Source organism: Streptomyces sp. ISL-43, assembly GCF_018614195.1.
In the GTDB taxonomy this organism is placed as follows: Bacteria; Actinomycetota; Actinomycetes; order Streptomycetales; family Streptomycetaceae; genus Streptomyces.
The window spans coordinates 57,672-173,014 of sequence record NZ_JAGGOT010000071.1; the positions used below are offsets into that span (position 1 = coordinate 57,672).

The 115,343-nt window shown below is 71.5% G+C and carries 96 protein-coding genes, 1 tRNA gene and 3 pseudogenes (2 of these 100 cut by a window edge); 56 read left to right on the forward strand and 44 right to left on the reverse strand.

Translation table 11 applies throughout. The annotated features are described in order from the left end of the window. Window positions 1–336, forward strand: partial view of a GntR family transcriptional regulator gene (locus J7F03_RS34140; RefSeq protein ID WP_214956446.1) — the 3' end only. 375 nt of this gene lie to the left of the window's left edge; only the last 336 of its 711 coding nucleotides appear in the window; the start codon falls outside the window, past its left edge; it ends in the stop codon at window positions 334–336. 23 nt (window positions 337–359) lie between these two features. Here J7F03_RS34140 and J7F03_RS34145 read toward each other — a convergent pair whose 3' ends face one another. Continuing rightward, window positions 360–524, reverse strand: coding sequence for an ATP-binding protein (locus J7F03_RS34145; RefSeq protein ID WP_214956448.1), 165 nt, complete (start codon window positions 522–524; stop codon window positions 360–362). A 374-nt stretch (window positions 525–898) separates the two neighbouring features. On the opposite strand from J7F03_RS34145, the gene J7F03_RS34150 reads away from it, so the two are divergent. Genes J7F03_RS34150 through J7F03_RS34170 form a run of 5 tightly spaced genes read left to right on the forward strand, consistent with a single transcriptional unit; the run spans window position 899 to window position 6,698 of the window. Next, entirely contained in the window at window positions 899–2,641 is a 1,743-nt protein-coding gene (locus tag J7F03_RS34150) for an ABC transporter substrate-binding protein (RefSeq protein WP_214956450.1), read from the forward strand. Between the two features lie 22 nt (window positions 2,642–2,663). Continuing rightward, window positions 2,664–3,647, forward strand: a complete 984-nt coding sequence (locus tag J7F03_RS34155) for an ABC transporter permease (protein ID WP_214956452.1) — start codon at window positions 2,664–2,666, stop codon at window positions 3,645–3,647. Beyond that, a complete protein-coding gene (locus J7F03_RS34160) occupies window positions 3,644–4,630 on the forward strand; it encodes an ABC transporter permease (RefSeq protein ID WP_214956454.1) in 987 nt (328 codons plus the stop codon). Before J7F03_RS34155 ends, J7F03_RS34160 begins: the two co-directional genes overlap by 4 nt. After that, complete coding sequence (locus J7F03_RS34165) at window positions 4,630–5,676, forward strand: ABC transporter ATP-binding protein (RefSeq protein WP_251072914.1); 1,047 nt, start codon at window positions 4,630–4,632, stop codon at window positions 5,674–5,676. Before J7F03_RS34160 ends, J7F03_RS34165 begins: the two co-directional genes overlap by 1 nt. Continuing rightward, window positions 5,673–6,698, forward strand: a complete 1,026-nt coding sequence (locus J7F03_RS34170) for an ABC transporter ATP-binding protein (protein WP_285440533.1) — start codon at window positions 5,673–5,675, stop codon at window positions 6,696–6,698. The genes J7F03_RS34165 and J7F03_RS34170 overlap by 4 nt, the downstream gene beginning before the upstream one ends. Before the next feature lie 97 nt (window positions 6,699–6,795). Here J7F03_RS34170 and J7F03_RS34175 read toward each other — a convergent pair whose 3' ends face one another. Beyond that, window positions 6,796–8,883 (reverse strand): prolyl oligopeptidase family serine peptidase, encoded by a 2,088-nt coding sequence (locus J7F03_RS34175; protein WP_214956458.1) that lies wholly within the window; start codon window positions 8,881–8,883, stop codon window positions 6,796–6,798. 97 nt (window positions 8,884–8,980) lie between these two features. On the opposite strand from J7F03_RS34175, the gene J7F03_RS34180 reads away from it, so the two are divergent. Continuing rightward, the gene (locus J7F03_RS34180; protein ID WP_308380077.1) at window positions 8,981–10,540 is read left to right on the forward strand and encodes an MFS transporter; all 1,560 of its coding nucleotides are present in this window, start codon (window positions 8,981–8,983) and stop codon (window positions 10,538–10,540) included. Between the two features lie 73 nt (window positions 10,541–10,613). Here J7F03_RS34180 and J7F03_RS34185 read toward each other — a convergent pair whose 3' ends face one another. Both J7F03_RS34185 and J7F03_RS34190 read right to left on the reverse strand, forming a co-directional pair. After that, a complete protein-coding gene (locus tag J7F03_RS34185) occupies window positions 10,614–12,008 on the reverse strand; it encodes a cytochrome P450 (RefSeq protein WP_214956460.1) in 1,395 nt (464 codons plus the stop codon). 110 nt (window positions 12,009–12,118) lie between these two features. Then, window positions 12,119–12,748 carry an excalibur calcium-binding domain-containing protein gene (locus J7F03_RS34190; protein ID WP_251072915.1) on the reverse strand — a complete coding sequence of 210 codons (630 nt, stop codon included), beginning with the start codon at window positions 12,746–12,748 and terminating at the stop codon, window positions 12,119–12,121. A 241-nt stretch (window positions 12,749–12,989) separates the two neighbouring features. Between J7F03_RS34190 and J7F03_RS34195 the strand changes: the two genes are divergently transcribed. Both J7F03_RS34195 and J7F03_RS34200 read left to right on the forward strand, forming a co-directional pair. Continuing rightward, a complete protein-coding gene (locus J7F03_RS34195) occupies window positions 12,990–13,622 on the forward strand; it encodes an ADP-ribosyltransferase (RefSeq protein WP_214956462.1) in 633 nt (210 codons plus the stop codon). Between the two features lie 62 nt (window positions 13,623–13,684). Further along, complete coding sequence (locus J7F03_RS34200; protein ID WP_214956464.1) at window positions 13,685–14,005, forward strand: hypothetical protein; 321 nt, start codon at window positions 13,685–13,687, stop codon at window positions 14,003–14,005. A gap of 96 nt (window positions 14,006–14,101) precedes the next feature. Here the strand turns inward: J7F03_RS34200 and J7F03_RS34205 are convergent, their stop codons facing one another. After that, entirely contained in the window at window positions 14,102–14,395 is a 294-nt protein-coding gene (locus J7F03_RS34205; protein ID WP_251072916.1) for a DUF6087 family protein, read from the reverse strand. On the opposite strand from J7F03_RS34205, the gene J7F03_RS34210 reads away from it, so the two are divergent. Then, window positions 14,394–14,798, forward strand: a complete 405-nt coding sequence (locus tag J7F03_RS34210) for a hypothetical protein (protein WP_214956468.1) — start codon at window positions 14,394–14,396, stop codon at window positions 14,796–14,798. The two genes, J7F03_RS34205 and J7F03_RS34210, sit on opposite strands and share 2 nt — an antisense overlap. 161 nt (window positions 14,799–14,959) lie before the next feature. On the opposite strand, the gene J7F03_RS34215 is transcribed toward J7F03_RS34210, so the two are convergent. Next, entirely contained in the window at window positions 14,960–15,643 is a 684-nt protein-coding gene (locus tag J7F03_RS34215; RefSeq protein ID WP_214956470.1) for a DUF4352 domain-containing protein, read from the reverse strand. Window positions 15,644–15,789: 146 nt separating this feature from the next. Between J7F03_RS34215 and J7F03_RS34220 the strand changes: the two genes are divergently transcribed. Both J7F03_RS34220 and J7F03_RS34225 read left to right on the forward strand, forming a co-directional pair. Further along, the gene (locus tag J7F03_RS34220) at window positions 15,790–15,951 is read left to right on the forward strand and encodes a hypothetical protein (RefSeq protein WP_214956472.1); all 162 of its coding nucleotides are present in this window, start codon (window positions 15,790–15,792) and stop codon (window positions 15,949–15,951) included. A gap of 281 nt (window positions 15,952–16,232) precedes the next feature. Continuing rightward, the gene (locus J7F03_RS34225; protein ID WP_214956474.1) at window positions 16,233–16,379 is read left to right on the forward strand and encodes a hypothetical protein; all 147 of its coding nucleotides are present in this window, start codon (window positions 16,233–16,235) and stop codon (window positions 16,377–16,379) included. Between the two features lie 205 nt (window positions 16,380–16,584). Here J7F03_RS34225 and J7F03_RS34230 read toward each other — a convergent pair whose 3' ends face one another. Further along, a complete protein-coding gene (locus J7F03_RS34230) occupies window positions 16,585–18,114 on the reverse strand; it encodes a UDP-N-acetylglucosamine 1-carboxyvinyltransferase (RefSeq protein ID WP_112447347.1) in 1,530 nt (509 codons plus the stop codon). Between the two features lie 367 nt (window positions 18,115–18,481). Beyond that, window positions 18,482–20,404, reverse strand: coding sequence for an amidohydrolase (locus J7F03_RS34235; RefSeq protein WP_214956476.1), 1,923 nt, complete (start codon window positions 20,402–20,404; stop codon window positions 18,482–18,484). 92 nt (window positions 20,405–20,496) lie between these two features. Here J7F03_RS34235 and J7F03_RS34240 point away from each other — a divergent pair, with 92 nt between their 5' ends. The 5 genes from J7F03_RS34240 to J7F03_RS34260 all read left to right on the forward strand — a co-directional run bounded on the left by J7F03_RS34240 (window position 20,497) and on the right by J7F03_RS34260 (window position 28,148). Beyond that, window positions 20,497–21,591, forward strand: a complete 1,095-nt coding sequence (locus J7F03_RS34240; RefSeq protein ID WP_308380078.1) for a LacI family DNA-binding transcriptional regulator — start codon at window positions 20,497–20,499, stop codon at window positions 21,589–21,591. A 139-nt stretch (window positions 21,592–21,730) separates the two neighbouring features. After that, entirely contained in the window at window positions 21,731–24,460 is a 2,730-nt protein-coding gene (gene acnA / locus J7F03_RS34245; RefSeq protein ID WP_214956478.1) for an aconitate hydratase AcnA, read from the forward strand. A 305-nt stretch (window positions 24,461–24,765) separates the two neighbouring features. Next, window positions 24,766–26,217, forward strand: a complete 1,452-nt coding sequence (gene ngcE, locus J7F03_RS34250) for an N-acetylglucosamine/diacetylchitobiose ABC transporter substrate-binding protein (protein ID WP_214956480.1) — start codon at window positions 24,766–24,768, stop codon at window positions 26,215–26,217. 44 nt (window positions 26,218–26,261) lie between these two features. After that, entirely contained in the window at window positions 26,262–27,206 is a 945-nt protein-coding gene (locus J7F03_RS34255; RefSeq protein ID WP_214956481.1) for a carbohydrate ABC transporter permease, read from the forward strand. A gap of 12 nt (window positions 27,207–27,218) precedes the next feature. Continuing rightward, on the forward strand, window positions 27,219–28,148 hold the full coding sequence (locus J7F03_RS34260) for a carbohydrate ABC transporter permease (protein WP_214956482.1): 930 nt from the start codon (window positions 27,219–27,221) through the stop codon (window positions 28,146–28,148). Between the two features lie 2 nt (window positions 28,149–28,150). Here J7F03_RS34260 and J7F03_RS34265 read toward each other — a convergent pair whose 3' ends face one another. Together J7F03_RS34265 and mgtA are read right to left on the reverse strand one after the other, a co-directional pair. Then, window positions 28,151–28,873 carry an MgtC/SapB family protein gene (locus J7F03_RS34265; RefSeq protein WP_214956483.1) on the reverse strand — a complete coding sequence of 241 codons (723 nt, stop codon included), beginning with the start codon at window positions 28,871–28,873 and terminating at the stop codon, window positions 28,151–28,153. 34 nt (window positions 28,874–28,907) lie between these two features. Beyond that, window positions 28,908–31,631, reverse strand: a complete 2,724-nt coding sequence (gene mgtA / locus J7F03_RS34270; RefSeq protein ID WP_214956484.1) for a magnesium-translocating P-type ATPase — start codon at window positions 31,629–31,631, stop codon at window positions 28,908–28,910. Window positions 31,632–32,210: 579 nt separating this feature from the next. Here mgtA and J7F03_RS34275 point away from each other — a divergent pair. The 6 genes from J7F03_RS34275 (at window position 32,211) to J7F03_RS34300 (ending at window position 40,726) form a co-directional block, all read left to right on the forward strand. Next, window positions 32,211–33,425, forward strand: a complete 1,215-nt coding sequence (locus tag J7F03_RS34275) for an ROK family transcriptional regulator (protein WP_214956485.1) — start codon at window positions 32,211–32,213, stop codon at window positions 33,423–33,425. A gap of 118 nt (window positions 33,426–33,543) precedes the next feature. After that, entirely contained in the window at window positions 33,544–34,656 is a 1,113-nt protein-coding gene (locus J7F03_RS34280; RefSeq protein ID WP_214956487.1) for a sugar ABC transporter substrate-binding protein, read from the forward strand. 162 nt (window positions 34,657–34,818) lie between these two features. Continuing rightward, complete coding sequence (locus J7F03_RS34285) at window positions 34,819–35,607, forward strand: ATP-binding cassette domain-containing protein (protein WP_112447331.1); 789 nt, start codon at window positions 34,819–34,821, stop codon at window positions 35,605–35,607. A gap of 26 nt (window positions 35,608–35,633) precedes the next feature. Next, a complete protein-coding gene (locus J7F03_RS34290; protein ID WP_214956614.1) occupies window positions 35,634–36,923 on the forward strand; it encodes a sugar ABC transporter permease in 1,290 nt (429 codons plus the stop codon). Window positions 36,924–37,173: 250 nt separating this feature from the next. Beyond that, a complete protein-coding gene (gene dxs, locus J7F03_RS34295) occupies window positions 37,174–39,090 on the forward strand; it encodes a 1-deoxy-D-xylulose-5-phosphate synthase (RefSeq protein WP_214956489.1) in 1,917 nt (638 codons plus the stop codon). Between the two features lie 121 nt (window positions 39,091–39,211). Continuing rightward, entirely contained in the window at window positions 39,212–40,726 is a 1,515-nt protein-coding gene (locus tag J7F03_RS34300; protein WP_214956491.1) for an amino acid permease, read from the forward strand. Window positions 40,727–40,808: 82 nt separating this feature from the next. Here the strand turns inward: J7F03_RS34300 and J7F03_RS34305 are convergent, their stop codons facing one another. Beyond that, window positions 40,809–41,882 (reverse strand): LCP family protein, encoded by a 1,074-nt coding sequence (locus J7F03_RS34305; RefSeq protein ID WP_214956493.1) that lies wholly within the window; start codon window positions 41,880–41,882, stop codon window positions 40,809–40,811. 243 nt (window positions 41,883–42,125) lie between these two features. On the opposite strand from J7F03_RS34305, the gene J7F03_RS34310 reads away from it, so the two are divergent. From J7F03_RS34310 to J7F03_RS34335, 6 genes are all read left to right on the forward strand, one after another. After that, entirely contained in the window at window positions 42,126–43,685 is a 1,560-nt protein-coding gene (locus J7F03_RS34310; protein ID WP_214956495.1) for a hypothetical protein, read from the forward strand. Between the two features lie 213 nt (window positions 43,686–43,898). Further along, window positions 43,899–46,019 carry a hypothetical protein gene (locus J7F03_RS34315; RefSeq protein ID WP_214956497.1) on the forward strand — a complete coding sequence of 707 codons (2,121 nt, stop codon included), beginning with the start codon at window positions 43,899–43,901 and terminating at the stop codon, window positions 46,017–46,019. An 83-nt stretch (window positions 46,020–46,102) separates the two neighbouring features. After that, a complete protein-coding gene (locus J7F03_RS34320; RefSeq protein WP_214956498.1) occupies window positions 46,103–47,587 on the forward strand; it encodes a bifunctional cytidylyltransferase/SDR family oxidoreductase in 1,485 nt (494 codons plus the stop codon). Between the two features lie 14 nt (window positions 47,588–47,601). Continuing rightward, window positions 47,602–48,417, forward strand: a complete 816-nt coding sequence (locus J7F03_RS34325) for a rhamnogalacturonan acetylesterase (protein ID WP_214956499.1) — start codon at window positions 47,602–47,604, stop codon at window positions 48,415–48,417. After that, complete coding sequence (locus J7F03_RS34330; protein ID WP_214956500.1) at window positions 48,414–49,235, forward strand: hypothetical protein; 822 nt, start codon at window positions 48,414–48,416, stop codon at window positions 49,233–49,235. The genes J7F03_RS34325 and J7F03_RS34330 overlap by 4 nt, the downstream gene beginning before the upstream one ends. A 40-nt stretch (window positions 49,236–49,275) precedes the next feature. Beyond that, window positions 49,276–50,907, forward strand: a complete 1,632-nt coding sequence (locus tag J7F03_RS34335; protein ID WP_214956501.1) for a glycosyltransferase family 2 protein — start codon at window positions 49,276–49,278, stop codon at window positions 50,905–50,907. Between the two features lie 71 nt (window positions 50,908–50,978). On the opposite strand, the gene J7F03_RS34340 is transcribed toward J7F03_RS34335, so the two are convergent. From J7F03_RS34340 to J7F03_RS34370, 7 genes are all read right to left on the reverse strand, one after another. Next, window positions 50,979–52,037, reverse strand: a complete 1,059-nt coding sequence (locus tag J7F03_RS34340; RefSeq protein ID WP_214956502.1) for a signaling protein — start codon at window positions 52,035–52,037, stop codon at window positions 50,979–50,981. A gap of 149 nt (window positions 52,038–52,186) precedes the next feature. Then, on the reverse strand, window positions 52,187–54,316 hold the full coding sequence (locus tag J7F03_RS34345) for a 3-hydroxyacyl-CoA dehydrogenase NAD-binding domain-containing protein (protein WP_214956503.1): 2,130 nt from the start codon (window positions 54,314–54,316) through the stop codon (window positions 52,187–52,189). After that, complete coding sequence (locus J7F03_RS34350) at window positions 54,313–55,539, reverse strand: acetyl-CoA C-acyltransferase (RefSeq protein WP_112447308.1); 1,227 nt, start codon at window positions 55,537–55,539, stop codon at window positions 54,313–54,315. Before J7F03_RS34350 ends, J7F03_RS34345 begins: the two co-directional genes overlap by 4 nt. Window positions 55,540–55,763: 224 nt before the next feature. Then, window positions 55,764–56,531: a ferritin-like domain-containing protein gene (locus tag J7F03_RS34355; protein ID WP_214956504.1), complete on the reverse strand. Its 768-nt coding sequence runs from the start codon at window positions 56,529–56,531 to the stop codon at window positions 55,764–55,766. 120 nt (window positions 56,532–56,651) lie between these two features. After that, entirely contained in the window at window positions 56,652–57,980 is a 1,329-nt protein-coding gene (locus J7F03_RS34360) for a ribonuclease D (RefSeq protein ID WP_214956506.1), read from the reverse strand. A 133-nt stretch (window positions 57,981–58,113) separates the two neighbouring features. Next, a complete protein-coding gene (locus J7F03_RS34365; protein ID WP_214956508.1) occupies window positions 58,114–58,776 on the reverse strand; it encodes a response regulator transcription factor in 663 nt (220 codons plus the stop codon). Between the two features lie 359 nt (window positions 58,777–59,135). Next, entirely contained in the window at window positions 59,136–59,798 is a 663-nt protein-coding gene (locus tag J7F03_RS34370; RefSeq protein ID WP_214956509.1) for a DUF3000 domain-containing protein, read from the reverse strand. Window positions 59,799–59,889: 91 nt separating this feature from the next. Between J7F03_RS34370 and hemE the strand changes: the two genes are divergently transcribed. Further along, on the forward strand, window positions 59,890–60,954 hold the full coding sequence (gene hemE / locus J7F03_RS34375) for a uroporphyrinogen decarboxylase (RefSeq protein WP_214956510.1): 1,065 nt from the start codon (window positions 59,890–59,892) through the stop codon (window positions 60,952–60,954). A gap of 57 nt (window positions 60,955–61,011) precedes the next feature. Here the strand turns inward: hemE and J7F03_RS34380 are convergent, their stop codons facing one another. Beyond that, window positions 61,012–62,418 carry an FAD-dependent oxidoreductase gene (locus tag J7F03_RS34380; RefSeq protein WP_214956511.1) on the reverse strand — a complete coding sequence of 469 codons (1,407 nt, stop codon included), beginning with the start codon at window positions 62,416–62,418 and terminating at the stop codon, window positions 61,012–61,014. Window positions 62,419–62,480: 62 nt separating this feature from the next. Continuing rightward, window positions 62,481–63,539: a DUF4349 domain-containing protein gene (locus J7F03_RS34385; protein ID WP_214956512.1), complete on the reverse strand. Its 1,059-nt coding sequence runs from the start codon at window positions 63,537–63,539 to the stop codon at window positions 62,481–62,483. A 175-nt stretch (window positions 63,540–63,714) separates the two neighbouring features. Here J7F03_RS34385 and hemG point away from each other — a divergent pair, with 175 nt between their 5' ends. After that, window positions 63,715–65,208, forward strand: a complete 1,494-nt coding sequence (hemG, locus tag J7F03_RS34390) for a protoporphyrinogen oxidase (protein ID WP_251072917.1) — start codon at window positions 63,715–63,717, stop codon at window positions 65,206–65,208. A 4-nt stretch (window positions 65,209–65,212) separates the two neighbouring features. Beyond that, complete coding sequence (gene hemQ / locus J7F03_RS34395; protein ID WP_214956513.1) at window positions 65,213–65,926, forward strand: hydrogen peroxide-dependent heme synthase; 714 nt, start codon at window positions 65,213–65,215, stop codon at window positions 65,924–65,926. Between the two features lie 105 nt (window positions 65,927–66,031). Here the strand turns inward: hemQ and J7F03_RS34400 are convergent, their stop codons facing one another. From J7F03_RS34400 to J7F03_RS34415, 4 genes are all read right to left on the reverse strand, one after another. After that, window positions 66,032–67,762 (reverse strand): alpha/beta hydrolase, encoded by a 1,731-nt coding sequence (locus J7F03_RS34400; protein WP_214956515.1) that lies wholly within the window; start codon window positions 67,760–67,762, stop codon window positions 66,032–66,034. A 315-nt stretch (window positions 67,763–68,077) separates the two neighbouring features. Then, on the reverse strand, window positions 68,078–69,133 hold the full coding sequence (locus J7F03_RS34405) for a TIGR04222 domain-containing membrane protein (protein WP_214956516.1): 1,056 nt from the start codon (window positions 69,131–69,133) through the stop codon (window positions 68,078–68,080). Next, entirely contained in the window at window positions 69,130–70,455 is a 1,326-nt protein-coding gene (locus tag J7F03_RS34410) for a DUF692 domain-containing protein (RefSeq protein WP_214956618.1), read from the reverse strand. Before J7F03_RS34410 ends, J7F03_RS34405 begins: the two co-directional genes overlap by 4 nt. 169 nt (window positions 70,456–70,624) lie before the next feature. After that, on the reverse strand, window positions 70,625–71,374 hold the full coding sequence (locus tag J7F03_RS34415) for an aminoacyl-tRNA hydrolase (RefSeq protein WP_214956518.1): 750 nt from the start codon (window positions 71,372–71,374) through the stop codon (window positions 70,625–70,627). Window positions 71,375–71,477: 103 nt separating this feature from the next. Here J7F03_RS34415 and J7F03_RS34420 point away from each other — a divergent pair, with 103 nt between their 5' ends. Continuing rightward, window positions 71,478–71,669 (forward strand): hypothetical protein, encoded by a 192-nt coding sequence (locus tag J7F03_RS34420; RefSeq protein ID WP_214956520.1) that lies wholly within the window; start codon window positions 71,478–71,480, stop codon window positions 71,667–71,669. Between the two features lie 55 nt (window positions 71,670–71,724). Here the strand turns inward: J7F03_RS34420 and J7F03_RS34425 are convergent, their stop codons facing one another. Beyond that, window positions 71,725–72,672 carry a polysaccharide deacetylase family protein gene (locus J7F03_RS34425; RefSeq protein ID WP_308380081.1) on the reverse strand — a complete coding sequence of 316 codons (948 nt, stop codon included), beginning with the start codon at window positions 72,670–72,672 and terminating at the stop codon, window positions 71,725–71,727. A gap of 17 nt (window positions 72,673–72,689) precedes the next feature. After that, a pseudogene (locus tag J7F03_RS34430) lies at window positions 72,690–73,262 on the reverse strand (PPK2 family polyphosphate kinase); the annotation flags it as partial. Window positions 73,263–73,335: 73 nt separating this feature from the next. On the opposite strand from J7F03_RS34430, the gene J7F03_RS34435 reads away from it, so the two are divergent. Continuing rightward, a complete protein-coding gene (locus J7F03_RS34435; protein ID WP_214956522.1) occupies window positions 73,336–73,908 on the forward strand; it encodes an IS607 family transposase in 573 nt (190 codons plus the stop codon). After that, window positions 73,901–75,517, forward strand: coding sequence for an IS200/IS605 family accessory protein TnpB-related protein (locus J7F03_RS34440; protein ID WP_214956524.1), 1,617 nt, complete (start codon window positions 73,901–73,903; stop codon window positions 75,515–75,517). Before J7F03_RS34435 ends, J7F03_RS34440 begins: the two co-directional genes overlap by 8 nt. Before the next feature lie 197 nt (window positions 75,518–75,714). Here the strand turns inward: J7F03_RS34440 and J7F03_RS34445 are convergent, their stop codons facing one another. From J7F03_RS34445 to J7F03_RS34460, 4 genes are all read right to left on the reverse strand, one after another. After that, window positions 75,715–75,897, reverse strand: coding sequence for an NUDIX hydrolase (locus J7F03_RS34445; RefSeq protein WP_308380082.1), 183 nt, complete (start codon window positions 75,895–75,897; stop codon window positions 75,715–75,717). Further along, window positions 75,861–77,180, reverse strand: a complete 1,320-nt coding sequence (locus J7F03_RS34450; protein ID WP_214956526.1) for a UDP-glucose/GDP-mannose dehydrogenase family protein — start codon at window positions 77,178–77,180, stop codon at window positions 75,861–75,863. Before J7F03_RS34450 ends, J7F03_RS34445 begins: the two co-directional genes overlap by 37 nt. 82 nt (window positions 77,181–77,262) lie before the next feature. After that, window positions 77,263–78,507 (reverse strand): hypothetical protein, encoded by a 1,245-nt coding sequence (locus J7F03_RS34455; protein WP_214956527.1) that lies wholly within the window; start codon window positions 78,505–78,507, stop codon window positions 77,263–77,265. A 61-nt stretch (window positions 78,508–78,568) separates the two neighbouring features. Next, on the reverse strand, window positions 78,569–79,867 hold the full coding sequence (locus tag J7F03_RS34460) for an aminotransferase class III-fold pyridoxal phosphate-dependent enzyme (RefSeq protein ID WP_214956528.1): 1,299 nt from the start codon (window positions 79,865–79,867) through the stop codon (window positions 78,569–78,571). Between the two features lie 243 nt (window positions 79,868–80,110). On the opposite strand from J7F03_RS34460, the pseudogene J7F03_RS42155 reads away from it, so the two are divergent. Then, window positions 80,111–80,290 (forward strand): annotated as a pseudogene (locus tag J7F03_RS42155) (helix-turn-helix domain-containing protein); the annotation flags it as partial. Between the two features lie 135 nt (window positions 80,291–80,425). Next, entirely contained in the window at window positions 80,426–81,451 is a 1,026-nt protein-coding gene (locus J7F03_RS34465) for an XRE family transcriptional regulator (RefSeq protein ID WP_251072950.1), read from the forward strand. 110 nt (window positions 81,452–81,561) lie between these two features. Here the strand turns inward: J7F03_RS34465 and J7F03_RS34470 are convergent, their stop codons facing one another. From J7F03_RS34470 to zapE, 5 genes are all read right to left on the reverse strand, one after another. Beyond that, a complete protein-coding gene (locus J7F03_RS34470) occupies window positions 81,562–81,987 on the reverse strand; it encodes a hypothetical protein (protein WP_214956531.1) in 426 nt (141 codons plus the stop codon). Between the two features lie 416 nt (window positions 81,988–82,403). Beyond that, window positions 82,404–82,541, reverse strand: coding sequence for a hypothetical protein (locus tag J7F03_RS42820; RefSeq protein WP_374104431.1), 138 nt, complete (start codon window positions 82,539–82,541; stop codon window positions 82,404–82,406). 216 nt (window positions 82,542–82,757) lie between these two features. Continuing rightward, on the reverse strand, window positions 82,758–84,143 hold the full coding sequence (locus tag J7F03_RS34480; RefSeq protein WP_214956533.1) for an alkaline phosphatase PhoX: 1,386 nt from the start codon (window positions 84,141–84,143) through the stop codon (window positions 82,758–82,760). 238 nt (window positions 84,144–84,381) lie between these two features. Beyond that, window positions 84,382–84,810: an OsmC family peroxiredoxin gene (locus J7F03_RS34485; RefSeq protein ID WP_214956535.1), complete on the reverse strand. Its 429-nt coding sequence runs from the start codon at window positions 84,808–84,810 to the stop codon at window positions 84,382–84,384. 61 nt (window positions 84,811–84,871) lie between these two features. Then, window positions 84,872–85,933, reverse strand: coding sequence for a cell division protein ZapE (gene zapE, locus J7F03_RS34490; protein ID WP_374104434.1), 1,062 nt, complete (start codon window positions 85,931–85,933; stop codon window positions 84,872–84,874). 84 nt (window positions 85,934–86,017) lie between these two features. Between zapE and J7F03_RS34495 the strand changes: the two genes are divergently transcribed. From J7F03_RS34495 to msrB, 4 genes are all read left to right on the forward strand, one after another. Further along, window positions 86,018–86,791 (forward strand): pyrimidine reductase family protein, encoded by a 774-nt coding sequence (locus tag J7F03_RS34495; protein ID WP_214956540.1) that lies wholly within the window; start codon window positions 86,018–86,020, stop codon window positions 86,789–86,791. 147 nt (window positions 86,792–86,938) lie between these two features. Beyond that, entirely contained in the window at window positions 86,939–87,406 is a 468-nt protein-coding gene (locus J7F03_RS34500; RefSeq protein WP_214956542.1) for an indole-3-glycerol phosphate synthase, read from the forward strand. A gap of 77 nt (window positions 87,407–87,483) precedes the next feature. Continuing rightward, complete coding sequence (murC, locus tag J7F03_RS34505) at window positions 87,484–88,878, forward strand: UDP-N-acetylmuramate--L-alanine ligase (protein WP_214956544.1); 1,395 nt, start codon at window positions 87,484–87,486, stop codon at window positions 88,876–88,878. 24 nt (window positions 88,879–88,902) lie between these two features. Continuing rightward, complete coding sequence (gene msrB, locus J7F03_RS34510) at window positions 88,903–89,316, forward strand: peptide-methionine (R)-S-oxide reductase MsrB (protein WP_214956545.1); 414 nt, start codon at window positions 88,903–88,905, stop codon at window positions 89,314–89,316. An 82-nt stretch (window positions 89,317–89,398) separates the two neighbouring features. On the opposite strand, the gene J7F03_RS34515 is transcribed toward msrB, so the two are convergent. Next, window positions 89,399–90,211 (reverse strand): phosphorothioated DNA-binding restriction endonuclease, encoded by an 813-nt coding sequence (locus J7F03_RS34515; RefSeq protein ID WP_374104432.1) that lies wholly within the window; start codon window positions 90,209–90,211, stop codon window positions 89,399–89,401. A gap of 449 nt (window positions 90,212–90,660) precedes the next feature. Here J7F03_RS34515 and J7F03_RS34520 point away from each other — a divergent pair, with 449 nt between their 5' ends. The 7 genes and pseudogenes from J7F03_RS34520 (at window position 90,661) to J7F03_RS34550 (ending at window position 97,501) form a co-directional block, all read left to right on the forward strand. Beyond that, the gene (locus tag J7F03_RS34520; RefSeq protein ID WP_308380083.1) at window positions 90,661–92,907 is read left to right on the forward strand and encodes a sensor histidine kinase; all 2,247 of its coding nucleotides are present in this window, start codon (window positions 90,661–90,663) and stop codon (window positions 92,905–92,907) included. Beyond that, window positions 92,904–93,326 carry a roadblock/LC7 domain-containing protein gene (locus tag J7F03_RS34525; RefSeq protein WP_214956548.1) on the forward strand — a complete coding sequence of 141 codons (423 nt, stop codon included), beginning with the start codon at window positions 92,904–92,906 and terminating at the stop codon, window positions 93,324–93,326. Before J7F03_RS34520 ends, J7F03_RS34525 begins: the two co-directional genes overlap by 4 nt. After that, the gene (locus J7F03_RS34530; protein WP_214956549.1) at window positions 93,326–93,694 is read left to right on the forward strand and encodes a DUF742 domain-containing protein; all 369 of its coding nucleotides are present in this window, start codon (window positions 93,326–93,328) and stop codon (window positions 93,692–93,694) included. The genes J7F03_RS34525 and J7F03_RS34530 overlap by 1 nt, the downstream gene beginning before the upstream one ends. Further along, the gene (locus tag J7F03_RS34535; protein ID WP_251072919.1) at window positions 93,681–94,274 is read left to right on the forward strand and encodes an ATP/GTP-binding protein; all 594 of its coding nucleotides are present in this window, start codon (window positions 93,681–93,683) and stop codon (window positions 94,272–94,274) included. Before J7F03_RS34530 ends, J7F03_RS34535 begins: the two co-directional genes overlap by 14 nt. Before the next feature lie 27 nt (window positions 94,275–94,301). Beyond that, a pseudogene (locus J7F03_RS34540) lies at window positions 94,302–94,403 on the forward strand (peptide-methionine (R)-S-oxide reductase); the annotation flags it as partial. Between the two features lie 79 nt (window positions 94,404–94,482). Then, window positions 94,483–95,160 (forward strand): hypothetical protein, encoded by a 678-nt coding sequence (locus tag J7F03_RS41580; protein ID WP_251072920.1) that lies wholly within the window; start codon window positions 94,483–94,485, stop codon window positions 95,158–95,160. Window positions 95,161–95,440: 280 nt separating this feature from the next. After that, window positions 95,441–97,501: a phosphocholine-specific phospholipase C gene (locus J7F03_RS34550; RefSeq protein WP_214956550.1), complete on the forward strand. Its 2,061-nt coding sequence runs from the start codon at window positions 95,441–95,443 to the stop codon at window positions 97,499–97,501. A gap of 80 nt (window positions 97,502–97,581) precedes the next feature. Here J7F03_RS34550 and J7F03_RS34555 read toward each other — a convergent pair. After that, window positions 97,582–97,654 (reverse strand) — tRNA-His (locus J7F03_RS34555). A gap of 141 nt (window positions 97,655–97,795) precedes the next feature. Here J7F03_RS34555 and J7F03_RS34560 point away from each other — a divergent pair. After that, the gene (locus J7F03_RS34560) at window positions 97,796–98,962 is read left to right on the forward strand and encodes a heparan-alpha-glucosaminide N-acetyltransferase domain-containing protein (RefSeq protein WP_214956552.1); all 1,167 of its coding nucleotides are present in this window, start codon (window positions 97,796–97,798) and stop codon (window positions 98,960–98,962) included. A 99-nt stretch (window positions 98,963–99,061) separates the two neighbouring features. Then, window positions 99,062–100,207: an aminopeptidase P family protein gene (locus tag J7F03_RS34565; protein WP_214956554.1), complete on the forward strand. Its 1,146-nt coding sequence runs from the start codon at window positions 99,062–99,064 to the stop codon at window positions 100,205–100,207. Between the two features lie 49 nt (window positions 100,208–100,256). Here the strand turns inward: J7F03_RS34565 and treZ are convergent, their stop codons facing one another. Then, a complete protein-coding gene (gene treZ, locus J7F03_RS34570) occupies window positions 100,257–102,038 on the reverse strand; it encodes a malto-oligosyltrehalose trehalohydrolase (protein ID WP_308380084.1) in 1,782 nt (593 codons plus the stop codon). 112 nt (window positions 102,039–102,150) lie between these two features. Between treZ and J7F03_RS34575 the strand changes: the two genes are divergently transcribed. Further along, window positions 102,151–102,714 (forward strand): DUF1707 and FHA domain-containing protein, encoded by a 564-nt coding sequence (locus tag J7F03_RS34575; protein ID WP_214956556.1) that lies wholly within the window; start codon window positions 102,151–102,153, stop codon window positions 102,712–102,714. Window positions 102,715–102,858: 144 nt separating this feature from the next. Next, on the forward strand, window positions 102,859–103,341 hold the full coding sequence (locus J7F03_RS34580) for a GNAT family N-acetyltransferase (RefSeq protein WP_214956558.1): 483 nt from the start codon (window positions 102,859–102,861) through the stop codon (window positions 103,339–103,341). 49 nt (window positions 103,342–103,390) lie between these two features. Here J7F03_RS34580 and J7F03_RS34585 read toward each other — a convergent pair whose 3' ends face one another. Further along, window positions 103,391–104,653 (reverse strand): M14 family zinc carboxypeptidase, encoded by a 1,263-nt coding sequence (locus tag J7F03_RS34585; RefSeq protein ID WP_251072921.1) that lies wholly within the window; start codon window positions 104,651–104,653, stop codon window positions 103,391–103,393. A 124-nt stretch (window positions 104,654–104,777) separates the two neighbouring features. Further along, window positions 104,778–107,000, reverse strand: a complete 2,223-nt coding sequence (treY, locus tag J7F03_RS34590; protein ID WP_214956560.1) for a malto-oligosyltrehalose synthase — start codon at window positions 106,998–107,000, stop codon at window positions 104,778–104,780. 82 nt (window positions 107,001–107,082) lie between these two features. On the opposite strand from treY, the gene J7F03_RS34595 reads away from it, so the two are divergent. Beyond that, window positions 107,083–108,354: an MFS transporter gene (locus J7F03_RS34595; RefSeq protein ID WP_214956562.1), complete on the forward strand. Its 1,272-nt coding sequence runs from the start codon at window positions 107,083–107,085 to the stop codon at window positions 108,352–108,354. Here the strand turns inward: J7F03_RS34595 and glgX are convergent. Further along, window positions 108,339–110,453: a glycogen debranching protein GlgX gene (glgX, locus tag J7F03_RS34600; protein WP_214956565.1), complete on the reverse strand. Its 2,115-nt coding sequence runs from the start codon at window positions 110,451–110,453 to the stop codon at window positions 108,339–108,341. The genes J7F03_RS34595 and glgX overlap by 16 nt on opposite strands. A 332-nt stretch (window positions 110,454–110,785) precedes the next feature. Here glgX and J7F03_RS34605 point away from each other — a divergent pair, with 332 nt between their 5' ends. Then, window positions 110,786–112,057 carry an SAV2148 family HEPN domain-containing protein gene (locus J7F03_RS34605; RefSeq protein ID WP_214956567.1) on the forward strand — a complete coding sequence of 424 codons (1,272 nt, stop codon included), beginning with the start codon at window positions 110,786–110,788 and terminating at the stop codon, window positions 112,055–112,057. 50 nt (window positions 112,058–112,107) lie between these two features. Next, window positions 112,108–112,842, forward strand: a complete 735-nt coding sequence (locus J7F03_RS34610; protein WP_251072922.1) for a 3'-5' exonuclease — start codon at window positions 112,108–112,110, stop codon at window positions 112,840–112,842. Window positions 112,843–112,889: 47 nt separating this feature from the next. Here J7F03_RS34610 and J7F03_RS34615 read toward each other — a convergent pair whose 3' ends face one another. Further along, window positions 112,890–113,447 (reverse strand): TetR/AcrR family transcriptional regulator, encoded by a 558-nt coding sequence (locus J7F03_RS34615; RefSeq protein ID WP_214956569.1) that lies wholly within the window; start codon window positions 113,445–113,447, stop codon window positions 112,890–112,892. 96 nt (window positions 113,448–113,543) lie between these two features. On the opposite strand from J7F03_RS34615, the gene J7F03_RS34620 reads away from it, so the two are divergent. Then, complete coding sequence (locus J7F03_RS34620) at window positions 113,544–114,137, forward strand: DUF2867 domain-containing protein (RefSeq protein WP_214956570.1); 594 nt, start codon at window positions 113,544–113,546, stop codon at window positions 114,135–114,137. Between the two features lie 19 nt (window positions 114,138–114,156). Here the strand turns inward: J7F03_RS34620 and J7F03_RS34625 are convergent, their stop codons facing one another. Both J7F03_RS34625 and J7F03_RS34630 read right to left on the reverse strand, forming a co-directional pair. Next, window positions 114,157–114,792, reverse strand: a complete 636-nt coding sequence (locus tag J7F03_RS34625; protein WP_214956572.1) for a hypothetical protein — start codon at window positions 114,790–114,792, stop codon at window positions 114,157–114,159. 23 nt (window positions 114,793–114,815) lie between these two features. After that, window positions 114,816–115,343 carry the 3' portion of a phosphotransferase enzyme family protein gene (locus J7F03_RS34630; RefSeq protein WP_214956574.1) on the reverse strand. Its footprint extends 339 nt past the window's final position, so 528 of the gene's 867 nt are visible here — the last part of the coding sequence; its start codon lies off the right edge, out of view; the stop codon is at window positions 114,816–114,818.

A 115,343-nucleotide genomic window follows, 5' to 3' on the forward strand; every position in this document is an offset into this window, starting at 1 on the left:
AGCGCCCGCGAGCACAACCTCATCGGGTACCTGGAGGCCGACCGCCGCTTCCACCTGACCCTGCTGGCACTCTCGGGCAACGACCGGCTGGTCGAAACCGTCGGCGACCTGCGCAAGCGCTCCCGGCTCTACGGGCTGACCGGCCTGGACGAGGCCGGAAAGCTGGTCTCCTCCGCCGAGGAGCACGTCGAGCTCCTCGACCTGATGCTCACCGGCGACTCCGAGGCGGCCGAAGCCTGCATGACCCGCCACCTCGGCCACGTCCGCTCCCTGTGGGCCCAGGGCCGCGACGAACCGGTCGGCCGCATCCCGGGCGGCCTGGGCTCGGGTCTCTAGGCCGGGGCCGCCGCCGGGCCCGGTCAGGGCCGAGGGGCCGGTTCCGCCTCGACGTGGACCTGCTTCCCACGAAAGCCGTGGTTCTCGAACAGGGCCCGGTAGCGCTCCCGCGCGGCCGGGTCCAGGAAGCCGTGGTCGACGACCACGGGCTCCCGGTCCTTCAGCAGCTCCCCGAGCTCACACCGCAACTCCCGCTCCACGTCGGCCCGCAGCCGGTCGTACGCCTCCGGGTCGAGCTCGGAGGTTCGCGCCCGAGCCGGTCCCGGAGGTCCTCGTCGAGGGACAGCCGGGTGTAGCCGCGCCGCGCCAGGTCCCGCGCGCGGGCGTCCCTGCCCGACGCGGACGGCCCGCACAGCCCGACTCGGCGTGTGCGAGCGCCTCGGCCTCGCCGCGCGCCAGGAACTCGTCGCACAGGGCGGGGGGAAGGGCGGCCCAACGCCCCGATGACCAGCCGGGTTTGGACACGGCTGGATAACAGCGGCTCCAACCCCTTGTCAGTACAATTTCACATTACTATGTTACCGGTCACATCATAGAGCGCGGCCCTTCACTGGAGTGACCCATGACCAAGCGCACCCAACTCGCCCTCGCCGCCACCCTGGTGGCCGCACTCGCACTCGGCGCCTCGGGCTGCTCCGACCCCAAGAAGGGCTCCGCCGGGGGCGGCGCCTCCAACCCCGCCTCCGCCAACGACGGGAAGGTCCTCGGCGGGACCCCCGTGAAGGGCGGCACGATCACCGTCCTGTCCAACCAGGACTTCGCCCACCTCGACCCCGCCCGCAACTGGGTCATGCCGACGATGGACCTCGGCACCCGCCTCCTCTACCGCACTCTCGTCACCTTCAAGGCCGAGCCCGGCAAGGCCGGCAGCGAGCTCGTCCCCGACCTCGCCACCGACCTCGGCACCCCCTCCAACGGCGGCCGCACCTGGACCTTCACCCTCAAGGAGGGCGTGAAGTACGAGGACGGCTCGCCCATCAAGGCGCAGGACGTCAAGTACAACGTCGAGCGGTCCTTCGCCCCCGACCTCACCGGCGGCCCCGACTACGCGGCCCAGTACCTGGCCGGCGGCGAGGGCTACAAGGGCCCGCTCCAGGGCAAGCACCTCGACTCCGTCAAGACCCCCGACGACCGCACGATCGTCTTCGAACTGAAGCGGCCCGTCGCCGAGTTCTCCGCGACCACGACCCTGCCCACCTTCGCGCCGGTCCCCGAGGCCCAGGAGAAGGGCACCCAGTACGACGCCCGCCCGTTCTCCTCCGGCCCGTACAAGATCGAGTCGTACGACCGGGACAAGAAGCTCGTCCTGGTCCGCAACGAGCACTGGGACGCCAAGACGGACACCGTCCGCAAGGCCTACCCGGACAAGTTCGTGGTCGTCATGGGCCTCAAGGGCGGCCAGATCGACGACCGGATCATCGCCGGCGAGGGCGCCGACGCCTCCGCCGTCCAGTGGTCCGACATGCGGCCCGAGAGCGCCCCCAAGGTGCTGCCCAAGCCGGAGGTCAAGTCGCGGCTGCTGGCCGAGTCCCAGGGCTGTACCGAGATGCTCCACCTCAACAACTCCCGCGCCCCCTTCAACGACCCCAAGGTCCGCGAGGCCATGCAGTACGCCGTGGACAAGGAGGCCGTGGTCACCGCGGGCGGCGGCCCGGCCCTCAACGAGATCGCCACCGCCTACCTGCCCCCGGCCATGTCCGGCGGCAAGCAGGCCGACACCCTCAAGATCGCCCCCTCCGGGGACCCCGCCAAGGCCAAGGAGCTCCTCAAGGCCGCCGGCAAGGAGACCCTGAAGGTCTCGCTCGCCGTCTCCACCGGCGACAAGGGCAAGGCGGAGGCCCTCCAGCAGGGCCTGGCCCGTGCCGGCGTCGAGGTCGTCATCGACACCGTCGACCCGGGCGCCTACTACGACGTCATCGGCGACCTCTCCACCACCCCGGACATGTCGCTCGCCGGCTGGTGCCCCGACTACCCCTCCGGCTCCACCTGGATCCCCTTCGTCTTCGACGGACGCACCATCAAGGACAAGGGCAACCAGGGCAACAACGCCCAGTTCCGCGACGACGCCACGATGAAGCGGATCGACGAGATCAACGCCATGGCCGACGCCAAGCAGGCCAACCAGGCCTGGATCGACCTCGACGCCGAGATCATGAAGAAGTCCCCGGCCATCCCCCTCCTGCTGGAGCGCAAGCCGCTGCTCGTCGGCGCCAACATCGCGGGCGCCTACGGCCACCCCGTCTGGGTCGGCCAGCTCGACTACGCCACCATCGGCCTCAAGGACCCGTCGAAGAGCCAGGGCTGAGGACGCCGGAGCCCCTGACACCATGACCACCACCGCACCGGGCGCTGCCGGACCGGGCGCCGCCCGTCCGGCAGCCCCGGACGGCGCACCGGCCGGGTCCGTCCCCCCGGGCAGCAGCCCCTGGCAGCTCGCCCGGCGGGAACTCCGCCGCCGCCCCGCCGTCCGCGTCAGCCTCTGCGTCGTCCTGCTCTTCGTCCTGATGGCCGCCACCGCCCCCTGGCTGGGCGCGCTCGGCGGCTGGTCCCCGGAGGAGTTCGACAAGTCCGCCATCGACCCCTACCTCGGGGGCCAGCCCCTCGGCTCCCTCGGCGGGATCAGCCCCGAGCACTGGCTCGGCGTCGAACCCGTCACCGGCCGCGACCTGTTCGCCCGCGTCGTCCACGGCGCCCAGGTATCGCTCCTCATCGCCTTCGCCGCCACCGCCATCGTCGTGGTGACCGGCACCGCGGCCGGGATCGCCGCCGGCTACTTCGGCGGCCGCACCGACGCCGTCCTGTCCCGCCTGATGGACCTGACCATGTCCTTCCCCAGCCTCATCTTCATGATCGCGATGCTGTCGGTGGCCAAGGACGTCAACCGCATCGTCCTGATGACCGCCGTCATCGGCGTCTTCGGCTGGCCCGGCGTCGCCCGCGTCGTGCGCGGCCAGACCTTCTCCCTCAAGCACCGCGAGTACGTGGACGCCGCGCGCGTCGGCGGAGCGAGTGCCTGGCGGATCCTGACCCGCGAGGTCCTGCCGGGCGTCTCCGGCCCGGTCATCGCCTACACCACCCTGCTCATCCCGGGCATGATCAGCACCGAGGCCGCCCTCAGCTACCTCGGCGTCGGCGTCCGCCCGCCCACCCCGTCCTGGGGCCAGATGATCGCCGAGTCCGTGGCCTACTACGAGACCGACCCCATGTACTTCGTCATCCCGAGCCTCTTCCTCTTCCTCGCGGTCCTCGCCTTCACCCTGCTCGGCGACGCCCTGCGCGACATCCTCGACCCGAGGGGCGGCCAGACGTGATCCTCTACCTCGTGCGCCGGCTGTTCGCCCTCGCGGGCGTCCTCCTCGCCATCGCCGCCGTCACCTTCCTCATCTTCTACGTGCTCCCCTCCGACCCGGCCGCGGCCGCCTGCGGAAAGACCTGCAGCACCGAGCGGCTCGCCGACGTACGCGCATACCTCGGCCTCGACCGGCCGCTGTGGCGGCAGTTCGGCGACTTCCTCACCGGCATCTTCACCGGGCGCACCCTCGGCACCGGCCAGTACGCCGTCCGGTGCGACTTCCCCTGCCTGGGCTACTCGTACGAGAACTCCCTGCCCGTGTGGGACCTCCTGATGGACCGCCTCCCGGTCTCCGCGTCCCTGGCCGTCGGCGCCGCCGCCCTCTGGCTGGTCCTCGGCCTCGGCGCGGGCGTCACCGCGGCCCTGCGCAAGGACTCCGCCACCGACAAGGCGCTCATGGTCGGCGCGGTCGCCGCCGCCTCCCTGCCCGTCTACTTCACCTCCGTGATGCTCATCTACGGGGTCATCCGCGTCGCCGGGCTCCTGCCCTACCCCACCTACCAGGCCTTCACCGACGACCCGCTCGCCTGGGCGAGCAATCTGCTGCTCCCCTGGACCGCGCTCGCCCTGCTCTACGCCGCCATGTACGCCCGCCAGAGCCGCGGTTCGATGATCGAGGCGATGGCCGAGCCGTACATCCGCACCGCCCGCGCCAAGGGCATGCCCGAGCGCACGGTCGTCGTCAAGCACGGGCTGCGCTCCGGCATGACCCCGATCCTCACCATCTTCGGCATCGACCTCGGAGGCCTGCTCGCCGGAGCCGTCATCACCGAGTCCATCTTCGGACTCCCGGGCATCGGGCGGCTGTTCTACGGGGCGCTCGTCAACTCCGACCAGCCCGTCGTCCTCGGGGTCACGCTGCTGGCCGCCTTCTTCATCGTCGTCGCGAACCTCGCCGTCGACCTCCTGTACGCCGTCATCGACCCGAGGGTGAGGTACTGATGACCCCTGCTCCCCAGCCGCCCCCAGGGGCGCCGGTCCCCGGGGCTCCGCTCCTCGAAGTGCGGGACCTGCGCGTCACCTTCACCACACCGCGGGGCTCCGTACGAGCCGTCGACTCCCTCGGCTTCACCGTCGAGGCCGGCCGCACCCTCGGCATCGTCGGCGAGTCGGGGTCGGGCAAGTCCGTCACCTCGCTCGCCGTCATGGGCCTGCACCGGGGCGCCGAGATCGGCGGGTCCATCGCGCTGGCCGGGCAGGAGCTGACCACCCTGTCCGAAAGGCAGCTGTCCAAGCTGCGCGGCCGCAAGATGGCCATGATCTTCCAGGACCCGCTGTCCAGCCTGCACCCCTACTACACGATCGGCGAGCAGATCGCCGAGCACTTCCGGGTCCACTTCAAGGCCGGGCGGGCCGCCGCGAAGAGGCGCGCCGTCGACATGCTCGGCGAGGTCGGCATCCCCGAGCCCGCCCGCCGGGCGGGGGAGTACCCGCACCAGTTCTCCGGCGGCATGCGCCAGCGGGCGATGATCGCCATGGCGCTGGCCTGCGAGCCCGAACTGCTCATCGCCGACGAGCCGACCACCGCCCTCGACGTCACCGTGCAAGCGCAGATCCTGGAGCTGATCGCCCGGCTCCAGCAGGAGCGCGGCCTCGGCGTCGTCATGATCACCCACGACCTGGGCGTGGTGGCCAGGGTCGCCCACGAGGTCCTGGTCATGTACGGCGGCCGGGCCGCCGAACAGGCCCCGGTGGACGATCTGTTCGCTGACCCGGCGCATCCGTACACCCGGGGGCTGCTCGAATCGCTGCCCCGGCTGGACGACAGCGACGAGGAACCGCTGCGCGCCATCCCCGGCTCCCCGCCGTCGCTGCTGGCCCCGGCCCCGGGGTGCGCCTTCGCCCCCCGGTGCGCGGTGGCCGCCGCGGCCGCCGACGAGGAGCGCGAACGCTGTGCGAGCGTGCGGCCCGAGCTCGCGCCGTACGGAGACACCGCCCGCGAGGCGGCCTGCCACTTCGCGGGCGCCGTCCGGGAGGTGTCCCGATGACCACGGCGAAGAACGCCGCTCCGGCGCCCGCGCCGGTCCCGGCCGCCCGCACCGCGGACACCCGTCCGCTGCTGCGCGTGCGCGACCTCACCATGGCCTTCCCCGGCAAGCGGAGCGTGTCCGGGCGCCGGGGGGCACCCGTGCGCGCCGTCGACGGGGTCTCCTTCGAGCTGTCGGCCGGCCAGACCCTGGGCCTCGTAGGGGAGTCGGGCTGCGGAAAGTCGACCACCGGCCGGATGCTGGTCCGGCTGCTGGAACCGACTTCCGGCAGCGTCGAGTTCGACGGGAAGGACATCACCCGGCTCTCCCAGGGAGCCCTGCGCCCGCTGCGCCGGCACGTGCAGATGGTCTTCCAGGACCCGCACTCCTCCCTCAACCCCCGCCAGACGGTGGCCCGGATCATCTCAGACCCGCTGTTGGTACAGGGTTCGAGCGCGGCGGACGCCCGCCGCCGGGCCGCCGAGCTGATGGAGCTCGTCGGACTGATCCCCGAGCACATAGACCGCTACCCGCACGAGTTCTCCGGCGGCCAGGCGCAGCGCATCGGCATCGCCCGGTCGCTCGCCACCAGTCCGCGCCTGATCATCGCCGACGAGCCGGTCTCCGCGCTCGACGTCTCCGTCCAGGCGCAGATCGTGAACCTGATGGAGCGGCTGCGCGCCGAACTGGGCCTGGCCTACGTGTTCATCGCGCACGACCTCTCCGTCGTCAAACGGGTCAGCGACCGGGTCGCCGTCATGTACCTCGGCCGGATCGTGGAGATCGGCGACAAGAAGTCGCTCTACGAGAACCCCCAGCACCCGTACACGCGGGCGCTGCTGTCCGCCGTACCGCTGCCCGACCCGGCGGCGGAGCGGCGGCGCGAGCGGATCGTGCTGCTCGGCGACCCGCCGAGCCCGGCCGCTCCGCCTCCGGGCTGCACCTTCCACCCCAGGTGCCCCATGGCGCAGGAGATTTGCCGCACCGAGCGTCCGCTGCTGCGGATCGTCGCCTCCCGCGAGGTGGCCTGTCATCTGGTGTAGGCGCAGGAGCCCGGGGGACTGACGGGGTACCCAGGGAAAGGGAGGGCCCCGGAGCCGATGACCATCGGCTCCGGGGCCCTCCCGGCGTCCGCGGGCCTCAGGCCAGGCCCAGCTCCTTGCGGAAGAACTCCAGTTCCAGGGCCATGACCTTCTCCCGCACCCCGCCGGGGGTCATGTGGGTGACGCCCGGCAGCGCGAGCAGCTGGTGGGGGCGGCCCGCGTCGTAAAGGGCCTGCGACAGCCGCAGGGTGTGCGACGCGTGGACGTTGTCGTCGGCCAGGCCCGTGACCAGCAGCAGCGGCCGCGACAGCCCCGCCGCGTCGGGGATCAGGCAGTCGCGCTCGTAGACCTCCGGGTGCTCCTGCGGCAGACCCAGGTAGCGCTCGGTGTACGCCGTGTCGTAGTGGCGGAAGTCGGTCGGCGCGGCCCCGGCGGCGGCCGCGTGGAAGACGTCCGGGCGGCGCAGCACCGCGAGCGCGGAGAGGTAGCCGCCGTAGGACCAGCCGCGGATGGCGACCCGGGTCAGGTCGAGGTCGCCGTGGCGTTCCCCGAGCGCGTGCAGGGCGGCGACCTGGTCGTCGAGGGTGACGTCGGAGAAGCCCCGGTACATGGCGTGCGTGAACTTCGGCGAGACGTAGGAGGTGCCGCGGTTGTCGATGGTGATCACGGCGAAGCCCTGGTCGGCCCACCACTGGCGGTGCTGCCAGCGGCGCGGCTCGGCGCTGACGTCCTGCATGCCGGGGCCGCCGTAACTGTCCAGCAGTACGGGCAGCCGCGTGCCGGGGACGTGCCCGCGCGGCAGCACGAGGGCGGTGGGGATCCCGTGCTCGGTGACCCGCTCCAGGGCCGGTACCACCCGGTACGGCAGCGGCTGCGACAGGTCGCCGGGGACGAACTCCCGCCCGTCGGCGGTCCGCAGGACGCGCCGGATCCCCTCCGCGTCGGCGGAGGTCAGCAGCAGCGCGCCGGCGGACGCCTGCACGCAGTGCACTCCGGGCCCGTCCGCGAGCGGGCTCAGCTCGCCCGTGTCCGGATCCAGGAACAGCACCTGCTGCTCGGAGGGGTCCCGCCGGCCGGCCTCGATCAGCAGCCGGTTGCCGTGGACGCCGGCCACCTTGCGGACCTGGATCCCGTCCCCGGTGAGGAGTACGCCGTCCAGCGCGAGCGCGCGGGCGGCGCCGCCGGGGGTGTCGGCGCAGGTGAGCATCCGCCCGTCGGCGAGGCGCGCCGGGGTGCCGGGGAGCATCGGGTCCACCCACTGCGGGTGCGTGGTGCGCGACAGTTCCCGGGTGTGCCCGCCGGCCGGATCGGCGCTCAGCAGGAGGACGTTGCGCTGGAGCCGGTCCTGCACGGTGAGCAGGATCTCGGAGTCTGATTCCCAGCTCGCGTCGGAGACGTACGGGTAGGTCTGCGCGTCCCAGTCGAGGCGGACGGCCGGGTCCCCGTCGGGCCCGAACACCCACAGCTGTACGTCCGCGTTTGGGCCGCCGGCCTCGGGGTAGGCGAAGTCCTCGGCGGGCAGTTCCGGGTGCGCCGGGTCGGCGAACCAGCGCCGCTGGAGGGCGGATTCGTCGACCCGGGCGGCGAGCAGGCTCCGCCCGTCGGGGGACCACCAGTGGCCCCGGTCGCGGCCGAGCTCCTCGGCGGCGGCGAATTCGGAGATGCCCCAGCGGGCCCCGTCGGCGGGGCTGATCCGGCCGCCGGGGGCGGTGTGCAGGGCGTCGTCGGCGACGTACGCGACGCGAGAGCCGTCGGCGTTGGGGCGGGGGTCGAAGACGGGCCCGGCGGTGGGGACCTCCTTGGGCTGCGCGGGCTGCCCGGCTTCCGCGTCGCGGGTGACCTCGTAGAGCCGCCCGTGGAGCGCGAACACCGCGCGCCGGCCGTCGCCGGACAGTGCGTACGAGCCGATCCCGGCGGCCACCAGCCGGGTGCGCTCGCGCAGCCGGCGCTCGGCGACGGGGAGGGGCGCGGGCCCGGGGGACAGTTCGCGGGGGTCGGCGAGCCGGGTCTCGCTGCCGGTGGCGGTGTCCAGGACCCAGAGGGAGTCGAGGGAGTCGGTGGGGCCGGTGGAGCGGAGGAACCAGAGGAGCCGGCCTTCGTCGCCGAAGGCGAAGGCGCGCGGGGCGCCGTAGGTGAACCGGGCGGTGCTCGCGGAGAGCCTGAGGAAGTCATCCATGCGATCCATGGAGTCAGTGTGGCATGTGAAATACCACATAGCATATGTCGCATCGCCTAGGCCGTTCGAGTGGTGACCCCCGGGGGACAGGTTTAGCGTCGAAAAAGTGGACCCGAACGCTTCGCCGAGCAATACCAGTACCGGGACCGACGGCAAGGTCCGAGGCAACGGCGGTGGTCACGGACTCGCTCTGCTCGTGATCGCGTCGTGCCAGCTCATGGTCGTTCTCGACATCACCATCGTGAACATCGCGCTGCCGCACATCCAGACCGCCCTCGACTTCTCCACCGAGAGCCTGTCCTGGGTGGTCAACGCCTACACCCTCACCTTCGGCGGCCTGCTGCTCCTCGGCGGCCGCATCGGCGACATCCTCGGCCGGCGGCGCGTCTTCATCTTCGGCGTACTGCTCTTCGGCCTCGCCTCGCTGCTGGGCGGATTCGCCCAGAACGCGGGCCAGCTGATGGCGGCCCGCGCCCTCCAGGGTGTCGGTGGCGCCATCGCCTCGCCGACCGCGCTCGCGCTGATCACCACGACCTTCCGCGAAGGACCGGAACGCAACCGGGCGTTCGGCGTCTTCGCCGGCGTATCGGCGGGCGGCGGCGCGATCGGACTGCTGGCCGGCGGCGTGCTCGTGGAGTGGCTGGACTGGCGCTGGGTGCTCTTCGTCAACGTCCCCATCGCCCTGCTGATCGCCGTGGCCACCCCGAAGGTGATCCGCGAGTCCGAACGCCACGCCGGACACTTCGACTTCGCGGGAGCCCTGCTCTCCACCGCCGGCATGGTCGCGCTGGTCTACGGATTCATCCGCGCGTCCCAGGACGGCTGGCGGGACGCACTGACGCTCGCCTCCTTCGGGGCGGCCGTGGTCCTGCTGACCCTCTTCGTCATCAACGAGCGGCGCTCGCCACAGCCGATCACCCCGCTGCACATGTTCGCCGACCGCAACCGGGCCGGAACGTACGCGATCATGCTCTTCTTCGCCTGCGCGATCTTCGGCATGTTCTTCTTCCTGACCCTCTTCGTGCAGAACGTGCTGGGCTTCAGCCCGCTGCGGGCCGGACTCGCCTTCCTGCCGGTCAGCGCGATGGTCGCGGTCACGGCGGGGATCACCTCCCAGCTGCTGCCGAAGTTCGGGCCGAAGCCGTTCATGGTGACGGGCTCCCTCCTGTCGGCCGCCGGACTGGCCTGGCTCACGCAGACCGACATCCACTCGACGTACCTGGGCAGCATCCTGGGCCCGATCCTGCTGTTCAGCGCCGGCATGGGCATGCAGTTCGTGTCCCTGACCCTGATGGCCCTCTCGAACGTCACCGACCGGGAGTCGGGCGCGGCCTCCGGACTGCTGAACGCCACGCAGCAGGTGGGCGGTTCGCTCGGACTGTCCATCCTGGTCACTGTCTTCGGCACGGCCAGCCGCAACGAGGCCAAGGACCAGGCGGGCGCCTTCCTGGGCACGGCGACCCCGGAACAGAAGGCCTTCTTCGCCCGCACCAAGCAGTTCCCGAAGCCGTGGAGCGACCAGGTCCTCACCTCGGGCGTGAGCGCCGCCTTCGTGGCGGCGGCCGCCTTCACCCTGATCGCGGCGCTGACCGCGCTCTTCGTCATCCAGGTACGGCCCTCGGACCTCGCCCGGCTGCAGGGCAACCACACCCCGAAACCGGTCTGAGCCGCCGCAGGGGGCGGAGCGGCCCCAGGGCGGGTGGGCCGTCAGCCGCCCCGGCTCCGCTAGCGCCGGCGCGTCACGCGTCCACGCGCCGGACCCGGCAGCGCGCCGGACCCTGGGTCTGCAGGGTGATCCCGGCGCTGACGGGGACCTCGGTGTCCACCGCCTCGAACTCGTAGGCCCGCAGGATCATCGACAGCGCGATCACCGACTCCAGCATCGAGAAGTGCTGCCCGATGCAGGCGCGCGGCCCCCCGCCGAAGGGGAACCAGGCGTAGCGCGGCCGGGCAGCCTCCGCCTCCGGGGTGAACCGGTCGGGGTCGAAGCGCTCGGGGTCCGGCCAGTAGCGGGGGTGGCGGTGGGTCACCCACGGCGCCAGGATCACGTCGGCGCCCGCCGGGATCGTGTGCCCGTCGACCTCGGCCGCGGCGACCGAGCTCCGGCCGATGGTGGGGGCCGCCGGGTAGAGCCGCATGGCCTCCTTGAGCACCTGTGTGAGGTACGGGAGGCGGTCGAGGTCGGCGGCCCCGGGCGTACGGTCGCCCAGGACGGCGGCGATCTCGGCACGGGCCCGGCTCTGGATCCCGGGGTGGCGGCCGAGCAGGTGCAGGGAGAAGGCCAGCGAGGTGGCAGTGGTCTCGTGCCCGGCGAGCAGGAAGATCAGGACCTGCTCGCGCAGTTCGGTGGCGTCGAACTCCCCGTCGCCCGCGCTCGTGGCGGCGGCGAGCAGCGACAGCAGGTCCTTGCCCTCGCCCTCGCCGGCGGCGCCGCCCCGGCGCTCGGCGATGATCGCGTCGCAGACGCCGTACAGCTCGTCCAGGGCGGCGGCCGCCCGCTTGTTGTCCGGCGTGGGCCAGCTGCGGGGGACGTTGAGGGGGGAGTAGCCGCGGCGCAGCGCGTATTCGGTGATGACCGGAAAGCATCGGTGCACGACATCGGCGGTGGCGTCCACATCGGTGCCGAAGAGGATCCGGGAGACCGCGCGCAGCGCGAGGACCATCATCTCGTCCGCGACGTCGACGGTCGCGTCCGCGGCCTTCTCCCAGGCGGCCAGGGTCGAGGCGGTCTCGTCCGCGACGGCGCGGGCGTACCCGTCCACCCGGCGCTTGGTGAACAGCGGCTGGACCAGCCGCCGCTGGCGCAGGTAGTCCTCGTCCTGGCTGGTCAGCAGACCGTTGCCGAAGGAGTCGCGGACCTCCTGGTAGACGGCGTTGTCCTTGCGGAAGTTGGCCGCCTGCGTGGCCAGGACCTGCTGGACGCCCTCCGCCGAGAACACGCAGTGCAGCTCGGCGCGCAGCCCGGGCGGGCCGGCGGTGATCCGGACGACGTCGCCGTGCTCGCGCATCGCCCGCAGGTACGTACCGAGCGAGTCCGACTTCAGGTCGGCGAGCGAGCCGAGCAGCGGGGTACCCGCGAGGACGGGCGTTCGCGTACCGGAGCGGTTGCCCGCCCGTGTTGTCTCTGCTGCCATGGCCCCGTCCTCAGCGCTGTACCGACGGGCTCGATTCTGCAGGCCGCCGCCGCCACGGACGAGGCCTGTCACGGCATACGGCCGAATACCGCCGCTGCCTTCCGGCCCGGCTATTTGTCGCAGGCGATGCCGTCGTTGTCGCGGTCGAGGTGCTTGCCGTAGCCGGGCTGGCCGCGCCGGATGGGGGCGGCGCCGGCGGCCTTGGCCTCGGCGCAGTTCTTGTAGCTGACGTCCTTGGGGCCGGGGGCCGGGGTCGGGGAGGACGCCGGTGCCGGCTTCGTCTTGCCCGGAGTCGGGGCGGGGGTCGGGGCGGGGGCCGGGGTCTTGGCGGGGCGCAGGGCGGCACCGGCCTGCTCCGGGCACGGGGTGCCGGGGGCGACGAGCGAGATCTCGACGGCGGTGGCGGGCGGCAGCGGGCTCCCGGCCGCCGGGGTCTGGAAGCAGACCGCCCACTGCGCGTGGTCGGCAGCCAGCGGGACGTCGACGTAGGCGCTGCGGACCTCGACCGGCTTGGTGACGAGCGGTTTGACGAGGGACTCGGCCTCGGCGGACTTCGTGCCGACGAGCGCGGGCATCGCGGGCGGCCCGGCGGACGCGCTCGGCGACGGTGCCGGACCGGGCTTGTCGGCACTCTTCGACGCGTCCGCGCCCTCACAGCCGGCGACCGCCAGGACGAGGGCCCCCGCCATCGCCGCCGTCACGAGAACGCTGCGGCCCCGGTGCCCGCTCCGCTGAAACATGTGCCCCCCATGGCCGTCCCGCACTGATCCGCCGCAGCATACGCGGACCGGCGCCGCGCGTACGGCGAACAGGTGTCCCGTGGCCGGCAGGCCGGTCCGCGGGGGCGCCGGAGCGGCCTCCGCCGAAGGATCGTTCCTCCTTCAACTCGCCGCGATCTCAAGGCAGTCGGGCTCGCGGCGACACGCTCACCATCGGGTGAGGATGCCTCCGCGGGCGGCGCCGGGACGCGAGGGTGGGCGCATGATCACTTCCGTCCTGCGGCGGCGCGCCGCCGTGCTCGCGACCGCCCTCGCCGCCGCCCTGCTGCCCCCGGCCTCCGCCTCGGCCTCCGCGCCCGCCGCCGCGTCCGCCTCCCTGCGCGCGGCCGCCCCCGCGAACTCGTGTCCCCGGGTCCAGAACCACCTCTTCGCCGCCGCCGACGAACGCGTCGAGGTGGAGCGGATCACGCCCTCCCCGTCCTGGCGCATCAACTGCAAGCAGCTCTACCGATCGGACGGCCGCCCGCCGTCCGTGGTCTTCGAGGAGGGCTTCCTGCCCAAGGACACCCTGAACGGCCAGTACGACATCGAGAGCTACGTCCTGGCCAACCAGGCCTCTCCGTACGTCTCCACGACCTACGACCACGACCTGTACAAGTCCTGGAAGAGCGGCTGGAACTACTACATCGACGCCCCGGGCGGGGTGGACGTCAACCACACCATCGGCGACACCCACAAGTACGCCTCCCAGGTGGAGGTGGCCTTCCCGGGCGGCATCGCGCGCTCGTTCATCGTGGCGGTCTGCCCGGTGGACAAGGTGAAGAAGGTCGAGATCATGGACCAGTGCGAGGACAACCCGTACTACGAGCCCTGGCGCGCGAACTACCCTGGCTGAGTCCACGGCGAGGCGGTCGGAGCCCTGTCCTCCGCCCCGCCGGCCCTGGAAGCATCCCGTGCATGAAGAAGTTCACGCGCGCCGCCGCCACCCTGATCCTGTCCGTCGCCGCCCTGGGCCTCTCGCTGCCCACCACCGGCGCGGCCCTCGCGGGCAACTGCCCCACGTGCATCGACAACACCTCCGTCACCGCCGAACTCGGCCCGGCCTGGGGTGGTCAGATCGCACCGGCGGGCGGCTGCGGCAACTGCTGGAGCGACTCCGCGCTCGCCGACCCGGGCCCGGCCCGGCAGGTCCGGATCGCACCGGCGAACTGCGCCACGTGCTGGCCGTCGGGAGTCACCGACCCGGCTCGCTGGAACGGCGGCTACGGCGACGCGTAGGCCGCCCGTTCCGCGCGCACGCGCGGGGGACCGGAAACCTTCCGGCCCGCACGGCTCCCCGCCTCCCGGTGCTGCGGGAGGCGGGGGCCTTGCTGTTCAGGTTCTGCGGTGGCGGCCTGTACCTGGGGCCAGCGGGCTGCCCGGACGTACTGGTTGCGATGGAGGGGCTGGAGGGGGCGGGTTGAGCAGCCGCAGGGCGGCGGCGTAGTCCTCGACGGTGGTCACCGGCTGCCAGGCGTAGCCGTCCCACTCGAGGATCAGCCGCGGGGCGTCCGGGTCGACGTGCGCGGCCCGCTGGTGGCCGGCGCCGAGGGTGACAGCCTTCTTCTCTCCCACCGGCCGCAGCCTCTTCTCGCGGCGGGCCGCCCATCGTTCCAAGGGCTCGTCCATGGTCATACCTCCGTCCGGCGAGGGCAGCACCTTACCGGTCCGGAAACGGCGACGGCCCGCACGGCTGCGGCGCGAGGCCGCGGACGAGGAGCGCAGGGAGGAGGAGACCGGAAACTACGGTGGGAGGGTCCGGGAGGCGCTGGGAGGCGCCGAGCGGATGTACGCGGAGGACGACAAGGCGTTCGCGGAGGGTCGACCGGAGCCTGACAGGCCCAAGCTCCTCACCGCCATCGGGGAGGAGACGGGCGTATCGCTGCTGCCGCCCGCCGAGCTGCGCTGTGTGCGGGAGCGCTACAGCGACAAGGCGAAGGAGCACAAGGAGGGGAAGGCGGCCCTGACCGTGGCACGGGACGAGTTCGTGAAAGCGGCCGGCGACTGGGTCAGCGGCGAGGACAGCAAGTAGGTCGTGGACATGCAGAGAGGGCCCCCGCCGGTCCGGTCTGCTGCCGGGGCGGGGCTCCGCGTGGGATCAGCGGGCGTCGTAGCTGCCGCGCCAGTCGACGCTGCCGCACCTGCGCGGGTGAGCGGTTGTCCTCCCAGGGCTTGGTGGCTCCTTGTCCTGGGTCAACTGACGGGCGCGCTGTACGTGGTGCCCAGAAGGCCGTTCTTGAAGTACACCTTGGCCGGGGTGACGTCGCCCTTCACGGTGATCGTGCCGGACGCCTTCTCTCCGGGGCGCAGGGTGACGGGGTCTATCTGGTCCTCGGCGCCGAACAGCTCGGCGTTGTGCTTGGCGCCGTCGGTGTCGGTGACCTCGAACAACAGCGTCGAGATCGACACCTCCTTGGCGCTGTTGTTGACGACGGTGACCTTGACGGCGGTGAAGTCGCCGTCGGTGGTGAGGACCGTGGGCTTGAACGTGGTCTTCGACGCGGTGAGGGAGACGTCCGGCTTGACCTCCGTCTTCGGCTTCGGGGCCTCGGTCTTCGGCGCCTCGGTCGTGGGCGTCACGGGAGCGGGGGCCTTGGCCGACTGATCCGCCGGGGTCGTCGTGGCCGTGGTAGACGTCGAGGCCGTGGGCTCCGCGTCACCGATCAGGGCGCCGCAGGCACCGAGCAGGACCAGGAGGCCGGCCGCTCCGGCGCAGCCGATGCCGACCTTCTTGCCGGTGGAGGGCTTCTGCGGGGTGGGGGGCTGCTGGCCCCAGCCGGGCTGACCGTACGGCTGCTGCGGCGGGTAGCCGTACGCGGGGGGCTGGTTCGGCTGCTGGGGGTAGCCGTAGCCGTAGCCGGGAGGCGGAGTGGTCATGTGAGTCTCCTGGTCTGCGTATTTGAACAGCGCTCAAGGTACACAAACTGTTGAAGTGTGAGTGGCGTCGATCATGGGTTGAGATGGGCATGGCGACGGCCCCCGCCGGGATGACGGGGGCCGTGTCCGGCATCTGACTTCGCAGCGTGCGCTACGCCCGGTTCGCTGCCTGCTCGCAGGGGGAGCGGGCGATCCGTGTGCGCCGGTACAAGACGGAACTCGCGGTCTTGGTGCCGGCCGACTGGTACGAGCGCGCGGTGGCCGCCACCGGTGAGCCGGGGATCGAACCGCCGGCCGCCAATTCCTGATTCCCGTTCTCCAGGCCCCCGTCCACGCGGCGGGGGTTTTCGCTGCCCGCTCACGCCGACCCCCGGATACCTGCGCGGACCTGGGCGGCCCGATCCGCGTTCCACTGCCGGCGCCCTGCGTGTGCCCGGGTGTTGGTGCCGGCCAGTCGCGCTGCGGCGTGGTCCAGCTCGCCACGGCAATCACCACAGATGCTTTTGAGTTCCGCAGGGCGCGGCTGATGAGCCGGCCGTACGCGTCGCGCACGTCTTGTCCGGTGAGGTGGCGGTGGACCCGGTCGGCGATGCGCGCGATGTCCCCGCTGCTCTCGGCAACTGCCCGCTCGATCGCCTTCGAGGCGAGGGCGTACTGGCCGCTGCTCAGCTCCAGCGGCAGTAGCCGCAGTACGCGGTACGCCGTTGCCGAGATCGTGGTGGGGAGCTTCTGCTGAGGTTCCGGCGTAGCCGCTTCCACCTCGGCCACTGCCTGCGGGAACGTCTCTTCGGCCGGGTTTTCCACAGGGCCTCGCGCTAGTACGGAGGACGCCCTAAGGACGGAACCGCGGGAGACCTTGCGCTGAGAGACGTTTCCGCAGGTCAGGGGGCGGATTCCGGGACATCGCCGCAGGCGGCTTATGACCCGGTATGCCCAACTCCTCAGATGTCGCGGAAGATCTCGATCTGCGCGCCCACCGAGTTGAGGCGTTCCGCCAGTTCCTCGTAGCCGCGGTTGATGACGTAGACGTTGCGCAGGACCGAGGTGCCCTCGGCCGCCATCATCGCCAGGAGGACGACCACCGCCGGGCGCAGGGCCGGCGGGCACATCATTTCCGCCGCGCGCCAGCGGGTGGGGCCCTCGACCAGGACGCGGTGCGGGTCCAGGAGCTGGAGGCGGCCGCCGAGGCGGTTGAGGTCCGTCAGGTAGATGGCCCGGTTGTCGTACACCCAGTCGTGGATCAGGGTCTGGCCCTGGGCCACGGCCGCGATGGCGGCGAAGAAGGGGACGTTGTCGATGTTCAGCCCGGGGAAGGGCATCGGGTGGATCTTGTCGATCGGCGCTTCGAGCTTCGACGGGCGGACGGTGAGGTCCACCAGGCGGGTGCGGCCGTTGTCGGCGGTGTACTCCGGCGAGCGGTCGTGGTCGAGCCCCATCTCCTCCAGGACCGCGAGCTCGATCTCCATGAACTCGATCGGGACCCGGCGGATGGTCAGCTCGGACTCGGTGACCACGGCCGCGGCCAGCAGGCTCATCGCCTCGACCGGGTCCTCGGAGGGGGAGTAGTCCACGTCCACGTCGATGTTCGGAACGCCGTGGACCGTCAGGGTCGTGGTGCCGACGCCGTCCACCCGGACGCCGAGGGCCTCCAGGAAGAAGCACAGGTCCTGGACCATGTAGTTGGAGGAGGCGTTGCGGATGACCGTGGTCCCGTCGTGGCGGGCGGCGGCCAGCAGCGCGTTCTCGGTGACGGTGTCCCCGCGCTCGGTCAGCACGATCGGGCGGTCCGGGGAGACCCCGGCCTCGACCTGGGCGTGGTAGATGCCCTCGGTCGCGGTGATGTCCAGGCCGAAGCGGCGCAGGGCGATCATGTGCGGCTCGATGGTGCGGGTGCCGAGGTCGCAGCCGCCGGCGTAGGGCAGCTTGAAGTGGTCCATCCGGTGCAGCAGGGGACCCAGGAACATGATGATGCTCCGGGTCCGGCGAGCCGCGTCCGCGTCCATGGCGTCCATGTCGAGGCGGGCGGGCGGTACGAGTTCCAGGTCGACGCCGTCGTTGATCCAGCGGGTGCGGACGCCGATGGAGTTCAGGACCTCCAGGAGGCGGTAGACCTCCTCGATGCGGGCGACCCGCCTCAGCACCGTGCGGCCCTTGTTGAGCAGCGAGGCGCACAGCAGGGCGACGCACGCGTTCTTGCTCGTCTTGACGTCGATGGCGCCGGACAGCCGGCGGCCGCCGACCACGCGCAGGTGCATCGGACCGGCGTAGCCCAGAGAGACGATTTCGCTGTCGAGGGCTTCCCCGATGCGGGCGATCATCTCAAGGCTGATGTTCTGGTTGCCGCGCTCGATCCGGTTCACGGCACTCTGGCTGGTGCCGAGTGCGTCGGCGAGCTGACTCTGTGTCCAGCCCCGGTGCTGCCGGGCGTCACGGATGAGCTTGCCGATGCGTACGAGGTAGTCGTCTGCCATGTCTGCACCGTATCTCAGATATGAGATTCCGCCCGCGCCGGGTGTGGCAGACGGGTGTTACCAGGCGTCAGCTCCCATGGTGGGGCCGGAGCGCGCGTGGTGCGCGACGAGCCGGCCGGGCGACCGAGTGAGCGGCTCCCACTCCTGTGCGGACAAAGGGGGGCAACAGCCGCGCCCAGCGCCTGATGGTGGAGGGACTGGGCGGGGACAGATGCCCGCAAAGGGCACTACGCGACGCTGGTCGCCCCGGAGGAGGCACGGCCTCGCGGGCTGAGCCGCCGAAGCCGTGCCGCCGAAGCCGTGCCGCCGAAGCCGTGCCGCTGAAGCCCGGCCGCCGAAGCCCGGCCGCCGGGCTCGGCTGCCGGCCTCAGTGCCCGCAGGCGTGGTGGCGGCCCCGGCCGGCGCCGTGGACCGCCGCGTACGAGGCCGGGCGCGGGCCCGCCGCCGCGGCGCGGGCCACCCGCGCCGAAGCCGTCCGCCCCGACGCCGATTCCGCGTCGTGCACCACACGGCCGCCGACCAGGGTCATCCGTACCCCCGTCCCGCTGATGTCGGCCACCGGACAGCGCGTCACATCCCGGTCCAGCACCACCAGGTCCGCGGCCTTGCCCGCCTCCACGGTGCCGGTCAGCTCCTCCTGGCGAAGCTGCCACGCCGTTCCCGACGTGTGCATGCGCAACACCGAGTCCCGGCTCAGCCCCTCGAGCTCCCGGTACAGCTCGCCCTCCCCGGAGGCGCCCTGCCGGTCGATCGCGGTCCGCAGCTGGTTCCACACCTGGAGGGCGTCCACGGGCCAGTCGGAGCCGCCGGTCAGCCGCGCGCCCGCCTTCTCCAGGCTGCGCGCCGGGTACATCCACCGGTGCCGCTCGGGCCCGATGTAGGGGAGCAGCGCCTCCATCGTCCAGGTGTCCTTCGCCGCCCACTGGAGCTGCATGCACGCCGCGACGCCCAGCTGCGCGAAGCGCCGCAGGTCCGCCGGGTCCACGATCTGCAGGTGGGCCACCGCGTTGCGGGCGTCCCGGTGCCCCGTCACCCGCCGGGCGTACGCGTATCCGTCCAGAGCGGTGCGTACCGCCCGGTCTCCGAGCCCGTGGGCGTGCATCTGCCAGCCCGCTCGGTTGAAGGCGGCGCTGAGCCGGCCGTAGTCCGCCGCCGAGGTGTAGAGCTCGCCCCGGTTCGCGGTCGGCCCGCCGTTCCCGTCGAGGTACGGCTCCAGCAGGGCGGCCGTTTGCGCCGGGTACTCGATGACCCCGTCCAGGAACACCTTGATCATCCCGAACCGGAGCCCCCGCACCCCCTCGAACTCCCGCCGCAGGCCCCGCGCGTACGCGAGCGAGCCCGCCGGGTCCTTGGCCTGCTCCGCGTCCAGCCGGATCGCCGGAACGATCCGCTGCGGCAGCTTGCCCGCCGCCGAGAGCGCCTGGTACAGCTCCAGCTCGCGCCGTCCCACCAGGGCGTCCATCATCGTCGTGACCCCGCAGGCGGCCGCCAGCTCCAGCGCCTCGGCGCACGCCGCGACCAGTTCGGCCCGGGTGCGCTCCGGTACGAACCGCTTCACCAGCCCCTGCGCGTCGTCCTTGAGGACGCCCGTCGGCTGCCCGTCCGCGCCCTTGACCACCTTCCCGCCGACCGGGTCGGGCGTGGCCGCCGTGATCCCGGCGATGTCCAGGGCCCGCTGATTGGCCCACAGGTTGTGCCCGTCGCCGCCGACCAGGACGACCGGCCGCCGGGTGGGGAGCGCGTCCAGCATCGAGTGGTGCGGAGCGGTGCCCACGGGGAGCAGCCCGACCGGGTTCCAGTCCTCCACCACCAGCCAGCCGTCGGGTTCGGCGCCCGCGCCGCCGGTGTCGGCGAGGAAGCCGGTCAGGATCTCCCTGAGCTCCTGCGGGGTGGTCTCCGCGCCGTCCAGGGAGGGGGACAGCGAGCGCTCCCCGGCGCCGAGCGGGTGGACGTGGCCGTCGTGGATCCCGCTCATCACAGTGTTGCCGCGGGCGTCGACCACCTCGGTGTCCCGGCCCACGTACCGGCGCAGCGCCGCGTCGGTCCCGGTGGCCAGGATCTTCCCGTCCCGGCCGACCGCGACGGCCTCCACGGGCCCCCGGTGAGCGGTCCCGGTGAACACCGAGGCATTGCGGACCACCAGGGCGGCCGAACCCCGCCCGCCGGAAGGAGCGGCGGAAGCGGCCGCGGCGGGCCCCGCGCCCAGCAGGCCCGCCGCGCCGGCGGCCCCGGCGGCGGCGAGGAGCCCCCGACGGGAAAGGGGGGACAGAGGGGAGGAAGAAGACTGCATGCCCACTCCAAACGTTGGTGTGGCCAGCACGCTGTTTGATTAAGGGCTTAACCGGAACCCGCCTCCGGCGACGGAATCCGTACGATGACGCCGTGCCCGCCCCCCTTCACGCGCCCGCGCCCGTCCCGATGCCCGCGCCCGTGCCCGGTCCGACCCTCGCCGACATCGCGCGCGCCGCGGAGGTCTCCACCGCGACCGTCTCGCACGCGCTCAACGGCACCGGGCGCCTCGGCGAGTCCACCCGCCGCCGGGTGCGCGAGGTGGCCGGCGCCCTCGGCTACGGAGGCCGGCGCGGCCCGCACAACCGCAGCCTCGGCATCGCCGTGACCACGTACGCGGGGTTCGCCTGGGACTTCGCGCGGATCGCCTACTTCTCCCGGCTGCTCATCGCCGCCACCTCGGCGGCGCACGCCCACGGCTACGCCCTGACCACGCTGCCCGCCGACCGGGGCGCCGAGCCGCTGTGGCACACCCTGGCGGTCGACGGGATGCTGCTGCTCGACAGTCCGGCCGACGACCCGGTGCTGCGCGCACTGCGGGCGCGCGGTCTGCCGGTGGTCTTCGACGGCCCCCCGGTCGATCCCCGGCCGGGGGACGTGTGGGTGGACAACGACCACACCGCCACCACCCGCGAGGTACTGGACCACCTCGCGGCCTCCGGCGCCCGGCGGATCGCGCTGCACGCGGGCTACGGCCGGGAGTTCTACACCGGGGCCGTCACGTCAGCCTATGAACACTGGTGCGCCGGGCACGGCCGGGCTCCGCTCGTGGTCCCTTTCGACCCCGACGACGCGGCCGGGCACGCCTTCGACTCCGCGTTCGCGGGGCCGGACAGGCCCGACGCCGTCTACTGCGTATACGACCCGGGGGGCCAGCAGGTGCTGGCCGCCGCCGCGCGCCATGGCATCCGTATCCCCGGACGTGTCCCCGCCCGGATGTCCGACGGCGGGCCGGGGGAGGACGGGCAGGGCGGGCTGCTGCTGGTCTGCGCCAGCGAGGACCCGGCGTACGCCGAGAACGAACCCTCCGTGACCACCGTCACCTTCAACCCGGAGCGGATCGCCGAATCGGCGGTTTCGTCCCTGGTCAAGCTGATCGAATCCGGACATGCGGAATCGCCTGGCAGGCTGACGGTACCGGCGGGGTTGTGGGTGCGTGCCTCGTCCCGGCCCCCTCGCATGTACTAGAGTTATCTCGACATCGAGATATCTGCCCCTGACGTACCGCAGCCGTCCCGCTGGTAAGGGTTACCTAACTTAGCCTCACCTTAGCGGATTGGCCAGAGTGCCTCGCGGCAGGATTGCGGTAATACGCGCGAATTCATGCATGAAGGAGACTGTCGTGTCGGCGAACAGCTTCGACGCCCGCAGCACGCTGCAGGTGGGCGACGAGTCGTACGAGATCTTCAAGCTGGACAAGGTCGAGGGCTCTGCCCGCCTTCCCTACAGCCTGAAGGTCCTGCTGGAGAACCTGCTCCGTACCGAGGACGGCGCGAACATCACCGCCGACCACATCCGGTCGCTCGGCAACTGGGACTCGCAGGCCCAGCCCAGCGAGGAGATCCAGTTCACGCCGGCCCGCGTGATCATGCAGGACTTCACCGGTGTTCCCTGCGTCGTGGACCTCGCCACCATGCGCGAGGCCGTGAAGGCCCTCGGCGGCGACCCGTCCAAGATCAACCCGCTGGCGCCGGCCGAGCTGGTCATCGACCACTCCGTCATCGCCGACAAGTTCGGCACCAATGAGGCGTTCGCCCAGAACGTGGAGCTGGAGTACGGCCGCAACAAGGAGCGCTACCAGTTCCTGCGCTGGGGCCAGACCGCCTTCGACGAGTTCAAGGTCGTCCCCCCGGGCACCGGCATCGTCCACCAGGTCAACATCGAGCACCTGGCCCGTACGGTCATGGTCCGCAACGGCCAGGCGTACCCCGACACCCTCGTCGGCACCGACTCGCACACCACGATGGTCAACGGCCTGGGCGTACTGGGCTGGGGCGTCGGCGGCATCGAGGCCGAGGCCGCGATGCTGGGCCAGCCGGTCTCCATGCTGATCCCGCGCGTCGTCGGCTTCAAGCTGACCGGCGAGCTGCCGGCCGGCACCACCGCCACCGACCTCGTGCTGACCATCACCGAGATGCTCCGCAAGCACGGCGTCGTCGGCAAGTTCGTCGAGTTCTACGGCGAGGGCGTCTCCGCCACCTCGCTGGCGAACCGCGCCACCATCGGCAACATGTCGCCCGAGTTCGGCTCCACCGCCGCGATCTTCCCGATCGACGACGAGACGCTGAAGTACCTGCGCCTGACCGGTCGCGACGCCCAGCAGGTCGCGCTCGTCGAGGCGTACGCGAAGGCCCAGGGCCTGTGGCTGGACCCGGCCGCCGAGCCGGACTTCTCCGAGAAGCTGGAGCTCGACCTCTCCACGGTCGTCCCCTCCATCGCCGGCCCGAAGCGCCCGCAGGACCGCATCGTCCTCGCCAACGCCTCGCAGCAGTTCGGCCAGGACGTGCGCAACTACGTCGAGGACGACGACGAGGCGGGCAAGGAGTCCTTCCCGGCCTCCGACTCCCCGGCCGCCGCCGACGGCGTGCCGACCCGCCCGACCCTGGTCACCCTGGCCGACGGCTCCTCCTTCGAGATCGACCACGGCGCCGTCACGGTCGCCGCGATCACCTCGTGCACCAACACCTCGAACCCGTACGTCATGGTCGCCGCGGCGCTCGTGGCGAAGAAGGCGGTCGAGAAGGGCCTGGCCCGCAAGCCGTGGGTCAAGACCACCCTGGCCCCGGGCTCGAAGGTCGTCACCGACTACTTCGACAAGGCCGGCCTCACCCCGTACCTCGACAAGATGGGCTTCAACCTCGTCGGGTACGGCTGCACCACCTGCATCGGCAACTCCGGTCCGCTGGACGAGGAGATCTCGAAGGCGATCAACGAGCACGACCTCGCGGTCACCTCGGTGCTCTCCGGCAACCGCAACTTCGAGGGCCGGATCAACCCCGACGTCAAGATGAACTACCTGGCCTCCCCGCCGCTGGTCGTCGCGTACGCCATCGCGGGCTCCATGAAGGTGGACATCACCAAGGACGCCATCGGCATCGACACCGAGGGCAAGCCGGTCTTCCTGAAGGACATCTGGCCCTCCGAGGCCGAGGTCAACGACGTCGTGGCGAACGCCATCGGCGAGGACATGTTCAACAAGTCCTACCAGGACGTCTTCGCGGGCGACGCCCAGTGGCAGGCGCTGTCGATCCCGACCGGCAACACCTTCGAGTGGGACCCGCAGTCCACCTACGTGCGCAAGCCCCCTTACTTCGAGGGCATGACGATGGAGACCACCCCGGTCTCCGACATCGCCGGCGCCCGCGTGCTGGCGAAGCTGGGCGACTCGGTCACCACCGACCACATCTCCCCGGCCGGTGCGATCAAGGCCGACACCCCGGCCGGCAAGTACCTCACGGAGCACGGCGTCGAGCGCCGCGACTTCAACTCGTACGGTTCCCGCCGCGGCAACCACGAGGTCATGATCCGCGGTACCTTCGCCAACATTCGCCTCCGCAACCAGATCGCGGCGGGCACCGAGGGCGGCTTCACCCGCGACTTCACCGTCGAGGGCGCGCCCGTCGCCTTCATCTACGACGCCTCGCAGAACTACCAGGCCGCCGGCATCCCGCTGGTCATCCTGGCGGGCAAGGAGTACGGCTCGGGCTCGTCCCGCGACTGGGCGGCCAAGGGCACGGCGCTGCTCGGCGTCAAGGCCGTCATCGCGGAGTCCTACGAGCGCATCCACCGCTCCAACCTGATCGGCATGGGCGTCCTGCCCCTGCAGTTCCCCGAGGGCGCCACAGCGGCCTCCCTGGGCCTCACCGGCGAGGAGACCTTCTCCTTCACCGGTGTGGAGGAGCTGAACAACGGCACCACCCCGCGCACCGTCAAGGTGACCACCGACACCGGCGTGGAGTTCGACGCGGTCGTCCGCATCGACACCCCCGGTGAGGCGGACTACTACCGCAACGGCGGCATCATGCAGTACGTGCTCCGCAACCTCATCCGCGGCTGAGCGCATAACGGCACCAAAGGGCCGTACCTCCGTTAAGGGGGTACGGCCCTTCCGTTTCTGCGGGCGGCTCCGACGTCCAAGTCAGGTGACGGTGAGGTCTCAACTCGGAAAAGCCGGGGCCCAGACCTGCACATGATCTTGCTCACGGGAGCGGAAGTGGACTATACCTGTGCCCGTCCGGATCACCGCGAAACGAGCGGCCCCGGACGGGGGGACGGCGGGGACCTGCGGTGATGTCCGCATGTGCGGCAACAGCCGCTCTTTCCTTCCTCCTTCACACTCCTGACGAAGGCGAGGACTTGAGCATGGGATCCACCTCCGCCCACGGCGAGAACAGCAACGGTGAGGGCCTCGGCCGCCGGGACCTGATCAAGCGCTCCGCGGCACTCGGCCTCATCGCCGTACCGACGATGAGCTTCCTGTCCGCGTGCGCCTCCGGCTCCGACGAGACGACCAAGGGCAACGAGTCGAAGACGGCCAAGTCCAAGGAAAACCCGTTCGGCGTCGCCAAGGGCAGCAAGCTCGACGTGGTCGTCTTCAAGGGCGGCTACGGCGACGACTACGCCAAGGCCTGGGAGGCGGCGTTCGACAAGAAGTGGGGCACCACCAGCTCCCACCTCTCCACCCAGGAGATCACCTCCAAGCTGCAGCCGCGCTTCAACGGCGGCAACCCGCCGGACGTCGTCGACGACTCCGGCGCCCAGCAGATCAAGCTGGACGTGCTCGCCAAGGGCAACCAGCTCACCGACCTCACCGAGGTGCTCGACGCCCCCTCGCTCGACGACCCGACCAAGACGGTCCGGGACACGCTGATGCCCGGGACCGTCGAAGGCGGCATGGTCGGCGGCAAGTTCGTCGCGCTGCAGTACGTCTACACCGTCTGGGGCCTGTGGTACTCCGGCAAGCTCTTCAAGGAGAAGGGCTGGACCGCGCCGAAGACCTGGCCCGAGTTCATGGAGATCTGCAAGAAGGCCAAGGAAGCCGGCATCGGCGGCCTGGCCCACCAGGGCAAGTACCCGTACTACATCAACGTCGCCATCATGGACCTGATCGCCAAGAAGGGCGGCCTGGATGCCATGAAGGCGATCGACAACCTGGAGCCGAACGCCTTCGCGGACAACCCGGTCGCGCTCGAGGCGGTCGAGGCGATCTACGAGATCGTCGAGAAGGACCTGCTGCTGCCGGGCACCAACGGCCTGACGCACACCGAGTCCCAGACCCAGTGGAACCAGTACAAGGCCGCCTTCATCACCTCCGGCTCCTGGCTGGAGAACGAGCAGCTCAAGCAGACCCCGGACGACTTCGACATGCAGTTCCTGCCGATGCCGGTGCTGCCCGGGAGCAAGCTGCCCTTCGAGGCCATCCGCGCGGGCGCCGGCGAGCCCTTCATCGTCCCGGAGAAGGCCGCCAACAAGGCCGGCGGCCTGGAGTTCCTCCGCTCGATGCTGTCGCGCGAGTGGTCGACCCTCTTCGCGCAGCAGGCCAACTCCCTCACCGTCCTCAAGGACGGCGTGGACCCGGCGGTCAAGCTCCGCCCGGGTACGCAGTCGGCCGTCGCCGCCCTCAAGTCGGCCGGCGACAACACCTTCAACTACCGTTACGCGGACTGGTACAGCGAGATGGGTACCGAACTGGAGAACGCGTCCAATGAGCTGATGGCCAAGCGCATCCAGCCCAAGGAATGGATCAAGCGGGCCCAGGCTGCGGTAGACAAGGCGACCAAGGACCCGAACGCCAAGAACAACAAGCGCAGCTGACACCAGCGTCCACCGGTCACCCGGAAACACCAGGGACGGACACCATGAGCCACGTAGCAAACAGCAAAGGGCGGGGCGGCTTCATCGCCGGCTTCCTCATCCTGCCCCTCGCGCTGTATCTGACCTTTGTCATCTGGCCGTACATCCAGACGTTCGGCTACTCCTTCACCAACTGGACGGGTCAGTCACCGACTTTCGACTTCGTCGGTCTGGACAACTACTCGGCCCTCCTGAAGGACGAGGTCTTCCGCGGCGCGCTGCTGCACAACCTGCTGCTCTTGGTGTTCGTCCCGGCGGTCACCATCCTGATCTCCCTGTTCTTCGCCTTCATGCTGAACGCCGGAGGGCGCAGCGGGGCCGGCGGAGTCCAGGGAGTGGCGGGTTCCGCCCTCTACAAGGTGATCTACTTCTTCCCGCAGGTCCTCTCCCTCGCCATCCTCGCGGTGCTCTTCGGAGCCGTGTACCGCAGTGACCAGGGCGGCCTGCTGAATGGATTCCTCGTAAAACTGGGCCTCGTCGACCCGTCCCACCCGATCGAATGGCTCAACGAACCCAACTTCGTCCTCTGGTGCCTGCTGCTCGTCGTCGTCTGGCACGGGGTCGGCTTCTACCTCGTCCTCTTCTCGGCCGCCATGCAGTCGGTCCCCAAGGACATCTACGAGGCCGCGCTGCTCGACGGCGCGGGGCGCGCCCAGACCTTCTTCAAGGTCACGCTGCCCCTGCTGTGGGATTCTGTGCAGACCTCCGCGGTCTATCTGGGCATCGCCGCGATGGACATGTTCGTCCTCGTGTCGACCATGACCTCGGGCCAGTTCGGCGGCGGACCGGACCACCACAGTGAGGTCATGGCGACGGTGCTGATGCGTAACTTCCTCTACTTCGGCCAGGCGGGCTACGCCTGCGCCATGGGGGTCGTGATGCTCGTCCTCACCCTGATCCTCTCCGCCATCACGCTGCGGGCCACTCGCCGCGAGCACGTCGAGTTCTAGCGGGAGACCACGATGACCACTGTGATCAAAGCACCGGGCGAGGCGGCAGCCGAGAAGCGCGCCGCCGGCACCGGGCAGACCCGCGGCCGGGGCAAGGGCGGCTCCGAGGGCATGGTCCTCAACGTCTTCTCGCACGGCTTCCTCGCCGTGTGGGGGATACTGATCATCCTGCCCCTGATCTGGCTGGTGCTCGGCTCCTTCAAGACCGACGCGCAGATCGGCGGCTCGGCCCTGAGCTGGCCGGCGCACTGGGAGTTCGACGCGTTCGGCCGCGCCTGGACCAAGGGCATCGGGAGCTACTTCGCCAACACGCTGATCGTGATGGTGTTCTCGGTTCCGCTGACGATGCTGCTCGGCTCGATGGCCGCGTACGTCCTGGCCCGCTACCCGTTCACGGGCAACCGGGTGATCTACTACTTCTTCGTCAGCGGGGCCATGTTCCCGGTCTTCCTGGCGCTCGTCCCGCTGTTCTTCATGGTGAAGCGGCTGGACATGCTCAACTCGTACCAGGGCCTGATCCTCGTGTACGTGGCGTACTCGATGCCGTTCACCGTCTTCTTCATGCACTCGTTCTTCCGGACGCTGCCGACGGCCGTGCACGAGGCGGCGGTGATCGACGGGGCCTCGCACACCCGGATCTTCTTCCAGGTGATGCTGCCGATGGCCAAGCCCGGCCTGATCAGCGTCGGGATATTCAATGTCCTCGGGCAGTGGAACCAGTACATCCTGCCCTCCGTGCTGATGCAGCCGCAGACGGGCTCGGACCCCGAGCGCTACATGCTCACCCAGGGCCTGATCCAGCTGCAGTACCAGATGGGCTACGAGACGGACCTGCCGGTGCTGTTCGCCGGTGTGACCATCGCGATGATCCCGATGCTGGTGGTCTACCTGTCCTTCCAGCGCCAGATCCAGGCCGGCCTGACCTCCGCCACCCTCAAGTAGCGTCAAGCGGACGGGTCGGGCACGACCGACCAGCTGACCGCCGAGACGGAGGGGTCGAGCGAGAGGTTGCTGACCGCTTCCTCCAGCATCCGGCCCCCCCCGCCCTCGGCGGTCAGCAGCGCGGACACCGTCACCAGGCCGGCCTTCGGGCCGTCCTGGCTGCGGATCGAGCGCAGCTGGTAGCCGGGCCGGCCCAGGGTGTCGACCAGCCGGTGGCGGATGTGGGCCTCCTCCGCCTCGAGGCACACGGCCTCGAAGTGGAAGTCGGTGGCCACCTCGGCCCCGCCTCCCGGCTCGCGGTCCATGCGCCGGCCCAGCGGGCGCAGCACGAGGTTCGCTCCCACCACGCCCGCCGTGCCGAAGGCCGCCAGGACGAACATCCCGGTGCCGGCGAGGCAGCCCACGGCCGCCGAACACCACAGGGTGGCGGCCGTGTTCAGGCCCCGTACGCTCAGCCCGTCGCGCATGATCACGCCGGCGCCGAGGAAGCCGATCCCCGAGACGATCTGGGCGGCGACCCGCGAGCCGTCGTACTGGACCTGCGAGACCTCGCTCATGAACCCGTACTGCGAGAGCAGCACGAACAGCGCGGCGCCGCCCGCCACCAGGGCGTTGGTCCGCAGGCCCGCCATCCGGGCCCGCCACTGCCGTTCCAGGCCGATCGCCGCCCCGAATCCGAGCGCCGCGGCCAGGTGCCCGGCCATCTCCCATTCGGTGAGACGCATCGGCCCTTCCTTATCTCCTCTTGCGCGCGGCTTCTTACAGCCAGGTGCCGAACTTGCGGATGTACACGGTCTTCAGCAGCTGCGTGAGCGTGCAGTAGGCGAGCAGTACGCCGATCAGCCACGGGAAGTAGCTCGCCGGCAGGGCCACGAAGCCCAGCGACTCGGCCAGCGGGGAGAAGGGCAGGAAGAGCCCGGTCAGTACCGCGAGGACGGTCGTCACCATCACCGGCCAGGAGGCGCGGGACTGGATGAAGGGGATTTTGCGGGTACGGATCATGTGGACGATCAGGGTCTGCGAGAGCAGTCCCTCGATGAACCAGCCGGACTGGAAGAGCGCCTGGCTCGCCTCGCTGTTGGCGGCGAACACGTTCCACATGATCACGAACATCGCGATGTCGAAGATCGAGCTGATGGGGCCGATGCAGAGCATGAAGCGGCCGATGCCCTTGGCGTCCCAGTTACGGGGCTTGCGCAGGTACTCCTCGTCCATCCGGTCCCACGGCGTGGCCAGCTGGGCGATGTCGTAGACCAGGTTCTGGACCAGCAGCATGATCGCCAGCATCGGCTGGAAGGGGATGAAGGCGCTCGCCACCAGCACCGAGAAGACGTTGCCGAAGTTCGAGCTGGCCGTCATCTTGATGTACTTGATCGTGTTGCCGAAGGTGGTCCGGCCCTGGATCACGCCCTGCTCCAGGACGGTCAGGTCCTTCTCCAGCAGGATGATGTCGGCGGACTCCTTGGCGATGTCGACGGCGGTGTCGACCGAGATGCCGACGTCCGCGTCGCGCAGCGCGGCCGCGTCGTTGATGCCGTCCCCGAGGAAGCCGACCGTGTGGCCGTCGGCCCGCAGGGCCCGGACGATCCGGGCCTTCTGGACCGGGTTGACCTTGGCGAAGACCGTCGTACGGGCGGCCAGCGCGCGCAGCGCCGGGTCGTCCAGGGCGTCGAGCTCGCTGCTGCCCGAGACCACGTGGCCCACGTCGATGCCGACGTCGGCGCAGACCCGGGCCGCCACCAGCTCGTTGTCGCCGGTGACGACCTTGACCGCGATGCCCTTGTCGGCGAGGCCCTGCAGGGCCACGGCGGCGTCGGCCTTCGGCGGGTCGAGGAAGGCGAGGAAGCCGACCAGGGTCAGCCGGTCCTCGTCGGCGACGGTGTAGGTGTCGCGCGGCGTGTCCATCGTGCGGGTGGCCACGGCCAGGACGCGCAGGCCTCGACGGTTGTTGTGCTCGGCGATGCGGGTGACGTGCCAGCGCAGCTGCTCGGTCAGTTCGACCCGCTGCCCGCGGTCCGTCATGTGGGTGCACAGGTCGAGGACCTCCTCGACCGCGCCCTTGGTGATCATGACGTGCTCGGAGCGGCCGAGGTCGCCCACGATGCCGTTGCGGTTGAGGACCACGGACATCCGGCGCCGTGCGAAGTCGAAGGGGATCTCGTCGACCATCGAGAACCGAGCATCGACGACAACCTCCTCGGCCTCGCCCACGCGGTCGATGACCGCTTGGTCCATCAGGTTCTTCAGGCCCGTCTGGAAGTGCGAGTTGAGGTAGCCGTACTCCAGGACCTCGTTGTCGTCGTTCCCGTGCACGTCCAGGTAGCGGTCCAGGACGATCCGGTCCTCGGTGAGGGTGCCGGTCTTGTCCGTGCAGAGCACGTCCATGGCGCCCAGGTTCTGGATCGCGTTCAGCCGCTTGACGACGACCTTGCGCTTGGACATGGCGATCGCGCCGCGCGCCAGGTTGGCGGAGACCACCATCGGCAGCATCTCGGGGGTCAGCCCGACCGCCACGGCGATGCCGAGGAGGAAGGCGGCCTCCCAGTCGCCCTTGGTGAAGCCGTTGATCATGAAGACGATCGGGACCATCACCAGCATGAAGCGGATCAGCAGGAAGCTGACCTTGCGCACGCCGGTGTCGAAGTTGGTCTCCGGGCGCTCGCCGACCAGGGAGCCGGCCATCGAGCCGAAGTAGGTGTCGGCGCCCGTGGCGACGACGACACCGGTGGCGGTGCCCGAGGTGACCGAGGTGCCCATCAGGCAGAGGTTGTCGGCCTCGACCGGGTCGGTGGTCTCGAACTGCCCGAGGTCCTCCGTCCGGGTGTCGGCCTTGGCGACCGGCAGGGACTCGCCGGAGAGCGTGGCCTGGCTGACCATCAGGTCCTTGGACGTGATGAGCCGCAGGTCGGCCGGGATCAGGTCGCCGGCGGCCAGCTTGACCACGTCGCCCGGGACCACCTGGTCCATCGGGACCTCGAAGGTGGTCGGGCCGGAGCCGCTGCCGGCCCGGCGCTGCACCGCGCAGGTGGTGGTGACGAGCTTCTTGAGCGCGTCGGCGGCCCGGCCCGAGCGGAACTCCTGCCAGAAGCGCAGCAGTCCGCTGATCCCGACCATCACCGAGAGGATGATGACGCCCGGGTCGGCAGGGTCCTGCCAGTACATGACGGCGGCCAGGAAGACCAGGACCCCGATGAAGGGGTTCCAGTACGCCTTCGCGAGCTGGAACCACCAGCGCGGGGCACGCTCGTGGGCGATGACGTTCGTGCCGTGGCGCTCCAGGCGCAGCGCGGCCTCGGTGTGGGTGAGGCCGTTGCGCGAAGCGTCCACTTCCTGCAGGACCTGGACGGTCGGGCGGGCGCTGGACCCGGCGAGCCGCTCGCCGACGATCCGGGTACGGGCCTCCAGCTCGGCGGCCTTGCGCTCGCGGCGGGCCTTGCCCGGGGGTGCGAGCTTCGTGGGGGTACGAGGGGTGAGCATGGTCATGACGAAAACCTCCCTCCACGGTGTCCGGGCAGCGCGAAGCCGAGCGGTCACGTGGAGTGATCATGGGTCGGCGCGAAGTGGCACACAGGGCCGCGGGCAGGCCGATGGGCATGGATGACGCAGGCCTGACGGGCGCGTCAGGTCATGCGGAAGGGGTGACGAAGATGAATGCAGAAACGCACGGGGGCGGCGCGGAGCCGCGGCCGTACACACTCGGGAAAGATCGGCCCGTCGGTGACGGTCAGCCGAAGAGAGCGCTGCAAGGACTTCGATCGGGACTCATCCCGAACACCTCCTTGCGTAGCGCTGTCATCACGGAGGGCGCCCGATCCGGCCGTGAAGACCGTGGAAGACCGACGCCTCAGCGAACGTAGCACGACACGGATGGAGGTTTCTCTCATACTTATGACCGGTAGTGGCCGATTCGTGCTGCGTCGGCCCCTTGACGTCTTGAGGCGCAAAGGCTCGACTTAAGGTTCACAAGTTGGAGAGACGCCGGGGTCTCGGAGCACGCAGCCGCTACGGTCCCGGCCGGGGGGCGACGGCTTGCCGTCGCTTATGGGCAGGAGTGGATGAGTCGTGCAGACTCCCGGATCGCAGTCTTCACTGCATCGCGCGAATCTGGAGCGCGTCGTACGGGCGGTACGGCTCGCGGGTTCGCTGACCCAGGCCGAGATCGCCCGGAGCACGGGACTGTCGGCGGCCACGGTCTCCAACATCGTGCGCGAGCTCAGGGAGGCCGGGACCGTCGAGGTCACGGACACCTCGGCCGGGGGCCGGCGCGCGCGCAGCGTCTCGCTCAGCGGTGACGCGGGCATCGTGATCGGCGTCGACTTCGGCCACACCCACCTGCGGGTGGCCGTCGGCAACCTGGCCCACCAGGTACTGGCCGAGGAGGCCGAGCCGCTGGACGTGGACGCCTCCTGGGTGGACGGCTTCGACCGGGCGGAATCCCTGGTCGGACGGCTCATCGAGGGCATAGGGGTCGGCCGCGACAAGGTCATCGGCGTCGGGCTCGGCGTACCGGGCCCCATCGACGTGGAGTCCGGCACCCTCGGCTCCACCGCGATCCTGCCGGGCTGGGCCGGGATCAACCCGCGCCAGGAGCTCTCGCGGCGCCTCGGCGTGCCCGTCTACGTGGACAACGACGCGAACCTCGGGGCGCTCGGGGAACTCGTATGGGGTAGCGGCCGCGGGGTAAAAGACCTGGCCTACATCAAGGTCGCCAGCGGTGTCGGCGCGGGGCTGGTGATCAACGGTCAGATCTACCGCGGACCGGGCGGCACGGCCGGCGAGATCGGGCACATCACGCTGGACGAATCGGGCCCCGTCTGCCGCTGCGGCAACCGCGGCTGCCTGGAGACCTTCGCCGCCGCGCGGTACGTGCTGCCGCTCCTGCAGAGCAGCCACGGCCCGGAGTTGACGATGGAGCGGGTGGTGGAGCTGGCGCGGGAGGGGGACCCCGGCTGCCGCCGCGTCATCACCGACGTGGGCCGCCACATCGGCAGCGGAGTGGCCAGCCTGTGCAACCTCCTGAACCCGAGCCGGGTGGTCCTGGGCGGCTCGCTGGCCGACGCCGGTGAACTGGTGCTGGCCCCCATACGTGAATCCGTGGGGAGGTACGCGATCCCCAGCGCGGCCAGGCAGTTGTCGGTCCTGACCGGGTCGCTGGGGGGCCGCGCGGAGGTGCTGGGAGCACTGGCCCTCGTGCTCAGCGAAATGGGCGATTCGACGCTTTTGGCGGAAAATAGCAGTGGAGTGCGAGCACCAGCCGTCTTGTCTTCAGTTAGATAACGGATGGCACCGTTGTCATCTCGTTAAGGATTCACTCCTTGACGGCAAACTTGCGGCCGGGGTTGACTCACATCCACCTCGGCCGCAGTGTTGCGGCCTCGTCAGGGAGGTTCAAGTAATGAACACGCGTATGCGCAGAGCTGCCGTAGCCGTCGCCGCCAGCGCCATGGCCGTCTCGCTCGCCGCTTGCGGCAGTGCGAAGGAGTCCGGCGACAAGAAGGACTCCACCGCCACCGTCAAGGGCAACGCGATCAAGGTCGGCCTGCTCCTGCCGGAGAACCAGACCGCGCGTTACGAGAAGTTCGACAAGCCGCTCATCGAGAAGACGGTCGCCGACCTCACCGCGGGCAAGGGCGAGGTCGTCTACGCCAACGCCAAGCAGGACGCGACCACGCAGAACTCGCAGGTCGACACGATGATCACCAACAAGGTGAACGTCCTGATCATCGACGCCGTGGACTCCAAGGCGATCGCCGGCTCGGTCAAGAAGGCCAAGGAGGCCGGCATCCCGGTCGTGGCCTACGACCGCCTGGCCGAGGGCCCGATCGACGCCTACACCTCCTTCGACAACGAAGAGGTCGGCAAGGTCCAGGGCAAGGCGCTGCTGGAGGCGCTGGGCGACAAGGCCAAGGACGGCCAGATCGTCATGATGAACGGTTCGGTCACCGACCCGAACGCCAAGCTCTTCAAGTCCGGTGCGCACTCCGTCCTCGACGGCAAGGTGAACGTCGGCAAGGAGTACGACACCGTCGAGTGGAAGCCGGAGAACGCCAACACCAACATGGCGGCCGCTCTCTCGGCGCTCGGCAAGGACAAGGTCATCGGCGTCTACTCCGCCAACGACGGCATGGCCGGCGGCATCATCACCGCCCTCAAGGCGGCCGGCGTCTCCCCGCTGCCCCCGGTCACCGGCCAGGACGCCGAACTCGCCGGTGTGCAGCGCATCGTCGCGGGCGAGCAGTTCATGAGCGTCTACAAGCCGTACGCCCCCGAGGCCGAGGCCGCCGCGAAGATGGCCGTCGCGCTCGCCAAGGGCGACCGGCTCGAGGTCATCACCACCTCCAAGGTGGATAGCCCCTCCGCCAAGGGCATTCCGTCCCTGCTGATCCCGGTCGTCTCGCTGACCAAGGCGAACATCAAGGACACGGTCATCCGGGACAACGTCTACTCGGCCGACGAGATCTGCACCGACAAGTACGCGGCCGCCTGCGCCACCCTCGGCCTGAAGTAAGGCCCCCGCCGCTCGGTCCTCCGAGCCGGCCCCATGCCTGTCCGGCGCTCCCGCCTCCCTCCCGCCACTGGCGGGGCGCCGGACAGAAACGATTCACCTCATCCAATACCCCTGTGGTCCTGCTCTTTTGCACGACATCCCCGCCGGTCAGGCGGCAAGGAGATGGTTCATGTGTCCGCTGCGCCCGTACTGGCGTTGCGAGGGGTCTCGAAGCGGTTCGGCGCCGTTCAGGCCCTCACCGACGTAGAACTCGAGATCCACTCCGGCGAGGTGGTCGCCCTCGTCGGCGACAACGGCGCCGGTAAGTCCACGCTGGTCAAGACGATCGCCGGCGTGCACCCCATCGATGACGGAGTCATCGAGTGGGAGGGCCGCCCGGTCTCGATCACCAAGCCCCACGACGCCCAGAACCTGGGCATTGCGACGGTCTACCAGGACCTCGCGCTGTGCGACAACATCGATGTCGTCGGCAACCTTTTCCTGGGCCGTGAGCTCAAGCGGCGCGGCATCCTCGACGAGGTGGAGATGGAGCGGCGTGCCCGCGAGCTCCTGACCACCCTGTCCATCCGGATCCCCAGCGTCCGCATCCCCATCGCCTCGCTCTCCGGCGGCCAGCGCCAGACCGTGGCGATCGCCCGCTCCATGCTGGGCGAGCCCCAGCTCGTCATCCTCGACGAGCCCACCGCCGCCCTCGGCGTCGAGCAGACCGCACAGGTGCTCGACCTGGTGGAGCGGCTGCGCGAGCGAGGCCACGCCGTCATCCTCATCAGCCACAACATGGCCGACGTGAAGGCCGTGGCCGACAAGGTGGCCGTACTGCGGCTGGGCCGCAACAACGGCGTCTTCTCCGTGAAGGACACCTCGCAGGAAGAGATCATCTCCGCCATCACCGGGGCCACGGACAACGCCGTGACCCGCCGGGCGGCCCGTACGGGGGAGGCCCGCAAGTGAGCACCCATAAGCATGCCGCCGGTCCGCTGGGCAAGGGCCCCGCAGGCCGGACGCAGCACATCGACCCGGTCAACCCGGCCGCCGCGCACGACGCCATCCCGGCCGTGGACCCCCGGCTGCTCGTGCGCGAGCAGGGCCTCGCCGGATACATGAACGAGTTCGGCCGCAAGCTGAGGTCCGGCGACCTGGGCTCCGTGCCCGTCGTCCTCGGCCTGATCATCATCTGGAGCATCTTCCAGGGCCTGAACTCGAACTTCCTCGGCCCGGAGAACCTCACCAACATCGCGATCACGATGACGGCCACCGGCATGATGGCGGTCGGCATCATCTTCGTCCTGCTGCTCGGCGAGATCGACCTCTCGGTCGGCTCGGTCAGCGGTGTGTCGGGCGCGATCGTCGCGGTCCTCGCGGTCACCCACGGCGTCAACGAATGGCTCGCCATCCTCGCGGCGATCGCCGGAGGCGCCCTGATCGGCTCCCTCCACGGCTTCTTCTTCGCCAAGATCGGTGCCCCGGCCTTCGCCGTCACCCTGTCGGGCCTGCTCTTCTGGTCCGGCGCCATGCTGCAGATCCTCGGCAGCAACGGCACGATCAACCTCGACTCCGAGGGCGTGGTCGGGCAGCTGACCACGTACTTCTTCTCGGACGTGGCCATCGGCTACGGGCTCGCCGCCCTCGCCGTGGTGGGGTACTTCCTCGCCACGTTCTTCGACGCGCGGCGCCGCGAGGCCGCCGGGGTCCCCTCCCGGCCGCTCGGCGACATCCTGCTGCGCACCGGGCTCCTCGCGCTGTTCACCTTCGGCCCCGCCGTCGTGTTCAACCAGTACAAGGGCCTGCCGCTCGCGGTGGTGCTCTTCCTGCTGGCCCTGGTCGCCACGGACTTCGTCCTGCGGCGCACCACCTTCGGCCGCCAGGTCTTCGCGCTCGGCGGCAGCGTCGAGGCCTCCCGGCGCGCCGGCATCAACGTGAACCGGGTCCGGATCACCGTGTTCGCGATCGCCGGCACCTTCGCGGCGATCGGCGGGCTCTTCTGGGCCTCCAAGATCGCGGCGGCCAACCAGAGCGCCGGCGCGGGCGACCTGCTGATGAACGTGATCGCGGCGGCCGTCATCGGCGGCACCAGCCTCTTCGGCGGCCGCGGCCGGACCTGGAACGCCCTCCTCGGCGTCATGGTCATCACGTCCATCCAGTACGGTCTGGCCCTGGAGGGAATCGCGACGCCGATCCAGTACATGATCACCGGCGCGGTACTGCTCGCCACCGTGGTGATCGACTCGATCACCCGCAAGACGCAGAAGACGGCCGGACGCGCCTGATCGAGCGATCTGCGAGTGACGCGGCGGTAAGAACCGTCACAGTGCCCGGTGCCACTACGTGTGGCGCCGGGCACCTGTGCGTAGATATTTACGTACGCCTGTACGGGTCTGCGCCCATTTGGCGGGTGTGACTTCGCGCACGTGTGTACAGGTATGACAAAGGTGCGACCCGACAGGTACGCCCGATGATGCCCGCCGCGAGCGGAACATTAGACTCGACAGACCAGCAAGCAACTGCAAGGAGGCACGGGTGCTGCTGACCCGCATCAAGGGACCGCGCGATCTGGACCTGCTCAGCCAGGAGGAGCTCGAACAGCTCGCCGCCGAGATCAGGTCCTTCCTCGTCGACGCCGTCTCCAAGACCGGCGGGCACCTCGGCCCCAACCTCGGTGTGGTCGAGCTGACGATCGCCCTGCACCGGGTCTTCGACTCGCCCAAGGACAAGGTCCTCTTCGACACCGGCCACCAGGCCTACGTCCACAAGCTGCTCACCGGCCGTCAGGACTTCGCCGGCCTGCGCACCAAGGGCGGCCTCTCCGGCTACCCCTCGCGCGCCGAGTCCGACCACGACGTGATCGAGAACTCGCACGCCTCCACCGTGCTGGGCTGGGCCGACGGCATCGCCAAGGCCAACGAGGTGCTCGGCCGCGAGGACCACCACGTCGCCGCGGTCATCGGTGACGGCGCCCTGACCGGCGGCATGGCCTGGGAGGCGCTGAACAACATCGCCGCCGCCAAGGACCGCCCCCTCGTCATCGTCGTCAACGACAACGAGCGCTCCTACGGCCCCACCATCGGCGGCCTCGCCAACCACCTGGCCACCCTGCGCACCACGGACGGCTACGAGCGCTTCCTGGCCCGCGGCAAGGACCTGCTGGAGCGCACCCCGGTCGTCGGGAAGCCGCTCTACGAGACCCTGCACGGCGCCAAGAAGGGCCTCAAGGACTTCATCGCGCCGCAGGGCATGTTCGAGGACCTGGGCCTGAAGTACATCGGTCCCATCGACGGCCACGACATCGAGGCCCTGGAGTCCGCCCTGCAGCGAGCCAAGCGCTTCAGCGGACCGGTCATCGTCCACTGCCTCACCCAGAAGGGCCGGGGCTACGAGCCGGCCGTCCAGGACGAGGCGGACCGCTTCCACGCGGTCGGCGTCATCCACCCGGACACCGGCCTCCCCGTCAGCACCGATGCCGCCAGCTGGACTTCCGTCTTCGCCGACGAGATGGTCAAGCTCGGCAAGGCGCGCAAGGACATCGTCGCCATCACCGCGGCCATGCTCCAGCCCGTCGGCCTGAAGAAGTTCGCGGACGCCTACCCCGACCGGATCTTCGACGTCGGCATCGCCGAGCAGCACGGCGCCACCTCGGCGGCGGGCCTGGCGACCGGCGGCGCCCACCCGGTCTTCGCGGTGTACGCCACCTTCCTCAACCGCGCCTTCGACCAGGTCCTGATGGACGTGGCCCTGCACAAGTGCGGAGTCACCTTCGTCCTGGACCGGGCCGGCGTCACCGGCACCGACGGCGCCTCCCACAACGGCATGTGGGACATGTCCATCCTCCAGGTCGTCCCCGGCCTGCGCCTGGCCGCCCCGCGCGACGCGGAGCAGCTGCGGGCCCAGCTGAACGAGGCCGTCCTGGTGAAGGACGCGCCGACCGTGGTGCGCTTCTCCAAGGGCGTCGTCGGCCCGGCCGTCCCGGCCATCGGCAAGATCGGCGGCATGGACGTGCTGCTCCGTCCGGGCGACGAGGTCACCCGGCCGGACGTACTGCTCGTCTCGGTCGGCGCGCTCGCCCCGATGTGCCTGGAGATCGCCGACCTCCTCGACAAGCAGGGCATCTCGACGACCGTGGTCGACCCCCGCTGGGTCAAGCCGGTGGACGAGGCCCTGGCCCCGCTCGCCGACCGCCACCGCGTGGTCGTCACCGTCGAGGACAACAGCCGCGCCGGCGGCGTGGGCTCCGCCGTCGCGCAGGCGCTGCGGGACGCGGGCGTCGACGTACCGCTGCGTGACTTCGGCATTCCGCAGCGCTTCCTGGACCACGCCACGCGCAAGGAGGTCATGGCCGAGATCGGTCTGACCGCCCCGGACATCGCGCGGCAGGTCACCGGCCTGGTGGCCAAGCTGGACGGGCGTTACGACAGCGAGCCGGCGGCCGCCGTCGACTGACCGGCGGCCCGCGGGCGCTGATCATCTGCGGTTGCAGGCTACGGGCCGGAAGGGTCACCCTTGGGGGGTGGGCCTTCCGGCCCGTTTCGTTTCGATGCGGTCTCTTCTGTGAGGTGCGTCGGTGAGTAGGAATCTGAACAGCCCCTTCCGTACCAAATCGGTCGAGCAGTCCATCCGCGACACGGAAGAGCCTGAGCACGCACTACGCAAATCGCTCTCGGCCTGGGACCTGACCGTCTTCGGCGTCGGCGTGATCATCGGTACCGGCATCTTCGTCCTCACTGGCAAAGTCGCCAAGGAGACCGCCGGACCCGCCACCGCCCTCGCGTTCGTCGCCGCCGGAGTCGTCTGCGCGCTCGCGGCACTGTGCTATGCCGAGTTCGCCTCGACCGTGCCGGTGGCCGGATCCGCGTACACGTTCTCCTACGCCTCGATCGGCGAACTGCCCGCCTGGATCATCGGCTGGGACCTGGTGCTGGAGTTCGCGCTCGGCACCGCCGTCGTCGCGGTCGGCTGGTCGGGATACGTGCGCTCGCTCATGGACAACGCCGGCATCCACCTGCCGGCCTCCCTCCAGGGGCCGGACGTGGCGGGCGGCACCTTCGACCTGCTCGCCTTTGTGCTCGTGCTCGTCCTCACGGCGATCCTCGTCATCGGGGTGAAGCTCTCGGCGCGGATCACGGCGGTCGTCGTCGCGATCAAGGTCACGGTGGTGCTCATCGTGATCGTGGCCGGCCTGTTCTTCATCACCAAGTCCAACTACGACCCGTTCGTCCCGCCGGCCGAGCCCCAGCCCGGCGGCGCCGGGCTCGACGCCCCGCTCGTCCAGCTGCTCTTCGGCTACGAGCCCACCAACTTCGGCGTCATGGGCATCTTCACCGCGGCCTCCGTCGTCTTCTTCGCCTTCATCGGCTTCGACGTGGTGGCCACCGCGGCCGAGGAGACCAAGCTGCCGCAGAAGGACATGCCGCGCGGCATCATCGGCTCGCTGGTCATCTGCACCGTGCTCTACGTGGCGGTCTCGATCGTGGTGACCGGCATGCAGAACTACAAGGAGCTCTCCGTCAGCGCCCCGCTGGCCGACGCCTTCAAATCCGCCGGCCATCCGGTCTTCGGAGGCATCATCAGCTTCGGCGCGGCCGTGGGCCTGACCACCGTGTGCATGATCCTGCTGCTGGGCCAGACCCGGGTGTTCTTCGCGATGAGCCGCGACGGACTGCTGCCGCGCTTCTTCTCCCGGACGCACCCGAAGTTCCGTACGCCCTACCGGCCCACGATCCTGCTCGGCGTGGTCATCGCGATCGTCGCCGGTTTCACCAGCATCAACGAACTGGCGACCCTGGTGAACATCGGCACGCTCTTCGCCTTCGTCGTCGTGGCCCTCGGCGTGATGGTCCTGCGCCGCACCCGGCCCGACCTGCACCGGTCCTTCCGCACCCCGTGGGTGCCGCTCGTCCCCATCCTGTCGATCGCCGCGTCGGTCTGGCTGATGCTCAACCTGCCGGCCGAGACCTGGCTGCGCTTCGGTATCTGGATGGTCGTCGGCTTCTTCGTCTACTTCCTCTACGGCAAGCAGCACAGCCGGCTGGGGCGGGGCGAGGGCATGACGCCGAACCCGATCCGCGAGGGACGCTGACCCCAGGCCGCCGTATGACGACGGGGCCGGTCGCAGAGCCCGGAGGGCTCTCGCGACCGGCCCCGGCCGAGCCGGCGGTCGGTCAGCCGCCCGTCGCCGGGGACTTCTTCGCCGAGGCGGGGATCGTCCGGTCGTTGCGCAGGGCTTCCCACAGCTGGCCGGCCTGCGGCTCCGCCGCTATGACGCGGTTCCGGTCGATCTTGTCGTAGGCGACCGGCAGCATGATGGTCTCCATGGTGTCGGGGTCCACGCCCTTCATGCTCTGGGCGAAGTCCGACAGGCCCTTCAGGGAGCCGAGTTCGGAGTCGGTGGTCAGCGACTTGGTGCCGGCGTCGGCGAGCTTGTAGAGCCGGGCCGGGTTGCCGAAGGTGTCCTGCCGCTTGATCTCGGACAGCATCGCCATCATGAACTCCTGCTGCAGGCCTATGCGTCCGAGGTCGCTGCCGTCGCCGTAGCCGTGGCGGGTACGGACGAACTTGAGGGAGTCGGTGCCGTCCAGGCGGTGCGTGCCCGGGTCCAGCTTCAGGCCGCCCGATCCGCCGTTGATCGGCTTCTCGATGGTGACGTTCACTCCGCCGAGCGCGTCCACCAGGCCCTTGAAGCCGGCGAAGTCCACCTCGACGAAGTGGTCGACGCGGATGCCCGACATCTGCTCGACGGTCTTGACGACACAGGCGGGGCCGGCCACGGAGTAGACGGAGTTGAACATGACGCGGTTCGCCGTCTTGACGGTCTTGCCGTCGCCGTCCTTGCACTCGGGCCGGGTCACGAGGGTGTCGCGCGGGATGCTCACCGCGGTTGCCTTCTTACGGCCCTCGGGTACGTGCACGAGCATCGCGGTGTCCGAGCGGGCGCCGCTGACGTCGCCGTGGTCGAGCTCGGCGTTGGCCCCGGCGCGCGAGTCGGAGCCCAGTACGAGGATGTTCTGCGCACCGGCGACGACCTTCGCCGGCCGGTTGTCGACACCGATCGCCTGGTCCAGGTCGACGCTGTCGATGTTGCCGTTGAGGTGGCTGTACGCCCACCAGCCGGCGCCGCCGGCTATGAGGAGCAGGGCGAGCAGAACAAGTGCGACGACACGGAACACCCGCTTCTTGCGGCTGCTTCTTCGCGGGGCCTTGCGGGAGCGCGGAGGTGCGTCGGTTGCCTGAGTCATGCCGTAGGTGTCCTCTGATCCCGGTGGTCGGCGGTCGTAGGATGCGAGCGCCAGCATGGTGGGGAGGCGCGAGCGGCCGGATCGCGTGTGCGGCGGACCTCGAGCCGGGTACTGGAGTCGCCCGCGCGGCGCGTTTACCGGGGCCACTATAGGCAAACGTGCACGTCGAACGGGAGTGCCCCTATCGTGGGCGCCGATCACATGCGGAAACACACGGCGGGCAAGGAAAAAGGAGCGGGATCCATGGGGTACTCGGCCGGTCGTCGACGAGGTGACCGCCACGGCACTGAGCCGCAGCCCACGAGGCAGCTCGCGGGAGCGGCCGAAAGCAGCCGGATCCTCATCGTCACCCCCGGGCCGGGCACGGCCGCCGTGTTCCTGCGCGAGGAACCGGGTACCGGGCCGGTCACCGTGCTGTGCCTCGAGGCCGGTACCGCTCAGGAGCGGGCCGATTTCACCCGGGCCGCCGAGGAGGCCGCCGGCCGGGGCTGCCCCGTGGACGGCCCCCCGCGAACCCTGCCCGCGGACGATCCGGTCCGGGCGCTGCTGCGCGAACTGCGCGCCGTGGCGCCGGACCGGGTACTGACCTGCGACCCGCTGGCCCTTCGGGAGGAGGGCGCGCGGGGGGAGCGGGAGAGCGCCCTGGCGATCGCCGTGCTCGACGCGGTCGAGGAGTACCAGGCCGAGACCGGGCGCCCCGTCTTCACCGACTGCCGGGTCCTGGACACCGAGGCCTGGCCGGCCCCCGCCTCGCGCTCGCGGTATCCGGCGCCCTCCGCCTGGGCGGTTTGCGGCAGCGACGGCAGGGTCTCCGCCTATCTGCCGGTACCGGGCGCGGTGGCCCGGTGGACCGAGGGCGCCGACGGGAACTGGACGGGGCCGGAGTTGCTGGAGGCCCCCGGCATGCTGCCCGCGCTGACGGTCCTGCAGGATCCCGACGGCTATGTCGAGCTGATGGGCCTGCGTCGGACCGGGCCGGCCGACGGCGAGTGGAACATCGACGTCGGGCACGTGACCCAGTACCAGTCGGGCCGGCCGCCGGGCCCCTGGTACCACCAGATGAACCCGCACCGCTCCGAGCCGCTGCGCGGGCGCTTCATCGGCGTCCCGGTCGCCGCCTACGACGCCGACGGGACGCTGCACGTCTTCGTCCGCAACGACGGGCACCACGTGAACGCCTGCCGCAGGCGGCCCGACGGGGTCTGGTCGAGCTGGGGCCTGCTCAGGGGCGCCAGGGTCGAGGACGAGATGGTCGCGCTGCGGGGTGCGGACGGGAAGGTCGAGCTCTACGCACGCCACGAGGGCAAGCCGGGCCTGGTCCGCTGGCACCGCCCCGACGCGAGGTGGGCGGTGGACCTCAGCCCGAACGTCCATGCCCTCGCGGGGAGTCTCGCCGCGGCGCCCGAGAGCGGGGCGCTCAGGTACCGGTACGCCGAGAGCGGCGAGCTGTGCCAGTGGCCGCTCGGCTCGTACGGGCCGATGAGCCTGAACGGCCCGGCGGCGCGCGGCAGGGCGAACGGCGCGGCGGGCGTCCACATCGACGGCTGGAGCTGCACGGTGCTGGCCGTCGAGGACGAGCAGGGAAACTGCGCGATCGGGGCGTATGTGGACGGACGCCCCGACGGCGGGGTTTGGTGGATTTCCACCGCCCAGCGGGCCCTGATGCCTCCCGTGGCCGTTCGGAAGCACGACGGAACGGTGATCGTCATCACAATCGGGTCCGGAGCCCGTCTCGCGGTGGCGCGACAGGTGACCAATGGCCCGGGGCTGGAATTCGAGCCCTGGCTTGATCTATCCCGCTGACGGGGGCGGACGGGGCGAGTCCGCAAGGGACTCAAGCCCGCTCAGGGTTTTATCCGTTACTTACCTGTTACCTGATTGAGGGGTACGATCGCCACTCCAGGTAAAGGTCGGGTGAAGGCTTGATGCCGTCACGGGGAAGCCTTTCGAACGTCATCGCGACGTCCGGACCCGTTGGTTGATGCGGCCTCAGCCCCAGAGAGAAGAGGTCGAAGCGTGATTGCCGCGCTGATTCGCCATGCGGAGATCAGCAAGGACCGGAACGTTCTCGTTCTCCTCCTGCTGCTGGGCAGCTATCTGGGCATGCTCGTCGCAGCCGTGCTCGGTATGTTCTGGGTTTTCACCGCAGCGCTCGCAGGCAGTTACTTTTCGGACATCTATCTCCACAAGCACGAGCCGGACCTCGTCAAGTTCCTCGGCAAGCTCAAGTGGGGCCTCAGTATCCGCGTCATGGTGCGCGAACTGGCCGTCCTGGTCGTCCTGCGCGGTGTAACCGGCGTCGGCGGCGAGGAATTCATCGTCGTCTTCCTCGGCTTCGTCGCGGTACACGCGCTGCGTCTCGCCTACACGTTCCTGTGCATGTTCATCAAGCGCCGCCGAGCGCTGCCGGTCCGCGTGCGCAACCTGGACCTGAGCAAGCTCAGCATGCCGGAGCCGCCCCCGGAGCGCGCGTTCAAGAGCTACGAGCGCAAACTGCTGTACCTGGACACCGGTGTCATCATCGGCGCGCTCGTCACCGAGTACACGGCCGTCGTCGGCTTCAGCGTTCTCGGCGTCGCCCTCTCCGTCACCATCGCCGTGGTCGGCATGCTCATGCTGCTGCCCACCGTCAGCGCGTGCCGCAAGGTCCCGAGCCACGAGCGTACCTTCAAGATCCTCAACGAGCAGGTCGCCAAGTACCAGCCCGAGGTCGTCCTTTACTTCAGCTACGCGGCCGGAGCGCGCGACTCCGCGTACCAGGTCAACATGTGGCTGGATACCCTCGCGCGCCTCGGCCGCCGTCCGCTCATCGTGCTCCGCGAGGTCACCACGCTGCGCTTCCTCGCGTACACCCCGCTGCCGGTGGTCTGCATACCCAAGGCCGACGACCTCAGCCTGCTCGAACTTCCCGACGCGAGGGTGATCCTCTACCCCGCCAACGCGGGCAAGAACGTGCACATGCTGCGCATCGCCGAGGCCAAGCACGTCTTCATCGGACACGGCGACAGCGACAAGCTCGCCAGTTCCAACCGCGTCAGCAAGGTCTACGACGAGATATGGACCGCCGGCGAGGCCGGCGAGGACCGCTACCAGCGACTGCGCGGCACCATCCCTTCCTCGGCCGTCGTGCGCGTGGGCCGCCCGCAGCTCCACGCCGTCGAGACCGTCGGGCCGCGCCCGCCGGAGCACATGACCACCATCATGTACGCGCCCACCTGGGAAGGCTGGACGGCCGACCCCTACCACACCTCTCTCGTCCTGATGGGCGTGAAGATCATCCGGATGCTGCTGAACCAGGCCGACCCGGTCCGGATCATCTACAAGCCGCACCCGCTGACGGGCAAGCGCTCCGCCGAGGCCACGCGCGCCCACCGCAAGATCGTCGAGATGCTCGAGGCCGACAACGCCCGCCGCGACAAGCTCGCCGGCACCAACGCGGGCAAGTCCCTGGCCCGGGGCGACAAGAAGCTCTCCGAGCTCGAAGCGCGGATGGGCAAGCTCAAGGCCTGGACCGTCGTCGGCGTGTACGGCGTCTGGGACAAGGACCGTGCCGCCCTGGCCAAGCCGCCGAAGGAGGGCTGGGACGCCCTGCAGAGCGAGTGGCACGACACCTTCTGGCGGTCCCGCGGAGGCGACCGGCACCAGGTCGTCACCGGCCAGCTGCCCTCCCTGTACAGCTGCTACAACGAGTCCGACCTGATGATCAGCGACATCTCCAGCGTCGTGTCGGACTTCGTGCAGAGCGAGAAGCCGTACGCGGTCTCCAACCCCTCCGGCATGGACCCCGAGCTCTTCAAGCAGCTCAACCCGGCGGCGTCGGCGGCGTACATCCTCGGCCCGGCCTGCGACGAACTGCTCCAGTGCGTGGACGCCGCCGACATGGCGGGCGGTGACCGGCTCGCCGACCACCGCGCGATCCTCAAGCGCTACCTGCTCGGCGACGGGGACTCGATGGTCCGCTTCAACGACGCGGTCAACGCGCTCTTCGCACAGGGCATCACGGAGTTCCCGTCCGGAGAGATCGCGGAACCGATCCTGGCGAACCCGTTCACCCGGGGCCGCACCGTGATGCACGACGAGACCATGCCGATCCGAGTGATCAGACAACAGCCGCACTCCATGCAGCAGTACTTCTGAGCCCCACGCTCCGAGCCGCCGCCCGGCTCCCGCCGGCTCCGCCGGCAACCCGTACACCCCCGTTCAATCCTCAAGGAGTCGACTTGTCCCGCAACGCCCGTACCATCGCCGTGGTTCTCGCCGGCGGTACCGGTCAAAGGGTCGGTCTCGCCATCCCCAAGCAGCTCGTCAAGATCGCCGGCCGGACGATCCTCGAGCACACGCTCACGATCTTCCAGGACAACGGCTCGGTCGACGAGATCCTCGTCGTCATGCACGCCGACTACGTCGAGGAGGTCGAGCGCATCGTCGCGGCGGCGGGCCTCGACAAGGTGACCGGGGTCATCGCGGGCGGCTCCACGCGCAACGAGACGACCTGCCGGGCCATCGACGCCGTCGCCTCCACGCTGGCCGAGGGCGATCCGGACCCCAAGCTCCTCTTCCACGACGCGGTCCGCCCGCTGCTCTCGCAGCGCGTCATCGACGACTGCGTGGTGGCCCTGGAGAGGTACGAGGCCGTGGACGTGGCCATCCCGTCCGCCGACACCATCATCGTCACCCGCACCCACGGCGACGACGGCGAGTTCATCACCGAGATCCCGGACCGCTCCCGGCTGCGCCGCGGCCAGACGCCCCAGGGCTTCCTGCTGTCGACGATCCGCCGCGCCTACTCCGTGGCCGCCGGCGACCCGAACTTCGAAGCCACCGACGACTGCTCCGTCGTCCTGCGCTACCTGCCCGACGTACCGATCCACGTGGTCGAGGGCGAAGAGCACAACATGAAGGTGACCCACCCGGTCGACATCTTCATCGCCGACAAGTTCTTCCAGCTCGCCCACCAGGCCGCCCCCGCGCACGGCGACGACGAGACCTACCGCGCCGCGCTGGCCGGCAAGAGCCTCGTCGTCTTCGGCGCCAGCTACGGCATAGGCGCCGACGTCGCCGACTTCGCCGAGTCCTACGGCGCCACCGTCTTCCGCTTCAGCCGCTCCGGCACGGGCACCTACGTCGAGGACCCCACCCACGTGGAGAAGGCCCTGGCCGAGGCCTACGACAGCGCCGGACGGATCGACTACGTCGTCAACACCGCGGGCGTGCTGCGCACCGGCAAGCTCGCCGAGACCGACCACGAGACCATCGAGACGGCGACCCTCGTCAACTACCTCGCGCCGGTCCACATCGCCCGCGCCAGCCACCAGTACCTCGCCAAGACCGGCGGCCAGCTGCTCCTGTACACCTCCAGCAGCTACACCCGCGGCCGTGCCGGCTACAGCCTCTACTCCTCCGCCAAGGCCGCCACGGTCAACCTGACCCAGGCGCTGGCCGACGAGTGGGCCGCCGACGGCATCCGCGTCAACTGCGTCAACCCCGAGCGGACCCGCACCCCGATGCGCACCAAGGCGTTCGGCCAGGAGCCCGCGGACTCGCTGCTGACCTCCGAGTCCGTCGCCCGCACCTCGGTCGACGTCCTCATCTCGCAGTTCACCGGGCACGTGATCGACGTACGCCGGCTGGACCCCTTCAAGACGGTGGCGGTGCCCGAGGGCGACCTCGCGGACGCCTTCGCGAAGTCCGAAGACGAGATCTGAGTGCGATGACGGCGATGTACGGGCAGGACGGCCCGCGCAGGCGGATGTTCGTGACGGGCGACTCCACGGTCGTGACGCGCTCGGTGGACTTCCTCCCGATGGCGGGCTGGGGGCAGACGCTGGGTCTGTTCCTCACCCCGGACCTGGAGATAGTCAACTGCGCGCGGGCCCGGGCCAGTTCGAAGAGCTTCTACGAACGCGGCCGGTTCCAGTGGATCCTCGACCGGGTCAGCCCGGGCGACTACGTCCTGGTCTGCTTCGGGGCCGTGGACTGGGAGCCGGAGAAGGGCCTGCACACCGAGCCCTTCGAGGAATACCAGGAGTACCTGCGCCAGATGGTGAACCTGGCCCGTCAGGCGCAGGCCCACCCGATCCTCGTACTCACCCACGAGCGGCGTAAATACGACAAGAGCAGCAACCTGCTCCGCTTCCTCACGACCTACCCCATGGCCATGCGAGAGGTCGCGGAGGAGACGTCCACTCCGCTGATCGACCTCTACGCCCAGAGCCTGGAGTGGTGGGACGAGCTGGGCCGGGACGCGACCCGGGAGCTGTTCGCCTACCTCAAGCCCCACGAGAACCCCGTCGCCAACCTCAAGGGCCACGACGACACCCACATGCGTGCCGACGGAGCGGTCGAGAGCGCCCGGTTCGTCGCCCGGGCACTGCGCGACCAGGGCCTGGTCCCCGGCCACTGGGTGCGGGGACTCGACCGGCAGGAGTTCACCACCGAGGAGATCGGCTGGCTGGACGCCGACACGGCCAACCGCCTGACCAAGGAGCGGGTGGCACCGGTGCCCGAGGCGGCGCGGATCGGAGTGGAGAGATGACGTACCTGCTGACCGTGGTCCGGATCCACGAGCCGGGCGTACCGGACAACACGGCACGTGTCGTGCTGCAGAGCGAGGCGCATCCGCGTACCTCCGTGGCGCCCGGCCAGACCGTCGGCCTCGCGCTGACCGTGCAGGCCGGCCCCGCCGCCCGGCACGCCTACGGCTACCTCGCCGAGGACTCCATCGCCGAGGCCGCGGACGTGGTCGCCGTCTCGGGCGCCGAGTACTCGGCCACGCAGCGCTGGTACCGGGTACGCGCCCAGGCCGGTACCGCCGAGACCGCCGTACTGACCCTGCGCGTGCGCCCCGGGACGACCGCGCCCGTGCTGCGGCCCGAGATCGGCGCCGCGATCCCCGGCCAGGACCCGCGCCAGCTGCTGCGCGCCGACCCGCTCGCCCACGAGGGGGTACGGATCCGGGGCCTGTTCGCCCCCGGCCGCACCCTGAACATCCCCCCGCACCAGGCGCACGTCCCCGCGCTGATCGAGGTCCGCCACGGACTGCCGCAGGGCACGGTGCTGATCGGGCACAGCCAGCCGTCGGCCGGCATGGTGAGCGTCACCAGGGAAGGCGCGCTCGCCTTCCAGGCCGCGCCCGGGGCGATGGGCTACGACCACTTCCTGTACACGGTGCGATCGCCCTCGGGCGAACAGGCCGAAGGCCGGGTCGTCGTCTACATCGGTGACCTCTCCGCCACCCCCGGCCTGCTGACCCCGCCCGGGTTCAACGGCGTCGGCACGACGGGCCACCTGCCCTGGACCCAGTCGAAGGTCCACGGACCGCTGCCCTGGCCCGCGGCTTCGCTCGCCGGCTGACCGCCGGGCCCCGTACCACCCCCGTACGCAACGAAGTCTGGTGACCAGTGCCGTGAACGCCGCCCCCTCCCTCCACCCCAAGGAACAGCCCGACGTCAGTGTCATCGTCGACGCGCTGAACTCCGTGAACCAGGTCGGTGCCTGCCTCGACTCGGTGCTGGCCCAGTGCGAGGACGGACTGCGCGTCGAGGTGCTCGCCTTCGACCGCGGATCCGAGGACGGCACCCGGGAGACCCTGCGGCAATGGGCCGCCCAGCACCCCGCGCTGGTGCGCTTCGCCGCGCTTGCGCCGTCCGATTCCCCCGCCGAGGGCCGCAACTTCGGCATCGAGCAGTCCACCGGCCGCCACCTGTTCTTCCTCGGCGGCACCGACCAGCTCGCGCCGGGCGCCCTCAAGCGGATGGTGCGCAGTGCCGACGAGGACGACGCGGACGTGGTGCTCGGCAAGGTGGAGGGCCTCGACGGACAGAAGGTCGGCTCCTCCATGTTCGTCCGCGACTCCGCCGACGCCGACCTCTACACCTCGCGCGTGTACTGGTCGCTGAGCGCCGACAAGCTGTTCCGCCGCACCCTCGTGGAGCGCTGTTTCCTGCGCTTCCCCGCCGACTGGCGGCTCGGCGAGGACCAGGTCTTCACCGCCCTCGCCTACCTCTACGCCGACCGGGTCGCCGTCGTCGCCGACATGGTCTGCGTCAAGCAGGCCAAGCGGGTCGCCGGGGTCAACACGTCCCGGTACGCCGGCTCGCTCGCCGAGCGGATGGCACTCACCCGGCAGCTGATCGCCATGGTCGCCGAACGCGTCCCACCGGGCCCTGCCCGCGACCACCTGATGGCCCGCCACTTCGAGGTCGAACTCGCCAAGGCCACCGGGGCCGCCTACCGTGCCTGCGAAGACCCCGAGTCGCGCTGGCGCGCGATGTCCGAATGCCGTGACCTGCTGGAGGCGTACGCCACCCCCGCGGTGTTCCTGAAGCTGCCCCGCCCGCTCTCGGTCCGCCTGGAACTGATCAGGCAGGGCCGGTTCGCCGAGGCCGAGCGGCTGATCTCCTTCGAACTCGACAGGGAGAAGGCCGAGCTCCTCATCGAGGGGGGCCGGGTCTTCCGCAGGTTCCCCTTCTTCCGCGACCCCGAGGTCGGCCTGCCCGACGAGTTCTTCGAGATCACCCACACCTTGCGGGCCAAGCACCGGCTGAACAGGCTCAGCTGGAGCGGCACGACGCTCAATGTCGGGGGCCACGGATACATCGAGCAGCTCCCCACCCGGGCGCCGGGCCTCAAGGTGGTCCTGCGCGAGCGCAGGACCGGGGCCGAGCACCGCTTCCGCGTGTACAGCACCCCCTCACCGAAGCTGAACGCCGCCACCAAGATGGAGCGCGGAGGGGCGGGCTTCGAGGCGCGCCTCGACCTCTCCGGGGCCGACGGCTACCACCCCATCACCCCCGGCCTGTGGGACATGTACCTCTACGTCTGCTACCAGGGGGTGGGCAAGGAGGTCCGGTTCGGCGGCGTGCGCGCCGCGGCCGTCCTGGACCAGACCCGCCAGGGCATCGTCGTCGCTCCGCTCGACGCGACGGGCCTGGAGACGGTGGCGCACCTGTACGCCACGAAGGCCGGCAACCTGACCGTCGAGGTCTCCTCCCGCCGCCCGCTGCCGACCGGCGACGGCCGGTAGGAGGCCGGCCACATGTGACCGTGCGGGCGCCGGCGCGAGCCCCGGTGGGCCTTGCCGGTCACGGCGCCAGGTCACACCTGGCGGAACGCGTGCACCGTGAGCGTCCGGTCGCCGGACTCGCCCACGGCGAAGCCCGCGCACAGCCGGGGCTGGTCGGTCACCTGGACCGCGAGGCCCTCGGGCTCCCGGTGCGCGAGCCCGCTCGCGGCGTACACCCGCGCCCGGCCGGCCGTCTCCCCGGTCCTCAGGTCTATCGCGCTCAGCCGCGTGTTGCCTTTGGAGGAGGGCGGGTTGCGGCCGTCCTCGTCGGTGTACGCGGTACCGGCCAGCTGGTAGACGTGGTCGCCGAAGAGGGTGCAGCCCTGGAAGGTCTCCGAGGCCTTGCGGCCCACCTGCCGCACCGCGTGCAGCTCCTGGTACCGCCCGGCCACGAACTCGTCCCTGCGGTAGACGGAGTACCACTGCTGGGCGGGCTTGCCCGTGGTCCAGTAGGACACCATGACCCGGTCGCCCACCAGGTCGAGGACGGGCTGGTTCGCGACGGACCCGGGGGAGGGGCGGTGGTGCCGGACCGAGGGGTCGTCGCTGTCGAGGGTGGTGCCCGCCTTGAACGGCACCCGGGCCACGGCCCGGCCGTAGCCCGTCTTGGGGTCGGCATCCGACTCGGTCCACAGCCACACACCGGACCGGGTCGGTTCGACCCCGATCGACACGCCGTGCCCGAAGCCGCGCAGGTACATGTACTCCGTCTTGCCGTTGCCGCTCACGGGGACCCGGGTGACGCACAGGTCCCCGTTGACGGAGCGCTCGGCGCTCGTCAACTGGTCGGGCTCGTCGTCCAGCCACAGCCCGCCCTGGACGATCTGTACCGCGTACAGGTCGCCGCGGGTGTCGTCGAAGGCGAAGGACTGCACCACGGTGGTGTTCATGAGCGCGGTGGGGGCCAGCAACTGCTGGTCGGTGCTCGTGTCGAAGACACCCACCACGGGCGTGGAGGGGGGCTCAGGACCGAGGTCCTGCTCGCGGGAGGCCCCGGACAGCCGGCCGGTGAGCAGGCCACCGGCCAGGGCGACGCCGGCGGCGCCACCACCGATGAGCATGGTCCGGCGCGAGATGTTGAGCTGAGCCACCGAACGCTTCCCGCCTTGTTCTTCTCACCGCGAGGCCGTACACAAAATGAACATTCTTTGACGAACATTCTTTCACGAAAGAACGACTGCCCGTCCGTGGAGGTTCCACGGACGGGCAGTCGGATGCGCCGTGACGAGGCGCCGGAGTATCAGGCGGGAATGCTCGCCAGGCCCGGGGCCAGGAACTTCTTCCCGTTCACCCGCTCGGAGACGCCCTCGCGGTCCAGGTACGGCGTGACGCCGCCCAGGTGGAAGGGCCAGCCGGCGCCCGTGATGAGGCAGAGGTCGATGTCCTGGGCCTCGGCCACGACACCCTCCTCCAGCATCAGGCCGATCTCCTGCGCCACCGCGTCCAGGACGCGGTCGCGGACCTGCTCCTCGGTCAGGACGACATCGCCCTGGACGAGAAGGGCGGCGACCTCGGGGTCCAGCTCCGGCTTGCCGGAGTCGTACTTGTAGAAGCCGCGCTTGCCGGCCTTGACGACGGCAGCCAGGTTCGGCGAGACGGTGAAGCGCTCCGGGAAGGCGCGGTTCAGGGTCTCGGACACGTGCAGGCCGATCGCCGGGCCGACGAGTTCCAGCAGCACCAGCGGGGACATCGGCAGGCCGAGCGGCTCGATGGCCTTCTCGGCGGTGACCACCGGGGTGCCCTCGTCGATGACGTTCTGGATCTCGCCCATGAAGCGGGTCAGGATGCGGTTCACGACGAACGCCGGGGCGTCCTTGGTGAGGACCGCGGTCTTCTTCAGCTTCCGCGCGACACCGAAGGCCGTGGCCAGCGAGGCGTCGTCGGTCTGCTCACCGCGGACGATCTCCAGCAGCGGGAGGATCGCGACCGGGTTGAAGAAGTGGAAGCCGACCACGCGCTCCGGGTGCTGGAGCTTGGAGGCCATCTCGGAGACCGACAGCGAGGAGGTGTTGGTGGCGAGGATCGCGTGCGCCGGGGCGACCGCCTCGACCTCCGCGAACACCTTCTGCTTGACGGACATCTCCTCGAACACGGCCTCGATGATGAAGTCCGCGTCCGCGAAGCCCTCGGCCTTGTCCAGGACACCCGTCACCAGGGCGGTCAGGCGGTTGGCCTTGTCCTGGTTGATGCGGCCCTTGCCGAGCAGCTTCTGGATCTCGGCGTGGACGTAGCCCACACCCTTGTCCACGCGCTCCTGGTCGATGTCGGTGAGGACCACCGGCACCTCCAGGCGGCGCAGGAACAGCAGCGCCAGCTGCGAGGCCATCAGGCCCGCGCCGACGACGCCGACCTTGGTGACCGGGCGCGCCAGGGACTTGTCCGGGGCGCCGGCGGGGCGCTTGGCACGCTTCTGCACCAGGTTGAAGGCGTAGATGCCGGAGCGCAGTTCGCCGCCCATGATGAGGTCGGCCAGGGCCGTGTCCTCGGCGTCGAAGCCCTTCTGCAGGTCGCCGTCCTTGGCCGCCTCGATGATCTCCAGCGCGCGGTAGGCGGCCGGGGCCGCGCCGTGCACCTTGGAGTCCGCGATGAAGCGGCCGCGGGCGACCGCCGCGTCCCAGGCCTCGCCGCGGTCGACCTCGGCGCGTACGACCTCGGTCTCGCCCTTCAGCACGCGGGCGGTCCACAGGAGCGACTGCTCCAGGAAGTCCGCACCCTCGAACAGCGCGTCGGCGATGCCGAGTTCGAAGACCTGCTTGCCCTTGAGCTGGCGGTTCTGGTTCAGCGAGTTCTCGATGATCACCGAGACCGCGCGGTCCGCGCCGATCAGGTTCGGCAGCAGGGCGCAGCCGCCCCAGCCGGGAACCAGGCCGAGGAAGACCTCGGGCAGGGAGAAGGCCGGGATGGCCTTGGAGACGGTGCGGTAGGTGCAGTGCAGACCGACCTCGACACCGCCGCCCATCGCCGCGCCGTTGTAGTAGGCGAAGGTGGGGACCGCCAGCGCCGCGAGGCGCTTGAAGACGTCGTGGCCGCCCTTGCCGATGGCGAGCGCCTCGTCGTGCTTCTTCAGCAGCTCGACGCCCTTGAGGTCGGCGCCGACCGCGAAGATGAACGGCTTGCCGGTCAGGCCCGCACCGACGATGGAGCCCGCGATGGCCTCCTGCTCGACCTGGTCGATCGCCGCGTTCAGGTTGGCGAGGGACTGCGGGCCGAAGGTGGTCGGCTTGGTGTGGTCCAGGCCGTTGTCCAGCGTGATGAGCGCGAAGCGCCCGGCGCCGAAGGGCAGGTCCAGGTGGCGGACGAGCGCGCGCGTGACGACCTCGTCCGGGAACAGCTCGGCCGCGCCCTTCAGGAGTTCAGTGGTGGTGCTCACTTGCTGTCTCCCTCGGCGGTGAAGTTCGGGTTCTCCCAGACGACCGTGGCGCCCATGCCGAAGCCGACGCACATGGTGGTCAGGCCGTAGCGGACCTCCGGCTGCTCCTCGAACTGGCGGGCCAGCTGAGTCATCAGGCGGACGCCGGAGGAGGCCAGCGGGTGGCCGAAGGCGATGGCCCCGCCGTACTGGTTGACGCGGGCGTCGTCGTCGGCGATGCCGTAGTGCTCCAGGAACGCGAGGACCTGGACCGCGAAGGCCTCGTTGACCTCGAAGAGGCCTATGTCGTCGATCGTCAGACCGGCCTGCGCGAGGGCCTTCTCGGTGGCCGGGATCGGGCCGTAGCCCATGACCTCCGGCTCGACACCCGCGAAGGAGTACGAGACCAGGCGCATCTTGACCGGGAGGTTGTTCTCCCGGGCGAAGTCCTCGGACGCGATGATCGCGGCGGTGGCACCGTCGTTGAGACCGGCGGCGTTGCCCGCGGTGACGTTGCCGTGGACCCGGAACGGGGTCTTGAGGCCCGCCAGGTTCTCCAGGGTGGTCCCCGGACGCATCGGCTCGTCGGCGGTGACCAGGCCCCAGCCCGTCTCGCCCGCCGCCTCGTTGTTGTTGCGCACCGAGATCGGCACCAGGTCCTGCTGGATCTTGCCGTCGGCGTACGCCTTGGCGGCCTTCTCCTGCGAGCGCACGGCGTACTCGTCGGCGCGGAGCTTGGTGATCGTCGGGTACCGGTCGTGCAGGTTCTCGGCGGTCATGCCCATGAACAGGGCGGACTCGTCGACCAGTTTCTCGGAGACGAAGCGCGGGTTCGGGTCGACGCCCTCGCCCATGGGGTGGCGGCCCATGTGCTCGACACCGCCGGCGAGGGCGACGTCGTACGCACCGAAGGCCACGCCGCCCGCGACGGCGGTCACGGCGGTGAGCGCGCCGGCGCACATGCGGTCGATGGAGTACCCGGGGACGGACTGCGGGAGCCCGGCGAGGATTCCGGCCGTGCGGCCGAGGGTCAGACCCTGGTCACCGATCTGCGTGGTGGCGGCGATGGCCACCTCGTCGATCTTCGCGGGGTCCAGGTCCGGGTTGCGGCGCAGCAGCTCCCGGATCGCCTTGACGACGAGATCGTCGGCGCGGGTCTCGTTGTAGATGCCCTTCGGGCCCGCCTTGCCGAACGGGGTGCGGACGCCGTCGACGAAGACGACGTCCCTGACGGTACGAGGCACGTTGGCTCTCCTCCAGGTGCGGGTGTGCACTGCTGCGCGGGGGCGTGCCCATTACTGAGCGCCCGCTCACCTCTCCATGCTACTTGCCGGTAACCGGCATGCACAGCCCCCCCGGGAGGAGCGGCGAAGGTCACACTCCGCCGCCCCCGGGGTGACGGGCCCGGGCGCCCCCGGGAAACGGCGCGAAGGCGGGTACGGCCCGGATCCGTTGCCCCCGGATCTCACTAGCCGCGCAGGGCCCGTCGGCTCGACCGGGGTGTGGCGGTGGTGGCGGGCGGGGCGGCGCTCATGGCGGCCGCCATGGGGGACGAGGCGCGGACCGTGTCCCCCACGAAGGCGCGGCGGCGGACGCCCAGGGTGCGCAGGGCCGGGCCGTGGTCCACGGCGACCATCGCGGCCGCGCCGGCGAGCAGGGCCCGCCACGCCAGGGCCGCCGCCCGGCGAGCGGGGGCGGGCAGGGGTCCCAGCGCCTCGCGCAGGCGCAGGCAGTGGAAGGGGACGTGGCGCTCCTCGTCGGCCAGGATCCGGCGCGCGACCTCCGAGGCCAGCGGATCGGCGGCCCCGTCCCGCACCGCCTGGTAGTACCGCAGGGCCACCGCCTCCGCGACCATCAGCACCAGCAGTTCCACCCGCAGTCCCAGCAGCCTGCGCAGCCCGACGAAAGCGGTATCGCTCCAGTGGCGGGCCAGGGTCCCCGCGCCCCCGGCGTCCAGCAGGAGCGCCAGCAGTCGTACGTGGTTCTGCTCCTCCGCCACGAAGAGCCGTACCGCCCGCGCGTACACCGGATCACCCGCCCGGTCGGCCTTGCCGATCAGCGCGGAGCCGTCCCCGTCCTCCCCGACCTGGAACCGCTGCAGGCTGCGGACCAGCTCGGCCGGGAGTGCGGCGCCCCCGCTCCAGTCCGGATCGCCACGCTCCGCCCGCCGCTCGCGCTCGGCCTCGAAGTCGGCCACCCACTCCTCGTAACCCCACCCATGTTTGATCACGTTCAAAAGTTACTGGTCTTTGAGCGCGTTCAAAAGAGGCACGGGGTGGCCGTAGCGGAACCGGGACACGGCAGAGCCCCCCGGCCGTAGGGGGCCGGGGGGCTCTGCCGCGAAACGCGCGGCGCGTCAGTCGGTCGTGGGCTCGGGCTCGGGTTCGGGTTCGGGTTCGGGCTCGGGCGGGGTCGTGGCCAGCGCCGCGACCAGCGCCGCCGACACCTGTTCGATCTGCCACGGGCGGGCCCCGTAGCCGGCCAGGGCCTCGGCCACCGCGTCGGCCTCCAACCGCTGCGGCGGCTCCCAGCACAGCCGGCGGACCGTGTCGGGGGCGATCAGGTTCTCCTGGGGCAGGTTCAGCCCCTCCGCCAGCGCCGACACCGCCGTCCGGGCCGCCGCCAGGCGCGCCGCCGCCTCCGGGTCCTTGTCCGCCCAGGAACGCGGCGGCGGCGGACCGGCCGGGGTCGCCCCCGGCTGCGGCAGCTCGCTCTCGGGCAGGGCCTTCGCCCGCTCCACGGCGGCCATCCACTGGTCCAGCTGGCGCCGGCCCATGCGCTGCCCGTAGCCGGGCAGGGCGGAGAGGGCCTGCGCGTTCAGCGGCATGGCGAGCGCGGCCTCGACGATCGCGGCGTCACCCAGCACCTTGCCCGGCGACACGTCACGTCGCTGCGCGATCCGGTCGCGGGACTCCCACAGCTCCCGCACGACGGCCATCTGCCGGCGCCGGCGCACCTTGTGCATGCCGGACGTACGGCGCCACGGGTCCTTGCGGGGCGGCGCGGGCGGGGCGGCGGCGATGGCGTCGAACTCCTGATGGGCCCATTCCAGCTTGCCCTGCCGGTCCAGCTCCTTCTCCAGCGCGTCGCGCAGGTCCACGAGCAGCTCCACGTCGAGCGCGGCGTAGCGCAGCCACGGCTCGGGGAGCGGCCGGGTGGACCAGTCGACGGCGGAGTGGCCCTTCTCCAGCACGTAGCCGAGGACGCCCTCGACCATCGCGCCCAGTCCGACCCGGGGGAACCCGGCGAGGCGTCCGGCGAGCTCGGTGTCGAAGAGGGAGGTGGGCGTCATGCCTATTTCGCGCAGGCACGGAAGGTCCTGAGTGGCGGCGTGCAGGATCCACTCGGTGCCGGACAGGGCCTCGCCCAGCGAGGAGAGGTCGGGGCAGCCCACCGGGTCGATCAGCGCGGAGCCCGCGCCCTCGCGGCGCAGCTGCACGAGGTAGGCGCGCTGCCCGTAGCGGTAGCCGGAGGCGCGCTCGGCGTCCACGGCGACGGGCCCGGTGCCCGCGGCGAAGGCCGCGACCACTTCGGCGAGCGCGTCGGCGTCGGCGACCACCGGAGGGATGCCCTCACGGGGTTCGATCAAGGGGACGGGCAGCCCGTCGGACGAAACCTCGTCGTCCGGGGGGCCGCCCCCGGTGGTGGTGCGCAGGCCTGCTGCGGTTTCTTGGGCGTCGGTCACCGCTCAAGGGTATCCGTGGATACGACGCGCCCGTCGCCGGAACGTTCCGGCGACGGGCGCGAAGGGGAAGGTCGGACGTTTCCCCGGGTTCCCCGGTTGTCGGCCCGGGGTCTACCGGGCGGTATCGGCGGGGTCAGTGGATGATCCCGGTGCGCAGGGCGACGGCGACCATCCCGGCCCGGTCGCCGGTGCCCAGCTTGCGGGCGATCCGTGCGAGGTGGGACTTGACGGTCAGGGCGGACAGGCCCATCGAGACTCCGATGGCCTTGTTGGACTGGCCCTCCGCGACGAGGCGCAGGACCTCGACCTCGCGGCCGGAGAGCTCTCGGTAGCCGCCCGGGTGGCTCGGGGCACCCGGGGGGCGGCGGTGCATACGGGCCGCGGCGGCGCCGATGGGGGCGGCGCCGGGCCGGGACGGGAGCCCGATGTTGGTCCGGGTGCCGGTGACGACGTAGCCCTTCACTCCGCCCGCGAGGGCGTTGCGTACGGCGCCGATGTCGTCGGCGGCGGACAGGGCCAGGCCGTTCGGCCAACCGGCGGCGCGGGTCTCGGAGAGCAGGGTGAGACCGGAACCGTCGGGCAGGTGTACGTCGGCCACGCAGATGTCGCGCGGGCTGCCGATGCGTGGACGGGCCTCCGCGATGGACGACGCCTCGATCACGTCGCGTACTCCGAGGGCCCACAAATGGCGGGTCACGGTGGAACGCACGCGCGGGTCGGCCACGACGACCATGGCCGTCGGCTTGTTCGGGCGGTAGGCGACCAGGCTTGCGGGCTGCTCGAGAAGAACGGACACCTAGGCCTCCTGGGGGGAGTGGCGGGACGGCCGGCTCGGGGAAGGAAGCCGGTGCGAACCGTACGGATGGTCACTGACTCCTTCGGCACGTCACCCGCCCGGCTTTAGGGAATGATCACGATTTGGTGAGTAACAATTCGGGCAATTCGGACGCACGATCGATCATAGGGTGATCAGAAGCCCGCAAGGGACGCCCCGTTCCGACACCCCACCAGGTGTTTCAGCGCCTGTTCAGGGGTGTCCGGAGGCCGTCCGGCCGCTCCGCGGCCCTTCTGCGGGGCCCGGGCCCGCAGGGCCCCGTCCGGCGCGTTCACGGCCGGACAGGGCTGGTGGGAGGCCGCGCGGCGGCCTCCGTCGTGCTATCCCTGCGGATGGTGCGGACCGCGCCGCTGGGGCAGCGAGACCACACCCGTCACCGTCTCCGTCGGCCCGACCGGAGGCAGCCCCGCGATCTGGCACAGCAGTTCGCACCACGCCGCCAGGTGTGCGGAGGTGTCCGGCACCCCGCCCGCCCCCTCGCGCGGCGTCCACGAAGCCCTGATCTCGATCTGCGTCGCCGGCCGCCGCTCGCCGAGCCCGCCGAAGTAGTGCGAGGCGGCCATGGTCACGGTCCCGCTCGCCTCCCCGTACGTCAGCCCGCGCGCGTCCAGCGCCCCCGTCAGCCAGGACCAGCACACCTCCGGGAGGAGCGGGTCCACGGCCATTTCCGGCTCCAGTTCCGCCCGTACAAGCGTCACCAGCCGGAAGGTGCCCTGCCAGGCGTCGTGCCCGGCCGGGTCGTGCAGGAGGATGAGCCGGCCGTCGGCCAGGTCCTCCTCCCCGTCCACGACCGCGGCCTCCAGCGCGTAGGCGTGCGGTGCCAGTCTCTGTGGCGGCTTGGTGGGGTCGATCTCGATCCCCTGCCGCAGCCTCGCCTTCTTCAAGCCGTCGACCGCCCGCCGGAACGGGAGCGGGACGGAGCTCTCCTTCGCGCTGTCCGTACCGTCAGCGCCATCTGAAAATCGTCCCTGAGCCGCAGCCATGCGGGGAACACTAGGCGGAACGAGCGCCCGTCCGGCGCAGGGACACCCGCGCCGGGCCGGGCACTTCTTCATACGTGCGAAGATTTGAGTCGTGAGCGCCAACACCCGCCCCACGGGCACGCCGAGCCAGACGTACGATTCCGCCTTCCTCAAGGCGTGCAGGCGCGAGCCGGTGCCGCACACCCCGGTGTGGTTCATGCGGCAGGCGGGTCGCTCCCTTCCCGAGTACCGCAAGCTGCGCGAGGGCACGCAGATGCTGGAATCCTGCATGCGGCCCGACCTGGTCACCGAGATCACGCTGCAGCCCGTCCGGCGCCACGACGTGGACGCGGCGATCTTCTTCTCCGACATCGTGGTCCCGCTGAAGGCCATCGGCGTCGACCTGGACATCAAGCCGGGCATCGGCCCGGTCGTCGCCCAGCCGATCCGCCGCCGCGAGGACCTCGCACAGTTGCGCGACCTCACCCCGGAGGACGTCTCTTACGTCACCGAGGCGATCGGCATGCTCACGGGTGAACTGGGCTCCACGCCGTTGATCGGTTTCGCCGGTGCGCCTTTCACCCTCGCGAGCTACCTCGTCGAGGGCGGCCCGTCCAAGAACCACGAGCACACCAAGGCCCTCATGTACGGGGACCCCGAGCTGTGGGCCGACCTGCTGGACCGTCTCGCCGAGATCACCTCGGCCTTCCTCAAGGTCCAGATCGAGGCGGGCGCCTCCGCGGTGCAGCTCTTCGACTCCTGGGTCGGCGCGCTCGCCCCGGCCGACTACCGCCGCTCGGTGATGCCGGCGTCGGCGAAGGTCCTGGAGTCCGTCGCCTCGTACGGAGTCCCGCGCATCCACTTCGGCGTGGGCACGGGCGAGCTCCTCGGCCTCATGGGCGAGGCCGGCGCGGACGTCATGGGCGTCGACTACCGGGTCCCGCTGAACGAAGCCGTGCACCGGGTCGGCCCCGGCAAGGCGCTCCAGGGCAATCTGGACCCGGCGGTGCTCTTCTCCACGGAGGAGGCCGTGCGGTCGAAGACGGACGAGGTCCTCGCCGCGGCGGCCGGCCTGGAGGGCCACATCTTCAACCTGGGTCACGGCGTCCTCCCGACGACGAACCCGGACGCACTGACCCGCCTGGTGGACTACGTCCACACGCAGACGGCGGTCTAGCCGCAGGTCCGGCGGGGCTGGGACTGCCCTCCGGGCAGTCCCAGCCCCGCCCGCTCCCTACACCCCCGCCGCCCGCACCGCGGTCGCCGCCTTGCGGGCCGCCACCAGGATCGGGTCCCACACGGGAGAGAACGGCGGCGCGTAGCCGAGGTCCAGCGAGACGACCTGGTCCACCGTCATACCGGCCGTCAAGGCCACCGCCGCCACGTCCACCCGCTTCGCGGAGCCCGCGCCCCCGACGATCTGGACACCCAGCAGCCGCCCCGTCCGCCGCTCCGCCAGCATCTTCACCGTCATCCCGGCCGCCCCCGGGTAGTACCCCGCCGTGTTCGTCGAGTGGATCGTGGCCGTCACGAACCGCAGGCCCGCCTCCAGCGCGTCCCGCTCCCGGAGCCCCGTACGCGCGATCTCCAGGTCGCAGACCTTGCTCACGGCCGTACCCACCACGCCGGGGAACGTCGCGTAGCCGCCGCCCACGCCCGTGCCGATGACCTGGCCGTGCTTGTTGGCGTGCGTGCCCAGCGGGATGTGCCGCATGCGGCCCGCCACCAGGTCCCAGACCTCCACGCAGTCGCCGCCCGACCAGACGTTCTCGTGCCCGCGCACCCGCATCGACAGATCCGTCAGCAGGCCGCCCGACTCGCCCAGCGGCAGGCCCGCCGCGCGCGCCAGCGCCGTGCGCGGCTCCACGCCGATACCGAGGACGACAACGTCCGCCGGGTACCGGTCCCCCGCCGCCGTGGCGACCGCGTACGCCCGGCCCTCCTCGTCGTGCGGGATCTCCGTCACCTCGGCGCCGGCGACCGTACGGATCCCCATGCCGTTCATCGCGCGGTGCACCAGGGCGCCCATGTCCGGGTCCAGCGTGTTCATGGGCTGCTCGCCCCGGTGCAGCACGGTGACCTCGAAACCCCGCCCGACCAGCGCCTCCGCCATCTCGACGCCGATGTAGCCCGCGCCGACGACGACGGCCCGGCGGCCCCGCGTCCGCTCCGGGCCCTCTCCACGGTCCAAGGCGGTCATCAGGCGCTGCCCGTCGTCCAGCGTCTGCACCCCGTGCACCCCGTGCGCGCCGATGCCGGGCAGCCGCGGGCGGACCGGGCGGGCGCCGGTGGCGAGGACGAGCTTGTCGTAGCCCGTCCAGGACTCCTCGCCCGATTCGAGGTCCCGGGCGCGCACCCGCTGACCTTCGAGGTCCAGTTCCACGACCTCCGTCCGCATCCGCAGGTCGATGTCCCGCGCGCGGTGCTCGTCGGGCGTCCGGGCGATCAGCTCGTCCCGGCCGCCGACCAAACCGCCGATCCAGTACGGGATCCCGCAAGCGGAGTACGAGGTGAAGTGCCCGCGCTCGAAGGCGGTGATCTCCAGCTCCGCCGGCCCCTTGAGCCGGCGGGCCTGTGACGCGGCGGACATGCCCGCCGCGTCACCGCCGACCACCACCAGCCGTTCCCTGGGACCCGCCATCGCCCGTACCGTCCTTCCCCGCCGCCGACGCTGCGGGGCCCACGCTACGTGCGGACGGGTGTTCAGTCCCGGACGTCCGCGCGGGGGCTCGCCGGATCCGCGGGCTCCGCCGGATCCGTCGCGTGACCGGCCGGGGGAGTCTTGCGCAGTGGGCCGGTCCGCGCCGCGACCCGCTGCGCGGGCAGGCCCGTCTTCGGCTTCGCCGGCCGCCACTTGCGGTACCACCGGAAGCCGGCCAGCAGCGCCGCGCCCGTCAACAGGAAGGGCGAGGCCGCGGCGAGCGCCATCAGCAGGAACTTCACCAGTCCCGCGAAGACGTTCCAGCCGCCGGCCAGGGCGTCCAGGAAGCCCGGCTCCGCCTTCTTCGGCTCGGTCTTCTTCTCCGCCGGCTTGGCCGGCTCCGAGAACGTCAGCGTGATCGTGCCGAGCGAAGTCTGGTCCTTCAGCGCCGTCTGCTGCGCGAGCAGCGACTCCAGATCGGACTGGCGCTTGCCGAGCTCGGACTCCAGCGTGACCACGTCGCCCAGCCCCGAGGCCTTCTCCATCATCTCGCGCACCCGCGCCACGCTCGCCTGCTGCGACTTGACCCGGCTGTCGACGTCCGCGACCTTCTGCGTCACGTCCTGCGCCTCGACCTTGCGGTCGAGCAGTTTCCCGCTGCCCTCCATCGCGGCCAGCACTCCGTCGAAGCGCTCGCCCGGCACCCGCAGGGTCACGGTCGAGGTCATCGCCCCGTCGGAGCCGCGCTTGGTGGTCTCGTTGCCCACGTACCCGCCCGCGTTCTCCGCCGCCGTCCGGGCCCCGGCCGTCGCCTTCTGGGCGTCCGCCGTCTCCACGCCCAGCGTCGCCGTGCGGATGATCTGCGCGCGTACGGGGGCCTGCGACTGGTTCTTGTCGGAGGGCGGCGCCGGTGCGCCCGACGCGGCCGGGGCCGCCGCCGCGCCCTTCCCGGCGGCCTCCTGCTGCCGGGGACCCGCCGCGTCCGCCGCCCCCTGCGCCGCCTTGTCGTCGCCCCCGGCGGAGCAGCCGGTGAGCGCGAGCGCCCCCGCCAGTGAGAGCGCGGCCAGGGCCGTCGCCGTGCGACGTCCGAACCGTCCGGACCGTCTGTGCTGGGTGTGCATCGCCTGGTACCCCCGAGGAATCGCCGGATGCGCGGATGGACCGCCGCGCTGCTGTCGACGCTCTGACGTCCAGGGTCCCGCCGCGGGTTTCGTACGCGCGGTCCCGAGGTGATCCCGAAGCGGTCACGGTCAGGCCTCGGTGATCGCCCGGTGAGCGGTCTGAGACGATGTGTCCATGCACGAAGCGGACATGCGTACGGACCGGCCGGCCCCCGCCGGTCACGTCGTCGTCATCGGCGGCGGTATCGCGGGGCTCGCGGCCGCCCACCGGCTGCTCGCCGACGGCGTCCGCGTCACGCTCCTGGAGGCCGGACCGCGCCTCGGCGGCAAGCTGTTCGCCGGCGAGCTGGCCGGCCTGCGCGTGGACCTCGGCGCCGAATCCGTGCTCGCCCGCCGTCCCGAAGCCCTCGAACTGGCCCGGGCCGTGGGCCTCGGCGACGCCCTGCAGCCGCCCGCCACCGCAACCGCCCACCTGTGGACCCGAGGCGAGCTGCGGCCGATGCCGCGCGGCCACGTCATGGGCGTCCCCGGCGACCTGGGCCCGCTCGCCGCCTCCGGAGTGCTCTCCGCCGAGGGCCTGGCCCGGATCGGGGCCGAAGCCGCGCTGGCGCCCGCCGAGATCGGCGAGGACGTGGCCGTCGGCGAGTACGTCGCCGCCCGCCTCGGCCACGAGGTCGTCGACCGGCTCGTGGAGCCGCTGCTCGGCGGGGTCTACGCCGGCAACGCCTACCGCATCTCGATGCGGGCCGCCGTCCCCCAGCTCTTCGAGGCCGCCCGTACGCACGCCTCACTGGGCGAGGGCGTACGGGAACTGCAGCGCCGGGCGGCCGCGGCGGCGCAGGCCGGTCCCGTCTTCTCCGGCATCGACGGCGGCATCGGGCGGCTCCCGCTCGCCGTCGCAGAGGCCTGCAGGGCGGCCGGAGCCCGCCTCCTCACGGACACCCCCGCGCGCGAGCTGGCCCGTACCGCCACCGGCTGGCGCGTGGTCGCAGGCACCCCGGAGGGCGCCGAGCTCATCGAGGCCGACGGCGTGGTCCTGGCCACCCCGGCTGGCGTGACCGCCCGGCTGCTGGACGGGCTCGCGCCCGCGGCGGCCGCGGAGCTGCGCGGGGTCGAGTACGCCTCCATGGCCCTGGTCACGATGGCCTTCCGGCGCTGCGACCTGCCGGCCGCGATCACCGAGGGCGGCGCGAGCGGCTTCCTCGTACCGCCCGTGGACGGCCGGACGATCAAGGCGTCGACCTTCTCCAGCAACAAGTGGGCCTGGTCCGGGGCCGATCCGGAGCTCTTCCTGCTGCGCACCTCCGTCGGCCGGCACGGCGACGAGGGCGATCTGGGCCGCTCCGACGAGGAGCTCGTCGACGTCTCCCGCGCCGACCTCGGCCAGGCCGTGGGCCTCGCCGCGGCCGCCCGCCCGGTCGCCTCCACCGTCACGCGCTGGGACGGCGGCCTGCCCCAGTACCCCGTCGGCCACCTCGACCGGGTGGCCCGGATCCGCGCCGCGGTGGCGGCCCTCCCGGGCCTCGCGGTGTGCGGCGCGCTGTACGACGGGGTCGGGATCCCGGCCTGCATCGCGAGCGCCGGCAAGGCCGCGGACGTGGTGATCGCCACGTTGGGGACCGGTGGGGCACCCCTGGCACCGACCACTGATCAGCACACGGGACAATAGACACATGACTGCACCAGAGAAGATTCCCAACGCGGGGAAGAAGGCGAAGGACCTCAACGAGGTCATTCGCTACACCCTGTGGTCCGTCTTCAAGCTGAAGGACGTCCTGCCCGAGAACCGCGCCGGTTTCGCCGACGAGGTCCAGGAGCTGTTCGACCAGCTGGCCGCCAAGGACATCACCGTCCGCGGCACCTATGACGTCTCCGGCCTGCGCGCCGACGCGGACATCATGATCTGGTGGCACGCGGAGACCTCCGACGAGCTGCAGAGCGCCTACAACCTGTTCCGCCGCACCAAGCTGGGCCGCGCGCTGGAGCCGGTCTGGTCGAACATGGCCCTGCACCGCCCGGCCGAGTTCAACAAGTCCCACATCCCGGCCTTCCTGGCCGACGAGACGCCGCGCGACTACGTCAGCGTCTACCCCTTCGTGCGCAGCTACGACTGGTACCTGCTGCCCGACGAGGACCGCCGCCGCATGCTCAAGGACCACGGCATGATGGCCCGCGGCTACCCCGACGTGCGCGCCAACACCGTCGCCTCCTTCTCGCTCGGCGACTACGAATGGCTGCTCGCCTTCGAGGCCGACGAGCTGTACCGCATCGTCGACCTCATGCGTCTTCTGCGCGCCTCCGAGGCCCGCATGCACGTCCGCGAAGAGGTGCCCTTCTACACCGGGCGCCGCAAGTCCGTCGCCGATCTGGTGGCCGGACTCGCCTGAGACCTCCCCTGGGGGGAAGGAACCGGAGGACCGCTGACCGCGGCCTCCGGTGGATCGGGAGGCCCTGCCCCCGAATCGACGCAGCCGGAGATCCCGCCCGGAAGTTCAGACGACTGGCGGCAGCAGTGCCCGGGGGTGCCCCTGGGCCGTCGCTGCCCGGTCGTCCAGCGACACCGGTGCGGGCTCCGGATGCGGCGCACAGGTGGCATGCCGGCCCGCGGTGTCACCCGTCAGCAAGTACCGCTCCACGTGGGCGTCCACGCAGTCGTTGCGTCCGCCGACCACCCCGTGGGTGCCGGCCCCCTCCTCCGTCACCAGCCCCGCCCCCGGTCCCAGCCGCCGCTGGAGCTCCAGCGCGCCCGGATACGGGGTCGCGCCGTCCCGCTCGGCCGCGACGATCAGCGTGCCGGCGAGCGCGTCGGCCGCCCCCCGGCCCACGTCCACCGGCCGCTGCCGCTCGCGCACCGGCCAGAAGGCGCAGGGCAGGTTCAGGAAGGCGTTGGTCCAGGTCTCGAAGGGGGCCGTGCGGGCCAGTTCGGTGTTGTCGCGGTCCCATGTCTCCCATTCACCGGGCCACGGCGCGTCGTTGCACAGGGTCGCCGTGTAGACGGCCGTCGCGTTCTCGCCTTCGGCGGCCGCCGCCGGATCCGGGGCGGCGATCTCGACGAGCGGCCCCGGATCGCCGCGCAGGAAGGCCGCCAGCGCGGCCGCCCGGTCCGGCCAGACCTCGTCGTAGTACGCGGCCCGCAGGTACGCGGAGTGCAGCTGCCCGGTGCCGACCACCCCGCCCGCCGGTTCGCGGGCGAGCGCGGCCCGGACCCGGTCGTAGGCCGCCTGGACGGCGCCGGGGGTGTCGCCGAGCCCGTACACGCCGTGGTGGCGGGCCGCCCAGGCGCGGAAGTCGGCCCAGCGGCGCTCGAAGCCGGGCGCCTGGGCGAGGTTGTCGCGGTACCAGACGTGCCGGGGATCGGGATCGACGGCCGAGTCGAAGACCATCCGGCGGACGCGGCCCGGGTAGAGCGTGGCGTAGACCGCGCCCAGGTAGGTGCCGTACGAGGCCCCCATGAAGCTCAGCTTCGGCTCGCCGAGCGCTGCGCGCAGCACGTGGAGGTCGCGGACGTTGTTCAGGGTCGTGTAGGAGCCGAGTCCGGCTCCGGACCGCCGCGCGCAGCCCCGGGCGTACTCCCGGGCGGCGGCGACGCGCCGTTCCTTGTACGCCGGGTCCGGCTCGGCGGGCGGGGCCTGGGAGGGGGCGGCGGCGTACTGCGCCGGTTCCTGGCAGGACAGCGGGGGTCCGGAGCGGCCGACCCCGCGCGGGGCGTAGCCGACGAGGTCGTAGGCGGCGGCGACGCGCCGCCACTCGGGCAGGCCGGCGACGAGCGGGAAGAACATCCCGTTCCCGCCGGGCCCGCCGGGGTTGTACACGAGCGCCCCCTGGCGCGCGGCCCCGCCGGCTCCGGTGGCGGCGACCCGGCTGACGGTGATCCCGATCTGCGCCCCGTCGGGCCGCGCGTAGTCGAGCGGTACTCGCAGCGTGGCGCACCGCACGTCCGGATCGAGCCCCTCGACGGCCGCGCAGGGCCCGAAGTCCAGGCCGTGCCCCGCGATCCGGCTGCCCGGGACCGCCTTGGCGGCGGCCGCCGCGCGCCGGGCGACGAGCTCGGCCCCGGCGGCCTCGGCGGCGGCCCCGGCGACCCCGGGGCCGGCCGCCGGGACGGCGGGCAGGGTCCGTGTGGCGGGCAGGGCTTGGGCGGGGGGCGGGACGGGTAGTGCCGGCAGGGAGGCGGTCAGCGCGAGGACCAGGGTGGCGCGGCGCGCGCGGCTCGTCCTGCGCATGACGGGTCCTCATCTCATCGGATGGTCCGATGAGATCCGGCTGGCGGCCTTCTGTACAGGATCACCGGCCGGTGTCGCGCTCGATGCCCCCGTTGCCGAGGAATCCGCCCCCGCCTGCCGTAAGGGCCGCCCGCACCTCGGGGTCCTCGACCGCGCGCGGCCCCCGCAGGGCCACCGGACGCGATCAGCGCACCTGCCCAGGCCAAGAGCAGGAACAGGACCCGGAACATGCCCGATTTCTACAAGGTGGGGAAGCCCGGGCGCATAGGGGTCTGCCGAGGTACGAGCAGCTCGTGACGGGCCCGTGATGGGGGGTCAGGAGCTGCTGCTGCAGCTGGAACCGGACGAACTGCTGCAACTCGAACTGCTGGAGCAGCTCGAACTGCTGCTCCCGCAGCTGCTGCCGGAGGACCCGCAGCTCGAACCCGAGGAGCCGCAGCTCGACCCCGAGGACCCGCAGCTCGAACCCGATCCGCAGCCCGACCCGCCGGATCCGCCCGAGCCGCCGCCGTCGGATCCCGCGCACCAGACGACCGGGATCAACTCGGCCCCGGACCCCCAAGCGGCCTCCGAGCCGCCGGCACCCGCATGGGACTGGGCCGCGGCCAGCCGGGTACCGCGGGCCGCCGGCACCAGCTGCTCGCGCAGGTACGGGTCCCGCAGCCCGGCCAGCCCGAACAGCGAGGTCCGGACGTACGGGCTCTGGTCGGCCCGGTAGTGGGTGCGGATGTCGCGCAGCGCGGACATACCCGCCGGAGTGATCCGCTGCCGGGCGCGGGCGGCACCGGCGATGCCCATGACGATTCCGCCCAGCAGAACGGGAAACACCTCGACGACGAACGGCACCCGGACGGAGCCGTCTGCGAGCGCGAAGGCGATGAAGGAGAGCGGGATCGACAGCACCAGCGCCACCCCGCACACCACCGCCTGGACCACCCCCCAGCGCAGCCAGCCGCGCCGGCTGCCGGGCGCGGCGATCAGCCCGCGGGCCGCCAGCGCGTCCCCGGTCTCCTGGACGGCCGGATCCCGCATGGCGGCGTAGCGGATCTGGTAGAGCCAGCCCGACGGCGCACCCTGGTGGGCTTGGAGGACGGCCCGCTCGGCGGGATCCGTCGCCCGCACCCCGGGCCGCAGCTGGACGATGCCCGGTCCGCCGACCACCATGCGGCCGTCGCAGAGCAGGGCGACGAGCGCGGCGTCCACCACGGCGCCGGGCCCGCCCGCCATGAAGGCGGCCTCGGACAGGTCGTGCAGCCGGGGAGCGGGACCGAGGGTGGAGGGCTGCGAGCGCCGCAGACCGCGCATGAAGCGGACGGTGGAGACGATGACGCCGATCCAGACGGCGACGGCGAGGAAGTCGAAGAAGGTCATGCCGCTCTCCCCGCCAGCGCACGGGCCCAGCGCACGATGCGGCGCGGCGGCCGCGCCCCGGCCCGGTCCTGCCACCAGAGCGTGAGCCGGCGGCGGGCGGCGGGATCGGCGGGCAGGTCCCGGATCAGCAGGTGCTCCGCGAAGTCCAGCGCGTCGCGCCGGTACCCCGAGGCCATGGGCCGGTGCCGGGCATAGCCGAGGAAGGCCTTGCGGTACGGCTCCTCCCCGCCCAGGATCGCGGGCAGTTCGGGGGCCAGCCGGGCCACGACCCCGGCCCGCTTGGCCGCGAGCGCCCGGGCCTGCACCCGTACGCGCTGCCGGTCGAACCCCTCGGGCACGGGCGTCCCGGCGACCAGCGCCGACAGCAGCGCGGCCTGCGCGATGCCGACCCGCGTCCGTGCCTTCTCCATCCCGCCGGCACTTTCAGCCCGCCCGGCGTGTGAGGACCGGGTCCGGGTGGAGCCCGGGGAAGGGAGGGAGGACGGGTCGGGGACGAGCCCCGCAGGGGCGCCCAGAACCCCCCGGATCGCCGTCAGCTCACCGGCCAGCTCCGCCTCCGGCGGGAAGTCGTCGTCCCGCTCCAGCAGTACCCCCGGTGGCTCCACCCGGGCCCGGAGCTCCGCAAGGACGTCCAGCACCACTCCCGGGACGGGGTGCGCGTGCGTGTCGTGCCACACCCCGTCCCGCTCCACGCCTCCGGCGACGTGCACGTACGCCAGCGCCTCCAGCGGGATCCCGTCCAGTACGGCCGCCGGGTCCTCCCCCCGGTTCACCCGGTTGGTGTGCAGGTTGGCCACGTCGATCAGCAGCCGCACGCCCGTCCGCTCCACCAGCTCCGTCAGGAACTGTCCCTCCGTGAGCTCCTCCCCGGGCCACGACAGCAGCGCGGCGATGTTCTCCAGCGCGAGCGGCACGGGCAGGGCGTCCTGCGCGATCCGCACGTTCTCGCAGAGCACGTCCAGCGCGTCCCGCGTCCGCGCCACGGGCAGCAGGTGCCCGGCCTCGAGCGCCGGCGCCGCCCCCAGCGCGGAGGTCCGTACGAAGGCGATGTGCTCGGTGACGATCGGCGCCCCCAGCGCCACCGCCCGCTCGGCGAGCGCGGCCAGCTTCGCAGGGTCCGGCCGCTCCGCGCCGCCGAGTCCCAGCGAGACCCCGTGCGGCACGACGCGGACCTCCCGGTCGAGCAGCCGCAGCAGCGATTCCGGCAGGTGGCCGGGGCAGATGTTCTCGGCCACCACCTCGACCCAGTCCAGCCCCGGCAGGCCCTCCACCGCTTCCGCGATCTCCGGCCGCCAGCCGATGCCCACCCCCAGGTGTGCCATGGGCTTCATGTCCCCTCGCCCCCGCTCGTCGTCCGTGTGTCGATGTCATGGCCCCGCCGGAGTCGAGCCAACCGCCGAGAGGGACGTTCAGAGCAACATTTGAGGTTCCCGGACGCCGGAGGCAGCCGAGGGCGGCGAAGGCTGGGGACGGTCGGGCCGGCGCGCCGGGCTACAGCCGCGCCCGCAGCGCGGGATGGTCCGCGACCACGGTGCACGAACCCGGCGCGATCTCCGTGAACCCCGCGTCCCGTACCACCGGCAGCCCGCTCCCGGACAGCTCCGTCCACCGCTCGCGCGGGGCCGTCCGTACGGCCAGCCGGAAGCCGGAGTCGCGCCACGCGGCACGCTCCGCGCCGGTCAGCTCCCACCAGGCCAGCTGCGCCGCGTGCCCGGCCTGGGCCATGGCCTTGCCCGCTGACATGTCCAGGTCCGGGTTGAGCCACAGCACCGGCAGTCCGGCCTCGGCCGGAGCGACCGGCCGCGGGTCGTCCAGGTCGGTGCCCGAGACCTGGAGCTTGGCCAGCTCCTTGGGCCAGCCGTCGAGCGGGACCGGCGGGAAGACCCGTACCTCCGACACGTCACCGTGCACCGTGACACCCGGCAGCGTCCCGGCCTTGCGCCACTCCGCCCCGCGCGCCCGGCGGACCACCTTGCGGATCCGAGCGTCCTGCCAGTCCCGTACGGCCCCGGCCCACTCGCCCTCGCCGGCCGACCGCTCGTCCGTCAGCAGCACCAGCACCGCGCGGGCCGCCGTCTCCAGGGCGTCCGTCCGGGCCGGCGGCTCGGCCTTCTCGATCCGCACCACCAGCGGCAGCACGAACTGCGGCGCCTCGTCGCGGGCGATCCGCTCCGGCCGGAAGGGGCTGTCCGCCCCGACGGCGGGTACGGGGGTGTGCGCTTGCGTGTCCTCGGTGCTCATCCGGCCGATTCTGCCAGCCCGCGCCGTCAGGGCGACGGGTGGAGGGCCCCGGCCGACGGGGACCCCGGGCCTGCGGCGGCGGGGGCTGAGTACGCTCGTACCCATGGACCCGATCGAGCAGGACACCTCCTACTGCCCCGCCCCCGCGGCCCCCGCCGGGCGGGTGGCCGGGCCGCCGTACGCCGACTGCGTGCAGTGCGGCAAGCCCACCGAGTACGGGGTCGCGACACCGGGCGTCGTGCTGTGCCCGGTGTGCGAATGGCAGGAAGCGCAGCGCACGGCCTGCTCGGGCTGAGCCCGCGTCACGGGCCGCCCGCCGCCGTACCTTGCGCCGCGCGCCGTCGCCCGTGCTACTTCCCGATGAGCTCGGACACCTTGACGAACCGGTAGCCGCGCTTGCGCAGCTCCGGGACGATCTTCCGGATGGCCTCCTCGGTGACCGGGGCGGCGCTGCGCGTGCAGTGCATGACCACGACCGACCCCGGCTTCACCCCGGCCAGCACCTGCTCGGCCACCGCGTCGGGATCCTTCGCGAAGGCGTCCCCGCTGACCACGTCCCACTGGACGGCCGTGACCTTGGCCGTGGAGATCGCCCGCAGCGCCTGGTCGTCGTAGCAGCCGCCGGGGAAGCGGAAGTACGGGACGGTGTTGACGGCCCCCGCCTTGCGGAAGGCCTCGAAGGCCCGGTCCACGTCGGCGCGGGCGGCGGCCTCGTCGAGCGCGGGGAGCCCGTAGCAGGGGGACTTGAAGGCGTGGTGGCTGTACGAGTGGTTCGCGATCTCGAAGTTCGGATCGGTGCCGATGGACTTCGCCTGGTCTGGGTACTGCTCGGCCCAGCGGCCCGTCATGAAGACCGTCGAGGGTACCTTGAGCGTGCGCAGCGTGGAGATCAGCTGCGGGTTGTCGAAGTGCTCCCCGTCCGCCGCGCGCGGCCCCTGGTCGGAGGTCATGTCGGCGTCGAAGGTCAGCGCCACGGTCTTGTCGGTCCGCTGTTTCGCCCGGTCGAAGACGGGGGTCAGGCCGTTCGGGCCGGGCGCGATCGTCGGGGCCCTGCCGGGAGCGCCGGGCTGAGGGGTGGCGGGCTGCGGGGTGGCGGAGGCGCCGGGGGTTCCGGAGGGGCCCGCCGCGTCCGGGGAGCCGCTCTGTCCGGTCGCCGGCGCGGACGTGGAGGCCGAGGCTCCCATACGCGCCCGGCCGCCGGCGTCCGGCGTACCGGTGCCGCCCCCGCAGGCGGTGAGGGCGGCACTGAGAGCTGCCAGGGCCGCGACGGCGGCCGTTCTTCGCAGTGAGATGGTCACATGGGCAAAATATATGACTATGTGGCAAGTAGGCGTGCGCGGCACTCCTGGACGTCGAAGTCGGCCTCGGGGTACTGCGGCGCGATGCCTTCCAAGTGCTCCAGCAGCAGTTTGCTGATCGCCCAGTTGCGGTACCACTTGCGGTCCGAGGGGACGACGTACCAGGGCGCGGCGTCCGAGGAGCAGCGCTCCAGGGCCAGCTCGTAGGCCTGCTGGTACGCGGGCCACGCGGCGCGCTCGTCGATGTCGCCCGCGTTGAACTTCCAGTGCTTGTCCGGGTTGTCGAGCCGCTCCAGGAGCCGCTTGCGCTGCTCCTCGTAGCTGATGTGGAGGAAGACCTTCAGCACGCTCACGCCGTCGTCGGCGAGGGACTTCTCGAACCGGTTGATCTGCGCGTAGCGGCGGCCCAGCTGACTGCGCGGCACCAGCTCGCGGACGCGGGCGATGAGGACGTCCTCGTAGTGCGAACGGTCGAAGATGCCGATCTCGCCCGGCTGGGGGAGCGCCTTCATGATGCGCCAGAGGAAGGGGTGGTTCTGCTCCTCGGGCGTGGGCTCCTTGAAGGCCTTGATCCGGCAGCCGGAGGGGTTGGGAGCTGTTGCTGTTTTGGTTCACTCTTGTGAGTGATAGTGCGTTTTGGTGGGTGTCGTTACGGTTGTGTCCATGAACCTCAAGGAGTGGGCGAAGGCGCAGGGTGTGCATCCGCAGACCGCGTATCGCTGGTTCCGTGAGGGGGTGTTGCCGGTACCGGCTCAGAGGGTCGGTCCGCGCACGATCCTGGTGAACCTGGAGGCCAACACCACGCTGGAAATCGTGGGTGGTCTCGGGCTGTACGCCCGTGTCTCCTCCCACGATCAGAAGGCGGATCTGGAACGCCAGGTCGCACGCTTGTCGTCGTGGGCCGCGAAGGCCGGGCACCGGGTGGTACGGGTGGAGGCCGAGACCGGTTCCGGCATGAACGGCTCCAGACCGAAGGCCCGCCGCCTACTGGCCGATCCGGACGTGACCACCGTAGTGGAGCACAAGGACCGGCTCGGCCGCATGAACATGGAACTGGTTGAAGCGGCTCTGTCCTCTTGTGGCCGCCGCCTCGTCGTGCTGGATGACGGTGAAGTCGAAGACGACCTCGTGCGGGACATGGTGGAGGTTCTGACATCATTCTGCGCCCGCCTGTACGGGCGTCGCAGCGCGAAGGGCCGCGCAAGGAAGGCACTGGAGGCGGCCGGGAGTGGCTGACTCCAAAAAGAAGCTCCGCGCGATCGATGACCCGTTTGTTGCCCTTGGCCCGTCGGGGGTGGCGATACGCGACCGTATCCGCGTGTCGGCGGCAGACGAGAAGGTTCTCCGGCTGGTCGGCGACCATATGGGTTCGCTGGCCGCGCTGGACCTGAAAACTCGCTGCTCGCAGGGGTTTGCGCATTCCACCGATACGTGGGCGGAGCGTAAGCGTGAACTCACACCGCAGTCGTCGTCGCGGTATGCGGGCGCGGCGACAAAGGCCACGCATGACCAGTGGGCTTTGGCCCGCCGCTGCCAGCTCGCCTTCATTCAAAACCTGGAAGCCGGTATCGAGGCGATCTCGCACCGCTTGTCGTTACCGATCAGGGAGAAAAGCAGCAAACGTTCCCTGGGCGGCTACCAGTCGAAAAGTGAGTGGTTCCAGAAAACCCGTCGCCTCCACGTGCTGGAGGAACGGCTGGATGCGGTGCGCGCGGACCGGGAAGCGGGCCGCGTGCGGGTGGTACGTGGAGGGAAGCGCCTGCTCAAGGCCCGCCACAACCTTGCCGCCGCCGGGCTGAGCGAGGCTGAGTGGCGCCGGCGGTGGGAGGCGGAGCGCCGCTTCCTCCAGGCCGACGGGGAATCAGGCAAGCGGTTCGGCAACGAAACCATCCGCATCGCTCCCGACGGTGAGATCAGCATCAAACTCCCGGCACCGCTCGCCCATTTGGCGAACGCCGGCCACGGCCGGTACGTGCTCTCTGGAAAGGTGGCGTTCAAACACCGGGGCGGCCAGTGGCGGGACCGGATCGACGCGAACATGGCTGTGGCCTACCGCATCCATGAAGACGCGGTGCGTGGGCGCTGGTATGTGACCGCCTCCTGGCAGATCCCGCCGGTCCGGACCCTGCCCCTGGAAACGGCACTGGCCCACGGCGTGATCGGCGTTGATACCAACAACGATCACCTGGCGGCCTGGCTGCTGGATGTCCACGGAAACCCGAAGGGCGAGCCTCGCCGTTTCTGCTTCGACACGTCCGGCAGCGCGGACCATCGTGACGCGCAGATCCGCCACGCTCTGACCCGCCTGCTGAATTGGGCCAGGCAGGCCGGCGTCAAGGCCATTGCCATCGAAGACCTCGACTTCACGCCGGAGAAGACCCGTGAGAAGCACGGGCGCAGGAAGACGTTCCGCAATCTGATCTCCCGCTTCCCGACCGCGAAACTCCGCGCACGCCTCATTTCCATGGCAACCGAGCACGGCCTGGCGATCGTCGCGGTCGATCCCGCCTATACCTCCGTGTGGGGCGCGCAGCACTGGCGCAAGCCCATGCGGACGTCCCGCCGCAAGACCACCCGACACGATGCCGCAAGCATCGCGATCGGACGACGCGCCCTCGGGCACCCCATCCGGCGACGGACGGCACCGCCCCGTGACGACCAGAGTGATCGTCACGGGCATCGGACCGTCCAGGCCGCACGAGGCACCCGAGGGCGTGAGGAAACCCGCCCATCCGCCACGGACCGGCCCCCTGGAGAGCCGTCACCGAACGGGAAGAGAAAGCGGGAGACCAGCGCGCCCACAACCGTTCGGGGCGCGCCAGTGCAACTCATGTTCACTGCTTAGGAACGGTTGAACAGGCCGATCACGTGCTTGACCGTGCCGCCCTTGCCGGCCGGTATCCGGGCATGAGACATGTCCACGCAGATCCTGTCTCAGAAATCACGCTCCAGCGGACCGATGCGCCGAGGTTGGAAGAACCGCCGCGTGTCTCACTCGGAGACACGCGGCGAAGGCCGGTCTAGCTCACACGGCCAAGAACCTCAATGAAGTGCCGTTTCGCGGCTCTCATCAGACGGTTCGACGCCGCCGCCAGGAAGGACCCAGTACACGGGGATGCCGGGCCGGTTCCGGCGGATGGCCAGCATCGTGTTGTTCTCGGTGAGCAGGACGGCTCGGACGCGCTCTTTCATTTCCCGGGCCGTCCGAGCTGGTGGACGGTCCATCCCGCTGCACGCCAGGTCTCGGCGTTGAGGGTGGTCCGGCAGTCGATGAGCAGGGGGTTCGCGGGGTGGTCTACGAGGGCCCCGGGGTTGGCCTGCTGGTACGCGGGCCATTCGGTGGCCAGGACGACGAGGTCGGCGCCATTGAGGGAGGCGGGCAGGTCGTCGGTGTAGTCGAGTTCGGGATTGCGAATCATGGCTGTGGCCACGGCCTGCGGGTCGTGAACGGTGATGGTTGCGCCGGCCTGCTGGAGAGCGTGGGCCAGGGCGAGGGCCGGGCTTTCCCTAACGTCGTTGGTGCCGGGCTTGAAAGATGCGCCCCATACGGTGGCCCGGACTCCCTTGATGGGGCGCCCCAGGGCGCGGGCGATCAGGCCCATGGCCACATCGGTTCGGGACTCGTTGACCTCCTCGGCGGCGCGTAGGAGAGCGGCGGCCCGGCTGGCGCCGAGCTGCTGTGCGGAGGCGGTGAATGCACGGATGTCCTTGGGCAGGCAGCCGCCGCCGTAGCCGATGCCGGGCTGCATGCCTCCGCTTCCGATCCGCGGATCGATACCGAGAATCTCCACGATCTTCGAGATGTCTCCGCCGGCAGCCTCGCACATGTCGGCAACCGCGTTGATGTAGCTGATCTTCAGCCCGAGGAAGCTGTTCGCGGCGCCCTTGGCGAGTTCGGCGGTGGGCGGGTCGGTGACGAAGATCGGGACACCGGCGTCCAGGATGGGCGCGTAGACGGCTCGGATTGCCTTCTCGCCCTCGGCGGTGGTGACGCCGGCGATGATGCGGTCTGGTCGGAGAGTGTCCTCCACCGCGTGCCCCTCGCGGAGGAACTCCGGATTCCACACCACTTCCACTGAGGTGCCGGCCGGGGCCAGCCTTTGGGCGAGCGCGGTGACCTGGACGGTCGTTCCGACGGTCACAGTCGACTTCCCGACGATCGTGCACGGCCGGTCCAGCAGCGGGGCGAGTTGGCGGACAGCGCCGAAGACCTGCGCTGTGTCGTAGGAGCGGCCGTCAGCGTCGATGGGAGTGCCGACGCCGATGAAGTGCAGCTCAGCGAACGCAGCGGCCTCGTGGATGTCGGTGGTGAACCGCAGACGGCCGCTCGTGGTGTGCCGGTCGAGCAGCTCCGGAAGGCCCCTCTCGTAGATGGGGCACTGGCCGGAGTTCAGGCTGTCTACCTTGGCCTGATCGACGTCCACACCGATGACCTCGTGGCCCAGTTCGGCCATCGCTGCCGCGTGCGGAATGCCGAGGTGCCCGCAGCCGATTACTGAAATGCGCATTCCTTGACTCTCACTCTGGGAGGGGCCCGTGTACGGGGCCGGGGAACAAGCCTCAGAGGCTAGCGCTCCCCGGCCCCGTAGTTCAGGCGTTGTCGCGGCTGAGGTTCAGCAGCCGCTCCAGGTCGCTGATCGCGTCGGCTGCCGTCTGCCGTACGACGACGTCACCGGTCTGCGGGGCCTCCAGCGGGTACTCGAACCAGCTTCCGTCGGGACGGGGGAATCCCTCCGGGTCGACGTGGAAGACCTGGAGGCCGGCCGCGCGGGCCCGCTTGGCGACCCACCGCCGGTCGGCGTGCAGCCCGATGACGACCAAGGCCTTGGCGTCGGGGTGGAAGGTGACCGGCGGGATCCGCTGGTCGTAGCGGCGCATGAACTCCTCCTCGAAGCCGGCGCGGGCTCCCAACCCGTCGAAGTTGTTCGTGATGAACGGGCCGACCATGTGCCCGGCCTCCTCCATGCGCTTGAGCGCGTGGAGGGCCGGGGTGACCTCGGCGTTGAAGCAGGCCCGGTACATGTCCGACAGCTCGCCGACCTTGTCCTCCGTGTTGAGGAACATCTCCGCGAGCAGCGGGTCCTGTCCCGGGGCGAGGACGAACGTGAAGCCCTTGCCGAGCAGCTCGTCCTCGATCAGGTTGACGTGGTAGATCTCGTGGAGCCGGTGGAGCGGCGGGATTCCGGCCTCGTAGGAGACGCCGCAGCCGACTTCGACCTGGAACGGCAGGAAGTCCGTGAGCTGTGCCAGGTTCTCGGCGTAGACGGGCTTCCCGGGGGTGTCCTTGACCCGGACACCGTGGGTCAGAACCTCCCACGGCCGGCGGCGGATCGTCCTCGGGGGGAAGGTGTTGACGGAGGTGAACGTGGTGTCGATGACCTCGTAGTCCTCCGGAAGCCGGCGGCCTGCCCGAAGATCCTCCGGGTGCTCCTCCATGCGGATCATGTGGACGCGCAGGTCACCCAGCTCGAACCGGCCCGGACCGGCCTTCTTCCAGCCGCCCTCGGTCAGCATGGCGTGGTTCTGCTCCCACGCCGCCTCGATCTCGGCCTTCGGAGCGGCAACCGAGTGGTACAGGTACATCTGCTGCATGGCCAGAGACGGCGCCGCGGTGGTGTCCACCAGCCCGTACTGGTGCCAGTAGTGAACGACGCGGCGGCGCGCGTCGCCCTCGCCCGTCCAGCCGGAGTTGGAGGCGGTCTCCTCCTGCTGGGTGCGCCGCCAGATGCCTTCTTCCTCGAAGCGGGGCCGGTCCGCGGTCACCCCGTAGAAGTCGTGCCACTTGCGGAGCTGGTCCTCATCGAGCTGGTCGATGACCGTGACGGGAAACTGCATGTCGTGTCCTCGATCTCTGAGTCGAAACGGTCCGTCCCCTTGGAGGGGGGCGGCGGGTGGGCTAGCTGAGGGAGGCCACCGCGTTGGTGAGAGCGGCGGTCAGGAAGTCGATGTCATCGCTGCTGGAGTTCAGCGGGGGCGCGACGACCAGGCCCTCGCTGCGCGGGTCGCCGGCTCCGGTGAACGGGTAGAAGAAGACGCCGCGCCGCTCGCACTCCTCCATCAGGGGCCAGAGCAGGCCAGGAGCGACCTCCACCCCGTACAGGTGGCCGACACCCCGGACGTCCCGCACCGTCGTCCAGCCGGTCAGGGACCGAAGAGACTCCCTGAGTTGCTCTCCGCGGTTCGCGAAGGCACCGGAGTCCATGGATTCCAGCTCATCCAGGACCCCGAGGCAGGCCGCCGCCATGAGGGGGTGGGTGGCCATGGTGCCCATCGCGGGCAGCGGGTCCACGTCCTTGTGCCGCAGCAGCGGCGCGATTTCCGGCGACACCAGCACCGCTCCCACACCGGCGTAGCCGGCGCCCAGGCCCTTGGACAGGATGACCAGGTCGGGCTCACACCCGTCCCAGTGATGACTCGCCAGAGGCAGGCCGGTGCGCCACAGCCCAGTCAAGACCTCGTCGTGGATGACCAGGACGTCCCGCTCCCGGCAGATTTCCGAGACGCGCCGCAGGTAACCGCCCGGGGGCACGAAGCCGCCGCCGGTGGTTCCGTTGATGGGCTCGATCAGGACCGCGGCGACGTTCTCCGCGCCCCTGCTGTCGATCGCCTGCGCCACCTCGCTGGCACACGAGGCATCGCACCCGTGCCCTTCGTGGGCGTGGCCGTGCGTCGGGGGGTAGGGCGCCGGGAAGGCGGGGCCGAGGCCGCATCGGTCTTCCGGACGAGGGTTGCGGAGCTGGTTGCCCGCGACCCCGAGGGTGAACATGGAGTTTCCGTGGTAGCTCAGATTGGACGTCAGGATGTCCCCGAGCCGCCTATCGCCACGCGCCCGTGCGATGTTCCGGGCCAGTCCTACCGCTACCTCCACGCCGAGCGTTCCGCACGTGGTCAGGGCGACGGAGTCCTCCGGGCGGCCCACGGCGCGGCACAGGCGGTCCATCAGCTCCATCTGGATGTGAGGCTGGACGACAGCGGAGCCACCGAACGAGTAGCGGTGGAACTGCTGCTCGATTCGGTCGAACACCTTCCTGCTGGACTGGCCCACGTTCACGCAGAGGAGCCCGCTCGATCCGTCGAAGATCCGGGTGCCGTCAGCACGGTGCAGCCAGGGGCCGCTTGATCCCACGACCTCGAAGTCCGGCAAGGGCCTGGATGACGTCAGCAGCCGCTCGCGACTGGGCAGGTACCGATCCATGGAGAGAGTCCCTTCTCAGGTGTGCTCACTGGTGGATGGGGATGACGTGCTGGTCCGTTCGGGGGTGATTCCGGGGCCGGCCGTTGGGCTGTGCCCCGGTGCTCACATGGGACTGCATCGGGCACCGGCGTCGATAGGCCGTTTCCCCCGGCTGCAAAGGCCCTTGCATGAGGTGCAAAAGGAGGTGCACGCTGCCGGGACCCGTATAGGGCACGCCCGACAACGACCGATCAGGAGCCGGATATGACGACCGATGCCGGGAACGTGGTACGCCGGGCCCGGAACGAACACGGGATGACGTTGGCCCAGTTAGGCAAACGAACTGGATACTCGGCCGCCACGGTGTCCCGGTACGAGCGGGGAGTCTCCCCGCTGACGGACATCGACGTACTGTGGCGATTCGCGACGGCGCTCGACATCGCACCGGCCGACCTGGGACTCTCCCCCAGGCCCCCCGCCGGACCACGCCCCGGCCTGTCCGGAGAGGCTGGCCCCTGGCCTCGCCTGCCCGTCCACCGGGCAAGCCGAGGGCCAGAGGGAGGAGAAGAGGAAGAGCAGATGAAACGGAGGAACCTACTGGCGGCGGGCCTGGCGATGACGGCCGCCGCCGCCACCGGCATCCCCCTACCGGCCGGCGCAGATGAGGATCAGACCCCGATCGAAACCGTGCTGGTGGGTCGGCTCAGGGACGCCATGCTCGGAATCGGCACTCCAATAGATCTGGCCCAGGTCCCGCCGGAAGCAGAACTCGATAAGGCGCTGGCCGCCTTCCACGCCTGCGACTACACCGCCCTCTCGACCCGACTGCCGAACGCGATTCGAGCCGGCCACGCCCAAGATCCGGGGGCGGAACAGAATCTCGCCAGGGCCTACATCCTGGCCACCCGGATGCTCGTCAAGCTTGACGAGCAACAACTCGGATGGATGGCCGCCGACAGAGCCAAGCAGTATGCCGAGGCCCACGGCGACGTCATGCAGTCCACCGAGGCCGCCCGGCAACTCGCCGTCCTCGCCCGCCGCGCCGGCTGGGCACGTGAAGCCATGACCCTGGCCCTCACCGCCGCCGACGACCCTCGCCTACGGGCCCTCGGGTCCGACGGAGCGGCACAGCGCGGCCTGCTGGTGCAATCCGCCGCCTATACCGCCGCCCGTGGCGGTGACGCCCAGGGTATGCGCGACCTCACCGACGAGGCCACCGCCATCGCCACCACCCTCCGCGGCACAACCCGCCTGCGCCACCATGGCGGAGGATTCAGCCCCGCCACCGTCAAATTGCACCTGATCTCCGCCGAGAACTCCACCGGAGACCCCAGCCTCGCCCTCACCGCCGCCCGAGCCCTTTCCCCCCAGGAACTCCCCACCGCGGAGCGCCGGGCCCGCTACTACACCGACGTCGCCACCGCCTACGCCGCGTGGGGGCGCCGCGACGAATGCGTGCGCGCCCTACTGGCCGCCGAGCGTGTCGCCCCGCAGGAAACCCATGCCCGACCTGCGGTGAAGTCGATGATCCAGGGCCTTCTCGTATCCGGCCGCACGACAGGGGAACTACGCGGGCTCGCTGCACGATCGGGGCTCAGGGACTGAACGTGGCTCACCGGTCTCTGTTCCTTCCTGCGCAAATGCAGACTGACCCGCGATCTGCGAAGGGCTCCCTGCGGCGTCGATGCAGGGAGCCCGGTACATGAGCCTGATCGCTAACGCGGGGCCCCGTCCAACTGCCGACGCCACTCGTCCCGTACACGGGTGGCGTTGGCCTCGGCAATGGAGCCCACCCGATCCGCGGTCTGGGCCACGATCTCGCCCATCGTCCTCATCTCGCTCCGGAACCCGAAGACCTCGTGCTGAACCCGTTTCTGCCCCGCGAAATACTCGTCAAAGCCCCGCGCGATCACCGCGACTTGAGTCCTCCAGAGCCGGTTGGCCTCGTCCATGGATGCCTCCAGCCGCTGCCGCTCCTCCTGGCATCGCCGGGCCCGGATCTCGTGTCGCATCCGGACGGCTGCGCGGTACCCATGCCATTCGTCGTCAGCCGCGCGGGGATCGGGAATCCGGAGGTGTTCCTCGTACGTCTCGTAGGCCACCACGTCGATCGCGTCCGCATCCTCGCCCAAATGTCTCACATGACCGATTATTGATGTAAGTGGCGTATGTCCGAAGATGCCACGTCACAAGCAGCCGGCCAGCGTCACGAACCGTCCGCGTCCGCGCCCTCCGCAAGCGCTCATCACCGCACGGGGGCATCGAAGTCGGTTCGGCGCCACTCGTCCCGCACCCGGTTGGCATTGGTCTCGGCGATAGAGCTGAGGCGGTCCGACATCGTCGCGATCATGCCCCCCATCAGGCGCACTCGCGCCGAAGCCCGATGACCTCCCGATCCTGAGCTCGAACTCTGCCTTCACGTGCGGGTAGGCCTGCGTTGCCCGGGGGACGCTGGACAGGACGCACAGGCTCTTGATGTCACACTTCAAGCCCAGCAACGCCTGAAGGACGCCATGGACGGGTCAAGGGTCAACGTGGTCAAGAAGTTGAGACACGGCTAAGAAGCAAGGCTTTCGCTGGTGTGCATGCCCTGGAGTACGAGCAGGACGCGGCGGCGGTCGCCGGCGGTGCTGGCGGCGTAGAGCCGCTCCTGGAGGGAGGCGAGCCGTTCGGCCATCTGGGCCGTGGCCGCCATGCCGGCCGCCTTGTCGGCGGGACCGGCCGGGGCCGCGCCGGGGTGGAAGGCCCCGAGGTCGACGCGCTCGCCGGGGGCGACGCGGAGCAGGGGACCCAGTGGGGTGTCGTGACCCCGGCCGGGGTCCGCGGCCTCGCGGGCGCCGCCCTGGACTTCGCCGCCGCCTTCTTGTTGTCCTTCTTGGTCACCGCTGCTACCTCGATCCGTCGATTCCGGTCAGTGCCACGGGCCCGTCACGGCGAAGGTGGTTCCGGGCGTGTAGGCGTTGACGTACATCGTGCGGGCGTCCGGTGAGAAGGTGACGCCCGCGAACTCCCCCCACTCCGGCGCCCCGGGCTTGCCGACGTCGTCGGCGTTGCGGGCCATCGGGTAGACCTCGCCGCCGGGGGTCACCCCCAAGACGTACTGCGCGCCGCCGCCGTCCTCGCACACCATCAGGCCGCCGTCCGGCGCGAGGCAGATGTTGTCGGGGGAGTCGCCGGGCAGCCGGACGTCGGCGGCCGGGCCGAACACCACGTCCAGCCGGAGCCGGGCGCGCAGCGGGTCGTAGAACCAGACCTGGCCGTTGTGGTCGGCGGGGGAGCCCTCGCGGGTGCGGGAGTAGCTGGAGACGAAGTACACCCCGCCGCCGCCCCCGTAGCAGCCCTCCAGCTTCTGCGCGTGGGTGATCCCGCCGGGCCCGAAGTCCTGGAGCCGGATCGGGGTTCCGGACGCCGACGGGTCCGGTACGGGCACCCATTCCACCGGGAACCGGGCCCCGGGCTCGTCCACCACGGCCAGGTTCGTCAGTCCCGGTACGCGCAGGGCCTCCAGGGTGCCGCCCGCGCGCAGGGAGCCGAGGCCGCCGAGCGGGCGGTCGGGCAGGAACCGGTAGAAGAGGCCGAAGGGTTCGACGAAGGCGTCCTCGGTCTCGTAGACCACCCCGAGGTACGGGTCGACGGCGACGGCCTCGTGCGCGAAGCGGCCCATCGCGGTGAGCGGGACCGCGCCGGAGCGGCGGGGGTCGGCGGGGTCGACTTCGAAGACGTAGCCGTGGTCGCGGGCGTAGCCGGCGGTGCCCGCCCGGTCCTCGGTCTCCTCGCAGGACAGCCACGTGTTCCAGGGGGTGCGGCCGCCCGCGCAGTTGACGGCGGTACCGGCGAGGGCGACGCGTTCGCCGGTGACCCGGCCCGCCGGGTCGAGGTCGAGGAGGGTGCAGCCGCCGAGGGCGTACGGGTCGTAGGTGAGCCCGTCGACGGGCGGTACGCGCAGGGCCGCGGTGGTCCGGTTCTCGTGGTTGCGGACCAGCCGGACGCGGCCCTGTCCGGCGCCGAAGGCGGCCATGCCGTCACAGTTGCCCGGGACCGTGCCCTCACCGGAGCGCAGCGGGTCGCCGGCGCGTGAGAGCACCCGGTACGTGAACCCGGCCGGCAGGTCGAGCAGCCCGGCGGGGTCGGCCACGAGCGGACCGTAGCCCCGCGCGGCGGCGGGTGCCGCCGCGCCCGCCCTGGTACCCGCCCCGGTGCCCGGTCCGGCCCCGGCGAAGAGCGCGCCGAGTGCTCCGGTGAAGGCGACGGAGCCGGCGGCGAGCAGGCTGCGCCTGCTGAGGGGGATCGGCGGCATCGGCAACTCCCGGCGGTGGTGCAGGACGTACGACCGAGCCGTGGTACCACGCGGGCCCGGCCGGCCCGGGCCGCCGCACCGCCGCGTGCCCCCTGACGGGCGTACGCTCCCACCGCCGGGCGGAGTTGCTCCCCGCGCGACCGTGTCCGACCGCGCCTCGGTGCCGGCCCCGACCCGGCAGGGGCCGGCGCAGCCGGTCCCTGCCGGGGTCGGGTGTCCGGCCGGGAACCGGCAGGAGTCAGGCCAGCTTCGCGCTGAGCGTGATCGTCGTGCCCGTCAGGGCCTGGCTGACCGGGCAGTTCTGCTTGGCGTCCTCGGCGGCGGCGGCGAACGCGTCGCCGTCCAGGCCCGGCACGTCGCCCTCGACGGTGAGGTGGATCCCGGTGATGCCCTTGCCCGGCACGAAGGTGACGGCGGCCGAGGTGGTGAGCTTGGCCGGCGGGTTGCCCGCCTTCGCGAGGATGTTCGAGAAGGCCATGTTGTAGCAGCTGGAGTGCGCGGCGGCGATGAGCTCCTCCGGGCTGGTCCGCCCGTTCGCCTCCTCGTCGGTCCGGGCGGGCCAGGAGACGGGGTAGCTGCCGAGGCCGGACGAGTCGAGCGTGACGACGCCCTTGCCTTCGAACAGGTCGCCTTCCCAGACGGCGTGTGCGTTGCGTGTGGCAGCCATGGTGGATCCCTTCGCGGAAGTGGAAACGGCCGGCCCGTGGAACGGACCGACGCGTCCAAACCTACTGGGACACCAGGGGCTTCGCGTCGCGTGCCAGCGCGGTGAGCCGCGAGATGGCCCGGAAGTACTTCTTGCGGTAGCCGCCGTTCAGCATCTCTTCGCTGAAGAGCTTGTCGAAGGGGACGCCGGACGCCAGCACCGGTATCTCGCGGTCGTACAAACGGTCCGCGAGGACGACCAGCCGCAGCGCGGTCGACTGGTCGGGGACCGGGCCGACGTCGGTGAGGCAGACGGCCGCTATGCCGTCGGTCAGGGCCCCGTAGCGGCTGGGGTGGACCCGGGCGAGGTGCTCGAGGAGGCCGGGGAAGTCGTCCAGGCTGGCGCCGTCGGTCGCGTAGGCGGCCTTCGCCACCTGCTCGTCCGAGAAGGGCGACGGGGCCTCGGGCAGGCCGCGGTGGCGGTAGTCCTGGCCGTCGATGCGCAGCGGCCGGAAGTGCGCGGAGAGGCCCTGGATCTCCCGCAGGAAGTCGGCGGAGGCGAAGCGGCCCTCGCCGAGCTTGCCGGGCAGGGTGTTGGAGGTGGCGGCCAGGGCCACGCCCTGCTCGACCAGGCGGCGCAGGAGGGAGGACACCAGCACGGTGTCGCCCGGGTCGTCGAGCTCGAACTCGTCGATGCACAGCAGGCGGTGTCCGCCCAGGGTCTGCACGGTCTGCTGGAAGCCGAGCGCGCCGACGAGGTTGGTCAGCTCCACGAAGGTGCCGAAGGCCTTGAGCGCGGGCTCGGCCGGGGTGGCGTGCCAGAGAGAGGCGAGCAGGTGGGTCTTGCCGACGCCGTATCCGCCGTCGAGGTAGACCCCGCGCGGGGCGGCGGGGGCTGTGCCCTTCGGGGTCCTAGCGAACCACCGGCGCCTGCCGGCGCCGGTGGCGTGGGCGCCGCCGAGGCCGGCGGCGAAGCCGGCGAGGACCTTGACGGCCTCGGACTGGCTCGGCTGGGCGGGGTCCGGGTCGTAGGTGTCGAAGCGCACCGAGTCGAAACGCGGGGGCGGCACCATCTCGGCCACGAGCCGTTCGGCGGGCACCCGCGGCTCGCGGGCGCAGAGGGCCTGCGGGCCCAGGTCGGCTATCGGGGGCCGCCCGGAGGCTGACGCTGACGGCGAGAGTGATGTTGACACAGCTCTTAACTCTACGGGGCGTGGCACACTGCACCGATGCGACGCCTGTTCCCTGTGACCGATCAGACATCAGCAGACCAGACCGACCGGGAGTGGTCGCTGGACGAGCTCGCCGAGGCGTACGCGTACCCCTCACTCGGCCCCGACGGCCACTGGCTGCGGGCCAACATGGTGTCCACCCTGGACGGTGCGGGCCAGCACGACGGGCGCTCGCAGCCCATCTCCGGCGAGACCGACATGCGGATCTTCGGCACCCTGCGGGCGCTGGCCGATGTGGTGGTCGTCGGCGCGGAAACGGTTCGCCAGGAGGGCTACCGCCCCGCGCGGGCCCGGGAGGCCTTCGCGGCCCGCCGCAGCGCCGCCGGGCAGGGCCCCGCCGCCGTCATCGCGGTGGTCACGGCGAGCCTGGACCTGGACTTCGCGGCTCCCCTGTTCACCTCACCGCTGGTGGCGACCCTGGTGCTCACCGGGGCCGCCGCCCCCGCGGACCGGGTGGCCGAGGCCGCCAAGGCCGGCGCCGAGGTCGTGGTGGCCGGCGAGGGGGCGGGCGTGGACCCGGCCCGCGCCGTACGGGAGCTCGCGGACCGGGGGCTGCGCCGCCAGCTCACCGAGGGCGGACCCCGGCTGCTGGGTCAGTTCGTGGCCGCCGACGCGCTGGACGAGCTGTGCCTGACGATCTCGCCGATGCTCACGGCGGGTGACGCCCAGCGGATCTCCGGCGGGCCTTCCGTCGCTGTTCCGCACCGCCTGGCGCCGGCCTGCCTGCTGGAAGAGGCCGGGTTTCTCTTCACGCGTTACCGTCGGATCTGAAGCAGGGCGGAATATATCGTTCCGCTTAGCTTCCGCTGGGCACATAACTGGGCAGGATGTCTCGGCAGGGCCCCGTGCGAGAGCGGGGCAGGATGGTTTCCGCAGGGGCCGGCCAGCCGGCCTCGGCCCACGAAGGAGAGGGCGTCCGTGTTCACGAGCGTATTGATGATCGAGCAGCCGCTGACCCCCGTCGACGTGGACTTCGTCACTACCCTCCACGGCGACGAGCCGGTCTCCTTCGTCGTCCTCATGCAACCCCGCGGCGACCGGGACCGGCTGCTGCGCGCCATCGACGACGTAGCGCTCGGTGAACTTCCCGAGGCCATCCGCGAGGGCGACGAACCGGAGGGCGAAGCCGCCCGGGGCCCCGCCGAACAGGCGCTCGAACACTCCCTGGCGTCCCTGCGCGCCAAGGGCGCCAAGGCCGTCGGACAGATCATCGAGGACCACCCCCTCGACAAGCTCAAGGCGGTGGTGGACGAGACCGGCGCCGACGAGGTGATCGTGCTGACCGCCCCGCACTACGTCGAGGAGTTCTTCCACCGGGACTGGGCCTCCCGGGCGCGCCACAAGGTCGGCGTTCCGGTGCTCAAGCTCTTCGCCCACAAGGAATAGGGTGGAGTCCGCTGAACCCCCGTGCCGAGCGGCCGGGCCCCAGCGGACCGCACGCCCTCGATCCTGGAGCTACCTGAATGAAGCCCGGCCTGCCGACCGCCATGGAACGGCCCCACTTCATCGGCATCGGCGGCGCCGGTATGTCCGGCATCGCGAAGATCCTCGCGCAGCGCGGCGCGCAGGTGGCCGGCAGCGACGCCCGTGACTCCGAGACCGCCCAGGCGCTGCGCGCCCACGGCGCCACGGTCCACATCGGGCACGCCGCCGGCCACCTCGCCGACGACGCCACCTGCGTGGTCGTCTCCAGCGCCATCCGCGCCGACAACCCCGAGCTGGCCCGCGCCGCCGAGCTCGGCATCCCGGTCGTGCACCGCTCCGACGCCCTGGCCGGCCTGATGGACGGCCTGCGGCCGATCGCCGTCGCCGGCACCCACGGCAAGACCACCACCACCTCGATGCTGGCCGTCTCCCTCTCGGCGCTGGGCCTGGACCCGTCGTACGCCATCGGCGGCGACCTGGACGCCCCCGGCTCCAACGCCCACCACGGCGAGGGCGACATCTTCGTCGCCGAGGCGGACGAGAGCGACCGCAGCTTCCACAAGTACACGCCGCAGGTCGCGATCATCCTCAACGCCGAGCTCGACCACCACGCGAACTACGCGTCGATGGAAGAGATCTACGAGTCCTTCGAGACCTTCGTCGGCAAGATCCCCGACGGCGGCACCCTGGTCATCGCCCACGGCCAGGCCGGCGCCGCCGAGATCGCCGGCCGGGTCCGCGGCAACGACGGGCTGAAGGTGGTCACGTACGGCGAGGAGCCCGAAGCCGACGTCCGGATCACGAAGATCACCCCGCGCGGGCTGACCAGCGAGGTCACGGTCGTCATCGACGGCCGGATGCTCACCTTCACCGTCTCGGTGCCCGGCCGCCACTACGCGCACAACGCCGTCGCGGCCCTCGCCGCCGGTGTCGCGCTCGGCATCCCGGCGCACAACCTGGCTTCCGCCCTCGGCAAGTACACCGGGGTCAAGCGCCGCCTCCAGCTCAAGGGCGAGGCGTCCGGCGTCCAGGTCATCGACTCCTACGCGCACCACCCGACGGAGATGACCGCCGACCTGGAGGCCATCCGCGGGGCCGCCGGGGACTCCCGCATCCTGGTCGTCTTCCAGCCGCACCTCTTCTCCCGCACCCAGGAGCTCGGCAAGGAGATGGGCCGGGCCCTCGCCCTCGCCGACGCCTCCGTGGTCCTCGACATCTACCCCGCCCGCGAGGACCCGGTCCCCGGGGTCACCAGCGAGATCATCATCGACGCCGCGCGGGCGGCCGGCGCCGACATCACGCCCGAGCACGACAAGGGCGCCGTCGCCGACGTCATCGCGGGAATGGCCAAGCCCGGCGATCTCGTTCTCACCATGGGCGCGGGCGACGTCACGGACCTGGGGCCCCAGATCCTCGCCCGCCTGTCCAGCTGACGGTTCTCAGGGAGCGCAAGAGTCATGTCGTACGAGGTAGAGAAGACGGACGAGCAGTGGCAGGCGGAGCTGACCCCGTCCGAGTACCAGGTGCTGCGCCTCGCCGGCACCGAGCCCGCCTTCCGCGGTGAGTACACGGACACCAAGACGGAGGGCGTCTACTCCTGTCGCGGCTGCGGCAGCGAACTGTTCCGCTCCACGGAGAAGTTCGAGTCGCACTGCGGCTGGCCGTCCTTCTACGACCCGAAGGACTCCGACGCGGTCGAGCTGAAGTCCGACATCGCGCACGGCATGGTCCGCACCGAGGTGCTCTGCGCGAAGTGCGGCTCCCACCTGGGCCACGTCTTCGAGGGCGAGGGCTACCCGACCCCCACGGACCAGCGGTACTGCATCAACTCGATCTCTCTGCGGCTGACCCCGGACTCCGACGAGGGCTGACCGGCGCGGCCGCCGTAGACGACAGCGCCCCCCGAGAGGCCTTGAGCCCCGGCCACCGATGGTCTCCGGGGCTCTCGTGCCGCTAAGCGACTTGTGAGCCTGGGCGTTTGAAGACCTGGTGGCCGTGCCAGAGGACGAACTTCGGGTCGATGGTGGGGCGGCCGGGCCTGGGTGTTGCCACCGGGCGGCCGTGGAGGGAGCACAGGGCCAGCCCGTTGTTCACCTCGTCCGGGCCGTCCTGGCTGTGCCAGCGCACGTGGGCGGCCTCCAGACCTACGGGATTCCTGCCCAGCGCCCCGTCGAACCCGCAGAAGGCACAGGCGTACGCGTACGCCTGGAGCGCTTCCTCCGCGAAGCCGGCCCGCCGTGCGCGCCGCTGCCGCTGAGCCGGCCCGTACGCCGCCTCGTCGAGCGCTGTCAGGTCCAGCCCGACTGCGTCGCGCACCGGCGTCTCCAGCATGGCGGTGAAGTGCTGCTCCAGCAGGAGCCGGGCCACACCCGCCAGCGTGCCCGAGTCGGCGAGCAGCGCCTCCACTTCGGGGCGCAGCCGCCCGTTGGCGCCGCGAGCTCGCAGCCAGCTGCCTCGCTCCGGGGCGTCCAGGCCGATGGCCTGGCCGGCGCTGTCGCGTGGGTCCCACAGCGCGCGTTCCAGGTGTACGAAGGGCATCGCGGCGCGCTCGCGCGCCCGGGTGCGGCTCGTCACGGCAGGGCCGAAGTCGTTGATCAGTCGGCTGACGGGCTCTTCTGCTTCGTCGTATGCGATCGCGGTGCTGCCCGAGGCGGCGAAGCGACCCAGGAGCCAGAGCACCAGCAGAGGCTTGTGCGGGGCGCGCCGCCCCGCTATCTGTGCCCGGCGCAGCCCGGACAGCGTACTCATCAGTTCATCTCGGATCACGGGATCCGTACACTCCGGTGGCATCGGTCGCGGCAAGGCCACTGAAGGCCCAGTCCTTGGGGCACAACGAGGCGAGCCTATGAGACTTCCGTTTACGGCTTCTCCGGCGAGCGATGCCGAGTCGACGGAATGGTGAGGGCACCACCTCACCCTGCCACCGCGCACGGGTGACCTCCACCGGTAGACCGGAGGTCACCCCACGAGGCGCGGTCTTCCCGCCTTGGTGTCGAGGACGTCGCGGTTGGGTTCCGATCAGGTCTCTCGCCTGCGGTGATCCGCAGCCGATAGCACGCTTTGGTCGCGGAAGACACCTATCCACTTCCTCGGTGTGGCTGGTTATGATCGGCACCCCCAGCCGTCCCCCCGCCGTCCCCCGCTCCCGAGGTCCGATGTCTCCGATAGAACCCGTAGGCGTACGAGGGCAGTCGACGACCCGTCGGCGGCGCACCGTGCGCCTTCGCACCCTGCTCATCTGGCTGGCAGTGCTCCCCACCGTGGCGATGGGCACTCAAGTGACGGTGACCGCCGGGCGGTTGCTGGCGAAGTCGGAACACCTGCGGGCCGATGTCGCGGCCGCCGAGCGGATCGGCGCACCGCTCTACACGCTCATGGTCGACATGCAGGCCGAGCGGACGTCGACCGCCGCGCTGTGGGCGGGCACCGCCGGGGCCGAGGACGAGCTGCGGAACCGGCGGGAGGCCACGGACCGGGCCGCGGCCGAGTTCCGTCGGCTGGCCGGCGATTCGGGTGCGTCCTTCGGGGAAGTGAACCGGCGGCTCGACGGCCTGGCCGCGTACCGCCAGCGCGCGGATGCCCGCACCGGCGGCGCCGACGGCACGCTTGCCTACTACACCGGGGTGATCGGCGCGGTCATCCAGGCGTACCAGCAGGAGTTCAGCCACGCGGAGGACGCCGAACTCGTCCAGGAGAGCCGGCCCGTGGTGTCCATGCTCTCGGCCACCGAGATGGTGGCGCGTGAGGACTCGCTCCTGGCCTTGGCCGGGCCGTCCAGGGAACTGAACGCCGCCGGCTTCGACCAGTTCATGAGTGCCGTGGGAGCCCACAGGTACCTGTACGAGACATGGGTCGTGCCCTATCTGTCCGAGGGGGACCGGCGGTTCTACGAGCGGATCGTCGCCTCCCCGGACTGGCAGAGGAAGATCCGTATCGAGAACGCGGTCGTCACCGAGCACACGGACGTCGCATCCGGCATCAAGCTGCCCGCCGAGGTCGGGGGCTGGCGGTCCGCGCACGTGAACTTCTCGGTGCAGATGGCCACGCTCAACGTCGACCGGGCGCGGAGCGTGCTCACGCGCGGCGAGGCCAAGGCCGCGGAGCTGGAGACCGAGGTCGCGTGGCTGATCGGGGGGAGCGGTGGCGGGCTGCTGGTCGTCGTGGTCGTCGTCGTGTTCACCACGCGATCGGTGCTCCGCCGTCTGCACGACCTGCACGAACGCACGGTGACCGTCGCCGAGGAAACCCTCCCCGACGTCGTCGCCCGGCTCCAGCGCGGGCAGTCCGTCGACGCCGAGGTCCTGCCGATGGTGCGCGGAGACCGGGACGAGGTCGGACGCATCAGCGACGCGTTCGCCCGGGCCGTCGCCGTATCCGTCGACGGGCACCGGCAGCTCGCGGCCGAGCGTCACGGGTTCGGTCTGTTCGCCACGGGCATCGCCTCGCGCACCGGAAACCTGGTCAGCCGCCAGCTGAGCCTCACCGAGGACCTCCAGGACACCTTCGGCCACGACGAAGCGCTGCTCGCCCAGTTGATGCGGGCCGACCAATTGACGGTGGGCATGCGGCGGCAGATCGAGAACCTCCTCATCCTGGCGGGCGGCGAGGTCCCCGACCCGCACACCGAGCCCATGCGTGTCGCCGACCTGCTGCGCGAAGCCGCCGCGGAGGTCGAGGACTTCCGGCGCATCGAGCGGCAGGCCCTGGACGAGACCAGCGTGGAACCGCGCGTGGTCAGCCAGATCAGCCACCTGCTCGCGGAGCTGCTGGACAACGCCACCCGGTTCTCCCCGCCGCGGTCGAAGGTGGTCATCCGCGCCGAAATGGTCGCGGACGGGCTGTCGGTGGAGATCGAGGACCGTGGGCCGCGGGTGACCCCGGAGCGGTACGAGGAGATGAACGGGCGCCTGCACCAGGCCCCGCCCTACTCCGTCCTGGCGCAAAACGCGCACAGGCTCGGGCTCTTCGTGGTCGGTCACCTCGCCGACCAGCTCCAGGCGACGGTCACCCTGCGCCGTTCGGTGTACGGAGGGACCTCCGCCGTGGTGATCCTCCCCAGGGAACTGCTGGTGGCGGCCGAAGGAGAAGCACCGCGCGAGCCCGCGCGCGAGCCCGCGCCCGCGGCGCCGTCCGCCGCCGCCCCGGCGCCGCGCCTTCCCGAGGAGCGCAAGCACGAGCTGGTCCTGCACACGGGCGCCGGGCTGCCGAGCCGCCGTACGACGGTGCCTGCGCCTGCGCCCGGGGCCGCGGTCCGGCCGGCCCCGGCGGACGGCCCCACGAGGCCGGCCCTCCCCGAGCGCGTCCCGCAGACCCATATCGCCGAGCAGCTACGCGCGCCCAGCGCGCCGGAAACAGCCGTCCGGCAGGACACAGCGACTCCCGAAGAGGTGGCCGACGCCTGGGCGGACTACGAACACGGGACCCAGACAGTGGAAGAAGAGCTCCGACGGGATCAGCCATGACTACCTCCTCATCGAACACCGCGACATCCAACGACATGATCTACAGCGTCCTGGACAACAACCTGAGCAGGATCGCCGGCATCCAGGGAGCGGTGCTCCTGTCCAACGACGGCATCAAGCTCAGCGCTTACCTGCTGGACCAGCCCCAGGCCGAGCGCATGGCGGCCGCGGCCTCCGGCATCGCGGCCACGATGAAGGCGATATCCCGGGAGGTCGACGGCGGTCGCGTCATTCGCCAGTTGGTCGAGATGGACGACAGGTACCTCTGCATCGTCGGGTGCGGTGAGGGCAGCACGCTCATCGTGGTGACCTCTCGCAAGGCGCGGCTCGGGGAGTTGGGCGGCGAGGCCGTACGGACCGCCCAGGCGCTCGGCGAGTGGCTGAGCACCCCGGAGCGCGCCCAGGTGCCGACCGCGTAATGCCGGAGGACGAGTCCCAGCCCGCAAGGCGCCGCCGGACGCGGCTATACGCCCTGACCGACGGACGTACAGCCGTTCCGCACACCGTCCTCACCATGGACACCACGATCACGGCGGCGGTGGCCGAGGACGCCCACGCCGGTCTACCCACCGAGTGGCAGGAGATCCTCGCCATGTGCACGGCGCCGGGCGGTCGGGCGGTCGCCGAGATAGCGGCGCGGATGCACATCCGCCTCACCCCGATGACGCTGCTCCTCGGCGAACTCGCCGACCGCGGGCTGATCCACCACCGGCCGCCCCTGGCGGGCGCCGAGACCACCAACGTCCACCTGCTCATGAGAATCAGGGACAATCTTGCCCGGATATGACACGCCCGCCCCTCAGGAATCGGCCCCGGTCAAGATCCTCATCGCCGGTGGATTCGGAGTCGGCAAGACGACCTTGGTGGAGACGATCTCCGAGATCGAGCCGCTGCGTACGGAGGAGCGGCTGACGGCCGCGGGTGTCGGCGTCGACGACCTCGACGGCATCGAGTCCAAGACGGTCACCACCGTGGCGATGGACTTCGGCCGGATCACCCTCACCGACGCCGGAGTCGTCCTCTACCTGTTCGGCACACCGGGCCAGGAACGTTTCTGGTTCATGTGGGACGACCTGCTGGCCGGGGCACTCGGGGCGATCGTGCTGGTCGACACGCGACGCCTCGACCGCAGCTTCCCGGCCGTCGACTTCTTCGAGAGCCGCGGAGTGCCGTTCGTGGTCGGCGCGAACTGCTTCCACGGCGAGCAGCCGTATACCGGGGAGGAGATCGCAGCGGCCCTGCACCTGCGCGATCCGAACACCCCCGTGCTCATGCTCGACGCCCGCTCCCGCCAGGACGTCCGCGCCTGCCTGCTCTCGCTCCTCGACCAGCTCATCGCCAACGCGGGGGCCGCGGCGACCGTCTGAAGCGGTCGAGCCGGCTGAACGGCCTGCAACCTGGGCCACGTCTTCGAGGGCGAGGGCTACCCGTCCCCCACGGACCAGCGGTACTGCATCAACTCCATCTCCCTGAGGCTCACTCCGAAGGAGAGCTGACCGAACACCGCGCCGCGGCCCCGCCGTGTGGTCCCTAGGATGGCGACCACCGGTTCACAGGCCGAAGTCGGCGGGGGAGATGGACGAGAACTCTTATGCGGAGCGGCCGGCCGACGTGTGGCGGCCGCCCGCGTGGACAGCGGTCGACGACCACCTGCTGTACACCTGCCACGTGGTGCACGACCTCGTGAACGGGCGGCTCTCCGCCCGTTCCCCCGTGCCCTCCACGGTGCGCCTGGCCCCCGGGGAGCTGTCGCTCGCGGCGGGCCCGGCCACGCGCTACACCTGGCGGGCGCTGGGCGACGGCTCCTACCAGCAGAGCAGCGTGGTCGCCTTCGGCGGGACCGGCTTCGTCATCGGAAGCATGGTCGGATCCGCGCTCGGCAACGCCGCCCGCCGCAACCGGGCCGCGGCCGACGCGCAGCCCCGGTGGGTCTGCGACGGCCCGGGCGAGCTGACCGTCACCGAGCGGCGCGCGTACTTCGGGCACCCGCAGAGCTACCTGGACCTGAACTGGTCGGGGCTCGCCACCATGGACCTGGTCGGGGCGGACGTCCTGGAGTGCGGATTCCAGAACGTGGACGGGGGCGGGTTCCTCACCGTCCGCGTCCAGTCCCCGTGGGCCTCGCTGATGTTCGCGCTGGCCGCGCACAGCGCCTTCCCGGCCCACCCCCGACTGCTCGGCGGAGGCTGGCTGCCGCCGGACTTCGAGGCGCGCTGCGCGGCGGCCGGTCTGGCCTGCCCCCCGGTCAGATGAGACCCGGCCCGGCCTGCGGGGCCCGCCGGGGCGCCAGGGTGTGAGGACGGGCCGCCCCGGGCCCGGCGGTGGGGCGGGGCCGGTGATACGGGGCGGGGCGGCCGGCGTGGGGCGGGGCGGAAAGGCGTCCGTGGGGCGTGAACCGGCGTACGAGGGCTTCCGTTCTCCAGGTGTACGGCCCACTGTCACGAAAGCAACGCCGACCGGTACCCCGGGGCCGCTGTTCTTGGGGCGCCCCTCGGCACCCCCTCACCGTCTCACCCGCAGAGGTCGTCACACCATGGCAGAACTCAACCGCCGCCGGTTCCTGCAGATCGCAGGCGGCACCGCCGCGATCACGATGCTGAACGAGAGCATCGCGCGCGCCGCCGCCATATCGGCACAGGGCACCACCGGAACCATCCAGGACATCGAGCACGTCGTCGTCCTCATGCAGGAGAACCGGTCCTTCGACCACTACTTCGGCGCGATGAAGGGGGTCCGGGGCTTCGGCGACCCGCGACCGGTCCTTCAGGACAACGGCAAGTCCGTCTTCCACCAGTCCAACGGCACGAAGGACGTCCTTCCCTTCAACCCGCAGATCGCGGACCTCGGGATGCAGTTCCTGGAGGGCCTGAACCACGACTGGGCGGGCGGCCACCAGGCGTACAACAACGGCAAGTACGACAAGTGGGTTCCGGCCAAGACGGCCACGACCATGTCGTACATGACCCGGAACGACATCCCGTTCCACTACGCCCTCGCCGACGCCTTCACCGTGTGCGACGCCTACCACTGCTCCTTCATCGGTGCCACGGACCCCAACCGCTACTACATGTGGACGGGTCACACGGGCAACGACGGTGTGGGAGGCGGCCCCGTCCTCGGCAACCAGGAAGCGGGCTACGGCTGGAAGACCTACCCCGAGCGCCTGGAGTCGGCCGGGGTCTCCTGGAAGGTCTACCAGGACATCGGCGACGGCCTGAACGCGGCCGGCTCCTGGGGTTGGATCAACGACGCCTTCCGCGGCAACTACGGCGACAACTCGCTGCTGTACTTCAACACCTACCGCAACGCCCAGCCCGGCAGCGCCCTGTACGAGAAGGCCCGCACCGGCACCAACGTCAAGGCGGGCGAGGGGTACTTCGACAAACTGCGCGCGGACGTGGTGAACGGCACCCTGCCGCAGGTCTCCTGGATCGCCGCGCCGGAGGCCTTCAGCGAGCACTCGAACTGGCCGACGAACTTCGGCGCCTGGTACATCTCGCAGGTCCTGGACTCGCTGACCGCGAATCCGGCGGTGTGGGGGAAGACGGCGCTGTTCATCACCTACGACGAGAACGACGGCTTCTTCGACCACGTGGTCCCGCCGTACCCGCCCACGTCCTCGGCCTGGGGCCTGTCCACGGCGGACGTCTCCAAGGACCTGTACGCCGGGGGCGGCGGCTACACGGCCGGCCCCTACGGGCTCGGCCCGCGCGTCCCGATGATCGTGGTCTCCCCGTGGAGCAAGGGCGGCTACGTCTGCTCCGAGACCTTCGACCACACCTCGGTGATCCGCTTCATGGAGAAGCGCTTCGGCGTGCAGGAGCCCAACATCTCGCCGTGGCGCCGCGCCGTCTGCGGTGACCTGACCTCGGCCTTCGACTTCACCCGGGCCGACGCCGTGCCCGCCCCGCTGCCCTCCACGGCCGGCTACCTCCCGCCGGACAAGGACCGCCACCCGTCCTACCACCCGACCCCGCCGGCCACCGGCACCCTGCCCAAGCAGGAGGCGGGCGCGAAGCCGACGCGCGCGCTCGGGTACCAGCCGTACGTGGACGGCAAGGCCACCGTCTCCACCGGCAAGTTCACCCTGACCTTCTCCTCCGGCCCCTCCCTCGGCGCCCACTTCCACAGCACCTCCGGCAACCGTACGGACGGCCCGTGGCCCTACACGGTCGAGGCGGGCAAGACCCTGTCGGACACCTGGAGCACGAGCAGCTCCACCGGCAACCAGGTCAACCTCACGGTCTGGGGCCCGAACGGCTTCCTGCGCACCTGGAAGGGCCCGGCGAAGAAGGCCGGCCCCGAGGTCACGGCCCGCCACGACGCGGCCACCGGCAACCTCAAGCTGACGCTGGCCAACTCGGGCACGACGGCGGTCAACCTCACGGTGACCAACGCCTACGGCGGCGCGGCCCAGACCCTGCGGGTCGCCGCGGGCGGCACGGCCGCGTACACGGCGGACCTGGCCGCCACGGCCCGCTGGTACGACGTCAAGGTCGTCTCCGACGCGGACACCACCTTCCTGCGCCGCTTCGCCGGCCACGTCGAAACGGGCGCGGTAGGCGTCTCGGACCCGGCGATCAAGACCGTCTGACGCGGTCGTCCGGCGCGCGGCAAAGACAGCAAAAACCCGTGGGGGGTACGAGGAAAACCTCGTACCCCCCACGGGATCAGGGTGAGTGACGGGACTTGAACCCGCGGCCACCTGGACCACAACCAGGTGCTCTACCAACTGAGCTACACCCACCACGAAGGGCGGCGGACCGCCCGTTCGATGTGCAAGCACAGCATAGCCGATCAGCGGGGTGCTCCCGCGACGCCTTTATCGCGCCACGGCAGGTGGGAGGCGGGAGGCAACCCGGCCGCCGGGATCACCCTCCATACCCATATGGGAGCAAACCGTCTCACCGGCCTGGACGCCGCCCGCGGCATCGCCGTCCTCGGCATGTTCGCGGTCCACGTCGGCCCGCCGCCCGCACCCGAGGGCGCGGGCTGGCTGCTGGTCGCCGCCGACGGCCGGGCGCCCGCCGTCTTCACCCTCATCGCCGGCTTCTCCCTCGCGCTCGCCCGCTCCCGGGCCGCCGGGCCGCCACCGCTGCGGGCGACCCTGACCAGCTGCGCCATCCTCGCCGCGCTCGGCCTGTGCCTCGCCGCGCTCTCACCCGGGATCCTCGTGATCCTGGCCTTCTACGCCGTCTACTTCCTGGCCGCCGAGCCGTTCACCCGGCTGCGCACCCCCACCCTGGCGGCCGCCGCGGGCGTCGCCGTGGTGCTGGGCCCGGTCCTCTCCTACACCCTGGGCGCGGCCGTCGGGCTGCGCACCGGCGGGCGCGGCGGCACGCCGGTCCCCGCCGACCTGGCGAGCTGGAGCGGCGCCGCCGGGACGGTGCGCGAGCTGCTGCTCTCGGGCGCGTACCCGCTGCTCACCTACTTCCCGTACATCCTGGCCGGCATGGCCCTCGGCCGCCTCGTCGATCCGCGGGGCAAGCGGTCGCTCGGACTGCTGACCGCGGCCGGGGCGGCGGCCGCCGTCATCGGCTACGGCGCCTCCTGGCTCGCGCTGGGCCCGGGCGGCCGGCGCGCACCGCTGCTGGCCGCCGTCGCGCGGGAGCACCCCTGGGCCACGGCGGAGCCCGATCCGGTCGCCGCCGTCCTGGGCGAGCAGTTCGGCGCCGTCCCCAGCACCTCCTGGGACTGGCTGCTGCTGGCCGGCCCCTACAACCAGACCCCGCTGGAGACCCTCGGCAACGCCGGGGTCGGGGCCGCCCTCCTCGGCCTGCTCGCCCTCGCCGCGCGCGTCTCCCGGGTGGCGAAGGCGCTGCGGCCGCTCGCCGCCGTCGGCGCGATGGCCCTGTCGGTCTACGTCGTGCACGCGCTCGCGCTGGCGCTGTTCGCGCGCGGCTGGAGCGGCTGGTACGTCCTGGCGGGCTTCTCCGCCTGCGCCGTCGCCGGCTGCCTGGCCTGGGAGCACTACCTGCGCGGTACGGAGCTGCGCCGCGGGCCGCTGGAGTGGGCCCTGCGGGCGCTGACCCCGCCGCGGCGGCCGCCCGCCTGAACCGGCGGGGCGGCGGGCATCCCGGGACCGGCGTACCCCCGGCCACCCCGACCGGCGCGGCCCCTGCCCTCGGCGGGCGGCTCACGGCAGGATCCCCGTATGGACCACGACTCCGTACACGACGCCGCCCACGACGCCGACCCCTTCACGGCCGCCGACTACGCCGCGCGGATGGACGCCGCCGCGCGGGCCGCCGCCGACGCGGGCCTGGCCGGCCTGCTGATCGCCCCCGGGCCCGACCTCGCCCACCTCACCGGATACCGCCCCGTCGACACCGAGCGGCTCACCCTGCTCGTCCTCGCCGCCGGGCAGGACCCCGTACTCGTCGTCCCCGCGCTCGAAGCCCCCGACGCGGCGAAGGCGCCCGGCGCGGGCGCGATGACCCTGCGGGACTGGGCCGACGGGAAGGACCCGTACACCGTGGCCGCCCCGCTGCTGGACGTCACCGGCCGCTTCGGCGTCAGCGACAACACCTGGGCGCTGCATCTGCTGGGCCTGCAGCGGGAGTTGCCGACGACCTCGTACGCGTCGCTGACCGACGTGCTGCCGATGCTGCGCGCGGTCAAGGACGAGCGCGAGCTCGCCCGGCTCGCGGTGGCCGGCGAGGCCGCGGACGCCGCGTACGCGCAGATCCTGCACGTCCCCTTCGCCGGCCGCCGGGAGAGCGACGTCGCCGCGGACCTGGCCGCCCTGCTGCGCGTACACGGCCACTCCCAGGTCGACTTCACCGTCGTCGGCTCCGGACCCAACGGGGCCAATCCGCACCACGAGGCCGGTGACCGGGTCATCGAGCACGGCGACATGGTCGTCCTGGACTTCGGCGGGCTCAAGCACGGCTACGGCTCCGACATCTCCCGGACCGTCCACGTCGGCGAGCCCACGGACGAGGAGCAGCGCGTCCACGACATCGTCCGCGAGGCCCAGCTGGCGGGCGTGGCGGCGGCCCGGGCGGGCGCGGCCTGCCAGGACGTGGACCGGGCGGCCCGCGCGGTGATCACCGAGTTCGGCTACGGCGAGCAGTTCATCCACCGCACGGGCCACGGCATCGGAGTCACCACGCACGAGCCCCCGTACATGGTCGAGGGGGAGGAGCAGGTGCTCGTCCCCGGCATGTGCTTCTCCGTGGAGCCGGGGATCTACCTCCCGGGACGGTTCGGCGTCCGCATCGAGGACATCGTCACGGTCACGGAGACCGGCTGCCGCAGCTTCAACAACGCCTCGCGGGAACTGGCGATCGTCGAATAGCCCCGTCCGCGCGCCCGCCCGGTCGCTCCCGCGGGCGGGCGCGGCGCCGCTACGGCCCCAGGACCACCGCCGATTCGGCCGGTACGTGGACGCGCCCGTCGGAGTCCGGATGGTCCACGGGGATCCACGAGGCCAGTACCCGCACGCCGTTGCGGCCCAGCGCGATGGTGGTCGGCTCCGCGGAGAAGTTCACCACCACGCGGACGTCGCCCCGGCGGAAGGTCAGCCAGCGCCGCTCCTCGTCGTGGGCGGTCCGGACCGAGGCCAGATCGGGATCCCGCAGGTCCGGGTGGGTGCGGCGGAGCGTGATCAGCGTGCGGTACCAGTCCAGCAGGCGCGCGTGGGGCTCCCGCTCGGGCTCGGCCCAGTCCAGGCAGGAGCGGTCCCGGGTGGCGGGGTCCTGGGGGTCGGGGATCTCCTCCGGTTTCCAGCCGTGCTCGGCGAACTCCCGCCGCCGGCCCGCCCGTACGGCCTCGGCGAGCTCCGGGTCGGGATGGTCGGTGAAGTACTGCCAGGGCGTGTCCGCGCCCCACTCCTCGCCCATGAACAGCATCGGCACGAACGGCCCGGTCAGCGCCACCGCCGCCGCGCACGCCAGCAGCCCGGGGGAGAGGGAGGCGGAGAGCCGGTCGCCCAGTGCCCGGTTGCCGATCTGGTCGTGGGTCTGGGTGTAGCCGAGGAACCGGTGCGCGGGGGTGCGGCCGCGGTCCACCGGGCGCCCGTGGTGGCGGCCCCGGAAGGAGGACCAGGTCCCGTCGTGGAAGAAGGCCCGGGTCATGGTCTTGGTCAGGGCGCCGAGCGGGGCGGCCGCGAAGTCCGCGTAGTACGCCTGGGACTCGCCGGTCAGGGCGCAGTGCAGGGCGTGGTGGAAGTCGTCGTTCCACTGCGCGTGCAGGCCGGCGCCGCCGGCGGTGCGCGGCATGGTGGCGCGCGGATCGCACTGGTCGGACTCGGCGATCAGGAACAGCGGCCGGCCGCTCTCGGCGGCCAGCTCGTCGACCGCGGCCGCCAGTTCCTCCAGGAAGGTCAGCGCCCGCCCGTCGACGAGCGCGTGTACGGCGTCCAGGCGCAGCCCGTCGATCCGGTAGTCGCGCAGCCAGGCGAGCGCGCTGCCGAGGAGGTACGCGCGCACCTCGTCGGAGCCGGGCGCGTCCAGGTTCACCGCCGCGCCCCAGGGGGTGTGGTGGGTGTCGGTGAAGTACGGCCCGAAGGCGGGGAGGTGGTTGCCGGAGGGGCCGAGGTGGTTGTGCACCACGTCGAGCACGACGCCGAGCCCGGCCGCGTGCGCCGCCTCCACGAAGCGGACCAGCCCGGCCGGGCCCCCGTACGGCTCGTGCACGGCCCACGGCGCGACGCCGTCGTACCCCCAGCCGTGCCGCCCCGGGAACGGGCAGACGGGCATCAGCTCGACGTGGGTGACGCCGAGCCCGGTCAGGTGGCCGAGCCGGGCGGCGGCCGCGTCGAAGGTCCCCTCGGGGGTGAAGGTGCCGATGTGCAGCTCGTACAGGACGGCGTCCTGCAGCGGGACGCGGGGCGGCGCGGCAGGCTCCCCGGGGGTGAGGGCCGCGAAGTCGACGACCGCCGAGAGGCGCTCGGGGCCCTCCGGCAGCCGGCGTCCGCGAGGATCGGGGCGTACGGGGCCCTGCTGATCGCCGTCCGGATCGCCGTCCGGGCCGCCGCCCAGCAGGAATCCGTACCGGGATCCGTCGGCGGCCGGGGCCTCGGCGACCCACCAGCCGGCCCGCTCCGGATCAAGCGTCATCTCGTACGCGGCCCCGTCGAGCCACAGCGCGACCCGGCCAGTCAGCGGTGCCCACACCTCGAACTGCACGGACGGTCCCCTCGTCTTGCGGCGGTGCCCCGACCTGCGGGACCGGCCCATCATCTCCGGCTCGGCGCGGGAGTTCTGGACACTCTGCCCCTGACGGGCCGACAATCACCCTGTGACGTCGAGTTTCGAGTTCCCCGCCTACCCGGCCCCGCGGCTGTCCGACGCCGAGCGCGACCGGGCGCTCGGCCAGCTCAGGGAGGGCGCCGCCATCGGAAAACTGTCGCACGACACCTTTGTGCGCCGCATGGAACTCGCCCTCGTCGCCCGCCGCTCCGAGGACCTCGCGGTGCTCACCGCGGACCTGGAGGGCCGGGAGGGCGCGGAAAGCCCCTGGACCCGCCGCCTGTTCGGCTGGGTGGGGCGGGCCTCGGCCGTTTCGGTGGGCGTGCGGCGGGCCTGGGCCGCCGAGAGGCTGCCCAAACTGCTCCTCCCGCATCCGAGGGCCGAGCCGCTGCGGATCGGCCGCGACCCGGGCAACGGGCTGCGGCTCAGCCACGAGACGGTCTCCCGGGCGCACGCGGAGCTGAGGATGCGGGACGGGGTGTGGGTGGTGACGGACCTCGGCTCGACGAACGGGACCACGGTGAACGGGCACCGGGTCACCGGATCGGCCGTCGTGCGGGACGGGGACCAGATCGGCTTCGGACGGATGTCCTTCCGGCTGTCGGCGAGCTGAGAGCGGCGGAGCGCGGTGCGGGAGCGGGCCGGGGCAGGCCGGGGCAGGCCGGGGCAGGTCGGGGCAGGTCGGGAGCGCGCCGGGGACCGGCCGGTGACCGGCCGGAGTGACCCGGACGCACGGCCCGTGACGCCTGCGCGGAGGATGGCGTCCACGGAACACGTCTCCGCCGCCCCCGTCGTACGGCCCGCACGCCCCGAGGACCTGCCCCGCCTGGTCGGTCTCATGCGCGAGCACATGGAGTACGAGAAGTCCGAGCCCCGCCCGGCCGGTCCCCTCGCCGACCGGCTCGGCCCGCAGCTGTTCGCCGGCGACGCCCGGCTCTGGGTGCTGCTCGCCGAGACCCCGGACGGCGCCGTCGCCGGGTACGCCGCCTGCTCGGCCGAGTTCTCCTTCTGGGACGCCGGCCGGTACCTCCACATGGACTGCCTCTACCTCGCCGCGGAAGCCCGCGGCCACGGCCTCGGGGCCGCCCTGATGGACGGCGTGCGGGGCCTGGCCCGCACGCTCGGCCTCGGCCACGTCGAGTGGCAGACGCCCGACTGGAACGAGGGCGCGATCCGCTTCTACGACCGGCTCGGCGCGACCGGCCGGCCGAAGATCCGCTACGCCCTGCCGATGGAGTAGGCCCCGGGGATCCCCGGGCGGCCCGGCCCCGGCCCGGCCCCCGGGCCGGCTAGCGGCCGGCCGCCACGAGCCGCTCGTAGGCCGCCAGGACGACCCGGGACTGGTGCTCCACCTGTGTGGCCACGGGGACCCAGCGCGCCTGGAAGCGGGCCGCGAACTGCTCGCACCACCCCGTGACGAGCCGGTCCAGGGCGGGCGCAGCCGGATGGCCCTGGGCGCGCAGGACCCGCAGCAGCATCGCGGCGGCGCGCAGCGAGAGGCGCCGGCCGAAGGCGTCGATGCTCCCGATGTAGGCCGCCGTGGCCTCGGCGGGAGCCTGTGCGCCCGTCCACTCGGCGGTGATCCGGGGGATCAGCGCGAGCGTCCAGTCCACCGCGCGCAGCAAGGCCGAAGCGGCCGGATCCGTACCGGCGGCGGCGCCCTCCCGCAGGGCCGCGACCCGCGCCGCGTCGGCGGTGAGCCGCCCGGCCAGCAGGCGCAGGGCGCCGCGCGGGTCGGGGTGCGGTGCCGGGTCGTCCACCAGGTCCGAGGCCCACATGGGGACTTCGACGATCGCGGTGGTCCCGGCGTGGCGGTGGGCGTGGTACCAGGTGCTGAGCCGGGTGTCCTCGGGGTGGAAGGCTCCGGCGGCCGGGGTCCCCGGCTCGGGCATCACGAAGATCCCCGCACCGGGGGAGGGCCAGCCGGAGGCGTCGGAGGCGCTGGTCTCGACCGGGATGCGCAGCTCGGCGGCCGATTTGCCGAAGGGCTCGGCGAGGCCGGGTATGTCCCGCGTGAGCTGGATCCACGAGCCGCCGAGGTCGGTGCCGTGGAGGGACACCTGCAGGGCGGGGCGCAGCTCGTCGATGAGCGCGGTCAGGGCCAGCGTCTCGGGCGGCAGCCGGTCGGGTGCCAGTAAAGACGGGGCCCACTCGGGCTGTTCGGGGCCTGGGGGCCGGAAGAAGTTCCGGTGGTAGTCGAGCAGGGAGTACGGGCGGGGCGTGCGGTGCAGGGCCGCGCCGTCCGGGTCGGCGCAGAGCAGGAAGTGCCAGTCGGCTCCGTCGGCGGGTTCGCGGATGAGGCGCCGTGCGAGCGCGAGGGCGGTGGCCCCGCCGACGGGTTCGTTGGCGTGCGCCCCGGCGACGACGAGCACGTTGCGCGGGTGGCCGGCGCCCACGGAGAGCAGCCAGAGGGGCTCCCCGGCCCGGGAGGTGCCGGCCTGGCGGAGCCGGACCGTGCCGGGGTGTTCGTCCGCCAGCGCGCGGGCGGCCAGGGCGAGTTCGTGGGGGGTCGGATAGCACATGTCGCGGATGAGGGTCACAAGGAATGCCATGCCCGCCGCGCACGCCCGCTACTGCTCCGCGGGCCCCGCACTTGCGCGCCGACCCGGCTGGAAACCCCTGGCCAAGGCCCTGCGCCCGACCGGTCCGGTTCCGTCGGGCGAGCCGAGTGTCCCCCTACGTCCGGCGGACCAGTACCGCCACCGGGGCCGCCGCCAGCAGCCCGGCCAGGGGGACCTCGCCGGTGAAGGACGGGCCCGTGGTGTCGAGGGAGGTCCAGTGGCCCGGGGGCAGCGGCAGGGTGGTGGCGCGCCAGCCGCCCGCCGCCGCGAGGCGCAGGGACAGCCGGGTGACCGCCACCACCAGGTCCGCGGAGCGCGCGTACGCCACACAGTGCTCCGCCGCCGGGCCCCGGGCCGGGAGCGGGACGTAGCCGGTGAAGAGCTCCGGTCGGTCTCGGCGCAGGCGCAGCAGCGCCGAGGTCAGGGCGAGCTTCCGCGCCGCGAGGGTGCCCGGCTGCGGGTGGGCGTCCGGTTCGGCCGGCCGGCGGTTGTCCGGGTCGACCAGGGCCCGGTACTCGCTCTCGCAGCCCTGGTAGACCTCCGGGACGCCCGGCATCGTCAGGTGCAGCGCCGTCATGGCCAGGACGTTGTCCCGGGCCGCCGCCACCACCTCGGGAGGGTCCTCCCGCAGAGCGGGCACGTACCCCGCGACGCCCGCCTCGTACTGTTCGTCCCGCTCCGTCCAGCTCGTGTGCAGGGCCGCCTCGCGGACGGCCTTGAGCAGGGCCTCGGTCAGCCGCTCCGTCCGGTCGGGTACGGAGCCCAGGCCGAAGGCGCTCTGCCGTGCCACCCAGGCCAGTTGCGGATCCGGCCCCGGCGCCGCGCCCGGTTCGTCCGCCAGCTCCGGGGCCTGGGACAGCACCGCGATCCGGGCCCGGACGTCGGCGCTGCGCTTGGTGTCGTGCGTGGACAGGACCGTGCCGGAGGCCGGCCAGTCGCGGTCCAGGTGCGCGCAGTACGCGTGGAACTCGGCCGGGGAGACCGCCGGGTGGCCCGGATCGCCGCCGACCTCCGTGGCCGACAGGAGCGGGGCCCAGCGGTAGAACGCCCGGTCCTCCAGGGACTTGGCGCGCAGGGCCGCCGAGGTCTGGGCGAAGCGGGCGGCGAACATGCCGTCCTGCCAGGTGAGTTCCCGTACGGCGGCGATGTCCTCGGCGCCCGCCCCCGAGACCTCGGCGAACCCGTCGGCGCCCGGGTACGGGCGGTACGCCGGGTAGGCGACGAGCAGTTCGCGCACCGCCCGCGCCGCCCCGGGGCCCGCGCGGCGCTCCAGTGCCGCCAGCTCCGCCGCCAGGTCCACGGTCAGCACCTCCCGCGTGGACCGCTCCGCCGTCCTCGGCCAGTCGGCCGCGCCGGTGGAATCCCGGTATCGGCGGGCCAGTTCGTCCGCACCCGCCGGATCGACGAGGAGGCCGTCCACGTGGCGCAGCGCGTCATAGCCCGTCGTGCCCGCGACCGGCCAGGCGGAGGGCAGCCGTTCGCCGCGGGCCAGGATCTTCTCGACCACGATCCAGCAGCCCGGTCCGGTCGCGCTCCGCAGCCGCTCCAGGTACTCCCGCGGGTCCGCGAGGCCGTCCACGTGGTCGATGCGCAGCCCCTCGACGACGCCGTCGCGGACCAGCTCCAGGATCTTCGCGTGCGTGGCCGCGAAGACCTGCGGATCCTCCACCCGGACCCCGATCAACTCCGAAATCGTGAAGAAGCGGCGGTAGTTGAGGTTCGTGCGGGCCTCCCGCCACCAGGCGGGGCGGTAGTACTGCGCGGCCAGCAGCTCGGCCGGCTCCAGTGCGCCGGTACCGGCCCGCAGCGGGAACTCCAGCTCCCCGTGGCGCAGCACCTCCCCGTCGGCCTTGAAATCGGCGGCCTCGGCGGGCCCGGGGAGCAGCGGCAGCAGCACTTGTCCGCCGCCCGCCTCCCAGTCGATGTCGAACCAGCGCGCGCGGGGGGAGTCCGGCCCCTCGCGCAGCACCTCCCACAGCTGCCGGTTCAGCCGCAACGGCCAGGGCACCGCCATGTGGTTCGGCACGATGTCGAGCACCAGCCCGAGTCCGTGCGCGCGGGCGGTGGCGGCCAGGGCCCGCAGGCCCGCCTCTCCGCCGAGCTCCGCCCGCACCCGGGAGTGGTCGGTGACGTCGTACCCGTGCGTGGAGCCGGGCACCGCCTCCAGTACGGGGGAGAGGTGGAGGTGGGACACGCCGAGCGAGGCGAGGTACGGCACCGCCGCCCGTGCGTCGGCGAAGGTGAACTCGGGGCGCAGTTGGAGGCGGTAGGTCGACGCCGGGGCGACTGCCGGCGGAACCTCGGATTCCGTGTGCGTGCGTGCGGACGGCTGGCTCATGAGAACGTACGTACCCAGGATGCGGGATTCCGTGCCATTACCCAATGCATCCGGGTGACTGCGCCGGGTTAACGTTGCTCAAGTGTTCGGAACCGTCAACACCTATCGCAAGGTCATCGCCCTGACCGGGCCCCTCCTCCCGCTCGTGTCCTTCCTCGCCCGACTGCCCGTCGCGATGTCGCAGTTCGGAAGCGTTCTGCTGGTCGCCGAGACGAGCGGCTCCCTCGCCACCGCCGGCATAGTCGGCGGCACCCTCTCCGCCGGACAGGTGGTCTTCGGGCCCGTCCTGGGCCGGCTCGCGGACCGCCACGGACAGCGCCCCGTCGTCCTGGGCGCCGCCGCGGTCAACGCCGTCGCGACCGCCGCTCTAGTGGCCGGGGCCCTTTCCGGGCTCGCCACCGTCCCGCTCGCCGCGATCGGCGCCGTCACCGGTGCCTCCGTCCCGCTCATCGGACCGCTCGCCCGCACCCGCTCCGTGGCCCTGGCCCACCGGGCCAAGGCCGACGAGAGCGTCGTGGGCGCCATCCACTCGCTCGAAGGCACCCTCGACGAGGTCTCCTTCGTCTTCGGCCCGGCCCTCGTCGGCCTCGCCACGCTCGCCCTGCACCCCGCCGTCGCCCTCGGTGGCGCGGCCGCCCTCGTCGCCGTCTTCGGCACCCTCTACGCCCTGCACCCGACCGCCGCCGTCACGGCCGGGGCCTCGGCGCGGCTGCGCGAGGAGAAGGACCGGGCCCAGGTCCGCCCGCCGGGCGTGGTCTACGCGGTACGGGGCTCACTCGCCCTCCAGGGCGCCATGTTCGGCGCCTGCCAGGCCGGAATCGCCGCCCTCACCGCACAGTTGGGCGTCCCCGGCCAGGCCGGCATCGTGTACGCCGCCATGGGCGTCGTCAGCGCCGCCGTCGGACTCTCGCTCGGTGCGCTGCCCGCCCGCTTCGGGCTGCGGCTGCGCTGGCGGGTGGCCACGGCCGCCGCGCTCGTGCTCTCCGTACCGCTGCTCTTCACCGACACCCTGTGGCCGCTGTACGCGGTCGTCACCGTGCTCGGGGCCGCCTACGCCCCGCACCTGATCACCGCCTTCGCGCTCACCGAGCGGGCGGTGGAGCCGTGCCGGCTCGCCGAGTCCATGGCCTTCGCCGCCAGCTCGCTCGTCGCCGGACAGGCCGCGTCGCTCGCCGTCTCCGGGCGGCTCGCCGAGTGGTACGGGCCCGCCGCGGCCTTCGCGGTGGCGGTGGGGGCGGCCGCCCTGAGCCTGGCCCTGGCCCTGGTCACCCGGGTGCCGGCCGCCCGTACGCACGCCCCCGCGACGTCTGCCCCGGCCACCGCCGCGCAGGCCGCCGCCTACGCCGGACGCTGAAGGACCACCAGGCACCGTCCCGTCAGCGTCACCCGGTCCCCGGCCGCGTACTGCGGCCCGGTGCCGGGTGGCAGTACGTCCGCCCGCGCCGTGTCCACGACCAGGCGCCACTGCGCGCCGTGCCCGGCCGGGACCGTGAAGTCCTGCGGTTCGGCCCCCGCGTTGAACATCAGCAGGAACGAGTCGTCGGTGATCCGCTCCCCGCGGGTGCCGGGCTCCGAGATCGCCTCCCCGTTCAGGAACACGGCCAGCGCCCGCGCGCTCTGCGCCTGCCAGTCGCGGGCCCGCATCTCCTCGCCGTGCGGGGTGAACCAGGCGATGTCGGAGAGCTCGTCGTGCGTCCCCTCCACCGGCCGGCCGTGGAAGAACCGGCGCCGCCGGAACACCGGGTGCTCGCGCCGCAGCCGCACCATCATCCGGGTGAACTCCAGCTGGGCCGGCGCCGGTTTGCCGGGCTCCGGCCAGACCACCCACGACAGTTCGTTGTCCTGGCAGTAGGCGTTGTTGTTGCCGGCCTGGGTGCGGGCGAACTCGTCCCCGTGGCTGATCATCGGCACGCCCTGCGAAAGCATCAGCGTGGCCGCGAAGTTGCGCATCTGGCGCTCGCGCAGCTCGTTGATCCCGGGATCCTCCGTCGGCCCCTCCACCCCGCAGTTCCACGACCGGTTGTGGGTCTCGCCGTCCCGGTTGCCCTCGCGGTTGCCCTCGTTGTGCTTCTCGTCGTAGGAGACGAGGTCGTTGAGGGTGAACCCGTCATGGCAGGTGGTGAAGTTGATGGAGGCCAGCGGCCGCCGCCCGTCGTCCTGGTAGAGGTCGGAGGAGCCGGTCAGCCGGCCCGCGAACTCCGCGAGCGTGCGCGGCTGCCCGCGCCAGAGGTCCCGTACCGTGTCCCGGTACTTGCCGTTCCACTCGGTCCACAGCGGCGGGAAGTTGCCCACCTGGTAGCCGCCCTCGCCCAGGTCCCACGGTTCCGCGATCAGCTTGACCTGGCTGACCACCGGATCCTGCTGGACCAGGTCGAAGAACGAGGACAGCCGGTCCACCTCGTGGAACTGGCGGGCCAAGGTGGCCGCCAGGTCGAAGCGGAAGCCGTCCACGTGCATCTCGGTGACCCAGTAGCGCAGCGAGTCCATGATCAGCTGGAGCACGTGCGGGGAGCGCATCAGCAGCGAGTTCCCGGTGCCCGTGGTGTCCATGTAGTGCCGGGGATCGTCCGCGAGCCGGTAGTACGAGGCGTTGTCCAGGCCCCGGAAGGACAGCGTCGGGCCCAGGTGGTTGCCCTCGGCCGTGTGGTTGTAGACCACGTCGAGGATCACCTCGATCCCGGCCTCGTGCAGCGCCCGGACGGCCGACTTGAACTCCAGCACCTGCTGGCCGCGGTCACCCGAGGCATAGCCGTTGTGCGGGGCGAAGAAGCCGATGGTGTTGTAGCCCCAGTAGTTGCTGAGCCCGTCGTCCACCAGGCGGTGGTCGTTGACGAACTGATGGACCGGCATCAGTTCCAGCGCCGTCACGCCGAGCTTGGTCAGGTGCCCGATGACCGCCGGGTGCGCGAGCGCCCCGTAGGTGCCGCGCAGCTCCTCGGGAAGGTCCGGATGGCGCATGGTCAGGCCCTTGACGTGGGCCTCGTAGAGCACGGTCCGGTGGTACTCGTGGCGCGGCGGCCGGTCGTTGGCCCAGTCGAAGTACGGATTGACCACGACCGAGCTCATGCTCTTGGGGGCCGAGTCCAGGTCGTTGCGGGAGTCGGGCCGGCCGAAGTGGTACCCGTACACCTCCTCGCCCCAGTCGACGCTGCCCGCGACGGCCCGCGCGTACGGGTCCAGGAGCAGTTTCGCCGCGTTGCAGCGCCGGCCGCGCTCGGGCTCGTACGGGCCGTGCACGCGAAATCCGTAGCGCTGCCCGGGCATCACGCCCGGCAGATAGGCGTGCCGGACGAACGCGTCGGTCTCGCGCAGTTCGACCGCGGTCTCCGAACCGTCGTCGTGCAGCAGGCACAGCTCGATGCGTCGGGCGGCTTCCGAATAGACCGCGAAATTGGTGCCGGCGCCGTCGTACGTGGCACCGAGCGGATACGCCTGTCCCGGCCAGACTTGCATGGAAAACGACTCTTCCCGTGGGTTTTGGGTTGGTGTTCGGGCTGATCCGGCATGGACCACGTCATTGGCAGATCTTCCCCGAAAGAGGGGTCTCACGCGGGGACTTGGGAGGGTGCTACCGGGTGACCCGGAAAGCTGATAGGAGGGTTGGCGGACCACGGGTACATAGGACGAGTCCGATGATGGGCGCATCGGATAATGGGTCAACGGACAGCCGGTGTACGGGACGTCGGGCAGCATGGGGTCGCATCGGGCTGCAGGGGGCCGTGTGCGCGGAGTACCCTTCCGTGATCACTTCAGACGGGCGTCCAGACGCAGGAGGCGGTGCACGGGTGAGCTCGGGAGGTCTGGAGCTGCCCCCTGGTGACAGCGGTCACGAGGGCGGCCCGGCGGACGCCGCAGGCGGGGCGCCCGGCGGGATGCCCGCCGGAGCGGTGTCGCTGGCCCCGCCGGAAGCCGGGAGGGCGCCGGCCGGAGCCGGGGCCGAGCTGGACTGGGGCGCGGAGGCCTGGAGCGAGGTCCGTACACGGGCCCAGCGCGCGGGCCGTGCGTACATCTGGCTGAATCTGATCGAGCAGCGGCTGCGATCGGTGGTCGGGGCGGTGCTCCGGCCGATCTACGAGCCCGTGCACGGCGGCGACGACTGGGTCGTCGCGGCCGCCGGGCCGGCCGGACAGGAGTGGGTGCAGCGCGCGGTCGCCGTGCGGGAGGTCAGCCGGCGCAAGGGCTACCTGCTGGACTCCGCCGACGACAACGTCCTCAGCTTCCTGACCCTGCCGCAGCTGCGCGAGCTCATGGTCCAGCACTGGCCCTGCTTCGAGCCGTACTTCGACGACCGGCGCGAGATCGAGCAGGCGCTGGACGAGCTGGAGGTCACGCGCAACGTCGTCTCGCGCAACCGCGCCCTGTCCCGGGCGGTCCTGGAACAGGCCGAGCGGGCGTCGGCGCGGCTGCTGGAGGTGCTGGGCGGCGGCGCGGGCTCGCCGTCGGCCGACCGGCTGCCGATCGACGCCGTCGAGGACCTGGTCGGCGACCGGTACGCGGACGTCATCTCCGTCCACCCGGACCGGGTGAGGCTGCAGCGCCAGCTCCCGGCGGAGGACCTGTTCGGCGGCGCGCGGCGGCTCGACGCCATCGGCATAGGGCTCAACCTGCTCGTCCAGAACTTCTCGGGCCGAAGACTCGTACGCCTCGCGGAGGCCGGCTGCCGGGTGCGGCTGCTGTTCCTGAACCCGGCGAGCAGCGCGGTCAAGCGCCGCGAGCGGGAACTGGGGCTGCGCAAGGGTGAGCTGAGCCGATCCGTGGAGATGAACATCCTGCACGTGCGGCGGGTGCGGGCGGGCCTGCGCGACGCGTCGGGCTTCGAGATCCACGTCTTCGACGAGACCCCGCGCTTCACGGCGTACCTCGTGGAGGGCGAGTCCTCCGGCATCGCGGTGATCCAGTCGTACCTGCGCCGGGCGCGGGGCATGGAGGCGCCGGTCCTGGTCCTGCGGGGCGGCGGGCGGGGTCCCTCGCGCGAGCGTGACGCGGACCACGGCCTGTTCCCGACGTACCGTGAGGAATTCGAGTCGATCTGGCAGGACTCCCGGCCGGTGTCGTGACTGTCAGTGGCGCGTGGCAGGCTGAAACCCGTTGACCGAAGGTACGGGGCATGGACGGGGGGCGCGTGATGGGGGACTGGCACGGCGGGCCGATGGTGGCCTTCGACCTGGAGACCACGGGGACCGACATCGAATCCGACCGCATCGTGACGGCGGCGGTCGTGGCGGTGGGGCCGGACGGACAGGTGGCGCGGGAGCGGACGTGGCTGGTCGACCCGGGGGTGCCCATCCCGGAGCAGGCCTCGGCCATCCACGGCATCTCCACGGACCAGGCCCGCGCCGAGGGGATGGCGGCCGCGCCCGCGATCGAGGAGATCACGCGGACGCTCTTCGAGGCGCTGCGCTCGGGGACCCCCCTGGTGGTGATGAACGCGCGCTACGACCTGACCCTGCTGGACCGCGAGTGCCGGCGGCACGGGATCCAGCCGCTGGGCGAGCGCTGGCGGGGCAGGCCCGCGCCCGTCATCGACCCCTTGGTCCTGGACAAGCACGCGGACCGGTACCGCAAGGGCAGGCGCAACCTCCAGGCCCTCTGCGAGCACTACGGCGTGACCCTCGACGAGGCGCACAACGCGGGCGCGGACGCGCTGGCGGCGGCTCGCGCGGCGCGGCGGATGGGGGCGAGGCACGCGGTGATAGGGACGGTCGCGCTGGCGGACCTCCACGATCTCCAGATCCGCGCGGCGGCCGAGCAGGCGGCGTCACTGCAGAGCTATCTGCGGCGTACCTCGGACCCCGAGGCGATAGTCGAGCGGGCCTGGCCCGTCGTGCCGTACCGGGTCTGAGGGCCGGAGGGTCCCAGGGGTGTCCGGCCGGTCAGGCCGCAGACCCCCTACCGCAGCAGCCAGTCCCGGGTCCGCTCCATGACCTCGGCGCGGCTTCGGGCGCCGTGGTCGGCCGCGATGAGGTAATTGCCGACCCGGAGGGAGTAGGCGATCATGCTGCGGACCTCGACGTCGTCCTGGTCGGGACAGAAGGCGCCGAACAGCGAACGCAGGTAGTCCATGCGGCGGTTGTCGAGGCGCCGCAGCCGTTCCGCGACGGACGGGTCGCGCCGGGCCCAGTCGCGGATCGCGAGGTCGACCGCGACTCCCTTCGTCGGGCCGTCGGGGGCCTCGGCGATCGCGAACAGCCGCCTCAGCTTGGCCCGGGGGTCGCCGCCCGCGCTCTCGACCTGTTCGATCACGGCCTCGGCGACCTCGCACTCCCAGGTGTCGAGCATCTCGGTGAGCAGTGCGTCCCGGTTGCCGAAGTACCCGTAGAAGCCGCCCTTGGTGACGCCGAGGGCCTGTGCCAGCGACTCGATCCGGACGGCCTCGGGGCCTCCGGCGGCGAGCGCTCGCAGGCCCTCCTCGATCCAGCTGCGCCGCGGCGTGCGGGTCGCGCCCACGTTGTGTCTCCTCTTGCACGGGCCCGATCTATACGCTGCCGTATAGATCGGTGCTAGCCTTCGTCTATACGGCATCGTATAGACAGGGGCTTGCCGATGAGACTCCCCAGAAGCGCGCACACGGACCGCCCCTGGCGGATCCACGAGATCGCCGGCGACTTCAAGGTCGAGGACGTGTGGGAACTGCCGACACCGGGCGGCCCCGACGACCTCGCCCGGCTGGTGGACCAGTTCGGGAGCGGCACGGGAAGCGGTGTCACCTCCCCCGTGGGGCGCGCGCTCTTCGCGATCCGCTGGAAGCTCGGGGCACTGTTCGGCTGGGACGAGCCCGCGGACGGAGTCGGCGGCCGGGTGGCGACACTGCGCGACCGGCTGCCGGCGGACCTCCGCGAAGGTCCCCGCGGGCCGGAGCTCAGCTCGTTCCCGTTCACCTCCGTCTACCAGACGCACGACGAGTGGGCGGCGGAGACGGCCAACCGGACCGTGCACGGGGTGATGCACATCGGCTGGGTCCCGGACGGAGCCGGCGGCTACCACGGCCGGATGGCCGTCCTGGTGAAGCCGAACGGCCTGCTCGGCGCGCTGTACATGGCGGGCATCAAGCCCTTCCGGTACCTGGGGGTCTATCCGGCGCTGCTCCGCGGGATCGGCCGCGAATGGCAGGCCCGTACGGGCGCCGGCCCGGCCTGATCCGAGCGGGGGGCGCCGGTCAGTCCGGCCACTGGTCGCGGTAGACGACGTGCAGCCCGCTGCCGGCGGCGAGTACGCCGTTGCCCGGGCGCAGCCGGGTGCAGTAGTGCTGATGGTCGGGGTGGGCGAGGACGTAGCCGGGACCCCGGTGGGCGATGTCGGCGAAGAGCCACGCGGTGTCGGCGAACAGCTTGGCGCTCCCCGTCATGAACAGCGTCCCGGCGTGGACGCGCTGGTGGAACCGGTCCCGGTTCTCCTTGTGGTGGCGCTCCGGCCAGGGGTCGACCGCGGGGTCGGCGGAGGCCGGTCCGGGAAGATCCGCGGTCTGCGGCCGGCCCGGGCCCAGCCGTGCCCGCAGCTCCTTCCAGCGCGAGGGTGCGAACTGGAGCGAGTGGTGCAGCAGGACGAGGTCGAGCCCGGGCTCTTGCGCGTCGGGGCGGGCGCGCCGCAGCGGGACGTGGACCAGCGAGCGCGGCGAGGTGGCGGCGAGCGTCCACAGGCCGGCGATGAGCTGCGCGGCCGCCTGGTCGACTTGGGCGTGCAGGTACCAGCGGCCGTCCGACAGGGCCGCGCGGGCCGGCGGCCGGGCCGGGCGGATCACCTTGAACTCCGCCGGGCCGAGCCGGGCCTGGTGGATCGTGAGGGGCAGTTTCATATGCGGAGATTGATACGGCACGGCTAGAACGGATGCCAGCGGGTTTCCGTGTCGCCCTCTCGCAGGGAGTCGACCCGGCGGCGGAATTCGGCCAGGGCCTTGGGATTGGCCGGGGCGTGCTGGGAGACCCAGGCGCAGCTGGCCGTCTCGCGGGCGCCGCGCAGGACCGCGCAGCCTTCCCAGTCGCGCACGTCCCAGCCGTACGCCGTCGCGAAGGCCTCGTAGGACTCGGCGGGCAGCCCGTACCGGTCGCGGGAGAGCGCCATCACCACCAGGTCGTGCTCGCGCAGGTCCGAGGAGACCGTCTCCAGGTCGACCAGGACCGGCCCGTCCGGGCCCACGTGGACGTTGCGCGGCAGCGCGTCACCGTGGATCGGGCCCGGCGCGAGGTGTGGGGTGAGGGCCGCCACCTGGTCGGCGTACCCGTCGCGGCGGGCCCGCAGGTACGCCGCGTCCGCCGGGTCGATCGCCCTGCCCGCCAGCCGGAGCCAGCGCTCGACCCCGCCCAGCAGATCCCGCGGGGGCAGTACGAAGGGGGGCGCGGGCAGGGC

What these genes read in the sequence shown, in the direction of transcription:
- J7F03_RS34265 (WP_214956483.1), bottom strand. Translation starts at nt 28,873, where the DNA reads ATGCGTCTCACCGAATGGGAGATGGCCGGGCACCTGGCCGCGGCGCTC.
- glgX (WP_214956565.1), bottom strand. Translation starts at nt 110,453, where the DNA reads ATGCAAGTCTGGCCGGGACAGGCGTATCCGCTCGGTGCCACGTACGAC.
- J7F03_RS34565 (WP_214956554.1), top strand. Translation starts at nt 99,062, where the DNA reads ATGGACCACGACTCCGTACACGACGCCGCCCACGACGCCGACCCCTTC.
- msrB (WP_214956545.1), top strand. Translation starts at nt 88,903, where the DNA reads ATGTCGTACGAGGTAGAGAAGACGGACGAGCAGTGGCAGGCGGAGCTG.
- J7F03_RS34305 (WP_214956493.1), bottom strand. Translation starts at nt 41,882, where the DNA reads ATGACTCAGGCAACCGACGCACCTCCGCGCTCCCGCAAGGCCCCGCGA.
- J7F03_RS34435 (WP_214956522.1), top strand. Translation starts at nt 73,336, where the DNA reads ATGAACCTCAAGGAGTGGGCGAAGGCGCAGGGTGTGCATCCGCAGACC.
- J7F03_RS34625 (WP_214956572.1), bottom strand. Translation starts at nt 114,792, where the DNA reads ATGAAACTGCCCCTCACGATCCACCAGGCCCGGCTCGGCCCGGCGGAG.
- J7F03_RS34450 (WP_214956526.1), bottom strand. Translation starts at nt 77,180, where the DNA reads ATGCGCATTTCAGTAATCGGCTGCGGGCACCTCGGCATTCCGCACGCG.
- J7F03_RS34285 (WP_112447331.1), top strand. Translation starts at nt 34,819, where the DNA reads ATGGTTCATGTGTCCGCTGCGCCCGTACTGGCGTTGCGAGGGGTCTCG.
- J7F03_RS34215 (WP_214956470.1), bottom strand. Translation starts at nt 15,643, where the DNA reads ATGACCACTCCGCCTCCCGGCTACGGCTACGGCTACCCCCAGCAGCCG.
- J7F03_RS34465 (WP_251072950.1), top strand. Translation starts at nt 80,426, where the DNA reads ATGAAACGGAGGAACCTACTGGCGGCGGGCCTGGCGATGACGGCCGCC.
- J7F03_RS42820 (WP_374104431.1), bottom strand. Translation starts at nt 82,541, where the DNA reads ATGGCGGCCACGGCCCAGATGGCCGAACGGCTCGCCTCCCTCCAGGAG.
- J7F03_RS34235 (WP_214956476.1), bottom strand. Translation starts at nt 20,404, where the DNA reads ATGCAGTCTTCTTCCTCCCCTCTGTCCCCCCTTTCCCGTCGGGGGCTC.
- treY (WP_214956560.1), bottom strand. Translation starts at nt 107,000, where the DNA reads ATGAGCCAGCCGTCCGCACGCACGCACACGGAATCCGAGGTTCCGCCG.
- J7F03_RS34260 (WP_214956482.1), top strand. Translation starts at nt 27,219, where the DNA reads ATGACCACTGTGATCAAAGCACCGGGCGAGGCGGCAGCCGAGAAGCGC.
- J7F03_RS34585 (WP_251072921.1), bottom strand. Translation starts at nt 104,653, where the DNA reads ATGGCATTCCTTGTGACCCTCATCCGCGACATGTGCTATCCGACCCCC.
- J7F03_RS34455 (WP_214956527.1), bottom strand. Translation starts at nt 78,507, where the DNA reads ATGCAGTTTCCCGTCACGGTCATCGACCAGCTCGATGAGGACCAGCTC.
- mgtA (WP_214956484.1), bottom strand. Translation starts at nt 31,631, where the DNA reads ATGACCATGCTCACCCCTCGTACCCCCACGAAGCTCGCACCCCCGGGC.
- J7F03_RS34620 (WP_214956570.1), top strand. Translation starts at nt 113,544, where the DNA reads ATGAGACTCCCCAGAAGCGCGCACACGGACCGCCCCTGGCGGATCCAC.
- J7F03_RS34420 (WP_214956520.1), top strand. Translation starts at nt 71,478, where the DNA reads ATGGACCCGATCGAGCAGGACACCTCCTACTGCCCCGCCCCCGCGGCC.
- J7F03_RS34560 (WP_214956552.1), top strand. Translation starts at nt 97,796, where the DNA reads ATGGGAGCAAACCGTCTCACCGGCCTGGACGCCGCCCGCGGCATCGCC.
- J7F03_RS34195 (WP_214956462.1), top strand. Translation starts at nt 12,990, where the DNA reads ATGATCACTTCCGTCCTGCGGCGGCGCGCCGCCGTGCTCGCGACCGCC.
- J7F03_RS34525 (WP_214956548.1), top strand. Translation starts at nt 92,904, where the DNA reads ATGACTACCTCCTCATCGAACACCGCGACATCCAACGACATGATCTAC.
- J7F03_RS34380 (WP_214956511.1), bottom strand. Translation starts at nt 62,418, where the DNA reads ATGGCGGGTCCCAGGGAACGGCTGGTGGTGGTCGGCGGTGACGCGGCG.
- J7F03_RS34550 (WP_214956550.1), top strand. Translation starts at nt 95,441, where the DNA reads ATGGCAGAACTCAACCGCCGCCGGTTCCTGCAGATCGCAGGCGGCACC.
- J7F03_RS34255 (WP_214956481.1), top strand. Translation starts at nt 26,262, where the DNA reads ATGAGCCACGTAGCAAACAGCAAAGGGCGGGGCGGCTTCATCGCCGGC.
- J7F03_RS34225 (WP_214956474.1), top strand. Translation starts at nt 16,233, where the DNA reads ATGCGCGCGATGTCCCCGCTGCTCTCGGCAACTGCCCGCTCGATCGCC.
- ngcE (WP_214956480.1), top strand. Translation starts at nt 24,766, where the DNA reads ATGGGATCCACCTCCGCCCACGGCGAGAACAGCAACGGTGAGGGCCTC.
- J7F03_RS34445 (WP_308380082.1), bottom strand. Translation starts at nt 75,897, where the DNA reads ATGGACCGTCCACCAGCTCGGACGGCCCGGGAAATGAAAGAGCGCGTC.
- J7F03_RS34485 (WP_214956535.1), bottom strand. Translation starts at nt 84,810, where the DNA reads ATGGCTGCCACACGCAACGCACACGCCGTCTGGGAAGGCGACCTGTTC.
- J7F03_RS34170 (WP_285440533.1), top strand. Translation starts at nt 5,673, where the DNA reads ATGACCACGGCGAAGAACGCCGCTCCGGCGCCCGCGCCGGTCCCGGCC.
- J7F03_RS34415 (WP_214956518.1), bottom strand. Translation starts at nt 71,374, where the DNA reads ATGAGCACCGAGGACACGCAAGCGCACACCCCCGTACCCGCCGTCGGG.
- murC (WP_214956544.1), top strand. Translation starts at nt 87,484, where the DNA reads ATGAAGCCCGGCCTGCCGACCGCCATGGAACGGCCCCACTTCATCGGC.
- J7F03_RS41580 (WP_251072920.1), top strand. Translation starts at nt 94,483, where the DNA reads ATGGACGAGAACTCTTATGCGGAGCGGCCGGCCGACGTGTGGCGGCCG.
- J7F03_RS34185 (WP_214956460.1), bottom strand. Translation starts at nt 12,008, where the DNA reads ATGGCAGCAGAGACAACACGGGCGGGCAACCGCTCCGGTACGCGAACG.
- J7F03_RS34200 (WP_214956464.1), top strand. Translation starts at nt 13,685, where the DNA reads ATGAAGAAGTTCACGCGCGCCGCCGCCACCCTGATCCTGTCCGTCGCC.
- J7F03_RS34150 (WP_214956450.1), top strand. Translation starts at nt 899, where the DNA reads ATGACCAAGCGCACCCAACTCGCCCTCGCCGCCACCCTGGTGGCCGCA.
- J7F03_RS34190 (WP_251072915.1), bottom strand. Translation starts at nt 12,748, where the DNA reads ATGTTTCAGCGGAGCGGGCACCGGGGCCGCAGCGTTCTCGTGACGGCG.
- J7F03_RS34310 (WP_214956495.1), top strand. Translation starts at nt 42,126, where the DNA reads ATGGGGTACTCGGCCGGTCGTCGACGAGGTGACCGCCACGGCACTGAG.
- hemQ (WP_214956513.1), top strand. Translation starts at nt 65,213, where the DNA reads ATGACTGCACCAGAGAAGATTCCCAACGCGGGGAAGAAGGCGAAGGAC.
- J7F03_RS34495 (WP_214956540.1), top strand. Translation starts at nt 86,018, where the DNA reads ATGCGACGCCTGTTCCCTGTGACCGATCAGACATCAGCAGACCAGACC.
- J7F03_RS34210 (WP_214956468.1), top strand. Translation starts at nt 14,394, where the DNA reads ATGGTCATACCTCCGTCCGGCGAGGGCAGCACCTTACCGGTCCGGAAA.
- J7F03_RS34580 (WP_214956558.1), top strand. Translation starts at nt 102,859, where the DNA reads ATGGCGTCCACGGAACACGTCTCCGCCGCCCCCGTCGTACGGCCCGCA.
- hemG (WP_251072917.1), top strand. Translation starts at nt 63,715, where the DNA reads ATGCACGAAGCGGACATGCGTACGGACCGGCCGGCCCCCGCCGGTCAC.
- J7F03_RS34410 (WP_214956618.1), bottom strand. Translation starts at nt 70,455, where the DNA reads ATGGCACACCTGGGGGTGGGCATCGGCTGGCGGCCGGAGATCGCGGAA.
- acnA (WP_214956478.1), top strand. Translation starts at nt 21,731, where the DNA reads ATGAAGGAGACTGTCGTGTCGGCGAACAGCTTCGACGCCCGCAGCACG.
- J7F03_RS34370 (WP_214956509.1), bottom strand. Translation starts at nt 59,798, where the DNA reads ATGGCTGCGGCTCAGGGACGATTTTCAGATGGCGCTGACGGTACGGAC.
- J7F03_RS34330 (WP_214956500.1), top strand. Translation starts at nt 48,414, where the DNA reads ATGACGTACCTGCTGACCGTGGTCCGGATCCACGAGCCGGGCGTACCG.
- J7F03_RS34325 (WP_214956499.1), top strand. Translation starts at nt 47,602, where the DNA reads ATGTACGGGCAGGACGGCCCGCGCAGGCGGATGTTCGTGACGGGCGAC.
- J7F03_RS34530 (WP_214956549.1), top strand. Translation starts at nt 93,326, where the DNA reads ATGCCGGAGGACGAGTCCCAGCCCGCAAGGCGCCGCCGGACGCGGCTA.
- J7F03_RS34405 (WP_214956516.1), bottom strand. Translation starts at nt 69,133, where the DNA reads ATGACCTTCTTCGACTTCCTCGCCGTCGCCGTCTGGATCGGCGTCATC.
- J7F03_RS34175 (WP_214956458.1), bottom strand. Translation starts at nt 8,883, where the DNA reads ATGGATCGCATGGATGACTTCCTCAGGCTCTCCGCGAGCACCGCCCGG.
- J7F03_RS34400 (WP_214956515.1), bottom strand. Translation starts at nt 67,762, where the DNA reads ATGCGCAGGACGAGCCGCGCGCGCCGCGCCACCCTGGTCCTCGCGCTG.
- J7F03_RS34165 (WP_251072914.1), top strand. Translation starts at nt 4,630, where the DNA reads ATGACCCCTGCTCCCCAGCCGCCCCCAGGGGCGCCGGTCCCCGGGGCT.
- J7F03_RS34385 (WP_214956512.1), bottom strand. Translation starts at nt 63,539, where the DNA reads ATGCACACCCAGCACAGACGGTCCGGACGGTTCGGACGTCGCACGGCG.
- J7F03_RS34230 (WP_112447347.1), bottom strand. Translation starts at nt 18,114, where the DNA reads ATGGCAGACGACTACCTCGTACGCATCGGCAAGCTCATCCGTGACGCC.
- J7F03_RS34610 (WP_251072922.1), top strand. Translation starts at nt 112,108, where the DNA reads ATGGACGGGGGGCGCGTGATGGGGGACTGGCACGGCGGGCCGATGGTG.
- J7F03_RS34460 (WP_214956528.1), bottom strand. Translation starts at nt 79,867, where the DNA reads ATGGATCGGTACCTGCCCAGTCGCGAGCGGCTGCTGACGTCATCCAGG.
- J7F03_RS34480 (WP_214956533.1), bottom strand. Translation starts at nt 84,143, where the DNA reads ATGCCGCCGATCCCCCTCAGCAGGCGCAGCCTGCTCGCCGCCGGCTCC.
- J7F03_RS34280 (WP_214956487.1), top strand. Translation starts at nt 33,544, where the DNA reads ATGAACACGCGTATGCGCAGAGCTGCCGTAGCCGTCGCCGCCAGCGCC.
- J7F03_RS34205 (WP_251072916.1), bottom strand. Translation starts at nt 14,395, where the DNA reads ATGGACGAGCCCTTGGAACGATGGGCGGCCCGCCGCGAGAAGAGGCTG.
- J7F03_RS34155 (WP_214956452.1), top strand. Translation starts at nt 2,664, where the DNA reads ATGACCACCACCGCACCGGGCGCTGCCGGACCGGGCGCCGCCCGTCCG.